The organism is Devosia sp. 1635 (genome assembly GCF_013185955.1).
In the GTDB taxonomy this organism is placed as follows: Bacteria; Pseudomonadota; Alphaproteobacteria; order Rhizobiales; family Devosiaceae; genus Devosia.
On sequence record NZ_JABAOM010000005.1, the window covers coordinates 1 to 113256 of the forward strand.

Annotated in this window: 110 protein-coding genes and 2 pseudogenes (1 of these 112 only partly in view); 69 read left to right on the plus strand and 43 right to left on the minus strand. The window is 61.4% G+C overall.

Going from position 1 to position 113256, the window contains the following annotated elements:
• Positions 1-287: pseudogene (locus tag HRU92_RS16200) on the plus strand (hypothetical protein); the annotation flags it as partial.
• Positions 288-665: 378 nt separating this feature from the next.
• On the opposite strand, the gene HRU92_RS16205 reads toward HRU92_RS16200, so the two are convergent.
• The 4 genes from HRU92_RS16205 to HRU92_RS16220 all read right to left on the minus strand — a co-directional run bounded on the left by HRU92_RS16205 (position 666) and on the right by HRU92_RS16220 (position 6716).
• Positions 666-2957, minus strand: coding sequence for a restriction endonuclease (locus HRU92_RS16205; protein ID WP_173088613.1), 2292 nt, complete (start codon positions 2955-2957; stop codon positions 666-668).
• A gap of 291 nt (positions 2958-3248) precedes the next feature.
• Complete coding sequence (locus HRU92_RS16210) at positions 3249-4709, minus strand: protein kinase (protein ID WP_173088615.1); 1461 nt, start codon at positions 4707-4709, stop codon at positions 3249-3251.
• A gap of 12 nt (positions 4710-4721) precedes the next feature.
• Positions 4722-5429, minus strand: a complete 708-nt coding sequence (locus HRU92_RS16215; protein WP_173088617.1) for a hypothetical protein — start codon at positions 5427-5429, stop codon at positions 4722-4724.
• Positions 5430-5798: 369 nt separating this feature from the next.
• Positions 5799-6716 carry a LysR substrate-binding domain-containing protein gene (locus HRU92_RS16220; RefSeq protein ID WP_173088619.1) on the minus strand — a complete coding sequence of 306 codons (918 nt, stop codon included), beginning with the start codon at positions 6714-6716 and terminating at the stop codon, positions 5799-5801.
• A gap of 135 nt (positions 6717-6851) precedes the next feature.
• Here HRU92_RS16220 and HRU92_RS16225 point away from each other — a divergent pair, with 135 nt between their 5' ends.
• From HRU92_RS16225 to HRU92_RS16250, 6 genes are all read left to right on the plus strand, one after another.
• The gene (locus tag HRU92_RS16225; RefSeq protein WP_173088621.1) at positions 6852-7730 is read left to right on the plus strand and encodes a hypothetical protein; all 879 of its coding nucleotides are present in this window, start codon (positions 6852-6854) and stop codon (positions 7728-7730) included.
• A gap of 50 nt (positions 7731-7780) precedes the next feature.
• Positions 7781-8743, plus strand: a complete 963-nt coding sequence (locus HRU92_RS16230; RefSeq protein ID WP_173088623.1) for a tripartite tricarboxylate transporter substrate binding protein — start codon at positions 7781-7783, stop codon at positions 8741-8743.
• A gap of 61 nt (positions 8744-8804) precedes the next feature.
• Positions 8805-9269: a tripartite tricarboxylate transporter TctB family protein gene (locus tag HRU92_RS16235; RefSeq protein ID WP_173088625.1), complete on the plus strand. Its 465-nt coding sequence runs from the start codon at positions 8805-8807 to the stop codon at positions 9267-9269.
• A 12-nt stretch (positions 9270-9281) separates the two neighbouring features.
• The gene (locus tag HRU92_RS16240) at positions 9282-10784 is read left to right on the plus strand and encodes a tripartite tricarboxylate transporter permease (RefSeq protein WP_173088627.1); all 1503 of its coding nucleotides are present in this window, start codon (positions 9282-9284) and stop codon (positions 10782-10784) included.
• A 67-nt stretch (positions 10785-10851) separates the two neighbouring features.
• Positions 10852-11583 (plus strand): PIG-L deacetylase family protein, encoded by a 732-nt coding sequence (locus tag HRU92_RS16245; RefSeq protein ID WP_173088629.1) that lies wholly within the window; start codon positions 10852-10854, stop codon positions 11581-11583.
• Positions 11583-12254: a 4-carboxy-4-hydroxy-2-oxoadipate aldolase/oxaloacetate decarboxylase gene (locus tag HRU92_RS16250; RefSeq protein WP_173088630.1), complete on the plus strand. Its 672-nt coding sequence runs from the start codon at positions 11583-11585 to the stop codon at positions 12252-12254. The genes HRU92_RS16245 and HRU92_RS16250 overlap by 1 nt, the downstream gene beginning before the upstream one ends.
• A gap of 351 nt (positions 12255-12605) precedes the next feature.
• On the opposite strand, the gene HRU92_RS16255 is transcribed toward HRU92_RS16250, so the two are convergent.
• Complete coding sequence (locus tag HRU92_RS16255; protein ID WP_173088632.1) at positions 12606-13100, minus strand: hypothetical protein; 495 nt, start codon at positions 13098-13100, stop codon at positions 12606-12608.
• Between the two features lie 48 nt (positions 13101-13148).
• Between HRU92_RS16255 and HRU92_RS16260 the strand changes: the two genes are divergently transcribed.
• Complete coding sequence (locus tag HRU92_RS16260; protein WP_173088634.1) at positions 13149-13406, plus strand: hypothetical protein; 258 nt, start codon at positions 13149-13151, stop codon at positions 13404-13406.
• Complete coding sequence (locus tag HRU92_RS16265; RefSeq protein ID WP_173088636.1) at positions 13406-14371, plus strand: DUF4238 domain-containing protein; 966 nt, start codon at positions 13406-13408, stop codon at positions 14369-14371. The genes HRU92_RS16260 and HRU92_RS16265 overlap by 1 nt, the downstream gene beginning before the upstream one ends.
• A 379-nt stretch (positions 14372-14750) precedes the next feature.
• On the opposite strand, the gene HRU92_RS16270 is transcribed toward HRU92_RS16265, so the two are convergent.
• From HRU92_RS16270 to HRU92_RS16290, 5 genes are all read right to left on the minus strand, one after another.
• The gene (locus HRU92_RS16270; protein WP_173088638.1) at positions 14751-15461 is read right to left on the minus strand and encodes a DUF1428 domain-containing protein; all 711 of its coding nucleotides are present in this window, start codon (positions 15459-15461) and stop codon (positions 14751-14753) included.
• Between the two features lie 561 nt (positions 15462-16022).
• Positions 16023-16907: a glycine betaine ABC transporter substrate-binding protein gene (locus HRU92_RS16275; RefSeq protein ID WP_173088640.1), complete on the minus strand. Its 885-nt coding sequence runs from the start codon at positions 16905-16907 to the stop codon at positions 16023-16025.
• Between the two features lie 42 nt (positions 16908-16949).
• Positions 16950-17693 (minus strand): ABC transporter permease, encoded by a 744-nt coding sequence (locus HRU92_RS16280; protein WP_210259528.1) that lies wholly within the window; start codon positions 17691-17693, stop codon positions 16950-16952.
• On the minus strand, positions 17686-18798 hold the full coding sequence (locus HRU92_RS16285) for an ABC transporter ATP-binding protein (protein ID WP_173088642.1): 1113 nt from the start codon (positions 18796-18798) through the stop codon (positions 17686-17688). The genes HRU92_RS16280 and HRU92_RS16285 overlap by 8 nt, the downstream gene beginning before the upstream one ends.
• 13 nt (positions 18799-18811) lie before the next feature.
• A complete protein-coding gene (locus HRU92_RS16290) occupies positions 18812-19462 on the minus strand; it encodes an ABC transporter permease (RefSeq protein WP_173088644.1) in 651 nt (216 codons plus the stop codon).
• Positions 19463-19895: 433 nt separating this feature from the next.
• Between HRU92_RS16290 and HRU92_RS16295 the strand changes: the two genes are divergently transcribed.
• Positions 19896-21890: a CocE/NonD family hydrolase gene (locus HRU92_RS16295; protein WP_173088647.1), complete on the plus strand. Its 1995-nt coding sequence runs from the start codon at positions 19896-19898 to the stop codon at positions 21888-21890.
• Positions 21891-22413: 523 nt separating this feature from the next.
• On the opposite strand, the gene HRU92_RS16300 is transcribed toward HRU92_RS16295, so the two are convergent.
• Entirely contained in the window at positions 22414-23322 is a 909-nt protein-coding gene (locus tag HRU92_RS16300; RefSeq protein WP_173088649.1) for a LysR family transcriptional regulator, read from the minus strand.
• A 92-nt stretch (positions 23323-23414) separates the two neighbouring features.
• Between HRU92_RS16300 and HRU92_RS16305 the strand changes: the two genes are divergently transcribed.
• From HRU92_RS16305 to HRU92_RS16315, 3 genes are read left to right on the plus strand one after another with little or no spacing between them, the layout of a single operon-like run.
• Positions 23415-24170 (plus strand): SDR family oxidoreductase, encoded by a 756-nt coding sequence (locus HRU92_RS16305; protein WP_173088651.1) that lies wholly within the window; start codon positions 23415-23417, stop codon positions 24168-24170.
• 49 nt (positions 24171-24219) lie between these two features.
• Positions 24220-25503, plus strand: a complete 1284-nt coding sequence (locus tag HRU92_RS16310; RefSeq protein WP_173088653.1) for an epoxide hydrolase — start codon at positions 24220-24222, stop codon at positions 25501-25503.
• Positions 25500-26735: an alkene reductase gene (locus HRU92_RS16315; protein ID WP_248307209.1), complete on the plus strand. Its 1236-nt coding sequence runs from the start codon at positions 25500-25502 to the stop codon at positions 26733-26735. The genes HRU92_RS16310 and HRU92_RS16315 overlap by 4 nt, the downstream gene beginning before the upstream one ends.
• 512 nt (positions 26736-27247) lie before the next feature.
• Here HRU92_RS16315 and HRU92_RS16320 read toward each other — a convergent pair.
• Entirely contained in the window at positions 27248-27799 is a 552-nt protein-coding gene (locus HRU92_RS16320) for a DUF1993 domain-containing protein (protein WP_210259529.1), read from the minus strand.
• 159 nt (positions 27800-27958) lie between these two features.
• On the opposite strand from HRU92_RS16320, the gene HRU92_RS16325 reads away from it, so the two are divergent.
• From HRU92_RS16325 to HRU92_RS16340, 4 genes are all read left to right on the plus strand, one after another.
• A complete protein-coding gene (locus HRU92_RS16325) occupies positions 27959-28546 on the plus strand; it encodes a TetR/AcrR family transcriptional regulator (RefSeq protein WP_173088655.1) in 588 nt (195 codons plus the stop codon).
• 661 nt (positions 28547-29207) lie between these two features.
• Positions 29208-29681 carry a nuclear transport factor 2 family protein gene (locus HRU92_RS16330; RefSeq protein WP_172122119.1) on the plus strand — a complete coding sequence of 158 codons (474 nt, stop codon included), beginning with the start codon at positions 29208-29210 and terminating at the stop codon, positions 29679-29681.
• A gap of 230 nt (positions 29682-29911) precedes the next feature.
• Positions 29912-30949 (plus strand): zinc-binding dehydrogenase, encoded by a 1038-nt coding sequence (locus tag HRU92_RS16335; protein ID WP_173088657.1) that lies wholly within the window; start codon positions 29912-29914, stop codon positions 30947-30949.
• Between the two features lie 4 nt (positions 30950-30953).
• The gene (locus tag HRU92_RS16340) at positions 30954-32156 is read left to right on the plus strand and encodes an MFS transporter (RefSeq protein ID WP_173088659.1); all 1203 of its coding nucleotides are present in this window, start codon (positions 30954-30956) and stop codon (positions 32154-32156) included.
• Between the two features lie 53 nt (positions 32157-32209).
• On the opposite strand, the gene HRU92_RS16345 is transcribed toward HRU92_RS16340, so the two are convergent.
• The gene (locus tag HRU92_RS16345; RefSeq protein WP_173088661.1) at positions 32210-33088 is read right to left on the minus strand and encodes an AraC family transcriptional regulator; all 879 of its coding nucleotides are present in this window, start codon (positions 33086-33088) and stop codon (positions 32210-32212) included.
• A 132-nt stretch (positions 33089-33220) separates the two neighbouring features.
• On the opposite strand from HRU92_RS16345, the gene HRU92_RS16350 reads away from it, so the two are divergent.
• Positions 33221-34186, plus strand: coding sequence for an aldo/keto reductase (locus HRU92_RS16350; protein WP_173088663.1), 966 nt, complete (start codon positions 33221-33223; stop codon positions 34184-34186).
• A gap of 343 nt (positions 34187-34529) precedes the next feature.
• Positions 34530-34970 (plus strand): hypothetical protein, encoded by a 441-nt coding sequence (locus tag HRU92_RS16355; RefSeq protein WP_173088665.1) that lies wholly within the window; start codon positions 34530-34532, stop codon positions 34968-34970.
• A gap of 274 nt (positions 34971-35244) precedes the next feature.
• Here the strand turns inward: HRU92_RS16355 and HRU92_RS16360 are convergent, their stop codons facing one another.
• On the minus strand, positions 35245-36186 hold the full coding sequence (locus HRU92_RS16360; RefSeq protein WP_210259531.1) for an alpha/beta fold hydrolase: 942 nt from the start codon (positions 36184-36186) through the stop codon (positions 35245-35247).
• A 125-nt stretch (positions 36187-36311) separates the two neighbouring features.
• Here HRU92_RS16360 and HRU92_RS16365 point away from each other — a divergent pair, with 125 nt between their 5' ends.
• Positions 36312-36674, plus strand: coding sequence for a helix-turn-helix domain-containing protein (locus HRU92_RS16365; protein ID WP_172122131.1), 363 nt, complete (start codon positions 36312-36314; stop codon positions 36672-36674).
• 600 nt (positions 36675-37274) lie between these two features.
• Here HRU92_RS16365 and HRU92_RS16370 read toward each other — a convergent pair.
• Entirely contained in the window at positions 37275-37598 is a 324-nt protein-coding gene (locus HRU92_RS16370; protein ID WP_173088667.1) for a hypothetical protein, read from the minus strand.
• A 1203-nt stretch (positions 37599-38801) separates the two neighbouring features.
• On the minus strand, positions 38802-39662 hold the full coding sequence (locus HRU92_RS16375) for a pirin family protein (protein WP_173088669.1): 861 nt from the start codon (positions 39660-39662) through the stop codon (positions 38802-38804).
• 219 nt (positions 39663-39881) lie between these two features.
• Here HRU92_RS16375 and HRU92_RS16380 point away from each other — a divergent pair, with 219 nt between their 5' ends.
• The gene (locus tag HRU92_RS16380; protein WP_173088671.1) at positions 39882-41546 is read left to right on the plus strand and encodes an MFS transporter; all 1665 of its coding nucleotides are present in this window, start codon (positions 39882-39884) and stop codon (positions 41544-41546) included.
• A gap of 12 nt (positions 41547-41558) precedes the next feature.
• On the opposite strand, the gene HRU92_RS16385 is transcribed toward HRU92_RS16380, so the two are convergent.
• Entirely contained in the window at positions 41559-42458 is a 900-nt protein-coding gene (locus HRU92_RS16385) for a LysR family transcriptional regulator (protein ID WP_173088862.1), read from the minus strand.
• A 165-nt stretch (positions 42459-42623) separates the two neighbouring features.
• On the opposite strand from HRU92_RS16385, the gene HRU92_RS16390 reads away from it, so the two are divergent.
• The 3 genes from HRU92_RS16390 (at position 42624) to HRU92_RS16400 (ending at position 46481) form a co-directional block, all read left to right on the plus strand.
• Positions 42624-43742 carry an NAD(P)-dependent alcohol dehydrogenase gene (locus HRU92_RS16390; RefSeq protein WP_173088673.1) on the plus strand — a complete coding sequence of 373 codons (1119 nt, stop codon included), beginning with the start codon at positions 42624-42626 and terminating at the stop codon, positions 43740-43742.
• 38 nt (positions 43743-43780) lie between these two features.
• Entirely contained in the window at positions 43781-44860 is a 1080-nt protein-coding gene (locus HRU92_RS16395; RefSeq protein WP_173088675.1) for an MBL fold metallo-hydrolase, read from the plus strand.
• Between the two features lie 130 nt (positions 44861-44990).
• Complete coding sequence (locus HRU92_RS16400; protein ID WP_173088677.1) at positions 44991-46481, plus strand: aldehyde dehydrogenase family protein; 1491 nt, start codon at positions 44991-44993, stop codon at positions 46479-46481.
• Positions 46482-46643: 162 nt separating this feature from the next.
• Here HRU92_RS16400 and HRU92_RS20630 read toward each other — a convergent pair whose 3' ends face one another.
• Positions 46644-46886: a zinc-binding dehydrogenase gene (locus HRU92_RS20630; RefSeq protein WP_349236876.1), complete on the minus strand. Its 243-nt coding sequence runs from the start codon at positions 46884-46886 to the stop codon at positions 46644-46646.
• Between the two features lie 475 nt (positions 46887-47361).
• On the opposite strand from HRU92_RS20630, the pseudogene HRU92_RS16410 reads away from it, so the two are divergent.
• From HRU92_RS16410 to HRU92_RS16465, 11 genes and pseudogenes are all read left to right on the plus strand, one after another.
• Positions 47362-47667: pseudogene (locus tag HRU92_RS16410) on the plus strand (alpha/beta hydrolase); the annotation flags it as partial.
• A 177-nt stretch (positions 47668-47844) separates the two neighbouring features.
• Positions 47845-48489, plus strand: coding sequence for a hydrolase (locus tag HRU92_RS16415; protein WP_173088679.1), 645 nt, complete (start codon positions 47845-47847; stop codon positions 48487-48489).
• Positions 48490-48548: 59 nt separating this feature from the next.
• On the plus strand, positions 48549-48845 hold the full coding sequence (locus HRU92_RS16420; RefSeq protein ID WP_173088681.1) for a putative quinol monooxygenase: 297 nt from the start codon (positions 48549-48551) through the stop codon (positions 48843-48845).
• An 893-nt stretch (positions 48846-49738) separates the two neighbouring features.
• Entirely contained in the window at positions 49739-50338 is a 600-nt protein-coding gene (locus HRU92_RS16430) for a hypothetical protein (protein WP_173088685.1), read from the plus strand.
• Positions 50339-50749: 411 nt separating this feature from the next.
• A complete protein-coding gene (locus tag HRU92_RS16435) occupies positions 50750-52777 on the plus strand; it encodes an AAA family ATPase (protein WP_173088687.1) in 2028 nt (675 codons plus the stop codon).
• A 723-nt stretch (positions 52778-53500) separates the two neighbouring features.
• Positions 53501-53992, plus strand: a complete 492-nt coding sequence (locus HRU92_RS16440; RefSeq protein ID WP_173088689.1) for a hypothetical protein — start codon at positions 53501-53503, stop codon at positions 53990-53992.
• 59 nt (positions 53993-54051) lie between these two features.
• Positions 54052-54801: a hypothetical protein gene (locus HRU92_RS16445; RefSeq protein WP_173088691.1), complete on the plus strand. Its 750-nt coding sequence runs from the start codon at positions 54052-54054 to the stop codon at positions 54799-54801.
• Between the two features lie 2 nt (positions 54802-54803).
• Entirely contained in the window at positions 54804-57182 is a 2379-nt protein-coding gene (locus HRU92_RS16450) for a DDE-type integrase/transposase/recombinase (protein ID WP_173088693.1), read from the plus strand.
• Positions 57182-58261 carry an ATP-binding protein gene (locus HRU92_RS16455; RefSeq protein ID WP_173088695.1) on the plus strand — a complete coding sequence of 360 codons (1080 nt, stop codon included), beginning with the start codon at positions 57182-57184 and terminating at the stop codon, positions 58259-58261. The genes HRU92_RS16450 and HRU92_RS16455 overlap by 1 nt, the downstream gene beginning before the upstream one ends.
• Positions 58251-60092, plus strand: a complete 1842-nt coding sequence (locus HRU92_RS16460; protein WP_173088697.1) for a TniQ family protein — start codon at positions 58251-58253, stop codon at positions 60090-60092. The genes HRU92_RS16455 and HRU92_RS16460 overlap by 11 nt, the downstream gene beginning before the upstream one ends.
• A 217-nt stretch (positions 60093-60309) precedes the next feature.
• Entirely contained in the window at positions 60310-60456 is a 147-nt protein-coding gene (locus HRU92_RS16465; protein ID WP_172121941.1) for a hypothetical protein, read from the plus strand.
• Between the two features lie 10 nt (positions 60457-60466).
• On the opposite strand, the gene HRU92_RS16470 is transcribed toward HRU92_RS16465, so the two are convergent.
• The 5 genes from HRU92_RS16470 to HRU92_RS16490 all read right to left on the minus strand — a co-directional run bounded on the left by HRU92_RS16470 (position 60467) and on the right by HRU92_RS16490 (position 63216).
• Positions 60467-60874, minus strand: coding sequence for a DUF1801 domain-containing protein (locus HRU92_RS16470; protein ID WP_172121942.1), 408 nt, complete (start codon positions 60872-60874; stop codon positions 60467-60469).
• A 56-nt stretch (positions 60875-60930) separates the two neighbouring features.
• Positions 60931-61143 carry a hypothetical protein gene (locus HRU92_RS16475; protein ID WP_172121943.1) on the minus strand — a complete coding sequence of 71 codons (213 nt, stop codon included), beginning with the start codon at positions 61141-61143 and terminating at the stop codon, positions 60931-60933.
• A 17-nt stretch (positions 61144-61160) separates the two neighbouring features.
• Complete coding sequence (locus tag HRU92_RS16480) at positions 61161-61349, minus strand: DUF3606 domain-containing protein (protein WP_173088699.1); 189 nt, start codon at positions 61347-61349, stop codon at positions 61161-61163.
• Positions 61350-61426: 77 nt separating this feature from the next.
• Positions 61427-62320: a hypothetical protein gene (locus HRU92_RS16485; RefSeq protein ID WP_172121945.1), complete on the minus strand. Its 894-nt coding sequence runs from the start codon at positions 62318-62320 to the stop codon at positions 61427-61429.
• A complete protein-coding gene (locus tag HRU92_RS16490) occupies positions 62317-63216 on the minus strand; it encodes an ABC transporter ATP-binding protein (RefSeq protein WP_172121946.1) in 900 nt (299 codons plus the stop codon). The genes HRU92_RS16485 and HRU92_RS16490 overlap by 4 nt, the downstream gene beginning before the upstream one ends.
• A gap of 254 nt (positions 63217-63470) precedes the next feature.
• Here HRU92_RS16490 and HRU92_RS16495 point away from each other — a divergent pair, with 254 nt between their 5' ends.
• A complete protein-coding gene (locus tag HRU92_RS16495) occupies positions 63471-64259 on the plus strand; it encodes a siderophore ferric iron reductase (protein ID WP_173088701.1) in 789 nt (262 codons plus the stop codon).
• On the opposite strand, the gene HRU92_RS16500 is transcribed toward HRU92_RS16495, so the two are convergent.
• Positions 64256-64774, minus strand: a complete 519-nt coding sequence (locus tag HRU92_RS16500; RefSeq protein ID WP_173088703.1) for an SH3 domain-containing protein — start codon at positions 64772-64774, stop codon at positions 64256-64258. The genes HRU92_RS16495 and HRU92_RS16500 overlap by 4 nt on opposite strands.
• Before the next feature lie 159 nt (positions 64775-64933).
• On the opposite strand from HRU92_RS16500, the gene HRU92_RS16505 reads away from it, so the two are divergent.
• The 4 genes from HRU92_RS16505 to HRU92_RS16520 are packed head-to-tail and all read left to right on the plus strand — an operon-like array spanning position 64934 to position 67568.
• Complete coding sequence (locus HRU92_RS16505) at positions 64934-65959, plus strand: D-glycerate dehydrogenase (protein WP_173088705.1); 1026 nt, start codon at positions 64934-64936, stop codon at positions 65957-65959.
• A gap of 57 nt (positions 65960-66016) precedes the next feature.
• The gene (rbfA, locus tag HRU92_RS16510) at positions 66017-66436 is read left to right on the plus strand and encodes a 30S ribosome-binding factor RbfA (protein ID WP_173088707.1); all 420 of its coding nucleotides are present in this window, start codon (positions 66017-66019) and stop codon (positions 66434-66436) included.
• Positions 66433-67335: a tRNA pseudouridine(55) synthase TruB gene (truB, locus tag HRU92_RS16515; RefSeq protein WP_173088709.1), complete on the plus strand. Its 903-nt coding sequence runs from the start codon at positions 66433-66435 to the stop codon at positions 67333-67335. The genes rbfA and truB overlap by 4 nt, the downstream gene beginning before the upstream one ends.
• A gap of 59 nt (positions 67336-67394) precedes the next feature.
• Positions 67395-67568 (plus strand): hypothetical protein, encoded by a 174-nt coding sequence (locus HRU92_RS16520; RefSeq protein ID WP_164854694.1) that lies wholly within the window; start codon positions 67395-67397, stop codon positions 67566-67568.
• Here the strand turns inward: HRU92_RS16520 and HRU92_RS16525 are convergent.
• Complete coding sequence (locus HRU92_RS16525; protein WP_173088711.1) at positions 67565-68314, minus strand: phosphatase PAP2 family protein; 750 nt, start codon at positions 68312-68314, stop codon at positions 67565-67567. The genes HRU92_RS16520 and HRU92_RS16525 overlap by 4 nt on opposite strands.
• A 153-nt stretch (positions 68315-68467) precedes the next feature.
• Between HRU92_RS16525 and HRU92_RS16530 the strand changes: the two genes are divergently transcribed.
• Together HRU92_RS16530 and HRU92_RS16535 are read left to right on the plus strand one after the other, a co-directional pair.
• A complete protein-coding gene (locus tag HRU92_RS16530; protein WP_172121953.1) occupies positions 68468-69421 on the plus strand; it encodes a diacylglycerol kinase family protein in 954 nt (317 codons plus the stop codon).
• Positions 69418-70248, plus strand: coding sequence for a metallophosphoesterase (locus HRU92_RS16535; RefSeq protein WP_173088713.1), 831 nt, complete (start codon positions 69418-69420; stop codon positions 70246-70248). Before HRU92_RS16530 ends, HRU92_RS16535 begins: the two co-directional genes overlap by 4 nt.
• Positions 70249-70399: 151 nt before the next feature.
• Here the strand turns inward: HRU92_RS16535 and HRU92_RS16540 are convergent, their stop codons facing one another.
• Together HRU92_RS16540 and HRU92_RS16545 are read right to left on the minus strand one after the other, a co-directional pair.
• Positions 70400-70570, minus strand: a complete 171-nt coding sequence (locus HRU92_RS16540; protein WP_172121954.1) for a hypothetical protein — start codon at positions 70568-70570, stop codon at positions 70400-70402.
• Between the two features lie 144 nt (positions 70571-70714).
• Positions 70715-71467: a Crp/Fnr family transcriptional regulator gene (locus HRU92_RS16545; protein ID WP_349236661.1), complete on the minus strand. Its 753-nt coding sequence runs from the start codon at positions 71465-71467 to the stop codon at positions 70715-70717.
• A 116-nt stretch (positions 71468-71583) separates the two neighbouring features.
• Between HRU92_RS16545 and HRU92_RS16550 the strand changes: the two genes are divergently transcribed.
• On the plus strand, positions 71584-71964 hold the full coding sequence (locus HRU92_RS16550) for a hypothetical protein (protein ID WP_172121955.1): 381 nt from the start codon (positions 71584-71586) through the stop codon (positions 71962-71964).
• 1 nt (position 71965) lies between these two features.
• Here the strand turns inward: HRU92_RS16550 and HRU92_RS16555 are convergent, their stop codons facing one another.
• A complete protein-coding gene (locus HRU92_RS16555; protein WP_172121956.1) occupies positions 71966-72433 on the minus strand; it encodes a hypothetical protein in 468 nt (155 codons plus the stop codon).
• Positions 72434-72648: 215 nt separating this feature from the next.
• On the opposite strand from HRU92_RS16555, the gene rirA reads away from it, so the two are divergent.
• Positions 72649-73143, plus strand: coding sequence for an iron-responsive transcriptional regulator RirA (rirA, locus tag HRU92_RS16560; RefSeq protein WP_127751748.1), 495 nt, complete (start codon positions 72649-72651; stop codon positions 73141-73143).
• A 127-nt stretch (positions 73144-73270) separates the two neighbouring features.
• Positions 73271-75085 (plus strand): ATP-binding cassette domain-containing protein, encoded by a 1815-nt coding sequence (locus HRU92_RS16565; protein ID WP_127751749.1) that lies wholly within the window; start codon positions 73271-73273, stop codon positions 75083-75085.
• Here the strand turns inward: HRU92_RS16565 and HRU92_RS16570 are convergent.
• Positions 75082-76137 (minus strand): LacI family transcriptional regulator, encoded by a 1056-nt coding sequence (locus HRU92_RS16570; RefSeq protein WP_172121957.1) that lies wholly within the window; start codon positions 76135-76137, stop codon positions 75082-75084. The genes HRU92_RS16565 and HRU92_RS16570 overlap by 4 nt on opposite strands.
• Before the next feature lie 495 nt (positions 76138-76632).
• On the opposite strand from HRU92_RS16570, the gene HRU92_RS16575 reads away from it, so the two are divergent.
• Entirely contained in the window at positions 76633-76854 is a 222-nt protein-coding gene (locus HRU92_RS16575; RefSeq protein ID WP_173088609.1) for a hypothetical protein, read from the plus strand.
• Positions 76855-76887: 33 nt separating this feature from the next.
• Here HRU92_RS16575 and HRU92_RS16580 read toward each other — a convergent pair whose 3' ends face one another.
• From HRU92_RS16580 to HRU92_RS16590, 3 genes are all read right to left on the minus strand, one after another.
• A complete protein-coding gene (locus HRU92_RS16580; protein WP_172121958.1) occupies positions 76888-77130 on the minus strand; it encodes a hypothetical protein in 243 nt (80 codons plus the stop codon).
• Positions 77117-77263 (minus strand): hypothetical protein, encoded by a 147-nt coding sequence (locus HRU92_RS16585; protein ID WP_164854696.1) that lies wholly within the window; start codon positions 77261-77263, stop codon positions 77117-77119. The genes HRU92_RS16580 and HRU92_RS16585 overlap by 14 nt, the downstream gene beginning before the upstream one ends.
• Positions 77264-77332: 69 nt before the next feature.
• Entirely contained in the window at positions 77333-78034 is a 702-nt protein-coding gene (locus HRU92_RS16590) for a DUF1045 domain-containing protein (RefSeq protein WP_172121959.1), read from the minus strand.
• Positions 78035-78150: 116 nt separating this feature from the next.
• Here HRU92_RS16590 and HRU92_RS16595 point away from each other — a divergent pair, with 116 nt between their 5' ends.
• The 3 genes from HRU92_RS16595 (at position 78151) to HRU92_RS16605 (ending at position 80778) form a co-directional block, all read left to right on the plus strand.
• Positions 78151-79404, plus strand: coding sequence for a glycerate kinase (locus tag HRU92_RS16595; RefSeq protein WP_127751754.1), 1254 nt, complete (start codon positions 78151-78153; stop codon positions 79402-79404).
• Positions 79405-79415: 11 nt separating this feature from the next.
• A complete protein-coding gene (locus HRU92_RS16600) occupies positions 79416-79772 on the plus strand; it encodes a VOC family protein (protein WP_172121960.1) in 357 nt (118 codons plus the stop codon).
• Positions 79773-79839: 67 nt separating this feature from the next.
• Positions 79840-80778 carry a Gfo/Idh/MocA family oxidoreductase gene (locus tag HRU92_RS16605; protein ID WP_172121961.1) on the plus strand — a complete coding sequence of 313 codons (939 nt, stop codon included), beginning with the start codon at positions 79840-79842 and terminating at the stop codon, positions 80776-80778.
• 3 nt (positions 80779-80781) lie between these two features.
• Here the strand turns inward: HRU92_RS16605 and HRU92_RS16610 are convergent, their stop codons facing one another.
• The 3 genes from HRU92_RS16610 to HRU92_RS16620 are packed head-to-tail and all read right to left on the minus strand — an operon-like array spanning position 80782 to position 82636.
• The gene (locus HRU92_RS16610) at positions 80782-81723 is read right to left on the minus strand and encodes an aldo/keto reductase (RefSeq protein ID WP_172121962.1); all 942 of its coding nucleotides are present in this window, start codon (positions 81721-81723) and stop codon (positions 80782-80784) included.
• Positions 81724-81734: 11 nt separating this feature from the next.
• Positions 81735-82244: a hypothetical protein gene (locus HRU92_RS16615; RefSeq protein WP_172121963.1), complete on the minus strand. Its 510-nt coding sequence runs from the start codon at positions 82242-82244 to the stop codon at positions 81735-81737.
• A complete protein-coding gene (locus HRU92_RS16620; protein WP_172121964.1) occupies positions 82241-82636 on the minus strand; it encodes a VOC family protein in 396 nt (131 codons plus the stop codon). Before HRU92_RS16620 ends, HRU92_RS16615 begins: the two co-directional genes overlap by 4 nt.
• 210 nt (positions 82637-82846) lie before the next feature.
• Between HRU92_RS16620 and HRU92_RS16625 the strand changes: the two genes are divergently transcribed.
• The 5 genes from HRU92_RS16625 to HRU92_RS16645 all read left to right on the plus strand — a co-directional run bounded on the left by HRU92_RS16625 (position 82847) and on the right by HRU92_RS16645 (position 88144).
• Positions 82847-84442 carry an ABC transporter substrate-binding protein gene (locus tag HRU92_RS16625; protein WP_210258490.1) on the plus strand — a complete coding sequence of 532 codons (1596 nt, stop codon included), beginning with the start codon at positions 82847-82849 and terminating at the stop codon, positions 84440-84442.
• A 100-nt stretch (positions 84443-84542) separates the two neighbouring features.
• A complete protein-coding gene (locus HRU92_RS16630) occupies positions 84543-85550 on the plus strand; it encodes an ABC transporter permease subunit (RefSeq protein WP_127751760.1) in 1008 nt (335 codons plus the stop codon).
• Positions 85551-86456: an ABC transporter permease subunit gene (locus HRU92_RS16635; protein ID WP_127751761.1), complete on the plus strand. Its 906-nt coding sequence runs from the start codon at positions 85551-85553 to the stop codon at positions 86454-86456.
• A gap of 3 nt (positions 86457-86459) precedes the next feature.
• The gene (locus tag HRU92_RS16640) at positions 86460-87308 is read left to right on the plus strand and encodes an ABC transporter ATP-binding protein (RefSeq protein ID WP_127751762.1); all 849 of its coding nucleotides are present in this window, start codon (positions 86460-86462) and stop codon (positions 87306-87308) included.
• A complete protein-coding gene (locus HRU92_RS16645; RefSeq protein WP_127751763.1) occupies positions 87305-88144 on the plus strand; it encodes a dipeptide ABC transporter ATP-binding protein in 840 nt (279 codons plus the stop codon). Before HRU92_RS16640 ends, HRU92_RS16645 begins: the two co-directional genes overlap by 4 nt.
• Positions 88145-88159: 15 nt before the next feature.
• Here HRU92_RS16645 and HRU92_RS16650 read toward each other — a convergent pair whose 3' ends face one another.
• The 4 genes from HRU92_RS16650 to HRU92_RS16665 form a co-directional block, all read right to left on the minus strand.
• A complete protein-coding gene (locus HRU92_RS16650; RefSeq protein ID WP_127751764.1) occupies positions 88160-90769 on the minus strand; it encodes an EAL domain-containing protein in 2610 nt (869 codons plus the stop codon).
• 161 nt (positions 90770-90930) lie between these two features.
• A complete protein-coding gene (gene mce, locus HRU92_RS16655; RefSeq protein WP_172121966.1) occupies positions 90931-91335 on the minus strand; it encodes a methylmalonyl-CoA epimerase in 405 nt (134 codons plus the stop codon).
• Entirely contained in the window at positions 91332-91886 is a 555-nt protein-coding gene (locus HRU92_RS16660) for a gamma carbonic anhydrase family protein (RefSeq protein WP_172121967.1), read from the minus strand. The genes mce and HRU92_RS16660 overlap by 4 nt, the downstream gene beginning before the upstream one ends.
• A 9-nt stretch (positions 91887-91895) precedes the next feature.
• Positions 91896-93305: a protein adenylyltransferase SelO gene (locus HRU92_RS16665; RefSeq protein WP_172121968.1), complete on the minus strand. Its 1410-nt coding sequence runs from the start codon at positions 93303-93305 to the stop codon at positions 91896-91898.
• A 111-nt stretch (positions 93306-93416) separates the two neighbouring features.
• Here HRU92_RS16665 and HRU92_RS16670 point away from each other — a divergent pair, with 111 nt between their 5' ends.
• A complete protein-coding gene (locus HRU92_RS16670) occupies positions 93417-94100 on the plus strand; it encodes an HAD family phosphatase (protein ID WP_173088715.1) in 684 nt (227 codons plus the stop codon).
• 666 nt (positions 94101-94766) lie between these two features.
• Positions 94767-95342, plus strand: a complete 576-nt coding sequence (locus HRU92_RS16675) for a cell wall hydrolase (RefSeq protein ID WP_173088717.1) — start codon at positions 94767-94769, stop codon at positions 95340-95342.
• Positions 95343-95405: 63 nt separating this feature from the next.
• Here the strand turns inward: HRU92_RS16675 and pckA are convergent, their stop codons facing one another.
• Positions 95406-97001: a phosphoenolpyruvate carboxykinase (ATP) gene (gene pckA / locus HRU92_RS16680; protein ID WP_172121971.1), complete on the minus strand. Its 1596-nt coding sequence runs from the start codon at positions 96999-97001 to the stop codon at positions 95406-95408.
• Positions 97002-97232: 231 nt separating this feature from the next.
• On the opposite strand from pckA, the gene HRU92_RS16685 reads away from it, so the two are divergent.
• The 9 genes from HRU92_RS16685 to tsaE all read left to right on the plus strand — a co-directional run bounded on the left by HRU92_RS16685 (position 97233) and on the right by tsaE (position 106339).
• Positions 97233-97949, plus strand: a complete 717-nt coding sequence (locus HRU92_RS16685) for a response regulator transcription factor (protein ID WP_127751771.1) — start codon at positions 97233-97235, stop codon at positions 97947-97949.
• Between the two features lie 117 nt (positions 97950-98066).
• Positions 98067-99752, plus strand: a complete 1686-nt coding sequence (locus HRU92_RS16690; protein WP_210258491.1) for a sensor histidine kinase — start codon at positions 98067-98069, stop codon at positions 99750-99752.
• A 7-nt stretch (positions 99753-99759) separates the two neighbouring features.
• On the plus strand, positions 99760-100239 hold the full coding sequence (locus HRU92_RS16695) for an HPr kinase/phosphatase C-terminal domain-containing protein (protein ID WP_172121972.1): 480 nt from the start codon (positions 99760-99762) through the stop codon (positions 100237-100239).
• Positions 100240-100395: 156 nt separating this feature from the next.
• On the plus strand, positions 100396-100797 hold the full coding sequence (locus HRU92_RS16700; RefSeq protein ID WP_127751773.1) for a PTS sugar transporter subunit IIA: 402 nt from the start codon (positions 100396-100398) through the stop codon (positions 100795-100797).
• 4 nt (positions 100798-100801) lie between these two features.
• Positions 100802-101110, plus strand: a complete 309-nt coding sequence (locus HRU92_RS16705) for an HPr family phosphocarrier protein (protein ID WP_172121973.1) — start codon at positions 100802-100804, stop codon at positions 101108-101110.
• A gap of 27 nt (positions 101111-101137) precedes the next feature.
• Positions 101138-101653 carry a DUF2937 family protein gene (locus tag HRU92_RS16710; RefSeq protein WP_172121974.1) on the plus strand — a complete coding sequence of 172 codons (516 nt, stop codon included), beginning with the start codon at positions 101138-101140 and terminating at the stop codon, positions 101651-101653.
• A 76-nt stretch (positions 101654-101729) separates the two neighbouring features.
• Positions 101730-103133, plus strand: a complete 1404-nt coding sequence (gene ahcY, locus HRU92_RS16715; RefSeq protein WP_172121975.1) for an adenosylhomocysteinase — start codon at positions 101730-101732, stop codon at positions 103131-103133.
• Positions 103134-103503: 370 nt separating this feature from the next.
• A complete protein-coding gene (locus tag HRU92_RS16720; RefSeq protein ID WP_172121976.1) occupies positions 103504-105906 on the plus strand; it encodes a PAS domain-containing sensor histidine kinase in 2403 nt (800 codons plus the stop codon).
• Position 105907: 1 nt separating this feature from the next.
• Complete coding sequence (tsaE, locus tag HRU92_RS16725) at positions 105908-106339, plus strand: tRNA (adenosine(37)-N6)-threonylcarbamoyltransferase complex ATPase subunit type 1 TsaE (protein WP_248307211.1); 432 nt, start codon at positions 105908-105910, stop codon at positions 106337-106339.
• Between the two features lie 48 nt (positions 106340-106387).
• On the opposite strand, the gene HRU92_RS16730 is transcribed toward tsaE, so the two are convergent.
• Positions 106388-106645, minus strand: a complete 258-nt coding sequence (locus HRU92_RS16730) for a DUF2171 domain-containing protein (protein WP_127751779.1) — start codon at positions 106643-106645, stop codon at positions 106388-106390.
• 277 nt (positions 106646-106922) lie between these two features.
• Here HRU92_RS16730 and HRU92_RS16735 point away from each other — a divergent pair, with 277 nt between their 5' ends.
• The gene (locus HRU92_RS16735) at positions 106923-107129 is read left to right on the plus strand and encodes a hypothetical protein (RefSeq protein WP_173088719.1); all 207 of its coding nucleotides are present in this window, start codon (positions 106923-106925) and stop codon (positions 107127-107129) included.
• Here the strand turns inward: HRU92_RS16735 and HRU92_RS16740 are convergent.
• Positions 107110-107559 carry a DUF1810 domain-containing protein gene (locus tag HRU92_RS16740; RefSeq protein WP_172121979.1) on the minus strand — a complete coding sequence of 150 codons (450 nt, stop codon included), beginning with the start codon at positions 107557-107559 and terminating at the stop codon, positions 107110-107112. The genes HRU92_RS16735 and HRU92_RS16740 overlap by 20 nt on opposite strands.
• Positions 107560-107695: 136 nt before the next feature.
• Between HRU92_RS16740 and HRU92_RS16745 the strand changes: the two genes are divergently transcribed.
• Entirely contained in the window at positions 107696-107902 is a 207-nt protein-coding gene (locus tag HRU92_RS16745; RefSeq protein WP_172121980.1) for a hypothetical protein, read from the plus strand.
• Between the two features lie 692 nt (positions 107903-108594).
• Positions 108595-109299: a hypothetical protein gene (locus tag HRU92_RS16750; RefSeq protein ID WP_172121981.1), complete on the plus strand. Its 705-nt coding sequence runs from the start codon at positions 108595-108597 to the stop codon at positions 109297-109299.
• 165 nt (positions 109300-109464) lie between these two features.
• Here HRU92_RS16750 and polA read toward each other — a convergent pair whose 3' ends face one another.
• Positions 109465-112371, minus strand: a complete 2907-nt coding sequence (gene polA, locus HRU92_RS16755) for a DNA polymerase I (RefSeq protein ID WP_172121982.1) — start codon at positions 112369-112371, stop codon at positions 109465-109467.
• A 248-nt stretch (positions 112372-112619) separates the two neighbouring features.
• On the opposite strand from polA, the gene HRU92_RS16760 reads away from it, so the two are divergent.
• Positions 112620-113256, plus strand: partial view of a PAS domain-containing protein gene (locus tag HRU92_RS16760; protein WP_172121983.1) — the beginning only. 1703 nt of this gene lie beyond the right edge of the window; the window shows 637 of its 2340 coding nt (coding positions 1-637); its start codon is at positions 112620-112622; the stop codon falls past the right edge of the window.

Consider the following 113256-nt stretch of genomic DNA (forward strand, 5'->3'; position numbering starts at 1 on the left):
CGGTGCTGACAGAGCGATGCGTGACAGGGATCGTTGCCGACGAGACGCGAATTGCGAGCCTTTTGAGCAACAGCCTCGTTGCTGTAACAGCTTTAGTGCCTCGTATCGGCTACGAGAACGCGGTCGCGGTTGCGAAGGCGGCCCAGGGGAGCGGACACTCAGTCGAGGCGACGGCGGTCGCGCTAGGTTTTCTAACGCATGAGGAGTTCGCCGCCTTGATGCGGCTCGAACCTCTCACAGAGTCCGCGGCTAGAGCTGACAACAAGCGAAAGGAGGAGAAAAGCTAGACGGTCTGTCAGGCAGCCCCGTTTCGAGTGGCACTTGGGGCCGTTTGCGGAATGGCAGCTTTTTGTAACTGGCGATCCTAAAGCAGACATCCAAATACAATTTTTGCCGACAAACGTTTTGGGCCCGGAAGCGACAGGCGGCTCCTGTGCAACACATAAGCGATAGATACCGGTCTGACACAAGCGACGTGCAACCAGACCGTTATGAGCGGTTCCTCTTCGGCCACAGCGTCGAGGACGTCGCGGCCAAGTACGCAACCTATCTGTCGAGGCACTCAAGCGCGAGCTGTGCAAGATCCCGCCCTATGAGGTCCGCAGTCTCCGCCTCCGCGCAGCGGCGCCGCACGTAGTCGGGCGAAACCTAGCCGTTCAAGCTGCCTAGCTTTCGTCGCGGAGTGAACCGAACATCTCACTCAGCTCTTTGTCGGCGAAATAGCTCTCGGCCCGGCTGTCCTTGTATCGGTCATAGGCATAATCGTCGCGATCGGAGCCGTTGCCGTAGTGGTCTCCTGATGCGTTATTTACCCGTTCAAGCAACCCATCCACGTCGACGAGTATGGCATCCCCCAGGAGTTCCAGGTCTTCCTTCAGCCCCTCGAAAGCGTCAGGGGACCGACATTCTCTTAGCTCGTCGTCGAAGGTCTGGTCCCGCATCTTGTCGAACGCCTCCTGTAGCGCCTCAAGGGAAGAGCCGTCAGCCTCGGGGTCGATCTCCAACGCGTTGACGAGGTCGCGGAGTTCACCGAGGCTGCAGCCTTTGCGGGCCTCCTCGATCGCGTTGACCACTAGGGAGCGGGCGATGTCCGCGGCCAAGTCGGGTGGGAGTACCTTACACGCCGCCGCCGCTTCCAACAGGGCCGGAACGTCCGACAATACACCGCCGCCGTTCGCGGTCTCGGTCCGCAGCCGTTCATAGAGCGGCTGGATCAGGGCCGCGATTGGGCCGCCGGGCATATGTTCCGCCATCTCGAACGTCGTGGTCAGCCGCGTCTCGAACGTCGGTCCGGTGTAGTATACGCCGCTGGTCCCGGTGTTGCGGCGGTCCTGCATCGCCACTGTCCTGCAGCGGTCTGCGAACCGCATCTGGTGCAGGACCATCGCCTTCCGGATCGGATCGCCGCCGTTGCTCCCGGCGATTTTCCAGATCTGCTGCACTTGGACGAAACCGACCGCCCCGGAGAGGATGTCGATCGCGTTGTCGGGCTCCTGCCGGAGTATGCTGTTCATCAGGTCGAGGACGGAAGGGTCAAGCACCTCGTATGCGGCCTTGCCTGAGGGCTTTATGAAGCTCCCGTTGAGGTCACGCAGGGCGTTCCTGTAGTCCGATGGCGCGGTATTGAACCCGTAGCGCGCCGCCCGTGTCCGGTGCAGTGCGTCGAACGCTACCTTGAGGCTCTCTGCGGTGATGCTCCCCTCCACGGAAACCAGTGCCAGGAGCAGAGACCGGCTTGCATCGGTGATCTCGTGCTCGTAGGCATGCTGCCAGATCTCGGACGGGTCCTGCAGCAGGCGGGTGACAAAGGCTTGATACTGCTCGACGGGATGCTGCTTGACCCGCCGGAATGTCGACAGCCATTCGATTAAGCGGGGGTTAAACTTCTCGTGCCGTACGATCTTCATGTAAAAGTCGTTCTTGAGCAACTCCGCCCGATATCCGTGCGGCAGCTCGCTGAAGTACAGGTGGTTGTAAAGTATCTGCGCCCGATGGCGGATCGAATACGCCGGCATGCTCAGCACCACGCGAAAGTCGTCGATCTCGGAGTTCCGCAGCCGTTCCGAGCGGCCCATGGCTTGGGCATAGATGTGCTCACGGGTGGTGAGAACCAGCCTGGAGTCGCTGTCGCTCCTGATCATCGAGATGAAGTCTAGCAGTACCCGGTCGTCGCCATTGGCTACGAGACCGTTCTCGCCCAGGAATGTTGCACCCATGAAATCGTCGAAATAGAAGATCTGGCGGGTACCGCGCTGGAACAGGTTGGCCGCCTCGTCGATATCCTTCTGAACGATGATCGCCTGGTAGCCGTCCTCAAGGTGGGTATAGAGCAGCAGATCGGCAAGCGTTGTCTTACCCACGCCGGGGGCGCCGGAAATGACCAGAATGCCGTTCTTGCTGATGATCTCCATGGCTCGCGGGTACGTGTTGCTCTGGACGTATCGACGGGCCTTCTCGTATACCTGTTGAGCCTTGAACTCGCTGTTAGTCACCGCGGCGTTGTTGAGTACGCGATCGAGCACGCCCCGGCTTGCCAACCAGAGCTTGAAGTGCCGTCCCTCCACTTCGGGATGCTGGCCCAGGAGGTCGTTAAGACCCTCCTGGCCAATCACGTCCTGCGGCTTCAGAAGGTCCGGTCCGATCGCGGCAACGATCTCGTCTTTGTTCCCCGCCGACAGCGGCACCGAGGTCACCAGTAGATATCTCGACGGCGAGAGGGTCCTTACCTTCGCCGCTTCGGCCTGTAAGTCGCGTACTAGGCCACGCAGACCGGTCCTGTGGTAGTGCTTCACCTGGATGATCGTCTTGTGCGGGCCGCTCGCGTGCCTTAGGTCGACGCCGCCGTCCTTGCCCGACTTGAAGCTCTCGATGTCCATCATCCAGTGGGCCTGCAGCAGGTCGCGGGTCAGCAACTCCAAGTCGTGCGCGGACAGCTGATGGAAATCGTATTCGGGCACTGAATGTCCTTTGACCAACCGGGACTGATCCGCAGGCGGCTAGTGAAGATGCGGTGCGCCTTCGAGTCAAGGTGCCCGGCGTCGCGCCCCGCACGGTACGGGCAACCGACCGGCTGAATATCGGGATCTTCGGCGGACGATTACTTTATGTGGCGTTACGGAGGGGGATATCGTCACCGGCTCCTTATGAAGCCCGGATCGACGCCTCTGCCTAATGGGCCAACTCCTCGCGGGATGATCGTCGGTGGCGCCGCGGTCGGTGAAACCGGCGGTGTCGTTACGCTGATGGAATCAGCCGCTGAATTCTCGGGATGCCTTGGCCGCTGAGCGTGTCGCGTTGCGTCCGATGTATTGGCGGAACTCCGCCTCGGACATGGCGTGGTGACGCGCATCGTAGGTGGTCGTGTCCTGGTTATACGGGGAGGCGGTGCTAAAGAACACGAAACTGCCGCGCAAGTAACGGGTGACACCTCGGGAGCCGGGCGGCAGGACCCGATCGGTCTCACGGGCATATTCCCAGACGTCGGGATGGCCGTATCGCCCGGGTCCGAGTTCGGACAGGTACTCGTGCAGGTCGTTTTCATCCACGGGGTAGTGGCCGGTCGGCTCTATCCTGTCGGCCTCAAGACGCAGATAGTCCCACTTGGTATCCAGCCCGAACGACACGAATGTCACCTTCAAGGGCTTGAGCAATATCGTCAGGTCCACGTCCAGTTCGATGAGACCGGGTTCCGCTGCCATGCGCGCGCCCTTCAGGGCAAAACCGCCACCGTTCGGCAGGAACATGTGGTTGAGGCTGGGGACCTTGGCGATCTGGTCCAGGACACTGACGATGGAACCGGGGTCGGTCCAGACAGCTTCTGACGGCGTGCTTATCGGGAAGAACCGATCGGCGAATTCCCTCCATTCCCGGTGGTTGCGGAGGAAAAAGTCACCGATGATGAGGAGCCACTCACGCAGCCCGGCGACCACCGCGCTTATCGACGGCCTCGCTGATGGGTCGTGCTGGGTGCAATCGGCAATCAAGTCATCAAGGACGGTCGTGTACATGTCGGGCAGGTACTTGCTTAACCCGACATTCGAGGTCGCGATATAAGGGCCGTCGAAGCCAAGCACTTCCTGTGTCAGACAGATCCACAGAGTTTTGGCGAAGGAAAAAACGTCGGCACGCAGGCCGTCAGCAGCGCCGGCCTGACGCCTCATCTCCGGTGCCATGGTGAACTTGGCGCCCACATCCCGCCGCTGCGGTGTCACCGGGCTTAGGCCAGGATATTTCACAAGGCCGAAATCGGAAAAACAGAGCCGACCGTCCAGCTCGAGGATGTTCTGCGGTTTGATATCCCTATGTGCCATCCCGAGAGAATGCAGTTCGGCCAACGTTTCGCCCAGGTGGATGAAACCCTCGACGATCGCCTTGCTATCCTTGCCATCCAACCAGTCATCTATGCCCCGGGCCAACGGCATGACGTACCAAGGTCGTTCGCCGCCATCAGGAAAGCTGTGGTCGATCATCGGCACGATCCCGTGGAGCTGTCCCAACTTGCCGAGTGCCGTCACTTCGTTGCGGAAGCGGGCGTAGGATTCCGCTCCCATGTTCCTGAGGAGCTTCAGTGCAGCGACTTGGCCGTTGATGCCGTGGCGCACCCGGAACACATCGGCGTTGCCGCCGGCGTCGATCCTGCCTTCGACTAGCCAGTCGCCCTTCCGGTCAGGGGCGCCGTTTCCACCTGGGGTATCGGAAATCGCCTTCACTCCCGCCACCGGTTAGCGTCCCGAAGTCGGCGTTCCATCCGCTTCTTTCAAGTGCGCGGCGATGTTGGTTAGAAACGGCTTAAGACGCTCGTAGGCAACTCGAGACTGCTTTGCTTCGTAAGTCACGCTATTCTTGACAGCGCTTTCCAGATGAATTGCGTTGCGTGTCTTGTAGATGGCGAGGATCTCTGGCTTGTGCTCCGGCTTTAGGAATCCAATCCGCTCAGCTGCTTTGAGCTTGTCCTCGAACCTTATGTAGGTTGCATCGCGAGGGCCCGATTTTTTCTTGCAGTAGAGTAGCTGCGAACCGTCGTTGGCGTCGGCGATTGATTTTGAGACAGGAGCAACCGTTACCAGCACCGTTTCCGTCAGCAGCTGCCCTACGACCGGGTGATCCTTGTAATGGTTGAACAGGAGGTAGGACACGATAGCCTCGTATATCGACGCATACTGGACGATCTGGTATTTCAGATGCGGGTGCCGCATGTCCCCCTCGACTTCAAGCGCCAGCCCGAGCTTCTCGATGTAACGGGCTGATCGGAAAGCTTGGTTCAGCTCTCGGGTAAGCCGATCGTCCTTGATGAAGGGGACTTGGCGTTCGAGCCAGTCTTCGGGCTCTAGATGCTTGGCTGTGAAATCCAATACTTCCTTGATGATTTGGGGATCCAGCTTCCTTCTCGGCTTGGTACTTTCGTCTTCGATCCCGCGTTCAATTGTCATGTCAGCGTGTACCTCGTTCAGCCCGCATCTGCTTTGAACTGATTCCCGGGTGCATGAAAGGGCAGCGGTGAGCATGCGGGCACTGATGGCTTGCCCGAAGGAAGGATGAGAAGGCTCCTTCGGTCCTGCACGAGCCTCAACCCACCTGCCTACGCAGTTTCTACGGCCGGCCACCAACGGCAGCTTTGGGGAGGTCGAACGTGCTGCTTGAACGACCGGAATGGGGCGCAGTGCTGACCCGGTCGCAACCCCGATCGTCAAGAGTTTAGGCGTTACTGCACGATGTCAGGCGCGCCCGATGCCTAAGGATGCAATTCTTCACAGTAAGGTAGGAACCCGAGCCACCCGGACGATCCGTTCAGCACCAGGTTAGAGGTTTTGCGCGTCTGTCATTGCGGTGAGGTAGGCGCTTTCGATGCAGATCGAAAGGTCGGCGAGTTCTGGGCGCGCCTGGACGCGCATCGGTTTCAAGATGCCGAAGGAGAATTCAATGCGCGGCCGCAGCTCTTTGCGGATGTAGCCAAGCGACTTAAGCTTGAGCGCAGTGAATGGGTCGATGATGCCGCCGCCAAGGCCAGCGGTGACAAACATAACCAGCGAGGCCGCCGTCGCCGTCTCGACGGCGATCCGGCAGCGCAGGCCGGCGCTTTCGAAGGCCTGCTCGACTTTGTAGCGAGTAAGGTTATGGGTTTGAAGCACAACCAACGGCTCATCATCGAGCATAGCTAGGTCGATAACCTGCTTCTCACTTAGATGGTGACCCGGCGGCAAAATGCACACGCCTTCCCCGACGGGAAGGTTGGTAATCAGATCGGCAGGGTATTCTACGGGTAGCATGGTCACCGCGAGGTCAAACTCCTGATCATTGAGCCAACGCCGATTGTCCCGGCGAGCCACCACGTCAGTTGAGACGGTGATCTGCGGATGCGACTGCTGAAACAGCAGGAGCGCGTCTGGAAGAATGGAATGCGCCATGGCGGAGTTGGCAAACAGACGGATCGGGCGCTGCGGCATGCGGTCGATATCGCGCAACACGGCATCAAGATGGTCCACTCGTGCCAGCGTTTCCTGTGATTCCTCAAACAACCATTCTGCGCGTGGCGTAGGCACAAGCCGCCCCCCCAGTCGGAGGAAAAGCGCGGTGCCAAGTTGCCCTTCGAGCTCTGCCAGCGTTCGGCTCACTGCCGGTTGACTGATATTGAGCGTCCGCCCTGCTTCAATGGTGCTGCCGGTGAGCATCAGTGCGCGAAAGGCTTCCATGTGTCGAAGTTTGAAACGCCAAGCCATGGCAACTATGTCATTTGGTTATAGGTTTAGAGATTCATCGCATTTGACCAAATTCCCTGCAAGCCGAATATTCCTCTGACTTAGAGCCCGATGGCGTGATCGGGCCGCGTCCAGGGGAATTCAGTGGAGCCCGTCTTGCAGCTCAAATGCGCTATTGGTGACATGGTACAGGTTCGCCCGGTGCGTCAGGGATCGGTCAGCTCTGAGCGCTTCGATCTTGAGATGATCCATGTCGAGCCGTTCTACGTCGCTTTCCGCCGCATGGTGCGCGAACTGGAATTCGATCTCTCCGAAATGCCGATTGCTACGCTGGCCCAGGCGATGCATGCCGGGGTGCCTATTGTTGGCCTGCCCATACCGGCCTCGTGCCGCATGCACCATACCTCAATCCTTTGCAGCTTGGATTCCGATATAAAGGTCCCACAGGATCTGACAGGTCGTCGCGTGCTGGCCCGTTCCTGGCCGCAGACGACCGGCATCTGGATCCGCGGCATCCTCCAGCGCGAATATGGAGTCAACTTGCGCGACATCGAGTGGGTCATCCAGGAAGGCCCGCATGTGCCCGAATTCGTCGATCCCGATTTCGTTACGCTCGAAGAGAGCGAGGAAAGCCTGCTCAATCTGCTGAAATCGGGCAAGGTCGACGCCATTACTGGTCTTCATGGTATCCCGAATGGAACCCGCCCAGTCATTCCCCATGCTCTCGAAGCAGGCGCCGAATGGTATGGTCGGACTGGCGTCTTCCCCGTGAACCACGTCCTGTGCCTTCGCCGCCCGGTACTGGAGGCTCATCCATGGCTGGTGGAAGCGGTGACCGACCTATTCGATGAAGCCAGGGAATTGGCCAAGGAGCAGGGTGATCTCGATAGCACTCGCCATGGCCTGCCTCCTGGCCTTCCGCTTTACCAATCGGGCCTTGAGCCCAACCGAAAGTCCATGCAGATGCTGCTCGACTTCTCGATCGAGCAACAAATTGTGCCCCCTTCGGTCACTCTCGACAGCCTGTTTGTTTAACCAGAAGGGTCAGGAAAGACCCAAAACCAACTACCAAGGGAGGATACTTTATGAAACTGCTTAGAGCCTTGCTGACCTCGTCCATTCTAGTGCTTGCCGGTGCAGGCGCTGCATCGGCGCAGAACTATCCCGATCGTCCGGTCAAGCTGATAGTACCCTTTGCACCCGGTGGTGCCGTGGACCTCGTCGGCCGCTTTCTTGCCGACAAGCTAGGTGCAACCTGGGGCCAGACAATCGTGGTCGAGAATATCCCCGGAGCAGGTACCTTGCTGGCAACCGGCCAAGTCGCACAGGCCGCGCCCGACGGCTATACCCTGCTCGTCAACTCGGCCACGGTGACCATGAGTGCGGCGATCCAGGAAACGCCGCTAGTCGATCCCGCCGAAGAACTGACCCATATCGGCCGCATCGGCGCTACGCCGCTGCTGCTGGCAACCAGCCCCGCACTCGGGGTCTCCAATTATGAAGAGTTTGCTGCCCTCGCCAAAGAACGCGAGCTCAACTATGCCACGGTCGGTGTCGGTTCGCTCAACCAGTTCGCCTCAGAAATTTTGCGCAGCGCTGCTGGCCTCAAGATGTCGCCTGTCCACTACAATGGCGGCTCGCCGGCCATGACCGACGTGATCGGTGGCCATGCTGATCTCTTCTATGGCAGCATCACCCAGGTGATCCCCCATGTCCGCGAAGGTTTGATGACCGGCATTCTGGTGTCCAGCGCCGAGCGCTCCGATACGCTGCCCGATCTGCCCAGCGCTGGCGAACTGGGCCTTGAAGACGCAATCATCGAGAACTGGTGGGGCCTTTTCGGACCCAAGGGCATGGACCCCGCTCTCGTTGCTCAGATCAATGCTGATCTGAACGCCGTTCTGCAGACGCCAGAGATGGCCGAGTTCCTGCAGCGCGACGGTGGCCGCCCGCTCTGGGGCTCGCCCGAAGAATTTACCGAGCAGGTGAAGAGTGAGTATGCGACTTGGCGCAAGGTCGCCGATGAGCAGGGGATTCGCCCAGAATAGAACTATCGTGATGCGAGCTGCCTCTTGAGGCGGCTCGTATTCGCCATCTAGGGGGCGCCAGGTGTCTATCAGAAGTCAAAAAGACCTAACAGCCGGAGCGATTTTTGTCGCCATTGGATTGTTCTTCGCCATTTCGTCCATGGAATATCGCCTAGGCACGCCTGGACGCATGGGTCCCGGCTTCTTTCCCCTGATGCTGGGCTCCTTGCTCACGCTACTCGGAGGCGGTGTGATCCTCACCGCCCTGCGTGGGGAGCCTGAAATGGATGGCAGACTCGAATCCCTCAATTTTCGTGGTCTCGGGATCATCATCCTCGCGACGGTGGTCTTTGGCTTGTTGATCCAGTCGATGGGGTTGCTGGTGACCCTCACGATCTGCGCGGCCATCACAAGTCTTGCCGCCCCGGGTGCGCCGCCTCGTGTCATCCTCGCTAATATCGGTGTCCAAATGGTCATTGGCCTGGGGATTTTCCACCTACTGCTCAAGTTGCAGATCCCACTCTTGCCGACCTTTCTCGGCTACTAAGGACGCAAGGCCATGGATTTTATTGCCAATCTTTCGCTCGGCCTGCAGACGGCGCTGACCCTCGAGAACCTGATCTATGCGGGTATTGGCTGCTTCCTCGGTACGCTGATCGGCGTCTTGCCTGGCCTTGGGCCCCTGACGACGATCTCAATGCTGCTACCCTTCACTTTCGGGCTGACCCCGATTGGTGCCCTGATCATGCTGGCCGGCATCTATTATGGTGCAGCGTACGGTGGATCGACGACGGCTATCCTCGTCAATCTGCCCGGGGAAGCCTCATCGGTCGTGACCACGATCGACGGGCATCAGATGGCCAAGAAGGGCAGGGCTGGCGCGGCCCTTGCAGCCGCCGCCATCGGCTCTTTTGTGGCCGGCACCGTCGGCGTTTTGGCGCTCGCCGTTTTTTCCGGTCCGATCGCTCAGATTGCCTTCAGCTTTGGTCCGGCCGAATACTTTGCGCTGATGTTTCTTGGGCTCGTCGGAGCGGTGTCGCTGACTTCGGGTCCTTTGCTGAAGTCGCTGTGCATGATTGTGCTCGGTCTGTTGATCGGCCTCATCGGCATGGACGTAAATTCCGGGGTGGTGCGCTTTTCCTTCGGCAGCGTCGCCCTTTGGGAAGGCATTGACTTCATCGTCATCTCGATCGGCATTTTTGCCTTCGCTGAAATCGTCAGCACGCTTGAGCGCCACAAGAGCGGGGAGGGCCAGGTCGCGCCTATCACCTCCATCATGCCAACCAGGGAGGATATCAAGCGCATGACCCCCGCCATTCTGCGCGGCTCGGCGCTTGGTTCTTTTCTAGGTGTCCTGCCCGGCGCCGGTGTGTCTTTGGCGTCCTTTTTTGCTTATAGCCTTGAAAAGAAGGTTTCCAAATTCAAGCACGAACTGGGTCACGGCGCGATCGAAGGCGTGGCCGGTCCTGAATCGGCGAATAATGCGGCCGCCCAGACCTCCTTCATCCCCACCCTCACGCTGGGCATTCCCGGATCCGCAACGATGGCTCTGATGCTTGGTGCGATGGTCATCCACAATATCCAGCCTGGCCCGTCGGTTATCACTAATAACCCCGAGCTGTTCTGGGGCCTGATCGTGTCGATGTGGATCGGGAATCTGTTCCTGGTGGTCCTCAATCTGCCGCTCATCGGCATGTGGGTACGGCTGTTACGCATTCCATATTCTATGCTGTTCCCTGCCATCCTAATGTTCTGCTGCATCGGTGTTTACGCCAGCTCCTATTCGGTGCTCGACGTCTTCATGGTCGCCGGCTTTGGTGCTGCGGGTTATATCCTCTCCAAGCTTGATTGCGAACCCGCCCCACTGCTGCTTGGCTTTATTCTGGGGCCGATGGTGGAAGAGTATTTCCGCCGCGCACTCGTGCTCTCGCAAGGCGATTTTTCCGTCTTCGTATCCCGGCCGGTTTCGGCAGTGCTGCTCTCGATAGCCACTGCAATGCTGATCTTTGCGGCCCTACCGAAATTGCGCAAGACCCGTCAGACCGTGTTCGTCGAAGACTGATTTCCATCCACTCTGTTCGGACGCGTGCCGACAAGAATCCAAGACCTGCTCATTTCGGGGTTATGACATGACTAAAAAAGCCGTTCTTATCGTTTCCGCCCACTCGGCGGACTTCGTCTGGCGCTGCGGCGGCGCCATCGCCGCCCATGCCGCCAAGGGCTACGACGTGACCGTGGTGTGCCTCTCCTATGGCGAGCGCGGGGAAAGCGCCAAGCTGTGGAAGCGGGAAGGCATGACGCTGGACAGGGTCAAGACCGAGCGGCGCCGCGAGGCCGAGAATGCCGCCAGGGCGCTCGACGTGCATGACATCCAGTTCTTCGACCTGGGCGACTATCCGCTGGAGATGACACGGGAAGCCAAGGACCGGCTGGTCGAGGTGATGCGGGCCACCCAGCCGAGCTTCATCATGACCCATTCCAAATACGATCCCTACAACACCGACCATATGTATGTGTCGCAGTGGACGCTGGAGTGCCGGGCGATTGCCCAGGCCTGGGGGCATAATCCAGGGCAGAAGATCCTGGGCGCGCCGCAGGTCTACCTGTTCGAGCCGCACCAGACCGAGCAGATGAACTGGACGCCGGACGTCTTCCTCGACATCACCGATGTGTGGGACAAGAAATGGGCCGCCATCCAGGCCATGGAGGGACAGGAGCACCTCTGGCACTACTACAAGAACGTAGCCGAGAACCGGGCCAATCACTTCACGCGCAATTCGGGCGGGCAGGCCGGCGGGCGGGCCGCAAAATATGCCGAAGGGTTCCAGTCGATCTATCCACGCACCGTGGATGAGCTGTGATGGGCGTCGTCGTCCAGCATATTGAGCGGGCCGAGCAGTCAGTCATCGACCGGCTTGGCGCCTGCGGAGTCGCCACCGTTCATGAGGCGCAGGGACGCAAGGGGCTGTTGGCTAGCCAAATGCGGCCGATCTATGCCGGGGCGCGGCTGGCGGCGAGCGCTATCACCATCTCGGCGCCACCGGGCGACAACTGGATGATCCACGTCGCCATCGAGCAGCTCAAAGCTGGCGATATCATGGTGCTGGCGCCGACCAGTCAATGCGAAGACGGCTATTTCGGCGACCTGCTGGCCACCTCGGCCCAGGCGCGGGGCTGCAAAGGGCTCATCATCGATGCGGGCGTGCGCGACGTGGCGGACCTCACGGCGATGAAATTCCCAGTCTGGTCCAAGGCCATCTTTGCCCAGGGCACCGTAAAGGAGACACTGGGCTCGATCAACGTACCGGTGGTCTGTGCGGGAGCGCTGGTCAATCCAGGCGATATTATCGTCGCTGACGATGACGGGGTCTGCGTGGTGCGGCGGGAAGAGGCGGCGGCCGTGGCCGAGAAGGCCGAGGCGCGGGTGGCGGCCGAAGAAGGCAAGCGGCAGCGGCTGGCAGCGGGGGAGCTGGGGCTCGATATCTATGGCATGCGGGAAAAGCTTGCGGCAAAGGGGCTGAAATATGTCTAGCCGGGGCGTGCCCTGCATGTAGATGCGGGGCGACACCTTCGGCGTCGTGCTCGCGAAGCGGAGCTCAGTTGCCTGCCCCGTATACCCGTGATGAATAAAATGGAGCTTTGTAAGTTCTCGACCCTTTGCGTGATGGGGACCGTCAGCTTTGGCGAATCTCAAAGCTCGTTCGAATGGCCGAATTGGGGCGCAGAAGCGAACACTCGTTTGGCCGAACATACCCATCCAAATAACAGTGGATTTGAAGTCCTGGAGGCGGAGGTCGCGATGGCCTCCTCCAATGATGGTGGTGCGGGTCGCTGCTGCTGCACGGGCGGGGACCGAGGTCGACTGGCTTGTGGCGCCCAGAGACTAGGGAAGTTTAAGGCTTCGGGCACAGTACGTCGAATGCAGAATAGCTGCGCGAGACGTCGTGCTACCCCGATACTGGCTGATGTCGATCGAGACGGTCTCGCCACCTTCGACCGGCCACGTCATCCGCACGGACGACAGCAGCCCTTGCTCCGTGTACTGAGACGTCGGCTGCACTAGCGGCTGGCCATAGCGGTGGACCATATCCTCGGCGATCTGGGAATAGGCGTCGACGCCGCCCTGAATGGCGGACGTGAGGGCGAACAGGCGGTCCTGGCAGAAGGTCATGTTGATGCTGGACTGGTTCGGCGACCCGAGCGTGTAGAGGCCGCTCATGTTCTCTGCCTGCTCGAGAGCACGCCGTCCTGTCCGCGCAGCTGCTGCATTAGTTTCGCCGACGGTCATGCCGCTGCGCAGCCCCGAGTAATCGAACGCCACCGGCAGAACTGCCAGACACGCCAGCGCGATGCCGGCGTAGATTGACTTGCAATCCATTGTAACCCCCATTTGCCGTCAAGCTGGCATCTGGTGAGGGGACACGGAATGCAGAGGTTCATAATAGCAGTGCTGGCCGTGGTAATGTCCATCGCACCGGCCATGGGGCAATACGAGGGCGATGTCTACACGCTTTACCGAAACAGTGTGACCGATGCGACCATGCGCATACATGTGGCCACCTTCGATAGCGTCGACGGCAAGGATTACAACTACGAAAACTGCACCGGTGCCGCTGACCTGTTCCAAGGCCAGGATAGCGTGCAGGTTCGCTTCTGGTGCGAGCCCGGCCGGTTCAGGAAGTAATGGCTGAAGCCCGAAATCACCACTACGTGCCGCAGGGATACCTGCGGGGATTCGCCGACGGCATCGGCCGCAAAGCGAGGGTGCAGGTTGTGGACATCGACACACTGACGAGCTTCCGCACGCTCGTCCGCAACGTGGCAGCCCAGCGAGACTTCAACCGCCTCGACATCGAAGGCATAGACCCGAACGCTCTGGAGGACGGATACGCACATCTGGAGAGTTCGGCGGTTAATGCGATCCGTCGGGTTTGCCAGACGGAAAAATTCGACGGCGAGGATCGGATGATCATCCTCAACCTAATGGCGCTGTTGGTTATTCGTAACCCCCGGATGCGTTGCAACTGGGCTGACGTCATGGAGCGCCTCTGGAAGATGATCGGCGAAATGATGGTCGCCAATCCGGCGCGATGGGAGCAAACCCGCAAGGGCATGAAGGACGCGGGATACGAGGTCCGGGAGGAGACCACGTACGAAAGCATGCGCGACTTCATCCAGGGTGGCGAATACAACGTGGTCACGAACCGGCTGGTCCATATTCGCCTCGAGCTCGAGACGCTCGAGAAGGTGATCCATCTGCTGTCGGCTCGACGCTGGCGCTTGGGTGTGCTGCGCGACAATGTTCCAGACCTGATCACCGCCGATCATCCGGTCAGCCTCATCTCGACAATCCAGCGGCCGGAGGGCCTGATGGGCGGCTTCGGGTACGGCATGATGGAGACCGCGGTGGTGTTCCCGCTGTCGAGGCGATTCAGCCTATGGGGCACCTTCGAGGGTCAGGACGAAACCAAGGACGTGGGCTGGCTACAAGCTGCGCTGTTCAATTCAAACGGGCTACGGAACATGGACCGCCAAGTCTATTCGTATGACACCAGCTTTCAGTTCATCTGGGGCAAGGAAGCGCGAAGGGGCGACCGGCTGCTGCAGAGCTTAAAGGATGAAGCGGCAAAGGAGAAACCCCAGCTATGATCCGAACCTTCTTCGCCGGCTTCAAGCCCAGGCCGCGCCCGATTGCTTGGATCGAAAGGTCATCCTCGGAGTTCCAGAGCTCTTCTCCAGCATCCCTCCTAGCTTTCGGACCGCAGCGACGAACAGATCGACTGGGACTCCGGTTGAAGGTACTTATGTCCGCTCTTGGGAGCGCGGCGCGACGCCTTGAATGGCTGGAATGGGGCGCTCTGCCGTCCGGCAGGAACCGACCCCATTTATGCCATTGGACGGCTTGTTCATCAGCCCTGAACGCAGCCGCATCGAACAAAGCGCCTTAGCTCAAACGCAGCGCCAACGGCCGGCACCTAAAGCGCCACTCCCCTGGTCTCTATATGGCTGGAGGTTCCAGATCCACTTGCTACTGATCAACGACCGGCTCGAAGCCGCCCATGATTGAACGGGAGGCGTCCCAAATTTTGGGGTCGGGGGCAATGCGAGGATCTTTCATGAGGATACTCCATGCGGCGTCGCGTATTTGCCGCGATGGCCATTCGATGAAGGACAAGCCGATGGTTTCGTCGGCTTTGGTGGCGACGGCTCGTTGAAAGTCTGTGGTTTCACCGGGAGGGACATCATCGCCCAAGGTATCGACGACGCGTAAGGCGCCTTGTTCAATAAGCAGGGGTGCCTGGGCCAAGGCAGCGGCGCGGTACGCTTCCTTGTTGGCGACCGGAACCGGAGAGATCATGCCATCGACATATCCCGGCTTGGCCGTGGCTCCGGTGTCGTTGAGCACTTCAAAGCCGCCGTAGATCATGCGCGTGGCGTCGAACGGCATTTCAGACATGGTCTGTACGTCGGGATCGTTCATCATGTCCTCGCCGGCCTTCATTCGGGTGGCACGGTCGGGATACTCGACCCAAGAGAAGAGCGGCACTTCACCCTCTTCGAGCTTGGTGGCACGATAGAAATCAGTCTGCTTTCCCTGAGGCACATCGTCTGCCCAGCCTTCGACCAGGCGTATGGCGCCTAGCTTCTTGAACAGGTCAGCCCCGGTGCGGGCATGCGCGATATATTTTTGTTTGTTGGCGGCGGGAACGGCCAGTACGAAGCCATCAATATAGGACATCAGGGTCTCCTATCGGGTTGCGTCTCCCTGAAGGACGATTGGGAAGGCGCAGCTTCGACATGCGTAGGCGATTTTCCGTTCCGAATGCATCAGTCAGCAGTCGACCCCATACTTGCCATCGAAGCAAAATCGTAACATCACCAATTGCAGACACGCGTACCGGCGTAGATCGCATCAACTCGCACACGCCGTTGCTTTGGGGGCTGCGAACCGTCGTGAACAGCAGGTAGCCCAGAGGGGCCAATATCTTGGCAGTCTGCCGGGCAAATGGGCTCACCATTGTTGGAGAGTCACTCCAGCCCATTAGGGACCTTGAGGCCACCGAAGGAAAGGACTTCATGCACGATCGGCTGGCAACAGGGCGCACTGCGCATCCCAACCAGCGTGACACCATTTCGCGGTTCTCGCCGGTAGTGGATCCGCCGTTCAGCTATCACGGTGAAAATGTTTTCTAGCCCTGGAGCGGGTCTGCCGCTGGGTCGGTGTACCCACTCAATCCGGTTGTATGGCGAAGATTGAAGATTCCCGTTTGGTTTAGAGAACGGGAAGCTCAAATCATATCTAGATCAAGCCGTTCTCTGTCAGGAACTCAGTTGCCACCTCTTCAATGGACCTCTTGTCCACGTCGATCTTGGCATTGAGCGTCTGCATAACCGTGTTGGAGAGTTTGGCCGACATGGCATTGAGCGGCGCTTCGAGTTCCGGATTGGCTTCGAGCACCGATGTGCGCACCACTGGCACAGTGGCGTAATCGGGGAAAAACGCCTTGTCGTCCTCTAGAAGGCGGAAGTCGAACGCTTGAATGCGTCCATCGGTCGAGAACACCAGGGCGACATCGACCTGCTCATTCTGTAGCGCCTGATAGGTAAGCCCGGAGTCCATCGAGCGGGTGTTGGCCCGGGATGTCTTGAAGCTATAGGCCTTTTCTACGCCCGGCAAGCCATCGGGGCGGCCGGAGAATTCGGCGTTAACGGCCATCACCAGACCCCCGTCATTGTTATAGGAATCCGCCAGGTCGGAGAGCGAGTCGATCGCATCGGTTTTCTCGTTCGCTGCCCGGACGGCCAGTGCATAGGTGTTGTTTGCGGTGGACGGGTTCAGCCACGTGATGCCCACTTCAGCGTCGAGCTCCTTGACCGTTTTGTAGGTGTCCTCGGCGCTCATCGGCGTGTCGATCTTGTTGTAAGTGACAAGCGAGGTGCCGGTATATTCCCAGTACACATCGATCTGCCCGTTCACCTGGGCATTGCGGATGACAAGGGACCCCATCCCGTCACGCTTGTCGACCTCGTAGCCTTCGTGCTTGAGCAGTTGTGCGGTGATCTCGGCGAGAAGCAGTTGCTCGGTATAGTCTCCCCCGCCAACGACAATTTGCGCGGACTGCACAGACGTCGCGCCGAAAGTGGCCATGGCAGCCAAAGCCAGGATCCGCAGTGGATGTTTCATGGAATTCTCCTGTTATCGATTAAAAATGAGATGAGGGGCGGCTCAACGCAGCGGATTGACGCCGGGAGCGATGGTCCAGCGCTGCAGCTGGATCACGAGGAAATCTACCGCGAGGGCCAACAGGGCGGTTGGAATTGCCCCTGAGAGCATCATGCCGAATTCGTTGAGCGCGATGCCGCTGAAGATCAGCTCGCCCAGTCCCCCGCCACCAATTAGGAAGGCGAGCGGGGCAGTACCGACATTGATGGCCAATGCTGTGCGGATGCCCGCATAGATGACGAAGAGCGCATTGGGCAACTCAACCTGCCAGAAAATCTGGCCAGCGCTGAGCCCCATGCCACGCGCCGACTCCAGCAGATATTGCGGAACGGCACGTATGCCTGCCATGGTGTTGCTGACGATGGGCAACAAGGACGCGATAAACAGCGCGAAGATCGCCGGCGTGTTGCCAATCCCCAGAAGGCTCATCGAGAGGGCAAGGACGGCCAATGTGGGCACGGTTGCCCCGATGTTGAGAAACTGGACCGCCGCGTCGCCGTAGCGACGAAAAGGAGGGCGAGTCAGTGCAACGCCTAGCGGCACTCCCAACAGGATCGCCATGCCAGCCGAAATGGCAACAAGCTCGATATGCTGCTGGCCCAGATAGGCGATGTCATCCCAATTATCGAGCAGGACAGGCAGCAGCCCGCTGCCCCACGCCCAGGCGCCCAGCGCAAATATAAGAAGGTAGAGGCCCCCGCGCCACCACTGGCCCAAGCCCCCGCCGGTCATCACCCGTTCAGCCATCGCGATACGCCTCGCTCAGCATCCGGGTGATGCTGCGCAGCGTCACATAACCCTTGAATATGCCATCGTCGTCGATACAGGCAAGCCAAGACACATCATGGCGGAACATCGTCGACACCGCGGTGCGCAGGTTCTCACCCGGTTTGACGGTCGTGGGCAGGGTCTCGTGGTTTTCACCGACTTTCCCCTTCCCTGCGCGTGCGACGCTCAGTTGAACATAGCCGCGCGCCCGGCCGCGGGGCCCGACCATTACGATGGATTGGTGGCCGTTCTCCGCCATGACGGAGGCTGCCTTCTCCAACGCGTCTTCTGCCGTCACCCGGGGCGGATTATGCTGCATCGCATCGTTGACCGTGAGCAACTGCAGGCGCTTCAATGTTCGATCCCCACCCAGGAATTCAGATACGAAGCTATCGGCCGGATGGGCCAGAATACTGTCGGGCGTATCGTATTGGATGAGCTTGCCGTCCCGGAAAATCGCAATGCGATCGGCCATCTTGACCGCCTCATCGATATCGTGGCTTACGAACATGATCGTCTTCTTGATCCGCGCCTGCATCTTGAGGAACTCGTCCTGGATGATCTCGCGATTGATTGGGTCGATGGCGCCGAAGGGCTCGTCCATCAGCAGGACTGGTGGATCGGCGGCAATGGCCCGCAGCACGCCAATGCGTTGCTGCTGCCCGCCGGATAGCTCCTTTGGGTAGCGCTTGAGGAAGGTGCCGGGATCAAGGGCTACCATGTCGAGCAGTTCGGCCGCGCGTTCGCGCGATTTCTTGCGCTCCCAACCCAGAATGTCGGGGACCAGGCAGATATTGTCTTCAATGGTCTTGTTTGGAAACAGGCCGATCTGCTGGATAACATAACCGATGGTGCGGCGGAGCTGCACCGGATCATAGTCCGCCGTGTTCTTGTCACCGATGAATATCTCGCCCAGGCTCGGCTCGATCAGCCGGTTGACCATTTTCATGGTCGTGGTCTTGCCGCAGCCGGAAGGGCCGAGCAGCACGCAGATTTCACCTTCCGGCACATCGAGCGTCACGCGATCGACGGCGGGCCGGGTGGAGTTGGGAAAGGTCTTGGAGACCTGTTCAAGTCGGATCAATTGGGTCCTCCCTTCATTTTCTGAGGCCCGGAGAGGTAAGCAGGCGTTGGACGGTGAGCAGCGCAAAGTCGGCCGCAATAGCCAAGACGCTGACGGCGAGGGCGCCCGTGATAAGCTGGCGGGGATCTGTCTGGCTGATGCCGCGCGAGATGAAGGCGCCTAGTCCGCCTGCGCCGATATAGGCGGCAATGGCCGTGACCCCGATATTCATCACCACGGCCATGCGAACACCTACCATGATGACGGGGATAGCGATGGGCAGTTCGACTTCGCACAGACGCTGCATCCGCGTCAGCCCCATGCCACGCGCTGCCTCGCGAAAGGCCGGGTCAATGTTGGAGATCGCCGTGTAGGTGTTCCGAATGATCGGCAGCTGTGAATAGAGCAGCACCGCAATCACCGCCGGCATGTAGCCGATGCCTTGCCCGAAGACCGACAGGATCGGGATCATTATGCCAAAAAGCGCGATCGAGGGCAGGGTGATGATGATCGAGGCGGCGTACAGCGTTGCTGACGCCACGCGCTGGTTCTGGGTGATAGCCACGCCGATCGGCACGCCTGTGATCAGCGCCAGCCCGACGGCCACCCCAACGATCGCCAGATGCTCACCGGTGCGAGTGACAATCAGCGACCAGTTCGCTATAATATATTGAAAAATGTCCATTGTGTGGGAAGGCTCATAAACGATATCCCGAAAGGAATGCAACCCCAAGGCCTTGATTTATCCGCGCCGCGCGAGTTGTCTTTTCTGCGCGTTATTACTTGTCATATGGCACAGAAAAATTTGGTATTGAAGTTTAGGATATGAGAGAGTTTAGTTATCGAAGAACAACGAAGTTATATTCATGATGCGAAACTTTATTCCTTGAAGTAAGGCATAGCGGTTTGCGCCCAATCGGCTGGGCAGCATGCGGTCGCGGGGCCCGGTTCACGGCTCGGAGTTAGCTTCAGGCAGGTACTTCGGCGTCGTGCGCAAGTAATCAGCCCGGCCGCTGCCCGCGTCTGACGCGGACATTTAACAAAACTTTCACAAGTGCCCACCAGCCGGCGACCCTGTTTGGCGGTCCCCTTGGGCAGCCACAATTCCAGAAAGCCTTATGCAGAATTTCCCAATAGCCACCACGAACGAGCATCCAGCGCCATTCCAGCAGATCTCCATTCCACTGTCGGACGGCATCGAATTGGCAGCGCGGCTGTGGTTGCCAGAGACAGCAGCCGCAGCGAAGGTGCCGGTGGTGCTTGAATGGATACCCTATCGTCAGTCGGACGGGACCGCCCTCGCCGACAGCATGATGCACGGCTACTTTGCCGAAAACGGCATCGCTGCCTGCCGGGTCGATATCCGCGGGTCCGGCAATTCCCCGGGTGTGTTGCGCGACGAGTATTTGAAACAGGAACAGGACGACGCTTTGGAGGTGATCGCTTGGCTTGCCGCACAGCACTGGTGCAATGGCAGCGTGGGCATGATCGGCATCTCCTGGGGCGGGTTCGCAGGGCTGCAAATAGCCTCGCGACGGCCCCCAGCACTCAAGGCGATAATCACCACCTGCTCCACGGACGACCGATACCGGGACGACGTGCATTTCATGGGAGGGGGCCTGTTGATCGACGGGATGCAATGGGGGGCGGGGTTGTTTACCCAGCTGGCCCGGCCGCCCGATCCGGCACATGTCGGCGACAAATGGCAGGAGATGTGGACCACGCGCCTGGAAGCCTTGGAGCCGCCACTGGCAAACTGGATGGCCCATATGGACCGCGATTCCTTTTGGCGGCACGGATCCGTCTGTGAGAACTACGCCGATATCCAGTGCGCGGTCTGGGCGGTGGGCGGCTGGGTCGACGGTTATACCGACCCTATCCTGCGCTTGATGGAGCATCTGCCCGGTCCACGAAAGGCGCTGATCGGTCCGTGGACGCATATGTACCCGACCTGGGGACAACCTGGACCACAGATCGGGTTTCTTCAGGAGTGCATGCGCTGGTGGCGTCACTGGCTTTTGGAGGAAGATACCGGCATCATGGATGAGCCGGTTCTGCGGCTCTGGGTCGGAAGCGATCCGAAGCCCGACCCGTTTGCGCCGCAAATCAGTGGCGACTGGATCGGCTTGGACAGCTGGCCGCCAACTGCCCCCGTCACGACGTTGTTTGCCAACGACCGGCAATTGAGCGAATGGAGCAGCCGTGACGATGCGCAGGTCACGCTGGACAGTCCTCTGACGCTTGGCGCGACCGGGGGCGAGTGGTGTCCGCTGGATGGCGGTGGCAATGGCCCAGAATTCGCGAGCGATGCAGCCCTCGATGACGGCATGTCACTGTGTTTCGATACACGCCCACTGACCGCACCCCTGCATCTGGTGGGCATCGCCACGCTGAAAGTGCGCGTAGCGTTCCAAGGAGAGCGCGCGCTGCTGGCGATCCGGTTGAATGAGGTGAAGCCCGACGGAACGGTCGCGCGCGTCACGTTTGGTTTGCACCGCCTCAAGCGGCCACAGGGCGTGTCACCTGGACAGTTTATCGACGTGGCCCTTCCGATCAAGAGCGTCGCGCATGCCTTTGGCGCAGGTAGCCGCCTGCGGCTTGCCCTGTCGACCAGCTACTGGCCCATGGTGTGGCCAGAAGCGCGCGACAATTCCATTCGGCTCGCAACCGGGGCACTCCAGCTTGACCTGCCGGGGCGGCCGCCAGACGCCTGGCACGATCTAGCGCCTTTCGATGATGCTATCCATGCGATGCCTGTGCCCTCAAGGATCATAGAGGCCGGCCATGTGAGCCGCGATGTTCACTGGGATCAGACCACCGGAGGCGTCTCGCTGGTATCGGTCAATACGCCTTCAACGAGGGACATCGATGGTTTGCGGATCACAAGCAGTGGCGCACATGACTATTCGATCCTGCCACGAGACGGCACGTCGGCCCGGGCAGGCTTCCAGTTCGCCGAGACCTATGAACGAGGGGAATGGCGAGTGCGGATTGAGACAGACACGCAGGTATATCGCGAGAAGGACAGACTCGTTCTGAGTTCGCGTTGCACCGCCACTGCGGGGATTACAGAAGTTTTTGCCCGTACTTGGCTACACCAATTTGACTACTAGGGACGGAGTATAAGCGAGAGCTACCAATGCGGTAGGCGAGTCTCAGGAGTCGGTATTGAAGCGACCGTTGCGATAGATGGACGAGGCCAGTGTGCGGGTGCTTCAGGTCGTAGTCACATGTGGTCCACTTCCCGCCTCGGCTCTGCTGAACCAGCATGTCCGGCTTTCAAAAGGCACATCCGGAAGCGGACGGGCAGCTCCCCACCCCAGGGCTACCGGTCGGCAAACGACCCCGTTTCTGCCGTTCGTAGTGGCGTGCGGCTATCCGGAAAGCTGCCATTGCCAGTTCTTCTCCGCTACCTTGGCCTGGAGAAAGGCGAGGCAAGCGATCAGCGGGCCTCCGCTTTCGTCCAGCAGCAGACCCGCCAATGCCGGCCCTATTGAGATTGGCGCGCAGCGGCTGGTACCAAGCCACCACGCGGGAATATCGGGCGGGCTCCGTCGCCTTCTTGATGAAGGCCCCGCCAGAACTGCGCTTCCTTGTCTCGTTCTGGCTGCGCGCGAGCGCATTAGCCTGCTGCAGCTACGACCAAACCGGTCGTGACAGGCGAGCGGCGAGAAACTCCAGCAAAGCGCTGACCTTAGCCGGTCGAGCGCGGGCCGAAGGGGTGACGAAATACAGCGCCCCCCGGGGCAATGTCCACCCGGGTACCAAGGCCACGAGGCGCCCTTCCGCCAAGTATGGATCGGCGATGAAGGCGGGCAGTTCCGCGATGCCTTGACCGTCAAGCACCATGGGGAGGAGCGCATCGACGTTGGTGACCCGCAGCTTGCCGGCCGGCGTGACCGACTCCTCCTCGCCTGCCTGGCTGCGGAAACGCCACACGTCCTGTCGAGGGCGATACGCATAGCCGAGGCAGTCCGCCGGCTCCAGGTCGGCCGGTCGCTCTGGCAGCCGATGCGTTTCGAGATAGGCGGGGGCGGCAACTACCGCCCCGCCGATATCGGCCAGATGCCGGGCGACCAATGAGGAATCGGGCAGGACGGCGATCCGCAATGCCGCGTCGAACCCTTCGCCAACGATGTCCACCACCGCGTCGCTTAAATGGAGATCGATCGAGACGTCGGGATACTGACGAAAGAATGCAGGCAGCAGCGGTGTCACCCAGCGCAAACCGAACGACATGGGGATCGCCAGCCGGACCAGACCGCGAGGCTGGCTCGACTGTTCGAGTACAAGGTTCTCGGCTGCCTCCGCGTCGGCGTAGATCGCGCTAGCCCGGGCCGCGAGGCTCGCTCCCATATCGGTCAGGGCTAGCTGGCGCGAGGTTCGGTTGAACAATCGGGTTCCCAGCCGGTCTTCCAGGCGGCCGACGGAACGGGAAACCGTGGCCACCGATAGTCCCAGGAGTCGCGCTGCGCGGGCGAAGGAACGCTCCTCTGCGACCTTAGCGAAGATCGCCAAGCCTTCGAGATCGGGCAGCTTGGACATCACCATTCCTGAAACGATGCTTTGCATTCGTTTCTATTTCGAATGCACGCGCACGTCCATATCTCATTGCCATCCAACCAAGGAGAACTGAAATGACTGGAAGACTTGAAGGGAAGGTCGCCCTGGTTACGGGCGGCACAAGGGGCATTGGGCTAGCGACAGCGAAGCGCTTCGCGGCGGAAGGCGCCTACGTGTTCGTCACCGGACGCCAGCAACAGGCGCTGGACGATGCCGTGGCGGCGATCGGTACGAATGCCCGTGGCATCAACGCGGATTCCACAAAACTCGACGATCTCGATCGCCTCTTCCGGGTGATCTCGGACGAGAAGGGCCGGCTCGACGTGCTGTTCGCCAATGCTGGCGGCGGCGGAATGCAGCCGCTCGGCGCTATCACAGAGGCCGAATTTGACGCGACGTTCGAACGGAACGTGAAGGGCGTTCTGTTCACGGTTCAGAAGGCCCTTCCGCTATTGAGCGAGCGTGCTTCGGTGATCCTGACCGGTTCGAGCACCGGTAGCAAGGGGACTGCCGCCTTCAGTGTGTACAGCGCATCCAAGGCCGCCGTTCGCAACCTCTCCCGCAGTTGGATCCTGGATCTCAAGGATCGTGGCATTCGCATCAACACGATCAGCCCAGGCGCTACCCGCACCCCCGGGCTCGTCGACCTTGCCGGTCCCGATGCCGTGCAGCAGCAGGGCCTTCTCGATTACCTCGCCACGACCATTCCGATGGGTCGGGTCGGCGAAGCCGACGAAATCGCGGCTGCCGCCCTGTTCCTGGCGTCAGACGATTCCAGCTACGTAACCGGCGCTGAGCTCTTCGCCGACGGTGGCAGCGCCCAGATCTAGCATGGGTGTGACAATCTACCTGCCCTTAATGCCAACCTTGGATAAGACTATGAGAAACGATATTCCGAACGACGCTATTCGATCATCACGCAGGAATTTTCTCAGGCACGCGGCAGCGGCGCCGGCAGCTATTGCACTGGGAGCGGCGCTGGCATTGGAAGCGCGTGCCGAGATGGCGCTACCCCCCGCTACGGAGGCCGTAACACCATTTAAGGTCGATGTGCCGGAGTCTAGCATCTCTGATCTTAGGGCACGGCTCGCTCGGACACGGTTCCCCGACAAGGAGACGGTGGCAGATTGGTCCCAAGGTGTACCATTAATTAAAGCACGCGAACTCGTCGAATACTGGGCCAGCGGTTATGACTGGCGAAGGTTCGAGCGGAAAATCAACGCGCTTCCCCAGTTTAGGACAAATATCGACGGCCTTGGGATTCATTTCCTGCACGTGCGTTCAAAGCACGCAAGCGCCCTTCCTATGGTCATGACGCATGGTTGGCCAGGGTCGTTTATCGAATTCCTCAAAGTCATTGATCCGCTGACCAATCCTACGGCTCATGGCGGCAGAGCAGAGGACGCCTTCCATCTCGTCATCCCCTCGCAGCCCGGCTATGGCTTCTCGGATAAACCAAGCGAAACAGGCTGGAACATCCCGCGCACCGCAGGTGCTTGGGCAACTCTGATGCAACGGTTAGGGTATGACCGTTGGGTGGCGCAGGGTGGTGACTGGGGTGCCGCAGTAACGCATTTTCTTGCCAACCAGAGACCGCAAGGCTTGGTGGCCGCACATGTGAATTGGCAATTTGTCCATGATAACATGCCCCGGACCAATCCTACGCCTGTCGAGAAAACCGCTCTGGACGCCATTGCAGCCTTCAAGGGTGATGGTTCGGGCTATTTCCACCTTGAAGGCACGAGGCCACAGACGGTCGCTTATGCCCTGGCTGACAGTCCGGTCGGCCAAGCGATGTGGATCTACGAAAAATTCCATGCCTGGACCGACAATCGAGGGAACCCGGAAGACGCGCTCACCCTCGACGAGATGCTGGATGACATTTCATTATACTGGTTCACGAATACAGCGGCCTCCTCTGGACGCACGTATTGGGAGAATGCGCCCACGGGACCGGATTTCAATTTCGGCAGAATCGAGCTGCCAATGGCCGCAACCGTGTTCCCCCGTGAAATCTGGCGCGCGCCAAGATCCTGGGCGAAGCAGATGTGGCCGAACCTGTTTTATTGGAACGAGGTAGAACATGGTGGCCACTTCGCGGCTTTCGAGCAGCCGGCCCTATTCACGGATGAACTTCGCAAGGCGTTCAGGATCATTCGTTGAGGATTGAAGTCCGACGAGGTCCCCCAGGACCTCGTCAGCATCGTCTTCTTTCTCGCCTCTCCCAAAGCGATTTCTTCACCGGCCACGCCATCGTCTCGGACGGCGGCAACACCATGCTTGACCTGAACCAAGGACTACAGACAATGACAAGTCTATTCACGCCCTACGACTTCAACGGGCTGCACCTGGCCAACCGCATTGTCATGGCCCCCATGACTCGGACCCGAGCAATGGAAAACGGCGTCCCCACTGAGTTGATGATCGATTATTATGTTCAGCGCGCCAGTGCCGGACTGAACATCACCGAATGCACGCAGGTCTCCGATCAAGCGCATGGGATCATTCGGGCCCCTGGCATCCATCGCGATGACCAGATTGCCGGCTGGCGTAAAGTCACCGATGCGGTTCACGCTGCGGGAGGTCGGATCTACAACCAGATCTGGCATGCTGGCCGTGTCTCCCACCCGGAAATCCGCGGAGGCGAACTACCTGTCGGGCCTTCGCCGGTCGCCGCGTCTGGCAATTTCTTCCTGCCCCGCGGAAGGGTAGATTTCCCCAAGCCACGCGAACTGCACGCGGCTGAATTACCCGCCATCATCGAGGATTTCGCGCAGGCCACACACAACGCTCGCGAGGCTGGCTTTGACGGTGTCGAGCTGCATGGGGCCAATGGCTACCTGCAGGACCAGTTTTTGCAGGACGGATCTAACCACCGAACCGATAGCTGGGGCGGGTCCATCGCTGGTCGTGCCCGGCTCCTACTGGAAACGGCCGAGGCTATGATAGCGGCCTGGTCGGCGGAACGAGTGGGCGTTCGGCTGTCTCCCTCTTCCGTGCTCTACGGCATGCACGACAGCAATAAGCGCGAGACTTTTAGCTATGCCGTGCGCGAACTCGATCGCCTAGGGGTTGGATATCTTCATCTCACCGAGCCAAACGAGGCCGCCTATGACGCGGGGCCCGTTGAGATTGGGAATGTTGCTGAGACATTCCGTTCTGTGTTCCGGGGCACGCTGGTCGTCAATGGCGGCTTTGACCGGGCGAAGGGCGATGCAGTCCTGTCCGCCGGACATGCGGACCTTGTTGCGTTCGGAGTGCCTTTCCTCGCCAATCCCGACCTGGTGGAGCGCCTACGCGTTGGAGCGGCCTTCAATACTCCCGACCCGACGACTTTCTTCGGCGAGGGCGCCCGCGGTTACACCGACTATCCTCTTCTTGAGCTCGCCAGCTAAACCGCCATTACCAACACCATTGCTACACTAGCGCAGTGCGGTAGTGGAGCAATCAGAGGAAGTCATAAGCATTGACCGCCATCGGACTGACAATCTCCCATGACTCCTAGCATCAAGCGTGCATCTAAGCGTCGCCACAGTCTACTCGGGGACGCTTCAACGACCCTTTGGCGATCAGCTTCAAGGCGCGGTGTTACCTAATACAAGCTGAAGTCGAGCGTATCCGCGCATCACAGGCCGTTGCAAGCACCCAGCGCGCTCGATCTCTGGTGTCTCATTGTCCCGCAAGTTAGCGTCCTGCGGCTGCTTTCCGGTGGCCTCTGGCCCAGAGCCAGCCGACCGCTTACCACCCCTTCCTGTATCTTGGGCCGCGATCCAACGCGGGCATTGGCCGGCGCGCGGGGCGGGGGTAGGCGTGCGGCCGAGACGGTCCGCATTCAAACCGGCTCCCCGCACCCAAAGGGATTGCGGTGGAACCTGGTTGCCAATGCGCCCAAGCACGCGCGGGAAGGTTACGCGCCCGAGTTTCGCTGGCTGTGCCAGCGCTCGCGGACATCCGCAAGGTAATCGAGCTTGCCGATCTTTAGCCCGTTGTGACGCAAGATCGCGTAGGCGGTTGTGACGTGGAAAAAGAAGTTTGGCATCGCGAATTCCAGCAGGTAGTCCCGGCCATCAAACGTGACCCAACGGCGGCGCATGTTGATCTTGATCGAGCGGGCATGGCTGTCAGCGAAATCGCCCGGGGACAGGGAAAGCAGCAGCGCCCGCGTTTTTCCCACGCGATCCTGAAGGTCCTGCAACGTCGTCTCATCGTCCGGGATGCTCGGCACGTCCCGGCCGGCAAGCCGCATGGCGCATCCCTTGGCGGTGTCGCTCGCGCGTTGGATTTGGCTACGCAACGGGTCCATGTCCGGCGCAAGCCGCGATTCGATGAGATCGTGCTCTGCAATGCGGCCGGACGCGACGTACTCGTTGGCCTTCGTGAGCAGGCCGGAAAGGGTTCGGAAGCCGCCAAGGAACAGCGGCACGGAGGCCTCATACATGCCGAGCGGGCTATCGTTCATGGTTTCCTCATCCTTGCGCTAGTGCCTTCTGCGGTTGGCCTTGCATCAAGGTGCTAGCCAATTTCAATACCAAGAAGTACAATAACGGTCGGTATAGTATGTGGGCAGCGGTCGTCAACTGCAGATGATGGCCGTAGCTGAGCAAGAAGGGGACGGACCATGGGCCGGCACAAGCAGTACGACGTAAACGACGCGCTCGAAGCCGCGTTGGGTGTTTTCTGGCAAAAGGGCTACGAAGGCACCTCTTTTGAAGACCTGACTGCCGCAACCGGGGTGGCCCGCCCCGGTCTCTACGCGGCATTCGGAAACAAGCAAGCACTGTTCCTTCAGGCGCTCGACCGCTACGAAGCTGAATATCTGTCTTTCATCACCGAGGCGCTGTCAGAGCCGAGTTCCTTTAAGGTGGTGGAACGCATTCTGCGTGGTTCAGCCGAGCAGCAGACCCGGTATGAAGTGCATCCAGGCTGCCTCGGGGTTAACGGCGCTCTTGCCTGCTCGGACCAGAACGAACCCGTACGGCAAGAACTGATCCGCCGGCGCTCGGCCAACGAGGCAGCTCTGTGTAAGCGACTCGAGCGAGCAAGTGCGGAAGGCGACTTGCCGGCATCGGCTGACTGTGCCGCGCTGGCACGCTTCGTGATGATCGTCACCCAAGGCATGGCCGTGCAGGCGAAGGCTGGGGTTGAAAGAAGTGCTCTCGATCTGGTTATCGACCACGTGTTGACAACTTGGCCGACCAAAGCCTGAGCAAGCCTGCCAATTTGAAGCTCTGGAGCCGGGATTTTCAGCGAGTCACTTCGAGCACGCTCCGGAACGATGCAGCTCTGGAGGCCGTGGGTGGCGGGTGAAAGCCGATCCAGCCCCTCGTCCATTCTTTGCCTGCGGACGTAGGGGATTGGACTTCTGCTCCTGAAGATGCCTTGGCAACCGACCAAGAAGCGGACCACCGGCGAGAGAGATTCGCTCGACGGGCAAAGCATCTAACCGTCCGGGCAGCCGAGATGGTTTCTCATAAGAGGGAGCCTTCGATCAGCAATGTGGCGGAGACTGGCGTGGAACGGCCTTCATGCCTCGCAAGACCGCCTCATGCACCGCATCGATGTTGTTGAACTGGGGGGCATATCGACCGGGACACCGAACCGTCGCGATGGTCAACGATCGGCCAGACGAAGCAGCTGTGCTGCATCGGACCAGAATGCGGTCACGCCAGCCGTGACAAGGGGCCAGAGGTTTATCGGCTGTCGTACGCAAAACTGAAAGCTTTGCTTCGGGGCTGCCGCGAGAAGAGGGCGGACGAGCGGCATTGACACCTAAATACAATTTCAGTACTGATCGATACCCTACCGAACGGTATTCTTCTGGTGGGTCGAAGTAGCCGCAGCTAACTCGCAAAAACATGGGAACCACAATGAACCAGCCTGATGCACTGACCGCCCAACGCATCGAAATAACAACTGAGTACTTCCGGAGGGTGGACGCCGGCGATCCCGCAGTTCTCGACCTGATGAGCGACGACGTTCAGCTCTATTTTCCCAAGTTTGGCGTGGGCTACGGCAAGGCTGCTGTCGCGGAAAGTGCCGCGGGTCTCATGACCGAGATTGCGACTATCAAACATGACTTCGATCGCCTGAACTTCATCACCAGTGGCGATTACGTCGTCGTGGAAGGTTACGAGGGAGGCACAACGAAGGATGGGAAGGTTTGGCCGAACCCGGAGCGCTCAGAAGGCCGCTTCTGCAACGTGTTCGTGTTCGATGACCTGCTTATCAAGCGCGTCCATGTCTACGTAGACCCGGACTTCACCAGCAGTGACCGGGCGAGGTTCCATTGGGGCGACACCGTCCGCAGAACGAAAGAACCCGCCGCTCCCGCCAACAATTGACCCCGGCATTGCCGGCGCCCTTACAGGCAGATGCTGGACCTTCCGGCGGCACTCGGCGTCTATCCTAGAGAAATGTACCGGCCGCTCAGGCTCTGGGGGGCAATCGTACCTATTCCAGGCTGATCTACTGGAACGAAGTCGTCGAGGCAGACACTTCGCGGCGCCCGACCAACCCCCACCTTTGTCACCAAGCTTCTTACTGGCATTCCATCATTGCGCTGAGGCATATCATGCAAAGCATCATCTACTACCGCTATGGCGATCCGGCCGACGTGCTGCAACTAACGGAAAGGCCAGAATTACCTGAGCCAGGAAACGGAGAAGTCCTGGTTCGAGCTACGCATCGTCCCGTTCGTCCGGGAGATCTAATCGGCGTTCGGGGGCTTTACCGGTCACGCGGCAACATAACGCCGGTTGGACCGGCCGGCGCGCAGATTGGCTTTGAGGGGACCGGAACCATCGAGGCGATTGGTCCGGAGGTGAGCCCGTCGAGCGGCCTTGTGCCAGGTGCGCGAGTCGCCTTTTTCCCGGCGCGCGGCGCCTGGAGCGAGAAGGTCTTGGTTCCCGCCCGCTTTGTTACGCTGGTCCCAGACGACATCGCTGCGGAGACGGCCGCCCAACTGCATGTTAATCCGCTGACTGCAGCCATGATCGTGCGCGCTGCCGAGGAAACTGGCCTTAAGCAAGGCGACGCAGTTGTTCTGACAGCCGCCAGATCTCAAGTCGCAAAGCTTACCGCCTCTCTTTTGCTGAACAACGGCTACTTTCCTGTCGGCTTGGTCCGCTCCCACATCAGCATGGCAGCGGTCGAAGGCGATTTCGCCGGTATGCCAATGGCGAGCACCGAAAATTCAGAATGGCAGGAAGAGTTGCGCACAATCGCTGATCGCCGGCCCATCCGCATGGTACTTGATCCTGTCGGCGGAGACGTTTTGAGTACAGTCATTTCGGGCATGGATGGCGGCACGGTCATTTCCTATGGCGACCTTTCCGGGGAGCCGATCCGTGTGCCTGCGCTTGCCTTCTCCGCAGGGGGCATAACGATCACTGGCGTATCCGTTGGACGATGGAGCAATTTGCCCGACGAAGTGCGCGCTTCCGACCTGGCCCTCGCGATGGGCTTGGCGCGGAACGCCCCTAGCTTGTTCAGAGTCGCAGCTGAGTATGATCTCGCCCAGGTGGGCCTAGCTGTCAGCGAAGCTGAACGCTCGGGCAAGCTCGGCACGGTCCTGCTGACTTCCAAGCATAACGCTGGTCGGGGGCATTGATCCGATGACAAGCTCGAGCACAATCGGGGATCGCCCATCAATTCGCCCTTGGCTTGCCGTTGCCTCCATCGCCATCGGCGCATTTGCTATGGTAACGACGGAGTTCCTGCCTATTGGCCTGTTGAGCGCCATAGCGTCGGACATGGGGGTTTCCGAGGGATCTGCCGGTTTGATGGTGACCGTTCCCGGCATCGCGGCGGCAATTGCCGCCCCCGTGTTAACAGTTGCCGCAGGATCAATCGATCGCCGGATCTTTGTTGTGGTGCTGACCGCGCTGATTGTTCTGAGCAACGTGGTGGCAGTCTTAGCGCCGTCTTTCGGTGTCATGCTGCTGGGCCGCGTGTTGTTGGGGCTATGTATTGGAGGGTTTTGGACCTTTTCAGCGGCGATCGGGAGGCGGCTTGTCACGGAGTCCGCCGGCGGACGTGCGACGGCAATTATCATTGCCTCCATCTCGGTCGCGACAGTGGCCGGTGTTCCCGCCGGCGCGCTGATTGGTGAATGGGCGGGGTGGCGCTCGGCGTTCCTGGCGACGGCGGTATTATCGGTTGCCGCCCTGATCGGCCAGGCCTTGCTCCTGCCCAAGCTTCCAGCAACCCGGGTGGTGAGGGTGGGTGACATCTTCGCCCTGTTTGCGGTGCGCCAGGCGCGGATCGGGTTGCTGGCGACGGCCTTGATCGTTACCGGACATTTTGCAGCCTACACCTACCTTGAGCCGTTCTTGAAGCAGGTTGTAGCCCTGAGCCCGTCAATGCTCAGCGGCGTCCTTGCGGCATATGGTGTGGCCGGACTGCTGGGCACTTTCGCAGCTGAAAAGGCGCTGGATCAGAGTTTGCGCGTGGGGTTTGCGGGCGTCATGCTGTTGCTGTCTGTCGCCCTGTTCCTGGCTATGCTTTTTGGCGGGCACAGTTTGGCCGCCATCGCATTTGTAACGCTGTGGGGTCTCGCATTTGGCGGTGTACCATTAGGCGTGCAACTTTGGCTCTATGCGGCCGCGCCAGAGCGTTTCGAGATTGGCTCGGCGATGATGGTTACTGTGTTCCAAGTTGCTCTGGCGCTAGGCGCATTCACTGGCGGCGTTCTTGTAGATGGCAACGGTATTAACAGCGCCTTTACTGCGGGGAGTTTGCTCGCGCTCGCGGCCGCCCTGACTTTCCTTGCCGGCTCGCGCGGCGACAAGACCTTTGACCCCGCGGATGGCCGGTAATTGGAGGGTATTAACGGGCTGACTAGAGGATTTGATGGCGATCCAACGACTTCCTAACCGATTAGACTCTGCAATTGTTTGGCATCTTGCACCGGTGAGGCACCGAACAAGCGTTTGTATTCTCGGCTGAACTGGGAGGCGCTTTCATAGCCAATGGAAAAGGCCACACCGGCTGCGTCCACCGGTGCCTGCGACAGTTGCCGGCGCGCCTCGTGCAGTCGGATCTGCTTTTGGTACTGGATGGGGGACAGCGCCGTCACATCCTTGAAGTGCTTGTGGAACACGGATGGGCTCATCCCGGCAATACCGGCAAGTTGCTCGACCCTGACCGGCTCAGCGTAGTGTTGGCGCAGCCAGGCCATTGCCTTGCGGATGCTGGATAGCCGGTTGTCGCTCCCAGCAATCTGGCGCAGCAGAACGCCACTCGGGCCCTGCAGCAGCCGGAACAGGATTTCCCGCTCGATCATGGGGGCCAGCACTGCGGCCTCGTCGGGTCGCTCGAGCACACTCACCAGCCGCAGCCAGGCATCGAGCAGCTTGCTGTCTGCCGTGCTGGTGTAGAACCCGGACGAAACCGGGGGCTCGATCCCTTTCGGCAAGTCCAGCAGCACGCCGGCGATCACCTGCGGCTCGAGCAGCAGGGTGAGAGCCAGATAAGGCTCATCCGGCGTCGCTGCCGAAATCCGGCCAAGCGCTGCTACCTCGGCTGCGGCGATGAAGTAATCGCCTTCGCCATAAGCCAAGACCTTTTCGCCGATTACGGCCCGTTTTGCACCCTGCAGCACGAGACAAACAGCAGGCTCGTAAATCACCGGCTGCAAATCCGTGGGATGGTCCAGCCGCATGATTTCCAGCCGGGCGATCGACGTCGCCGTCTTGGGTTGCAGGGCGTATGGCCGGATCAGGCGCTTCAAGTCTGTGGTGGTGCTCATCTCGCGATACTAGTCCCGGCAAGCGGCCTACCGCAACGCATCAGGAGGAATAGGCAAGCATTCAGGAGTTTTCGGCACGCAGTGGTGAGGCCAAGGCCGTAGCTATGAGGCCTGCAAGATGGAGGAATTGTCATGGAAAAGCGTAAACTCGGTTTGAATGGTCCGGAAGTTTCGGCAATCGGCTATGGCGCCATGGGCGTCTCCATTGCCTATGGGGACAGCGATGAAGCCCAGGGCATCGAGACAATCCGCTATGCTTTTGACCGGGGCGTCACCTTTTTCGATACGGCCGCCGTGTACGGTTGGGGCGAGAATGAAAAGATTGTCGGCCGCGCCGTCAAAGGATTTCGCCACGAGATCGTGATTGCCTCCAAGTTCGGCTTCACCGAGGATTGGGGGATCGACAGCCGTCCCGACTTCATCCGCGAGCTTACCGACAGGAGCCTGCGCAATCTGGGTGTGGACCACATCGACATAATGTACCAGCACCGGGTCGATCCCAATGTGCCGATCGAGGACGTGGCCGGCGTGGTCAAGGACCTGATCCTTGCCGGCAAGGTGAAGTATTTCGGCATGAGCGAAGCGGGGCCCGAAACCATCCGTCGCGCCCATGCCGTGCAGCCGGTGGCCGTGCTGCAGACCGAATATTCGGTGTTCGAACGGGAGGTTGAGGCGTTGTTCCCCACCTTGCGCGAACTGGGCATCGGCTTTGTGCCCTATTCTCCCCTTGGTCGCGGTTTCCTCACGGGCGAGGTCAAGCCGGCTGAAGATTATGGCGAGAACGACCTGCGACGCAGCGATCCGCGTTGGCAGCCTGGCAATTTCGAGAAGAACAAGGCCGCGGTCGAGCAGCTCACGGCGCTGGCCAAGTCAAAGGGCGTTACCGTGTCGCAACTGGCTCTCGCCTGGCTGCTGGCGCAGGGGCACGACATCGTTCCCATCCCGGGCACGCGCCGCAAGGAACGCCTAGCGGAGAATATCGGCTCGGCTGCGGTCCAGCTGACGGCAGAAGATCTGGCCCGGATCACGGCAATCCTGCCCGAGGGCGCTGCTGGCGCCCGCTACGCCATGCCGAGCATGATCCCCGAGTGGAAATGAAGACTCGTCCTTTTGGTGGCTTGATCACCAAAGGGATGCCAATCGATCCCGCCGAGCAATCCGCGTCGGCTTGGCCACTTGTTTCCGAATGCTTACAAGCGAGACACGCGGCTGCCGCCTCGGGGCGCCTGCTCGTTGCAGCGGCCCAGGGTTGGGTGCTCACAGTGCCTGCGGCTTTGAACAACGGCTTTCTTGGTCGCTGTTTCGCCACACCGCAGCAGTGTCCAGCCACCACGATCGATCGGTGCGATCAAGAGGAATAGGCAGGCATCCAAGAGTTTTCGGCACGCAACCGTGACACCAACGTCCTAGCTATAAGGCCTTCAAGACAGAAGGAATTGTCATGCAAAAGCTTAGACTTGGTTCGAACGATCCAGAGATTTCGGCAATCGGGTGCGCTGCCTCAAGCGCTTCCGGGGCTTATGCGCAATCGGGAGGGCGGACGGCCGAGACGGTCAAGAACGGGAGCATAGTCATGGTGGCGGCAGCTCTCCTCGCAGCTGCAGTGACCCTGCTCCCTGTGAGTGCCTTGGCCGCGCAGTCGTTGACGGAAGAGGAGCAGGAAGTCCATGGACGCTCTGCGTCCAGCGTTATTGCGAGCCTGGGACAACGAGGCATTGCTGCTGACGCGGTGGAGCAATGGGGCGAAGCCATTCGGGTTGACGTGCGCGGCGCCGATGGACAGGGCTCTTTCCTCCTCCTCGACAAGGACACACTTCAGCCTCTCAGCCCTGGGGCGGTAATGGAGACCCGGAACAGTGCTCCGGCGAGCATCTCCCATTAGTTCCGGCTATGTCAGCATGCAGGGGACATCACTCCTGCATGCTGCCTCGGTGAAATGCAGGGTGTGCTGATGCAAATGTGCGACATGTCGCCCGGCCGTCTTGAGATTGTGCTATGGGGGGGGCCTGCCCCCTGAGGACGAGCCATGGATGGCTGGGGATCATCTGGCTCACGGCACCCAGCTTGTGGCCGCACGCTAGGCGACAAGCTGCCACATCGCTGAGGAGCGCACCTTTGTAGAGCCTCTGGGAAGTACCGCTCCGCTTACCTGCTCATCAACTCAACTTGGTCGTAAGACGGCCCTTGGGGACAGGGTCGTGACTAAGAGCTGCGCAAATGCTGGACCACGCCTTCTCGTCGCCGAGCAATTGCTGGCGTAGATAGGCCAAGGTGACCTTCTGGATGAGCGCCACACGTTCGGGGCATTCATCAGTAGTTTCTGTAACTGCGTAGCCGGAAATGCCGCCCAGCATGTGCTCGCCGCCGAAAACGTTGAGAAGCGTCTTACTCCCAGGGGCAAGCTGATAAGGTTCGTAGAACCAATCGGGCCCCCGGGTTGTCAATGCGGAATGATCCGCATCACCTGCGACGACGAGCGTAGGCGTGATCATGTGGTCAAAGCTGGTGTGGAGGTAAGGCGTGATGGCTCGTCCAATCTCGCTTAGATCATCTCCGCCCCTACCCGCTGATGCCAACAGGACGCCCGCCTTGATCCGCGGATCAAACATGTCCTCGTCGAGACCGCCCGCCAACATGTGGGCGCCAAGCAGCATGCTCGTTGTCTGGCCGCCAAAAGAATGGCCTGCAGCCGCAACATTGGTGCGGTCGACCCTTCCGGCAAGGCCGGGCAACCCTCGCTCGATCTGGTCGAGATGGTCGAGGATGCGCTTCGCGTCATGCACACGGATGCGCCAGATCGAGTGCCGCCATTCATCTTCAAGTGCCAGTCCAAGCCGTCGTGAATCGAGGTAGGTCGGCTGAATTACGACAAAGCCATGTGCCGCCCAATAGTCCGCCAGAGGCCCATAGGCGTCCATGGACGACCCAAAGCCATGTGAAAACAGGATCACAGGCAAGTCACTACCGACAACCGGTGCAGACACACGCAACTGCAGGTCCTCACCTCGGCCGGGAGACTGCAACCGCAGTGCCCGGACCGACGCTACAGGCATTGGCGCATCCATGTTGGCTTCACGGGGGGTCGAAATGCCAATCATGCAAACTTCCTTTTACCTCGACCTGCAATCCGTGAGCGTCAGGTCTAATTTATAGACTTGCTAAGGATATGTGACTTCTTATGCTGCTCCAAGAACGCATTTTCTTGTGACCAGGTCCTACAGTTATGACTGATGTGCTCGACGAACTTCCGAACTGCGCCGGCGTGGGGGACGTGCTCGCACGGATTGGTGACAAGTGGACAGTTCAGATTGTGGTGCTGCTAAGCCGCGGCCCGGAACGCTTCAACAGCATCAAGCGGCAGGTGCCGGGAATTTCGCAGCAGATGCTAACCCGGACGCTAAAGGCCTTGGAACGTGACGGACTGGTTCATCGGGCAGTGCGCAACACCACGCCGCCACAGGTGCAATATTCGCTAAGCGCCGCGGGAATGTCCCTGGCTCAAACCGCACGGCATCTTGCTGTTTGGGCCATTGAACATCGGGAATTCATTCGCGACAGCCGGGCCAGCTACGACAACGCCCGATGACGCGGTATTCCTCTCGGCGGCAATGCGTCCTTACATGGCGGGCACTTGGGACCGCGCCCCTCTTGCGATCGGGACGCGCTGCTGCAGCCGATATCATCTAAGAGGGCCTTCTTCTTCCCGTTGGAACCAGGAATGAGGAGCATAATCGAGCGGCAGCTTGTCAGACCTTCTGGCCGAAAAGCTGCCCGTCGGCTTACCACTCCATTGAACCCATAGGGTGTCGGCATCCAGCGGGCAGGTCTTGGTAGGCTGTTCGCTGGTTGCCGCACATCTGCAACAGCAATCCTTAGCCGGATGTTCTCGCCTTGCATGTCACGCAGAGCGTCGAGTGCGAGCCCATCGCTAGAGGCGTCCTCTTGCGGAATCTTCGCCTCCAGCCCTGCGCGCCGATGTCCTCTACCCCCGGGTGCGTGATGATGGTGCGCTAGGCACAAAGGGCGACAAGGCTGAAGCCGCGGCGCCCGGGAGGCAGAGTAACCGTGGTTCCCTCTTCCTTCTGCAGGTTCGTGGTCCACTCGATGCAGCATCTATCGGGATCAGTCCGCGGCCTCGGAATGTCAATCAAGAGCACCTCTCGTCATCCGTGGCGCTCAAGAAAGACTACCAGAACATGTCGGCCTGCGCTTCTTTAGCTCTTTTGCTGGCCGGCCGTGGTGGATGAGGCGCTGGCGCGAGGGCGGCGACTTCGGACAGCCATGTCTCGGCTTCACCTCGTGGTGGAGTGCCCAAGAGGGGGCCGGTGTAGGCTTCCACCCAAAATGGCTCGCCCCACGACTCCAAACCCTCTTCGTTCATTGTCTTTGACCTTACCAAGCAAAACTCGCCATCCACTTTGAGGATGACGCCCGGCAGGCAGCCATCAAGCCAAACCGCCTTGTTCGGACGCGCGAATCTGGAAATTGGAAGTTGGTTGTTCTTCGGCATCGCTTCACCCCCGAAAATACTCTAGTTGCAGAAGCATCGCTCGGAACTAAGAAGGTAACAAGATTAATGTGTCTCATTGACACTCTCAGCTGCCTACTAAGCAACCGGGTGTTCCACGAGCATGGGCACCTTATCAGAAGCCTGCGGGGAATTGAGGGCAACGGCATTCCCGTATTGATATCTGCCGACGCTCCTGAGGTTGTTTGGTGGAGAGGTCGCCATTAAGCGGGCGTACAACGCTCGAGCTCGATCTTTTCCAATGCCTGCGGCAGTGGCCCGGCAGAATTTCGAGCGAGTTTAATCGCGGCAGGCTGCCGAGGGTTGCTTGAAAGCCTTCAAGCGGCTGATTGAACAATGGGGGCGTACGGCTCTGCAGGCCGCGGCGCTTCTCGACGTGTCAAAGGGGCACCTGGGAGCGCATGAAGCAGGTGGGTAAGGACAAGCCCTCAGCCAGGATCAAGTCACCCGGGTCTCCGCAATGCTCGGCATCTACAAGAAGCTTCATCTGTTGATCGCCTATGACATGGTGGATCGCTGGCGCGGATTGCACAACAAAGGCACCGGACTGGGATGAGCCCAATCGACTCCATGCTCAAAGGCGGAATCCTCCAAATGTTGCAGGCCCGGTGCTATCTCCACGCCGTCCACGCGGGGTTGTGACCGGCGTTGGACGGTTGGTCGGTCGTCACGCAGGCTTTTCCCAAGACCATCCTACTGGTGAGGACGGCGCGGCTGCGCGCGGCTGTGTTGAAGCCGCTTGTCTAGGGCGAGGATGATGATTTTGCCGTTCACGCCTAGATCAAAGTGCCGGTTGCCGCTTGGTCTGGAGGGGCAATCCAGAACCAACGATCGAAGGGTCGCTGTAATGGCTCCGAAACTGACTACAGGTGACTGTATCGAAGGGCAGGGTAGGGGCCGTTTGCCGACCGGCGGGTTCTGGCATCCAAGAAGCGATAGTGGACGTTCGATGAGGTAGCGAGATCGCGGCTCCGATGCCCCGCGCCCCCCAATGCACGCTTTCCATTCAGATGGTATCTGTTCGTCCTTCGCTGCCGTCTTTGGTTCAAGCACTCAGGTCGTTCGCGTGAAACGCGATCGGCGCTCGACGGCCTGTTCCACAAAATTGGTGTTTGGAGTCGGTCTTCCTCAGGGGCACGTTACTTTCTGTTTGCTACCGCACGGCGATACGGTGCGGCAGCCACATCATGCATGGGCGACCGGCCGCATCGTGCCGGCGTGCGGAAATTTTCCGTGGCGATAGGCGTCGTAGTAGCCAGCCAATTCCTCACGCGAGCCGGCGATAAACGGCCCTTGTGCGACCACCGAAATGTTCTGCGGTTGCCCCGCGTACAGCAGTAGACGAGCGCCGCTATCGCCCGCCCGCAATGAGAGTGAACTGGCGCCATCGCCCAGGGGTCCTGTCCAGCCCACCGCGCCGTTGGTCAAAACCTCGGCGGTGATGCCAGCCTCCACCTCGCCGTCGATCCCCACGACAAATCCGTTATAGGAGGCCGGCAGCTGCGGCGCGAAAACGGCGCCCGGCTCCAACCAGATGTCGATCAACGTGACCGGGACAGCGTTCATCGTCGGTGCCGCCGCTTCCCCTAGCTGGCCGCTATAGACTTTCGCCATGACACCAGGCTCGGCATGAATCGGCATCGCAGCTCCGCGCAGGATTTGCACCCGGGGGGGCATATTGCGCTGCGCCTCAGGCAGGATCAGCCAGAGCTGGAACAGACGCATCCCGGTGGAGACCATCGTGTTCTCCGCATGGACGATGCCGCTGCCGGCGGTCATCCACTCGACGTCGCCTTCCTCCAGCCGCCCGCCGGTATCCTCCATGGTGCCATTGAGCATGAAGGTCACGGTTTCCAGGCCGGCATGAGGGTGCGCCTCTCCGAAACTTCCCGCCAGCGTAATGTTATCGTCGGCCATCAGGAAGAATGGATCGGTCGCAGCTAGTTCGCCCGGTGCAACTACCAAAGCAGCCTGATGCCTCTCGCCGCCGAAGCCAGGCTCTAACGCCGGTATCCTGGTGACTCGATCTATCGATCTCTCAAACATTGGCCAAGTCCTTCTCGTGGCTCGGAGCAGTCTTCGTCATGAAATGACAGCCCAGCCTTGTTGCCCTTCATCTCGGAAATGTCTGAGCTCGATCAAGATGCGCGTTCAAGAACCCAGCGTTGCCCATCAAGGAACCTAAAGGTTCGTGATGGTTTCGGGCGGGCCGTCTACCTTTGCTCCATGACAGATTCATTCAATAGCCCGCATGAGCGCCGACCCATGAACCGGATGCGCGACCTCCTGAACGAGGAGGTCCATGAGTTTCCAGAGCACGAGCGCGCGCCCGTCGCCGGTTCGCCCGCGACGCCGGCTCATGGCCGAGCGACTCGACTCGCTTATGTGCTTGTCGCGCTGCTCGTCGGGATGACTGCGGGCATGGGCAGCGCGCTGGTGAACGTCAACACGCAGCAGCTGCAACGGCTCTTCGATCTGAGCGCCGATCAGGTGGCGTGGCTGCCGACCAGCTATGTGATGACCGCGGTCTCGGCCAACCTGCTGCTGATCAAGGTTCGACAGCAATATGGCCTGCGCCGTTTCGCGCTGTTCTTCCTGGGCCTTTATGCCGCGCTAACGCTGGCACATCTTTTCGTCTCGGACCTTGGGGCGACATTGCTGCTGCGCGCGACCAGCGGGTTCGTTGCGGTGGCACTGATACCGCTTTGTCTCTTCCACATGATGCAGGCTTTTCCCTCGGAATGGCGTCTGCGGGGATTGGTGCTCGGCATCGGGGTGACGCAATGCGCGATGCCGCTGGCGCGCGTCCTGTCGCCCTCCTTGCTTGCCAGCCAGGGACCGCGTTCACTGTTCATGTTCGAGGCGGGACTCGCCCTGCTGTCGCTCGCCGCGGTCGGCTTGCTCCGCCTGCCGCCGGCGGTGCGCGTGAGCGTCTTCAAGCCGCTGGACTTGCTGATCTTCGTTCTGATGGGGGGTGGGCTGGCGCTGATCGCCGCTGTGCTGGGACTGGGCCGATGGGAGGGATGGCTTCAAGCGCCATGGATCCTCGTGTCGCTTTTGGTCGCCATACCCGCGTTGGTGGCGGCAGCTGCCATCGATACATACCGCGAAACACCGCTGCTGAACCTGCGTTGGCTCGGGCGTGGCGATGTCGCCCGTTTTGCCGCGGCCATCTTCATGGCGCGCATCGTCCTGGCCGAACAGGAGGTCGCGATCGCGGTCGTGAGGTCGCTCGGAGCTACGAACCACCAACTCTGGACGCTGTCGCTGGTCATGTTCGGCGGGGCCGTCGCCGGCGTCCTGGCGAGCGCAGTCTCGGTAAATGCCGAGAAGCTGGCCCGGCCGATAATGCTGGCGATCGGGATCGTCGCCATCGCGGCCCTGATCGACAGCGCGGCGACAGGTCCACATCATCTGCACCGCTTCTACGTATCGCAGGCGGCGATCGCATTCGCCGGAACCTTCTTCCTCGGGCCGGCGCTGCTGCTAGGCATCACCAGCGCACTTCAGCAGGGTAGCCGGGAGCTTATCAGCTTTATCGTCCTGTTTGGCGTAGTCAATGCACTCGGCGCGCTGGCCGGTCCCGCGCTGCTGGGGAGTCATACCGACTGGTCCGTGGCAGCGACCGGAGCGACGCAGGGCGCACAACTGGACACGTTGCGTCTGGCGGCGGGTATCGCCGCATTTACAACGATCTATCTCGCGATCCTCCTCGCAATCCGGATACGACGGCGCCTGAAGGAACTGCGGGCTCTGGACTTTGCAGCTCCGGCTCTTCAGCCGGGGGCGCCAGACGCGCCCGGAGTCCAATCGATCGATAGTGGCTGGCGCCCGCCTCGTCCCGGCAATGCTCCTGCTGCGGTGTTTGCGGTGATTGCGATCGTTGGTGTTGCGCTGCTGCTCGCAGCCTGGGGCTTGCCCGCATTGTGAATCGACGAGCTGTCAAATTTCCCGGTCGATCTTCTCGTACAGGAAGTTTACCAGCGCGCGCACTCTCGCAATATCAGATCGTGCGGGTGGCATGAAGATCTGCAGATCGGCGCCCTCATGCGGGAAGGCAGGCAGGACGACTTCCAGTTCACCTCGCATCAGCGGTCCCTCGACCATAAACCTCGGAACGACGGTCACGCCCAGCCCCGCACGCGCGGCAGCCAAGAGCATCTGCCCGTTGTCAGTACGGAACTCCGAGTTCATGCGCACATGCTCCCAGCCATGGGCACCCTGGAAACGCCAGTTTCCGGTATCCTGGACGTGGAGCATGGCTTTATGAGCGTTCATATCGGAGGGTTTGGAGGGGCGCCCTTGCGTATCGAGATAAGCCGGGCTGGCGATGACCACCCAGCGGACTTTGGCAAGTTTGCGGGTGATGAGCGTCAGATCCGAGTCGGTTCCCGGCTTGATCGCGAGGTCATAGGCTTCGGCGCTCATGTCCACCCGACGATCCTCGAAGGATATGTCTAGCTGAATGCGCGGATGGAGCATCGCGAACTCAGCGAGCAGGGGCGCGAGTACAAAATCGCCGAAGGCAGTCTGCACCTGGATGCGGAGCAGCCCGGAAATCTCGCTCGTCAGTTTGTTGACGACTTCGCGCGCTAATTCCAGTTCCGCCAGGCCGCCTCCGGCGCGCGCGTGATACTTACGGCCGACATCGGTCAACGTCGTGCCCCTCGGCGTGCGGATCAGCAATTGAGCGCCGAGAACCTTTTCCAGACGACTTATACGACGGCTTACGATGGACTTGGCGATGCCAAGACGCGCAGCCGCATTCGCAATACCGCCGGTTTCGACCACCCGAACGAACGAGATTACATCCAAGAGATCAACGGGCGCGGGTTCCGGCATCAGCAACTCCGAGTTCCTGCCACGATGGCTATTGCAACACTATAGAACCGCTACTCTCGGCGAAAGGGTTGCGGACACAAGGCCGCACACCCGGGTCACATCTGACGGAAGCCCCCAATGACCTCACAAGCCACTGATGATCCTCATGTTGAGGCAAGAGCACGCATGACCCAGCCAGCACGCGCAGCGGTGATCGAACGAAAGGATGGGCCGTTCATCATGGAGGATGTCACACTTGAAGCCCCCCGCCCGGACGAGGTGCTCGTGCGAATGGTTGCGACAGGGATCTGTGCGACCGACGCCCATGTCCGCCGGCAGCTGCTGCCGGCACCGCTCCCCGCGATCCTTGGCCACGAGGGCGCGGGCATCGTGGAACGCGTTGGATCGACAGTCACCCACGTCAAGCCCGGGGATCACGTCGTACTGTCCTACCACTCCTGCGGGCAGTGCAAACCCTGTCTGTCCTCCCACGCCGCTTATTGCGACAAGGTTTGGGAAGCCAACTTCGCGGGCGCGAGACTGGACGGTTCCAGTGGCGTGGGGCGGCAAGGGGCGCAGGATCTACATGCCCATTTCTTCGGCCAGTCCTCGTTCGCCACCTATGCGCTCGCGCATCAGCGAAACACCGTCAAGGTGCCGAACGACGTTCCCCTGGAAATACTAGGACCGCTCGGTTGTGGCATGCAGACCGGCGCAGGCGCGATCCTGAAGGCGATGAAGGTTCCGGTCGGCGCTACCGTCGCGGTTTTCGGCGTCGGCGCTGTTGGCCTTGCTGCGATCATGGCCGCCAGGGTCGCGCAAGCTGCCACTATCATCGCCATCGACGTGAACATCGAACGGCTGGAACTCGCGAAAGAGCTCGGTGCGACGCATGTCGTGAATGCCGCAAGCGGAACGGACGTCTGCGCCGAGATTCGACAAGTCGAACAGAGGGGCGTCGAGTTCATCCTCGACACCAGCGGTCGCGCGGCGAACCTCGATGCCGGGATCGGTGCGCTCGCCCCGCTCGGGAACTTCGGGTTCGTCGCCTTTAATGATCACTCGGGCGCGATCGTGGATGCGGCGCGTCTTTCGGTCGGGCAGACCCTCCAGGGTATCATCCAGGGCGACGCGGTGTCGGCGCTGATGATTCCAGAGCTGATCGGTCTTTATCGCAGCGGCCGTTTCCCGTTCGACCGGCTTATCACCTTCTACGATTTCGCCGACATCAACCAGGCATTTGAAGACACCGCCTCCGGCCGCGTCATTAAGGCTGTCCTCCGCTTCGGGCACTCAGGAGTCTGAACGGCCGAATTCTACAATCAGACAAGAAGGAAACAAGCATGTGCGATAACCACCAGAAGCCCATCACGGCGTCAGACACACCGGCGTTTTTCGGCATTGACCGATACGGCTTCCCCGAGGCGGGCGAGCATCCGCTCGATCCTCCTGAATACTATCCTCCCTACTTTCATAGTGAGCGTTTCAAGAAGCTTGGCTACCATGTTGAGGAGCTTCGCGGCGGCTTCTACTGGGTGACGAGTGGCGGCTATGACGCGGCATTCGTCGTGACAGACGATGGCGTAGTCGCGATCGATGCTCCTCCGACGCTCGGTGAGAACATGCTCGCCGCGATCGAGGACGTTACGGACAAGCCGGTTACCCATGTGATTTACAGTCACTGGCACACCGACCATATCGGGGCCGCCTCAATCTACGGACCAGACGTCGAGATCGTTGCCCATGAGATCACGAAGGAGCTGCTGGAGCGTTTCCCTGATGCCAGCCGCCCTCTACCGACGATCACCTTTGACAAGAAGCACACGCTCACGGTCGGCGGCGTAACGCTGGAGCTATCCTACAAGGGTGAGAACCACTGCCCTGGCAACATCTTCATCTATGCCCCGGCACAGAAGGTTCTGACCTGCATCGATATCATAAGCCCCGGCAGCGCCACCTTCATGCACTGCGACGCCTCCCAGAACATCACGGCCTGGTACGAGGCTCAGCACCAAATTATGGAGTTCGATTTCGATTTTCTAGTAGCCGGGCACCACATGAAATATGGCACCCCTGAGCTAGTCAAAGAATCAATCGAGTATTTTGCTGACATTCTGGACGGTGCACAGGCAGCAATCGACATCTACTCCCGGTCCGATCGGCTGATGGACATTCTCCTGAAACCCGGCCTCGATCGCTTCTGGGTTGGATCTGAAAACTGGATTAACTCGATGGTCAATTACGCGACCAAGTACGTACTCGAGAAGAAGACCAGCAACGGCAAGCTTTGGTCCGAGCGTCTGGCGGGTGTGACCACGCAAACCAAGTATCACGCCTATACTGTCATGGAGTCGATCCGCCTCGAGCGGCCGCGGCCCAACTACCGGCTGCGCGGTGAGAACCCACCGCCGTTCTTCGCCTAGTCTCAAGCCCGCTCCTCCCGCCAGACTATGCGGCGGGAGGAGCAACGAACCGTGGCTCCGCAGCAGCGCCGCTTCATTTCGGGGCATGCCGGAATCCGTCATGCCATGCAGGTTCCGGAAGGATGATCCGATGACGACTTACTTTGCCCAGAACTGGATCGACGGTGCGTTCGTTTCGTCGACGAAACGCAGCGCTTCTATCAATCCGGCTACCTACGATTCCATCGGAGAATATGCAGACGATGGTGGGGCGGCTGCCGCGGCCGCGATCGCCGCAGCCGCCCGCGCCTTTCGCGGTTCGGAATGGGCGCACGACGCCGAACTCCGCGCGAGAGTTCTTGACCAGATGGCGAGGGCGATCGAAGGGAACTGCGATCGATTGATCGATATCCTCTCGCTCGAGAACGGAAAGGTCCGGAGCGAAGCCGCGCTCGAAGTCTCGGCAGCCCCGAACAAGCTGCGCTACTGGGCGGCGATGGCGCGCACGGAGGCGGGCCGCTCCACGCGGCCGCGACCCGGTAGCCTTTCGATCGTCCTGCGCCAACCGATGGGTGTGGCGGGCGTCATCGTGCCGTGGAACTCACCAATCATCCTGGCGGCGAGGTCGTTCGCACCTGCGTTGGCGGCGGGCTGTACCGTCGTGGTAAAGATGCCTGGACAGGCCGCGCAGACCGCAGCTGTGCTGGCGGAGATACTCGCCGAGAGCACAGATCTGCCGCAGGGCGTCATGAACCTCTTCCTCGAAAGCGGATCAGACGGCGCTGCGCTCCTCGTTGAGAGTGCCAACGTGCCGACGATCAGCTTCACAGGAAGCACGCGGACCGGCGCTGCCATCGGCGCGGTCGGCGCGGCCCGGATCAAGCGGTTCGGCCTTGAGCTTGGGGGCAAGGCGCCAATGATCGTATTCGACGACGCCGACATCGCCCCGATGTTGCCTGTGCTCGAAAAGGCACTAACTGTGTTCGCCGGTCAATTCTGCATGACGGGTTCCCGGCTGCTCGTCCAGGACGCGGTGTACGATACCGTCCGGGATCAGCTCGCCGAGCGACTGCGCGCCGTGCGTGTCGGCCCAGCCTCCGATCCAGCGAGTGATATGGGTCCGCTCATCGACAAGGCGAACGTTGCGCGGGTCGACAAGGTCGTCCAGAACGCGATAGACGCCGGGGCAAACCCGGTCGTCCGCGGGGGACCGGCCACCGACGGTCCGCTGGCCAAGGGAGCGTTCTTCCGCCCCGCTTTTCTCGAGGTCGCCAACAACAGGCTTGCTATTGTGCAGGAGGAGACCTTCGGTCCAGTTCTCACCATCCAGCGCTTCGGCGACGAGGACGAAGCCATCGGCCTCGCCAACGACAGCGACTACGGCTTGTCCGCCAGCGTCTGGACACGAGATCTCGACCGCGCCCTGCGGGTAGCCCAAGCCCTGGAGGCGGGCAGCGTCTTCGTGAACGACTGGGCGAAGGTGTATGACAGCACCGAGGAGGGCGGGTTCAAGCTGTCCGGACTGGGTAGGCTGAACGGCCACGCCGCGCTCGACGACTTCATTGAATACAAGCACATCGCGCTCAAGCCGGGCCTAGCTGGACCGTCGGGCCAGCCGCCGCTCCCTATGCGCTCCGCCTGAGCCTTGTCGGCTTGAGCTAATTTTCATTTCGCCACGAACATGAACTACCCCTGGCTAGCGAAACGATCCGAAATCCCCATACCGACCAGCTTTTGTCGCCCGAGAACTCAGCCCGTGTCCAAGGCCAGGCCAAGTAGGATGCAGTCATGCGCCAGCGGAATATCAGCAAGCGCATAGACCGCTCCCGACATGAGGCCGCAACTGACCGCGATCTACCAATGCGCTCAACTCATCAAGCTTGCCGCGGTTTTGCCTGGTGAATACGAAGTGATAACTCGCGTTCTTGCCCCAGGCCTGAACTGGGTTTTGCGGCTGGGCAATGTCCACGATCGTGACGACGCGGCCGAGTTGCGCGAGCGTGTCAGGGCTGCGCGACAAGGTGTTGCCGCCGATGGCGTCGAACACGACATCGACTCCGCGGCCGCCCGTTTCCCGCATGACGGTGTCGACGCCGTGCCGCCAACCAAGGTCAAGCTTACCGCCTCTAGATGGCTCAGCGAGGCAGGTTTCCTGCCAACAATGCCGGCGTCGGCAACGTGATACTCGGCGTAGCTTCCCGGCCCACCAAATATGGCGGGGGTGTACCAGACCAAGCGGAGGCGGGCAGATGATCAGGTGGCACCAGGGCGCGAAAAGGATGGCTCCCCGTTGCCCCAAATCCTGGTGACCATGCCGGCGATCCCGAGGGCGATTGGCCGCCTAAAAACCACGAGCCCGCAAGATCGGCACTTAAGCAGCACGTCCTGCGCCGCCGGACCGCATGCCGATCGCTAACGTCCTCATCCGAAGCCAGGCCGCCCTCGTCTCCTGCTGAACTTGAGCGCAGGACCACGCGGGCGCTTACGTCCCTCAACCAAGCCGGTCGGAAGGATTACCTGCAATGACAAACATTACCGCGCGCGACGGCACGAATATCTTCTTCAAGGATTGGGGGCCGAAAGACGCTCAGCCGGTGATGTTTCACCACGGCTCGCAGCTCAGCGCCGACGACTGGGACAGCCAGATGCTGTTCTTTCTGTCTCACGGCTATCGGGTGATAGCTCATGACCGTCGTGGCCATGGCCGATCCGATCAAACCGATACCGGCAACGATATGGATACCTACGCCTCAGACGTGGCGTTGATCGCCCAAACGCTGGATCTGCGCCGCGCTGTCCATATCGGGCATTCGACAGGTGGGGGCGAGGCTGTCGATGACTTCAACAACGGGCGTGTCTCGACGGCCGCCGCATGATCGAGGAGGTCGGCCCTCGTTCTCGGGCCGGCCTTTTCTTCCTGTGGGGGGTAAGCGCTCGCCCCTCCACGTAAACCCGGGGCTTCGGCCCATCCCCAGCGCGAAACTCTAATCGACGAAAGACATCCAATGGCCAGTGAAACCATCCGCAACCCACAGACCGACCATCTTCTCACCCCTGAGAATTCGGCGCTCATCATCATCGACTATCAGCCGATCCAGGTTTCCTCGATCCGCTCGATGTCCCGGGAGGAACTCGTCTTCAACATCGTGAGCACGGCCAAGGCGGCGCTCAATTACGACCTCCCGATCATTCACTCGACGGTCAACGTCGCGACCGGCCGCAACAAGCCGCCGATCCAGGAACTGCAGGACGTAATCGGCCATCTGCCGACTTATGACCGCACGTCGATTAACAGCTGGGAGGATACGGAGTTCAAACAGGCGGTGAAGGAGCTCGGGCGGCGCAAGCTGATCATGACTGCCCTTTGGACCGAGGCATGCCTGACCTTCCCCGCGCTCGATGCGATCCAGGAAGGCTATGAGGTCTATGTGCCAGTTGACGCGGTCGGCGGCACCTCACCCGCCGCGCACGAGACGGCGCTGCGGCGCATCGAGCAGGCTGGAGGGAAGCTCATCAGCCGCGTGCAGATGTATTGCGAGCTTCAGCGCGACTGGGCGCGCGAGGCGACTGTGCCCGGCTTCATGGGCGTCTTCGACAGTTCCGACGGGTTCAACCCAGAAAAAGCAGCCGAAGAGGCAGCCAGGGGCTAAGGCCCGACGATGGCGGCGACCAGCTATGTCGCCGCCATTTCCCCCAAGGAGAGAAGCGAATGACCGAGTTATTTATCGTGGTCGGACTCAAGGCCAAGGAGGGCAAGGAGGACGAACTGCGGCTCGATCTGTCCGTGCTCGTCGAGCCATCGCGAGCCGAGGACGGCAATATCCGTTATGATTTGTTCGAAGATCGGGACGAGCCCGGGCGCTTCGTTTTCGTGGAGGAGTGGTCGTCTACCCAGGCGCGCAACCGGCATCACGAGCAGGGTCCTCACATCCAGCATTTTCACGACAACGGCGCGGCCAATGTCGCGGAGAAGATGTTCGCGCATATGCTGAAGCGCGTAGTCTAGTCGTACCGAGGAAGGGGGCTTCAGCAGTCCAGTCTTGCCCGTCGGGATGGCTTGGCGGCCCGGGACGATTTCACCGAGCACAGCCTATCACACTCAAGCTGCGCTTGAAGTAACTCTAGCACAGAAATTAAGCTACAACACAAGGAGAGACGCATCATGCCGATTGACGCACCCAATCGTGCGCAAAAACACTCCACGGCCGAGCCTGTTTCGGCCGAATCGACTTGGCAGTGCTGAAGAAGATCTTGGAAAATACAACAGATCTAGAGTTTGTTAGGAGAAAGGTTCTGGCCTTTGAAGAACCGGGATCCGCGACGAGAACCGACAGAGATACAACCATTACCGAAACTTTCAGCAACAGCGTAAGTCATTGTGAAGAACAGGCATACCAAGTCACGTCGCGTACCACGCCGACTACGGTTCCGTCATTGATGAAGCCAATTCCGTGTTCCGACAGCGTGGCAACTATCTTCTCCAAGGTTGCGGCTTGAGGACGGCGTTCTTCAGCCTCAAACAGACCTAGGGACCGGCGGGATATACCAGAATGCTGCGCCAATTGCTCCATTGTCCAACCAAGCAGAGACCTAGCCGCGCGACATTGCGCAGCGGAAATCCTGTCACTGTTGGTCGGCGCAGATTGCATCAGGCGAAGGTAGCGCAAAAGCCGAAGCCCGCCACGGCGCTAAAGAATTATTAACCATAAAAATTAAGGATGATTCTGACATTCCTTCGCATTTTGCGCACAAGATTTGACTTTAAGCGCATCTTGAGCCAAATTGTCTTTATCGGAGATCCGCGGGTCATTCCCGCTCCGGTCATCCGACGTCCAGTTCCCCGATTTCTCGCGCCTGTTTGCAACCTGGTGCCCAGCCGCACCTTACGGGAGAGTATTCATGGATTACGACGTCGCCCACCGATCGGTGGACACCAGCCTTTCATACCGCCGATTGAAGCGAAACGCGCTCTCGATCATCAACGCATCTCCAACCATCTCTTTGCTCGAGCCTGATAAAGTGGTCACCGGCCTAGCTGCTGGCATTGGGCTCGACACGTCTCAACTGGTCATTCTCCGGGTGATAGTTGGCTTTTCGCCCGTCACTCTGGTCATCGCGCCGACGACTGTTTGGACGTCACCGGCCGATCATCTGAAGCTTCTTGAACTTAAGAACACCGCGGCTTTTATCGGGTGTCGAACTGTCCTTGTTCCTGAAGGCATAATCCAACGCCAGCCGCGTTTGGACAATTCTCGACTGATCGAGAACAGCGGCGCACACGTCACCGCCGATCAGCGCATCGAACTGATGGCGCACCTCATTGAGCACGGTCCAACGGCTTTGGTCGACCTGGCCAAATCCATCCAGCACGATACTCCCGTAGCAGCGATTCTCAATCTTGCTGCCAGCGGCGTGCTCATTGTCGAAAGCGGCCGCATTATTGGACCATACACGGTGGTTCATCTTCCGGACGCTGCCACACCCAGGCTCGCCGGATAGCCCACCGTTCGCGATTTCACAGCAATTCAGCCTTTCTGGCGGGGATCGGATTCCTGCCGGCGCTACCCGCTACGAAACGGAGAATCTCTAGGATCTAACTAGGAAAATCGAACTGCTCGCAATCGACCTTCGGGCTATTGCAGAAGGCAGGGAACCGACCGAGGAAGACCTTGAAGGTGCTCCGCTTCCCGTGAATTGGCGTGGCCATTTGGTCCGCCGACTCCACCTCAAAGGGTAATGTCACCGTCCACCCCAGATTTGGAGCAGGCGACATCATCACCTCACCGCTTTTCTGGCTCGACCCCAAACGGGGCGCCGCCCACATCCTCTCAAGGTTTTACCGCATCGGTTGAGGCTCGCTCCCGCCCCTTTTGCCACCCGGATACACACCCGAAATTATCGGAGATCCCAATGTCGGACTTTGAAAGTTCCGCGGAAGCCCTTGCTTGCGCATACATCGATAGGCTGGCGCTGCTACTCGGCGTCAAGATGAAGTCGATGGTGCAGGCCAGGGGGCTTCCCCCAGTTAGCGATGACTTCTTACTTCAGCTAGAAGAAGCAGTTGATCCTGAAGGGCCGCACCTTCGGCCCGACCTTGCTGCCACTGCCGCTCTTGCCGCCCGTGCGATCGCCGCGGAACCTGGCCTGGCGGCCCGCCTTCGTCGGGGGGAGGGGGCAGTTGTGGTGTTCGAGACGCCGAATCCGGACATGACGGCCTTGGTCGAGGACATCATGGTGAAATGCGCGCTGAAAGAGGGGCTGCGCAAGAAGCACATCGTTGCCGCCGACGGCAGTGAAAGGTCTCACGCCACTAATCGGGGCAATCAGGAGGTTTTGGAAGCGGTTAATTCCAATTGGCCCGTGATCGGCATCTCGCCAGATCCCGCACGCTACCTGCCTTCGGCGCTGCTGCGCGTCGCTGGATACCGCTTGACGCTGCCTCCGATCGATGAATGGACGATTCGCATCGTACTGGAGACCATCACCGGAATTCGGTGCAACGATACCATCGATCCGGGGATCATTGACCTGGTCGATTTCTCAGACCTCTTTTTGGCGTTCCGTCGCGATCTGACGCCCTTGGAGTGCCTGACACGCCTTTCCGACGTGGTGCGTAACAAGAAGGCATTCGTCGGATCTGGAGCGATGCTCGAGGAGCTGCACGGGTATGGTGAAGCCAAGACTTGGGGACTTGAACTCGCCGGTGACATCGCCGACTATAAGCGTGGTGTCCTGCCGTGGGAGGAAATTGCGAACAGGGGGCTGTTGTTGTCGGGCCCACCCGGCACCGGCAAGACGAGCTTCGCCAGAGCCTTGTCGCGCTCCTGCCAAGTGCATTTCGTTTCCACCAGCGTCGCGGATTGGAATGCCGCCAGCCACCTGTCGGGGACCCTTCAGGCCATCCGCGCAGCCTTCTCCGAAGCGCGACGGCACGCACCATCCATTCTCTTTGTCGACGAGCTAGACGGCATTGGCGTGAGAGCGGACTTACGCGGCGACTACGTCGAGTATTGGTCCCAGATCGTCAATTGTCTCTTGGAGTGCTTGTCGGCGGAGGACGAAATGACTGGGGTCGTCGTGCTTGCCGCGACTAACCATCCAGAGCGCATTGATCCGGCGATCCTGCGAGCCGGTCGGTTGGATCGACACATTGTCCTGCGCCGCCCCACCATCGCCGATCTGGCGGGGATATTCCGATACCACCTTCGTACGGCGCTGCCTGACAGCGACCTGATGCCGCTCGCATTGGCGTCCGTCGGCGCGACCGGAGCCGATGTTGACGCATGGGTTCGTCGTGCGCGAGCGTCGGCGCGACGGTCACGCCGCCCGTTGGCGATGGACGACATCATTTCCGAAATTCGGGGTAGTGCGCCCATTCTGCGACCTGCCGTAAGGAAAAGAATATCAATCCATGAAGCCGGTCATGCGATTGCAGCTCGCTCCCTCGAAATCGGCGAGGTTGTTGGTGTCTCGATTACGCCCAGCGGTGGCCTTGTCCATCTTTCTCAGGAAGCGTTTGACCACCAGGATGAGGAAAGCCTTGTAAAGCTGATGGTCTTCTATTTGGCGGGCCGCGCCGCTGAGACGCTGATCCTGGGCAATGCCGGCATTGGAAGCGGGGGGAGCCCCGATAGCGATCTGGCCGCCGCAACGGAGTTGGCCCGGACGGCGGAGACCCAGTTCGGGTATGGAAAAGCATTGGGTCTTGTCCATGTGCCCACGGAGGGCACTGCGATCGCCTTTTATCCAGGGCTTTTGCAGGCGATGCGAGATCGCCTTGAGCGAGCCTTCGCAGCTGCAACCGAACTCGCTTGCATGCATCGCGGTGTAATCGAGGTCATCGCCTCCCGCTTGTTCGAAACAAACTATCTGTCCGGGGCCGATGTGAATGCCGCCCTCACGCCTGGGGCCAAACGGCCTCAAAGGAAATCCGCGTAAATTGTAAGGATTGTCTCGCAACCCTTCCCGCCAATGAGAATGGGAAGGCAAGGATAAGCAAGTTAACTATCCTTTCCCAGCAATATGGTGCGAAGAAAAGACAGTTGAATCCTTCAACGTGCAGATAAAAATCTCTGAAGTAAGGATAGCAATTGCAATCCTTGTTATTAGCTTGACGTCTGATCGAAATTATGCCGAACAGTTGCTTAAAAGAATTGTCCGTTGTAATGATGATTCGTCGTCGTAGGACAAAATTTTATCAACAAGAGCGGTCAGCGCAATACAGACAAGCAGTGCAAAATAGGAAAGGGCGTCGCGCTACCACCTGCGACGCCCCTTAACAGAAATCCCCCCCAGTCCAATAAGGGGTATCTAAAGCGCACCGAGGTGTGCTCGAGAACTCACTGGATCATTTCAACGCTTTAGTCAACGGAATTCCAATTCTGTTGGCTGGTTGGTTCATGGTCTTGCGGTTCGCTGTGCCAAAGGCACTTGGTTACCCCTTCAGTAAACCCAAGCGACAGCCGCTGGGCGAAGGAACGCGCCATGTCACCTATCTGAAGCCTCCATACGGCTGCCAACCGCCACGAACCAGTGCAGCCACGATGAGGGCGCCGGGTTCGCCAGCGCCAACGAATCCCTCATTTCCACGAGCATACCAACGCCATCGGCTGTTCAGGCCTGGTCGCGCGACGATGCTCCTTTGCCTGAAAAGGCTTACCCATGCGCAACAGCCATCTAAGCAAGTCTGGTCTGGGCCTCACCGCAGCAGACATCAAGTTCGAATTTCCTGAGCCTGCGAAGGTGCTTCCACCCCAAGCCGGACGCCAGCCCACCACTATGAAGCCCCGGACAACGGACAAGGTTCAGGAACGCATTTCGCCGCTCAAACCGAGCACGGCGAAGATATTGCCGCCTTACGGCAGCAAATGCAGCCAAGCCAGCGCCTTGATCGAACCTCGCGAAGGGCGGGTGCTTTGGAGTGCCCGTGGCATCGAGAAGAAGGCAATGGTCACCCTGCTGGCGGCCCCGGCAGCAAAGACCATTCAAGAGCAGGCCGCTCGTATTACCTATTGTGCCGCCGACGACCAGATACAGCAGCACGTCCTCGATCACATCGCTCATCGTTGGGACCAGCAGAAGCCTGCCTATGTGATCAAGCCTGGAGATGCAGCAGTAAAGCATCACCTGCGCGACCTGGCGCGACGTGTATGACTTCATCCCATACTACCGAACGCACGACGCGTCTCATTCTGCCCGTTCTAGTGGCAAGAGTGCTGCGTGCTATCGCCGATCGGTCCAAGGGATCCGAGATCGGCTACGTCATCTGCCCTAGGACCAACATTGCAATTAAGACTGAGAGCGGCAACGAGCACAATACCGTGCTCTACTGCTATCTCGACCGCGCCATTGAGCGGGTGATGGTGCAGTCGGCACGCATCTTCTTCAAAAATGCCGCTGGCGAGCGCACCCATCACACCCTCGACGTTCGAGCCAAGCGCTTTGACGGCCACATCCACGGGCTGCTGGTGAAGCCGGACAGCAAGGCCGTGGATTCGGACCTGCGTACCTTCACCAGGATGCTTGCGGCCGTGACGCCCAAAAAGGTCGCCGATGACCTCAACTATGTCACCGAGCGTGATATGCCCGAGCACGAAATCCGCAATGCCGCGGCCACACTGAGCTGCAGGCGGGAGCCCCGGACCGAGGTCGACTCTCTCCTGGCAGGAATAGCGCCCTCCATTATCGGCGACGTTACCATTGCCGAGCTCTGCGCAGTGCTCGGCGGCGGTCGCATCGCTTTCCGCCCGATCATGCGCGCCATCTTCTACGGTACGCTGGAGTGCGTCACAGACGGCCTGATAGACTCGACGTCGGTCGTTCGCTTCTCAGGGACGGTCATGCCGGACCTCGATGCCGCTGGTCCGATCAAAGTGCACGACATGAATCGAGTCGACGGCACGCCGCCACAACCGGCCAAGCAAAAGCCCGGCTTCAAGCATGCGTCCTATCGCGAGTCCTGATCATGAACGACATGGAATGGGACTTCGGAGGAATGGAACCGGCGCCCGATGCGGTCACGCCGCTGGCGCGGATCCGTTGGGGCGTCCACCGCTTCCGCATCATCTCTGCCGATGAGGAGCGCTTCCAGCTGGTCTGCAGCGATGGAACCGGCACGCGTCGCGAGCTCGAGCGCGCCGAAGTGTGCCACCTCGTTGCGACCAAGGAGATCGTAATCGAGCATGGCCATTTCAACGTCGACGGCACGGTGGCGCCTAAGAGGCTCGATGGCCTTTTCGCCTCCTATCCTCTCAAAAAACAGGTGGACGCGCTTGACAATCTCGAATGGGTGAAGGAGCTCCAGTGCGACTACGACGCCGGCCGGGTGAAGCTCTACTCCGACCCGCGTTCGATCCTCCCCAACGGTGCCGTTCCCCTCAACCACTGGATTGCGCAGAAGACGCCGATCATTCGCGAGCGCATGCGCGCGGTCAGGCGCATCGCTGATCCCATCCTGCCTAAGAGGCCCCGCAAGGGCCAACCGACCAATGAGGTGGATCCCCCCGGCATCACCCAGCTCAAGGCAAATTTCGCCAAGTTCCGCGCGCCGGGCTTCGACGTAGTCCAGTTCATCGATGGCTACGGCAATTGCGGCAGCGGCTCCAAGCTCGCCCCCCATACCCAGTCGGTGATGACGGACGTCTGCAACGAACTCTATGCGCGCAACACCCGGTTCGCTCCGGCCCAGCTGCAGGCCCACATCGCGGCGGAGCTGACGGTCAAGGCCCAGAAGACGGTGAAGGGTCCGTGCCACGAAACGATCGCGCGCTTCCTATCGACCCTCGATCAGGGCCGACTGATGCTTGCCAGGTTCGGCTTCAAGAAGGCACGGGAAACCAAGGGCAGCAACGCGAAGGGACCAAAGTACACGCGCGTCGGCGAGATGGTGCTCATGGACTGCTGGAAGATCGATCTGGTGTCCTTGCTTAAGCGTACCGGCATCTGGATGCACATGTCCCGGCCCGAGAAGAAGGCCTGGGGGCAGCGGCGACGCATCTGGGTATGCGTCGCGATCGACGCCGCCACCCGCGTCGTGCTGGGAATGGCGTTCGGGTTGGCGGAATCGCCCGCCCTGAGCCGTCGCGTCCTGCGGATGATCGTCAGCGACAAGACCGATGAGGCCGAAGCCACGGGCGCCCTTTCGCCACCGCCGCCGGCCATCGGCATCGAGTGCCTGCGCACCGATTCCGGCATCGCCTTCCGTCACGGGTATTTCGTGGCGTCGGCCCTGTCGCTGGTCGACCACCTCAAGGTCGGCATCGTCGGCAAGCCATGGCGCAATGGTCTCATGGAACGGTTCTTCCGCACCTCGAAGGAGCAACTGCTCCCGTATTTCGGTGGTCTGACCTTCGGCAATCCACAGGCCCGGGGCGATTTCGACGCCATGGCCGATGCCTCAGCAACCCTCGATGTCTTCGGTGACGCCATGTTCCGCTTCTTCAACGACGTGCATCGCCTGCGACCGCATCGGGGCCTGGACAAGCAGCCGCCTCTCAACCGTTGGGAGGAAACCTTGGTAGCCACCGGAATGAAGAAGCCACCGAGCGAGGATCACCAGATCGTGGCCTTCGGGCTCGAGGAGGAACTGCTGCTGACCCCTCAGGGGCTGACCCATGCCGGGGTCGAGTACAAGGCCGCCTGGCTGAGCAAGCTCTTCGGCGCGCGGACGGAGACCTGGATGCGGGTCAAGATTGACCCGTGCAACCTGGGGCGCATCGCGGTGATGTGGGACGGCGCTTGGCAGATCGTTGATGGCCCGCCCGAGTTCAACGGGGTCGGCCTGACCGTCCTGCAGCGCACGAAGCAGGCGCTGGGGCGCCGCTACGGGGAGCAGGCTGCGGTCAATTTCCCGATCGTCGCCCAGACCCTGCTCGACATCCGGGACATGGGCGCCCGCGAGCGTGTCGCAGCCAAGATGATGGACATGACCTACGACAACCAGAAGCTCAAGGATCAGGCGAAGACTCTCCAGCTGCAGGTGATCTATCGGCCGACGCCGGCGCAGCACAATGCGCCACGCGCCGTCAGCAAGGGTGCGTTCGGCAATGCCTTCGCCACAGGGCAGATGGGCGACGCCGAGGTCAGTGGTGAGGGCGGTGAACTGTTCGATCCAGATACGGATCTGCCCGAGGTGAAGATCGTCGATCCGCTCGCCGAGCCCACTGCCGATGACGCTGGCGATGTTTACGACGACGAGGCCGATGGGGATGACGACACCGATGAGGACGAGGCCCAGGTTGGGGAACAACCACCTCAACCGGCCAAGCCGCGCAAGGGCCGTGCTCCGCCCTCAACGGGGCTGGTCATGACCACGCTCGCCGATCTCAAGAAAGGGAATATCTAATGCAGCCAGCTGAAATCCTCCGCCTCCGCAAAGTGACGGGCACGACGCAATACGCCGCCGCGCGCGGTCTGCTGTGCAACCATCTCATCGTCACGGATGCCCTCGAGAACATCATCGTGGAGATCAAGAAGAAGCACGACCAGATCGCCGAAGTCGCCAACCCAGAACGCCCGTGGTCGGAAGAAAACCGTACGCGCGTGAGGGGGCTGGCAATCCTTGGCAATTCGGGCTCGGGCAAGACGCTTGCCGCCGAAACCGCTATTGACCTGATCAAGCCTGTTGCTGTCGCACCAGGGGTGATCCGTCAGCCCAAGATCGTGTCGATCGCCACGCCGGACGGTGGCACCGCCAGTGCCCTCGCCCTGGAGCTCATTGTCAGCAACGGCCTGCCGATCACCAGGGAACCACTTGCCAAGGAGGCGGTGGGCAAGGTTCTTCGGCGTGTCGTGGCGAACAAGCCGACACTGGTCTTCATCGACGAGGTGAGCCGATGCGCACTGCCCATTCATAATCCTTCGGTTATCCGCAGGGAGACCGGCCTGGTATGGTCTATGGCCATGGGCATGCTCGACGCCAAGGGATGGCCCACGCCCGTGGTGATGGCGGGCCTGCCTTACCTGTTGGACACCCTGTACCTTCCCGATCCGGATCCCGAGATCAAGAAGCTGCGCGGGGAAGCCGCAAGGCGCTTCGACTTCATCCGTATTCCCGATGCCACCATCAACACGGATGGCCCACTGATCGAGAAAGTGATCGAGAAGTACTGCACGATGTTGGGCGTGAAATCTCTACTCAAGCCCAGCGATGAGATCGGCGGTCGGTTGCTCCACGCCGCACGCTACGCCTTCGGCCATGGCCTCGTCATCGCCCAGCATGCCGTGGCCCTGGCCCACTGCCGTGATGGCAAGAAGGGCAAGTTGCAGCTGAGCGATTTTGCCGCCACGACGCGGATCATGGGCGGCGGCGCCATGGCGGCGAACATCTTCGCGGTATCCCGCTGGTCCGAAATCAACCCCGACGTGCTGATGCCGGAAAGCTTCGCCGAAGCCCGGTACAAGGAGAAACCCGATGCGGCCTGAGATCGACCTCGACACCGTGGTGCCCATCCCGGACTGCTTGCCCCTGATGCTGAACGAGACCGCGTCATCCTATGTGGCGCGGCTCACGGTCTACTACGGCTACGACCGCATGGCCGATTTCTGCAGCGACTTCGAGCTTGACCGCAAGGGCATCATGTACGGACGCTCGAAGGCCTTGCGACATCTGGCGACCCTCACCGGCGCGGACTTCGACCTCTTGGGGGCATGGACGCCCACCAGGTTGGGAAAGTTCAGGTACGAAATGAACGGGGTGGTTGTGGACAAGGATTTCGGGCCCTGGCTGCAGGCCCGACAGTGCCCGCTCTGCGCGCAAGCTTCGATCGCTGACAATCCGCACCTGCCTCCCGACCTCTGTCTCTACGGCCGAGGCGAGTGGCTCTCGGGCTACGTCGAGACCTGCGACATCCACAGTGTTCGATTAATGGAGCAGCGCGTGGCACCTGCCAATATCGAGCTGATCGATCCCGCCCGACTTCAGGAAGCAATCTTCGAGGATCTGGGAGACGTCGTCGTCGAGCACAGCGAGCCCACCAGCTTCGAGCGACACGCGTTGTCGGTGATGCGCCGCGAGCCGCGCCAGAGCCTGCCTTACGTGGACGACCTGCCGATGCCCGAGCTAACGCGGGTGTGCTACTCCCTTGGAAGGGATGTAGCCGTTTCCCAGGGCATCAAGGGTGTCGATCAGCGGACTTTCCGCAGCATCGGGTTCGACATCCTCTCGGGTGGGCCCAGCTGTCTTTCCGAACACTTTGCCGCAATGACGCTGAGGAAGGGAGGGACGCTCAACAAGCGCGGCATCCTGCCGAACGTGCAGCGCTACTTTCAGAACTCGACCAATCCCCAGGTTGCGGCGCTCTGCCATCAGGTATGGTGCATTTTCGATGGCCGGGAGGTGTCCGGCCGCCTCTTGGCGGCAGTCTGCCCCACTGACCTGGCGGCCGGGAAGTTTGTGGATGTACAGTCGTACCCGGTCCAGTGGCCCGTCATCTTCGAGCTGGCCAAGAGCATGCCTCAACTGGCTCCGTGTCTCACCCCTGATGGCTCGGGAATTCTTCTGGTAAAGACGGTTGCCGACGAGACATTCTTGGGCAATCTGCCATTGGTGCCGCTGGCCCAGATGGTGAGGATGCTGGGACAACCCAGGAATCACGGCTACCGATTGCCCGAAATTCTGGAGCCATCTGGCATCATCTCAGGGCCCTTCCCCGGCACTGAGGGGCTTCGCACGGGCCCTCTCTATGCGCTGCCGACCCTGGAGCGGGAGATCGAGGCGTTCCTGTCGCAGTTTCAGACCGTCGACGCCGTTCCCGCCGGGATGGTTTCGCTCCACAGCGCCGCCAAGGTCGTCCAAACGCCGACTGTGGGTTTGATGCGGTTGCTGAAACGAGGCCTCTTGAAGAACGTCGTTGCGCTGAGGGGGGAAAGCCTCATCAAGGCCATCCACCTCGACCCCCAGGAACTCGTCGAAGTCGTCTATGGCTCGGCCACTGTCCTTACGTCGACCGAAGCGGGCCTCCAGCTCGGCGTAACGCAGTCCCTGGTGGGGCACCTCATCAGGACCGGCCATCTGGCCAGCGTCGAGGGTGTCGACGCCGCATTGGTCAAGGTCGAGCAGGCCGAGGTGGACCGCTTCAGGCGGCGCTACGTGACCCATGAGGAAGCTTGCAACGCCACCGGCGCCAGAAGCTTTAGGGGGTTGGCCCGCCTCGGGCTCGAGCGAGCGTTGATCATCGAAAGCCCATGGGACGACCAGAAGCCGAAGGTCTTCTATGACCGTGACGAGGTCGAACGGCTGGCTGTAGCCGCCTAACTTTCCCACATCGATAGCCGGGTAACAGGGCCGCCGAAAGGCGGCCCTGTTTTCGTTCGCAGATAGTTTTGGATAGAGATGGCCCGAACCCACTCGACGATCCGGTCGGAACTTTGCCTATTCCAGGCCGAAGTTATCCAATATTTTCATTGATCCTGGTCGAAACTTTGCCTCAGCCTACACCCGTTGGGGTGCAGCGCGAGTGGAGGAGCCTGCCTTGGATCGTAAATGGATTGCCGGACTGATCGTTGCTGCCATTGTGGTGGTCGCCTTGCTGGTGTTCAGCCAAGGGTCGAACCAGCCCGACCCAGCCGCCGCCGACCCCAGCCTGACCAGCCCCAGCGATCCGGCGCCGCGGCCCTGATCAGCGAGGTTTAGGGGGAGGGAGGCGCAGTTTTACCCTGGCGCGGCTTGGACGCTTGCCGGGCGCGATTGTAGGCGACGGCTGAGGCGACCAGCTCGGTAAGGGCGGATTCGTCGAACGGGCTGTCGGCAAACAGATCGATGGCGCGCCAGAGGTTGCCTTCGAGCCCTGCATTAAACAGGCGGTGGGGATCCTCGAGCTTGGCGCCATGCGAGAAGGTGAGCTTGACCTTGTCCTTGTGGGCATTGCCCACCACCAGCTGCCCATTGGCGGACCAGACGGGGCTGCCCCGGTATTTCCATTCCTCGATGATCGCGGGATCGGCGGCGAGAATGGCGCGCCGCGCGCGGGCGAGGAGGTCACCCCGCCAGTCGCCGAGTTCGGCAATCAAGTGGTCGAGTTGTTCGGACGGGCTCATTGCGCAGCCTCCCCACCAAGCTTTGGGGCTAGCATGGCACGGCGCGCCACCCGGCTCTAGTGGCTGGGATCGTCGAAATCCCGGGACTCGTTGTCAGGCTCGATATAGCCCTCGCGCTGCAGCCAGTCGCGCAGGATGCGGTTGATCGCATCATTGCGGCTGAGCTGGCCGGCCGAGGTCTGGCTATGATCGGCCACGAAGCGGTCAATGCCGGGCAGCAGGTCGGCATCAAGATCGGGGATGGGGCTGAGGTCGGGATGGGGCTGCATGGGCATACTCGTGGGGGTCAAAGGGGGCGCTTGTGGCGTTCGGCGGCTGCGTCCGGGTCTTCGCGATCGCCGGTGCGCGCCAGGATTTCGCGCGCTTCATCGATGGACAGGCCATGCCGGCTGGCAAAGGCCGCCACTTCATGGGGCAGGTCGACAGACAGGCGGGCTCGCTCGGCACCGCCCAGAAAATCCTTGGGATCCAGCATGATGGTCGCCTCCGCTTGGGGTTGCACAAGGTAACCCCGGCCGCGGGCGCCGGTTCCGCCATGCTGTGCGCCGAGCGCTACTCGCCAATGCCGCGGCGGCGATACTGGCTGGCAAAAAACACCAAGACGAGGGCGAGCACGATGCCGATCCCGATTTGGGTCCAACTGATGCGAGCGACGAGGTCAGTGGCGAAGTCGACAAAGCTGAAGGTCGCGGCGGTGGTGGTCCAGGCCTCGATATAGCCTTGCGTCAACGGGAAGTCGGCGCGGTATTGCAGATATTCCCAGGTGCGGGTGCTGAGCGGCTGCCAGCCGCCGCCAAACACCACCCATTCAAGGGTGGAGAGAATGGAGGGGAACAGCAGGGACAGGGGAATGGCCCAGCGCCCGACCACGGCAGCGAGGGCGCCGACAAAGGCCATGAAGGGCAGGTACCACAAGAGGCCCACCACCAGCACGACGAGAAGGCTGGCGGCGATCTGGCCATAAACCCCCGCCACATTGCCTAGCAGCGCATAGCCGCCCCCGCCATTCATGGCAGAGGTGGATACGGCAACGCCAAACAGCAGCAGGCCGCTGAGCAGGGCAATGAGGTAGATGATGGCGGGGAAGATGGTGATGGCCGCGACGAGCTTGGACAGCAGCACGGTGAAATCGCTCACCGGCATCGACTTCCAGAACAGCATGGCATTGTTGCGCTTGTCGGCGGCAAAGCTGTCGGCGCAGTAAAAGAACAGCGTCGCCAAGAGGTAGAGCAACCAGGCAAAGGCAAAGCCCAAAAAGCCCCATTCATAGATGCGCATGGGCGCGGCGGTGAACAGGGCGCCCGAGAAGCGCATATCGATGCGCCCCACGGTAAAGGCGAGGATAGTGGAGCCGAGCAGGACCGCCACCAGCAGCAGCGGCCCATAGAGGAACGCCCCGCGATGTTCGAGGAACTCGCGCCAGATCAGGGCAGCAAAGGCCTTCATGGGACTGGCTCCGCATTGGCGGTGGGTCGCTGCATCAGGGCGACAAAGAGATCGGACAATGTCGGGGTCGACAGCACGCCCAAGCCCTCGAGCTGCTCGCGGGGCACATGGTCAAAGATCATCACCGTTTGGCCGAAGCGGGTTTCCTCGTAGACCGGGCCAAGGCCGCGGGCGACGGCCTGGTTCTCGGGATCATTGCTGACCAGCTGGATGAAGTTCTGCGCCACCGCTTCCATGGGCTGATGCAGGATCAGCGCCCCGTCTCGGATGAACATGACATCAGACAGCATGAACTCGATCTCATCGACCTGATGGGTGGTGATGATGAGGGTGCGCTCGCCGGTCATGTAGTCATCCAGCAGGCGCCGGTAGAAGCGTTTGCGATAGGTGATGTCGAGGCCAAGGGTCGGCTCGTCGAGAACCAAGAGCTTGGCATCGATCGCCATCACCACGGCAAGATGCAGCTGGGCGAGCATGCCCTTGGAGAGGTTCTTGATCTTGAGCTCGGGCTTAAGATCGGTGCCCTCAAGGAAGCTCTGCGCCTTGGCGGGTGAGAAATTGGGGTGGATGCTGGCCACCAGCGAAAACAGTTCGCGCACCCGCAAGAAGCGGGGCAGGCTCGCCACATCGGAGATGAAGGCGACGTCGCGCATGAGGCGGGCTCGGTGGGCAAAAGGATCAAGGCCGAGAACCCGGATGGTGCCACGGCAATCGGTTAGGCCCAGCATGGCATTGAGCGTCGTGGTCTTGCCCGCCCCATTATGGCCGATCAGCCCATAGATCCGGCCCGCCGGAATATCGAAATCAAGCCCATGCAGGATTTCCTTGCGGCCAAACTTCTTGCGCAAGCCACGCGCAGTGACGATCGGCTCGATGCGGGCGGAGGGCTCAGTCATCGTTGGATCCCGGCTCGGAGTAAGGGGGCGATTGCGGCAAGGGGCGCACACTGAGGCAACGCCCGGATGGGCCGTGCGATCCGCGACCTTTGGTCCTGACGGCAATTGTTGCGCGCTGAATCGATCACGGCTGAGCTCCTCGCGTCAGGAATAGATAGGACGCTGAGGGGGTGGGTCAATCTGCGCCGCGCGCTGACTTTGCAGCGGGCCGCGGAGCGCGATAGGTTAAGCCCTGCTTGTTCCGGACCTTCCCAGTGACCGCCCGTTCGTTTTTGTTTCCGCCCAATGATGCCGATATCGCGCTAACCCGGCTCCTGGCCAGGGCGGCCGAGGTCACCGGCTTTCTCAAGGGTGCGCCCGGGAGCCACAAGCCGGGTTGGTACCGGCACGGGCTCGATAACGGCCCCATGCTGCGCGACCTCTACGACGCGCTGGCGCAAGCCTATCCGGCGGGCGGACCCGCCTTTTGGGCGCTGCGGCTGTGGACCAATCTGTTGTGGCAGCCGGCTTACCTGGCGGTGATCGCCGTGCACGGGCATGGGGCCGTTCCCGACCTGCGCGCGATGGCACAATGCCGCCAGCTGCTCGACATCAACGGTTTTCGCCTGCCCCCCGGGCCCCAGCGGCAGGGCGAGGTCGAGGCCATGATCGGCTGGGCTGCGGCGGACTTGAGAGCCACGGCCGAAACACTCCTCGAAGAGATCAACGCGATCGTGCGCTTCAAGCCCGTGCCGGCACAACGTTTGCTCGCCGCGCGGGTGCTGGGGGTCGTGGCGCTGCTGGAACGGATGCAGCCGGGGATTTCGCCCGACGAGATCAGCCGCCATGCACAGAGCTGGCTTGCGGCACTGGATTTGGTCGGGCAGGGAACGCTGGAGCCCGTGGTGCTGACGGATGGGCGCCAAAAGCTGGTGCTGGCGCGCAAGGGCTGTTGCCTTGATTACCTGGTGTGGCCGGACCGGCTTTGTGCGTCCTGCCCCAAGCAAACCAGGGCGGTCCGGCTGGCCCGCCAATGCGCCGAGCTCGAGGCCGAAGCGGGCTAGTTGAACACTTCGTCGGGGTAGACGCCCCAGATTTCCTCCTGGTGCAAGAAGCCCGAATATGTCGCGGTGCGCTGCCCGTCGCCGCCGGCGGCGCTGACTTCGCACCAGGTGCCATCGCATTCCTTGATCTGGACGCGCAGGCCCGCGCCAAGCCGAGCGCGCACGCCCGAATCGTCGTTCATGCCCGAGCGCAGCGCGATCTCGCCGTTGGCGACGACCGGCGCGACATAACCGGCGCGATTGCCTGACAGCAGGTTCTGGTGCACCCAGCCCTCGTCGCCATCCTGGTCGCGGATCTTGCGCCAGGTATCGAACTCCTGCACGATTTCCACGGGAATGCCGGACTGCCGGTAGATCCAGGCGATGTCGTATTTGGTGCCGGGGCCGACGCGCACATTGATGGGCGTCGAGCGCGTGCTGGCAAAGCGGGGCAGGGGCAAACCGCTGGGATTGTCGGCCTGCGCCCAGGCCTGGACCGGCGTGAGGGGGCCCGGCAGCGCCAGCAGCGCTGCCATGATTGAAACAAGTGCCAAACGGGCACGGGACCGCATTGCGCTGCGGAACACGCTAAACATGACTTTGCACAAGGAATACATTTGTCCTATCACTAAGGCATGATCCTTAATGGTCGCTGAAAACGGAAGGCCTTGTCCTCCGCCACGCATCGGGACTGCATGACCGGCACGAAACCCAAAGTCCTCGTTACCCGCCGCCTGCCCGAAGCGATCGAGGCGCGTATGGCGACATTGTTCGAGACCGACGTCAACGAGGCCGATGGCATTCTCGCGCCCGCCGACATCGCCGAAGGCTGCATCGGCAAGGATGTGCTGGTATGCTCCATCACCGACCGGATCGATGCGTCGCTGATTGCCGCACTGCCCCCTTCGGTGCGCATGATCGCCCAGTTCGGCAATGGCGTGGACAATATCGACGTGGAAGCGGCCTGGGCCGCGGGGTTGACCGTCACCAATACGCCCAGCGTCCTGACCGATGACACCGCTGACATGGCCATGGCGCTGATGCTGGCGCTGCCGCGCCGGCTAGTGGAAGGCACCCAGATGCTGATGCGCGATCGCGCCTGGGCGGGCTGGTCCCCGACCTCCATGCTGGGGCACCGCCTGCGCGGCAAGGCGCTGGGGATCGTCGGGATGGGGCGGATCGGCACCGCGGTGGCGCAGCGCGCCCGCGCCTTTGGGCTCAGTATCCATTATTGGTCGCGCAACCGGCGTCCGCCGGGCCTCGAAACGCCGCTGGGCGCAACCTTTTGGCCAGATCTCGATGCCATGCTCGGGGCGGTCGATATTGTTTCGCTCCATACGCCGCTGACGCGCGAAACGCTCCAGATCCTGGGCGCCGAGCGGCTCGGGCGGATGCGCGCGGGCAGTTTCGTGGTCAATGTGTCGCGACCTGAACTTGTGGACGAAGCAGCGCTGGTGGCGGCGATCGAAGCGGGCCATTTGAGCGGGGCCGCGCTTGATGTGTTCGAGCATCGCCAGGGCATCAATCCCAAGCTCCTGGCGCTGGCGGAAAACAACAAAGTCGTTCTAACCGCCCACATGGCCTCCGCGACGATCGAAGCGCGGGTGGAGATGGGAGAAACGGTGATCGTCAATATCCGCGCCTTCATGGATGGCCACCAGCCGCCCCATCGCGTGCTGCCCGATGGCGTGCCCAAACCCGCTCGCCTCGCCAGCGCGTGAGCAGGCGGCAGGCGCTGGGGCGTTGACTAGCAACCGGCGAGGGCCTATGGGGCCGCAATGAGCAGAGACCAAAAACCCCTCGGGCCAACCCAGCGCATGTTGCGCGTCGGCGAACTGGTGCGGCACGCGCTGGCCGCGATCTTCGCGCGCGGCGACGTCGAAGACGATGCGCTGCATGGCGCCGTGATTACCGTGCCCGAAGTGCGCATGAGCAATGATCTCAAGGTCGCCAATGCTTATGTGATGCCGCTGGGCGGCGAGCATGCCGAGGAGATCGTGGCGGCGCTGAACCGGCATCGCAAGTTCATCCGCGGCCAGGTGGCGCCGCAGATCAACATGAAATTTGCGCCCGAGCTGCGCTTTTTCGTCGACGAAACCTTCGAGGAAGCCAGCCGGATCGATGCGCTGCTGCGCTCGGATCGCGTGCAGCGCGACCTGCAGGCCGGCGAGGACGACGAGGACGATACGCAAGCGTGAGTGCCCCCAAGCGCATCAAGCGCCCCGTTTCGGGTTGGGTGGTGCTCAACAAACCATTCGACATGACCTCGACCCAAGCCGTCGGCAAAGTGCGCTGGCTGTTCAGCGCCGCCAAGGCTGGCCATGCCGGCACGCTTGATCCCCTCGCGACCGGCATCTTGCCTATCGCGCTGGGGGAAGCCACCAAGGCGGTGCCGCAGGTGCAGGACGGCACCAAGCGCTATCGCTTCGCCATTCAGTGGGGCACGGCGACAACCACGGACGATGCCGAAGGCACGGTCGTGGCCCAGTCGGAGCATCGGCCGTCCGAGGCCGAGCTGAGTGCGGTGCTGCCCCGGTTCACCGGCGAATTGCTGCAGCGCCCGCCAATCTTTTCGGCGCTCAAGATCGATGGCGAGCGCGCCTATGACCTTGCGCGTGCTGGCGAAGCGGTGGAATTGGCGCCTCGCCCTGTCCAGATCGATACTATCGAGCTGATGGAGCATGGCGCGGAACGCTCGGTGCTGGAGGTAACCTGTGGCAAGGGGACCTATGTACGCTCGCTCGCGCGTGACATCGCCGAAGCCCTGGGCACGAGGGGCCATGTGGGTATGCTGCACCGCGCGGCCGTCGGGCCCTTCACCGACGCTGACGCCATCACCATCGAGCAGCTCGAAGCGGTTGAGCTGGCGGCGCGCGACGCCATGCTGCTGCCGGTCGCGGTGGGACTGGTGGAGCTGCCCGAGCTGCGGCTCGATGCGCTGCAGGCCAATGCGGTGCGCCACGGCAATGCGGTGCTGCTGACCGGCGCACGCGCCCCGGTCACGCTGGATGAAGCCTGGGCCAGCCATGCCGGTCGGGCCATTGCCACTGGCTCGGTGCAGTTCGGCCAGTTCCAGCCACGACGCGTCTTTAACTAGGCTCGCGAGGGAACCCCACCCTTTGCCTCGGCTTAATGGTGCACAACCAGGAGGCAGAGATGATTGAAGACAAATTGCGCGAAACCATTATCGGCGAATTGCAGCGCCAGGCCAGCAACCAGCCTGATAAGCTCAAAGTCACCGCCCAGGACGATCGGCTGCGCGTCGAAGGCGACGTCAATCTCGATGATCTGGTCATGGCCGTGCTCGGGTCGGTGGCCGGCGGCCCCTAGGCGGTCCGGTCGCTCAAGGTTTCAGCGGGGGGTTGCTCGACATGCCCCCGCTTTTGCAGCCAGATGGCAATAACGCTCCAGAGCAGCGCCCAAGCGGCGCCAATGCACCAGCCGGCCAGAATATCGCTGGGGAAATGCACCCCAAGATAAAGCCGGCTGAACCCGACCAAGAGGGTGAGGAAAACCGCAGCGCTCAGGGCATAGATCTTGAGCGCCAGTGTCGGTGCCAGCCGCGCCAGCAGCGCGCCGATCGAAAGATAGGTCACCGCCGAGAGCATCGAGTGCCCGCTGGGAAAGCTCGAGGTGAACTGGTGGGTAAAGGATTCAAGATCAGGGCGGGGACGGTCGTAACCCATCTTGAGCAAGGTGCTGAGCGCCGTGCCGCTCAGCACGCACACCACCATGAGAAGGGCCGCATGGCGCAGGCCTGCCAGCACCAGATAGATCGCAACGCCCACGACTAGGAGCCCGAGACACGCGAAGCTGCCCAGCGCGGTGACGTCGCGCATCATCTCCTGCACCCACAGCGGCCCGATCAACTGATGGCTCGGGTCGGGCGTGCGGAACAACATCAGGAGGGCGGTGTCGAAAGCCTCGGTATCGCCTTCGCTGACCTGGTCGGCCAGTGACAGAAACGCCAGCACAAGCCCGCTCACCACGGCGATGCCAGCCAGCACACTCGCTTCCCCACGAGCGAAGTTGACGACGCTGCGCAGGTTCAACAGTTGGGAAAGCGATCTTGCCATGTTTGCCTCTATTGGTGGGCGAGCAACGCCGCCGGAGGTCGCGATGTTCCACAATCGCAGGTGAGCCTTGTGGTGCGACGCCGCTGCATTGAACCATAGCGCGCTCTCACCGTTGTGTGACAGCGATTCCCCTCCTTTCAGCGGGCGACACTGATGGTCGAACGACATTTCCACGTGATCCTTAACACCAATGCCGGCACGGCCCATGCAACCGGCACGACGGGTGAGACGCTGGCGGCCATGTTCGCCGAGGCGGGGCTGGAGGCCACTATCGACGCCGACGGCGACGCGCCGTTCAAGGAGCGCATCGAGCGGGCGCTGCAAAGCCCCGCCGATACCATAGTTGCCGCCGGTGGCGATGGGACGATCACCGCGCTGGCTCACGCGCTGGTGGGGACGGACAAGAACCTCGCCATCCTGCCGCTCGGGACCGTCAACCTGCTGGCGCGGGACCTGCATCTGCCCCTCACCGTGCCCGACGCGGTCAAGCAGCTGCAAACCGCCGAGCTTCGCCGCATCGATGTGGGGCAGATCAACGGGCAAACGTTCCTGCATAAGGTCGTGATCGGCACCATTCCCGGGGTAGCAGCCGGGCGCGAGCATATTCGCGGTACCATGAGCATCGGCACCAAGATCGCCTTTTTCCGCTATTTCACTCGCCGCCTGGCGCGGGCACGGCGCATGGCCGTGCGCATCGTGCCGCGCTCGGGCGAGGCGCGGGTGGAGCGGGTGCAGTCCATTGCCGTGTCGAGCAATGCCTATGAGGAGGGGTTCGGCAAGTTCTTTGCCCGCAACCGGCTGGATCGCGGGAGCCTGACGCTTTATGTGATCAAGCACCTCAATCTGGGTGACGTGGCGCGGCTGACGGCGCGCATGTTGCTAGGACGGTGGCGTGACGACGAGGCTCTCACCATTGAAAGCGTTGACGAATTGACCATTGAAACCCGCAAGAAGGCGCTCAAGGTGATGTTGGACGGAGAGGTCGAGACCTTCTCGACGCCCTTGCATTTCAAGATCCTGCCCCTGGCGCTTTCGGTGCTGGCACCGGCTTCCCCCGAAGCGCCCGCCGATGCGCCCCTCCCCTTGGAGGAGGGGCTGGCTCCATGAAGGTCGTCCATCTCTCCGACTTGCATTTCGGCAAGCATGACACACGCATATCCGCAGGGTTGGCGGCCGATATCGAATTGCAACAGCCCGATCTGGTAGTGGTGAGCGGCGATTTTGCTCAGGTCGGCAGCCGGGAAGAGTTCGTTACGGCGCGAGCTTTTCTCGATTCCCTGAGCGCGCCCTATTTTGCAGTTCCCGGCAATCACGACGTCCCGGCGATCAATCTGGTACGCCGGTTCCTCAACCCCTATGGTCTTTACCGCCGCTATATCGCTGAGGAGCTGGAGCCGTTCCTGGAGCTCAGTGGCGTCGCCTTTGTGGGTATGCGCACATCCCGCCGCATGCGGCTGGAATGGAACTGGGGCCATGGCACCATTTCGCGCGATCAGCTGGAGCATCTTGAGGAGCGGTTCAGCAAGGCCTCTCCCGATGCAATCCGAGTGGTCGTTGCCCACCATCCACTGCTTTATCCCACCCAGCCCATGCAGCAAACCGAGGCCCGGATCGTCAAGCGTGCCGACGAGGCGCTCGAGACCTTTTCGCGTCTGGGCGTGCGGCTGGTGTTATCGGGGCATTTCCACCTCTCTTATGTGCGCAAGCACGAGGCGGTTGGTGCGGTCAAGGCAGGGGCGCCTACAGGGCTGCGTAAATCGGCCGTGGCGCCGATTTTGGTGGCGCAGGCGTCTTCTACCATTTCAACGCGCCTGCGCGGTGAGCCTAATGCCTACAACCTCATTGATTTCAAGGACGGCATGATCGTCATCACCGTGCGCGAATGGGCGGGTGAAACCTGGAAGACGCGCGAAAAGGCCAGTGAGCCCGCTTGAGCGGTGTTGCGCGCGGCGTCTCGGCTGCTGGGCGCCAACTGCGCGCAAAAAAAGACCCAGAGCTGTGTGCATGGCTCTGGGTCTTGCTATTCTTTGGAGGTCGCAGTTGGCCACTGCTACGTCTCAACGTCAGTGGCGCGCAAACGGTTCCTTATGGTGCGCCTTTTTGTGCGCGCTCATTGTCCTTGTCGGCCTGTTCGGCGGCACCACGGGGCCCCGCCGGCTTGGGGGCACGATCGGCAACCGGGCTGTAGTTGGGATCCTCATCATCGACCGCCTTGCCGATGGGTTGAGCGGGTCCGCGCGGATTTTGGTTGGGCATGACTGAACTCCCTTAGTCGCCGTCGACAGCAACAGTCAGGGTTGCAAGAACGGCAGTGGTTACAGCGATCAACATGATAGTCATCGATTAACTCGACTGTTGGGTGGTCATGGGAGAACAACACCCGTGAGACGGGGGCGTTCCCTACCGATCGGTACTAACTTGAGCGAGCTGGCCGCGCCGCAGCGGCACCCCGATCAGGCGCTCATATTCGGCTTCGGGGACGCCGTAGCTGCCCTGGGCCACTGCTTCAAGCGTCGCACGGGAGACCACCTGCACATTGCCGCGCGTGGCCCGGATGGCGCCCAGCCCCTCGATCGTGTGCAAAGCGTCGGTGATCCCAGCGCGGCGCACGCCGAGCCGCGTGGCCAGCAATTCATGGGTGAGGGGCAGATCGTTGCGATCGAGCCGGTCATGGGTCATCAACAGCCAGCGCGCAAGGCGCTGGTGCACGCTGTAGCGGGCATTGGCGACCACCGAATGGATGATCTGCAATTCAAGCGCGTGCACGAAGCGGAGCAGCAATTGCATGGTGGCATGGTGCCCGCCAATGGTCCGGCGCAGCGCTTCGCCGCTGATCTGCCAGCCGCTGCCCTCGATCTGCATGGAAATTTCATAGGGACTGGTGCCCACGGAAAGCAAGGCCTGATGGCCAATCATCGCCTCGCGGCCAAGATGGGCGGCTTCGACCATTTGGTTGTCCCCGCTGCGCGCCACAGCCGAAGCGAGCCCGGCTTCCAGAAAGACGTGGCACTGTACAGCCTGTCCTGCTCCGGCCAGAACCGTGTTGGTGGGCAAGCGCAAAAATTTGAGATGAGGATAAAGCGCAGCAAAGCTGTCTGCTGGCATGGTCCGTAGCAAATAATTGCCCATCAAGGGCTGGCGCGATTTGGGCACGGGGGCTCGTTTCTAGAGGGGAAAAGAGTGGCTGCAGACATAACTTACAGAAGCGCAAGTCGTTCGCTTTTTTCTACAGTCGGACGAGGGCAGGAAAAACCGGAGTAGTCGCACTGATGCGCAAGAAACCCTTGGTGATTGGCTGGACGCTGGTGCCGTCCGAGCGCATGGCCCTGCTGACCCGCTTCGTGCCGGTTTATCCTGATGTGGTTGCCCACCATGTGACGCTGCGATTTGGGGCGCCCGCCTGGGCAGCGCTCCCCGCGGAACGAGCTGGCGACATCATCGGCCGGGTCGATGACGGCGTGGGTTTGGAAGCCCTGGTGCTGCGGATCGGCGGCACGAGCGATCGGCCGGGTGGCGGGACCTACCACATCACCTGGTCGCTGGATCGAGGCGCCGGGCGCAAGCCAGTCGACAGCAACGAAGTCCTGGCTCGCCTGGGCTGGACCGACATCGAGCCGGTTTGCGTGCGATTGCTGCCCGGCCGGTTCTAGCTCAAATAAAGCCGCGCTCGCGCAGTTCGGCAATCGACTGGGCGGCACTGCGGTGATGCACGAAAATGCCGCCGGCTTCTTCCCAGAGATGCCGGTACTTGTCGCGGTCGTCCACCAGCACATCGCCGGGATGGGCATGTTCGCGCTTGAGGGCGGCGCTGGTGGTGATCACCGGCACACCGGGGAAATGCTCCTCGGCCCAGCGCCGCTTTTGCGGCTCGGCCCAATTGCCCCGGGGTAGGCCAGTCAGGATGATGGGGTTGAGATGTTTTACGGCATCGAACAATTCCATGGCGTCGGGCAAGGGCTCAAGCCGCGCAAAGAACTCGGGCGCGCTGGCCAGCGCCTTCCAGAACTTGCCCAGGCCAAAGCGGCGCTCATAGTCGCGGGTGGACATGCCGAAAATTGCCTCCGCCCCCTTGTCGAAATCGGCCAGAACCCCATCGCAATCCAGATAAACCTGCGCCATCCCCGTCCTCCTCAGCGCTTCAATGCGCAACGGGGCAAGTGGCTCCGGCTGCCCAGCATGAGGGGGATCGCGCAGGACAGCGCATGGCGGCGGTGAACTAAGTTGAATAGCGACATCATGTTTGGTTGACACATTTTAGAATGGTTATAAGGTGCAGCGATCAAACGATGCAGCCGCTCCGCGCTCCGCGAGAGGAGCGGACAGAAAGGTCGATCTTGAGACTGACGCGCCAATCCAACTACGCCATCCGCACATTGGTTTACTGTGCAGTTAACGAGCCGGGTCTGAGCCGCGTTGCCGACATCGCCCGCGCTTATGCCATTTCCGAGCTGTTTTTGTTCAAGCTGATCAAGCCGCTGGTCGAAAATGGCCTGCTGCGCACCGTGCGCGGGCGCAAGGGCGGCATTACGCTGGGCAAACCTGCTGACCAGATCACGCTGCTTGAAACTATCCGGCTGACGGAAGAAAATTTCGCCCTGGCAGAGTGCTTTGAAGAAGGGGCCGATTGTCCCCTGATCGGCGAATGCGACCTGAACGGAGCCCTGCGCGAAGCGCTGGGTGCGTTCTTCACCGTGCTGGAAGGCTACACGATCGCCGATCTGGCGCACAAGAAGCGCTCGATCCGCGAGCGGCTTGGCTTGCAGATGCTCGAGGAAGTCGGTCAAGCCGACGAGATCGAGGAAATCGAGCCGGAAGCCAGCCCAGCCTAGCAACAGGCCCGTTGCTGCCTTATCTAGGCTGGTTGGGACCATCGTGTCCCGACCGGCCCTTTGCGCTTGTCTCGCATTGATCCGCCCCACCTTCGTGATTTATCGCGCCCAAACGCTTGGACGACTTATGGCTGCTGCCCCGCTTCTTTCCCTACAAAATATCCAACTGACCTTTGGCGGCACGCGCCTCCTCGAGGGCGCCGAACTGATTGTTTCCCCGGGCCAGCGCATTGCGCTGGTGGGGCGCAATGGCTCGGGCAAATCCACCTTGCTCAAGATCGCGGCCGGCGACGTGCAGCATGATGGGGGCGTTCGCTTCGTTGAGCCCAGCGCCACCTTGCGCTACCTGCCGCAAGAGCCTGATCTGTCGGCCTTTGCCACCACGCTCGAATATGTCGAGGGGGGCCTTGGCCCCGGCGATGATCTTTATCGCGCCCAGTATCTGCTGGAATCGCTGGGGCTGACCGGCACGGAAAATCCGAAAAACCTTTCTGGCGGCGAGGGACGACGGGCGGCGCTGGCGCGAGTCTTGGCGCCAAAGCCCGATATCCTGCTGCTGGACGAGCCCACCAACCATCTTGATCTGCCCGCCATTGAATGGCTGCAGCAGGAACTCAACTCCATGCGCTCGGCCATGGTGCTGATCAGCCACGACCGTCGCTTCCTGTCCGACCTGACCCGCGCCACGGTGTGGCTCGATCGCGGGGTAACGCGGCGGCTGGACAAGGGCTTCTCGGCGTTTGAAGCCTGGCGCGACGAAGTGCTCGAGGAAGAAGAGCGCGACCGCCACAAGCTCGACCGCCAGATCGTGCGCGAAGAACATTGGCTGCGCTATGGCGTGACGGCGCGCCGCAAGCGCAATGTGGGGCGCCTCGAGCGCCTGTCCGGACTGCGCCAAAACCGGCGCGAGCAGCGGCGGGTCACGGGTTCGGTCAACATGCAGGTGTCCGAGGGTCGCACTTCGGGTGCGCTGGTGGCGGAAGCCGAGCACATCAGCAAGACCTATGGCGACCGGGTGATTGTCGCCGATTTCTCCACCCGTGTTTTGCGAGGCGACCGGATTGGCATTGTCGGGCCGAACGGCGCGGGCAAGACCACGCTGATCAAGATGCTGACCGGCTTGCTGCCGCCCGATAGCGGCACCGTCAAGCTGGGCGCGGCGCTCGAGATGGCGATGCTCGATCAGGGCCGCGCCAAGCTGCAGCCCGAAACGCGCCTCAAGGATGCCCTGACCGGCGGGGGTAGCGACACCATCCACATCAATGGCGAGCCGCGCCATGTGGTGGGCTATATGAAGGATTTCCTCTTCACCCCCGAACAGGCCAATACGCCCATCGGCAAACTTTCGGGTGGCGAGCGGGCCCGGGTGGCCCTGGCGCGCGCCTTGTCGCTGCCGTCGAACTTCCTCGTGCTCGACGAGCCGACCAACGATCTCGACCTTGAAACGCTCGATCTGCTCGAGGAAATGGTTTCGGACTATGCCGGCACCGTTGTGGTGGTGAGCCACGATCGGGACTTCCTCGATCGGGTTGCGACCTCCATCATCATTGCCGAGGGGGATGGCATATGGACCGAATATGCCGGTGGCTATTCGGATATGGTGATCCAGCGCGGCGCTGGGGTTAATGCCCGCGCGCCCATAACCAAGGCGACCCACCGCCCCGGCAAGACCTCGCTGGCGCCGGTGACTGCGGCAACCGGCAAGCGCAAGCTTTCCTTCAAGGAGCGGCATGCGCTCGAGAGCCTGCCCAAGGACATCGAAAAGCTCGAGGCCGAGATCAAGGCGATCAACCAGGCGCTGAACGATCCCAAGCTTTATGCGCGCGACCCCGCGGCATTTGCTGAAAAGTCCAAAGCGCTGGTTGCAGCCCAAAGCCGGCGCGACACCGCCGAGCAGCAATGGCTTGAACTCGAGGAACTGCGCGAAACGCTCGAGGGCTAGGCGCCGTCGGCCCAGGGGAAAACGGGTGTGTCGAGGGCGTGCAGGTCTTCGACGGGCTCGCCCGCAATCCGCCGCAGCAGCAGCGAGCCCAGATTGAAGCCGGCTTTGTTGAAGTCCTCGAACACGGTTTCGGCCCCGGGCTGAAACTGGGCGAAGAGGGGGGAGGCTTGCTTGGTCACCACATGCACGCTTTGGCCCACGACGGGGCCGCTGTCGTTGAGGCCGCCGATTATGGCGAGGGCTGAGAGCTCAGAGGCTCCGACATAGCCGTCGGGAGGATTAGGCCGCTTGGCGCGCTTGATCACATAGGTGCGGATGGCGTCGGTCGGGCTGGCCAGGGTGACATCAGCGGCGAATTCGCACTCGATACCGGCCTCACCGGCGGCGCGGAGCATTCCCGTCTTGAGGTGTTCGGTATAGGTCAGCGCACTGTCGGGCAGCACGATGGAAACCTTGCGGCACCCCTTCTGCACCAGGCGCTTGACCGCGCCATAGGCGTAGGCCTCATTGTCGAAATCGGCATAGGGATGCGCTTCGGGCCACAGGCAGCGGCCGTGACTGACAAAGGGGAAATCGTTATCCAGCAAGAAGCGGATGCGGTCGTCGAAGGTTTCCACCTTGGAAAACACCACCCCATCGGCCATGCCATTGCGAACGATGTGCCGGATCGGCTCGATCGAGGGCACATTGCGAAACAATGGCGTGATGATGAGATGGAAGGGCGTGTTGCGCATGGCTTCAGTCAGCCCGGCAACGATCGACGAGCCAAAGCCATAGATCTGCTCGTCGGGTTCGAGCACCAAGGAAAGAACATTGGTGCGCCCGGTCTTGAGGCGTAGGGCCGCTCGATCGGGCAGGTAGCCGATCTCGGCCGCGATCTTTTGCACGCGCTCGCGGGTGTCCTGGGCCAACTCGGGGGCATTGTTGAGGGCGCGCGAGATGGTGGTGACCGCCAGCCCGGTCATTTGTGCGATGGTTTTGAGGGTGGGCTTGCCGGACGGCTTGACGCCCCGCTTGGGCTGCACAGGGGCAGGCAGGTTGTGCTCGGACACTTGCAACTTCCTCCGAGCCGGGCGGGCTCCCGGCTGCGCTGTTATCGTCCGACACCCATCAGATCGCGTCGGACCTTTCAACGCCTTAGCGCCGATAGCCGGTTAAGGGAAGTCCGTCGCGCGTGGCGTCCCGGACCAAGACGAAAGTTGAGCAGGCTTTTTCGCTTAAACGGGCTTCTGCAGGCTCACTGTAGCTGGCTTTTCCGGCTCGGCTGCGTTATTTTGGTGTTGCAGCCAAACTGCTTCGGGTCAACGCCGCAGGAGAGGAATGAAGATGACATCATCGACGACCTTCACCATCCATGCTGGTTCCATGACCGTAGCCAAACTGCTCCGCCGCACCAAACGTTGGCAAGGACTCTGTCGCTCCAAACGAATGTGACCACCCGTCACTCGTTTGTCTCACAAGACCGATAGAAGCCCAGCGTCCCCGCCTCTTGGCGGGTTTGTGGTCCAGCCAAGGGCTGACCGGACGCGCAAGTGGAGCATCCACCCATGCAGGAAAAGAATCTAGGCCGGGCCAAGACCGTCAGGCCCATCATTGTCGAGGTTGGCGGGGAGCCGCAGGGCATTGTCGTGCCTGAAAACGGCGGCTTTCGCTTTGTTGCGGTCAGGCTGCCGGCCTTCGCCATCGATGGCCAGCATTTCGAAACCATAGAAGAAGCACGCCGCGCGGCGTCAGTGGCCTTGCGCGCTGATAAAGGCAACGGCCACTGACGAGATTAAGGGGCTGGCGACGCCAGCTCCGTCTTAGCCATCATTGGTGGAATTGAGCTCTTCGGGGCGCTTGCCCTCGTCCAGCGGCGCTGGTTCGGCTCCGGCGGCGTGAGTTGGATCGAGTTCAGCGGCAATGGCGACGTCGATGGCTTCCGCCAGCGCCGGCACATCGACGCGAATGGCACCGTCATGCGCCTGCCGGTCAAGCTCGCTGGCAATCACCTCTGCTATGGTTTCGCGGCGATCCTCGCCAGCACCCGGATTATCCGTTGCCATCGATCGATATCCCTTGTTCGTCCACCCTGACCTCGATGCCGGGGCGTGTCTGTTGCTGATAGATGTAGATGCCGAAGGCAAGAACTGCGACCAGCAGGATGCCGATCACGACGTAAAGTCCGTTTTTGGACACGAAAAGCTCCTGAAACCCGGCTCCAACAACTTCCAACGCGATAAGCGAAGATCGGTTCAATACGCGGCGTTAAACGCCCAGCGGGCCGTCGCGCAGCCGATCTTCCGTGGCTCGCCGGAACGGCTCTCCTGGAGAGGGCTCAACAAAAAGACAAATCCTGTCTAGCCGCACTGAGGTTGCCAGCACGGGCGCAAACCACGCCTCGGCGGCAGCCAGGACCCGGTCGTGATCGGCCTTACCCAGCCGATCGGTCAAGGTCATGTGAAACTGGAATTCCTCAAACACATAGGGGTAGCCATAGGCGCCGAGCAGTTCCTGCTGCCGTGGCGTCAACCCAGCCGCTGCGCGGCGAGCCTGGTCCTTGAGCGAAAGCGGCGCGCGAAACGGCTCGAAACTTTCCACCACATGGGCCGCAAGATCCTGCAAAGCCTCGTTTGCCTGCGGGATCAGCGCAAGAAAGCCGTGCAAGGAAACGAGTTCGAGCTGCCCTAAGTATACCGGCGCGTGCTCGGCCGCAAAGCGAGCCAGCGCATCCTGCAACTCGGCTTCGCTGACATCACTGGCCAGCGCCATGGGCGCCTTGATGGTGGCGTGAAAGCCGTAGCGGCGGGCCGAGACGGTGAGGCCGTCGAGCTCCTCGCGGCCAAGCGGCGGGATGGGCTCGCGCACCATGCTCCCGGTGACGGGATCGCGCCCAAGCCACTGATTGGCTCTTGCCCAAAGCGGGTCCGACACATCAGGCGCATAGTAGATTGCATATCGTGGAGCCATAAGATCCTCGCGGGGAATAGAATATCTGCCTGCGGGCGTAGCGCCTGCTGGACAGTAACGATGGGCTTCGCCAAGTTGTGGCTATCGAGCGTCCCAAGGAATGACAAGCCACACTTATGGATCGAGACCTGCTCCAAGCCTGGTTCGGGCACGCCGTTGCCCAGGCCCAACCCGCTCTAGCGGTTCGCGATAACTTGCCGCCCAAGCCTCGGGGGCGCACCGTCGTGGTTGGGGCCGGCAAGGCTTCTGCCCAGATGGCGCAGGCTTTTGAAGCGGCTTGGGACGGACCGCTCAAGGGGCTGGTCGTCACGCGCTATGGCTATGGCGCGCCCTGCGAGCGCATCGAGATCGTGGAAGCCGCCCATCCGGTGCCCGACGAAGCGGGCTTTCTGGCAGCCCGGCGGATTGCCGAAACAGTTTCGGGGCTTGGCCCTGACGATCTGGTCGTGGCGCTGATCTCGGGCGGCGGCTCGGCGCTGCTGCCGGCGCCTGCGCCGGGCCTGACGCTGGATGACGAGCAGGCCATCAACCGCGTTTTGCTGGCTTCAGGCGCCCCGATCGGGGTGATGAACCTGATCCGCAACCAGTTCTCGACCCTCAAGGGTGGGCGGCTGGCTGCACTGGCAGCGCCTGCGCGTGTGGCGACACTCGTCGTGTCCGATGTGCCGGGAGACGATCCAGCCATTGTAGCTTCAGGCCCGACGGTCGCTCTGGCTGGAACGCGCGAACTGGCGCGGAAGTATGCCACGCTTTATGGCCTGCAATTGCCGCCCGCCGCGGCGTTGCTGCTGGCGGGTGACGAAAACCTCGCGCCGCTACCCGGCGATCCCATCTTTGCAACTCACACCGTGCGCACCATTGCGTCGGCGGCGGTGTCGCTGGAAAAGGTCGCCGAACTCGCCCGGAGCCGGGGGGTCGAAGCGGCAATCCTTTCGGACTCGGTGGAAGGGGAAGCGCGCGACGTGGCCCTCGTTCACGCCGCCATGGCTCGTGAAATTGCCCAGCGCAACCGCCCGTTCGCCAAGCCGGTCGTGCTGCTTTCGGGCGGAGAAACCACGGTGACGTTACGCGGCAACGGCCGGGGCGGGCGCAATGCCGAGTTCCTGCTGGCGCTCGCCATTGCATTGGATGGGGTGAATGGGATTTCGGCGCTGGCGGCGGACACGGATGGCATTGATGGCTCAGAGGACAATGCCGGGGCGTTCTGTGATGGCAGTTCAGCCACAAGAATGCGCCATGCCGGCATCGACCCGCTGGCGGCCCTCGCCAGCAATGACGCCTATGGTGCCTTTGCCGCCGTTGGCGACCTGTTGGTCACCGGGCCGACGGGCACCAATGTCAATGATTTCCGGGCAATCCTGATCCGTTGAGGGAGAAAGTGATGGCAGGCGTTGTGGGTATTGGCGGCGTGTTTTTTCGCGCCATCGACAAGGCGGCGCTCGCGGCCTGGTATGAGCAGCATCTCGGTGTGACCGGTTTGTGGAACCAGGAGGCGGGCCTGACGGTGTTTGCGCCCTTTGCGGCTGACACCGATTATTTTCCGGCTGCCAAGCAGTGGATGCTCAATTTCCGTGTCGATGACCTCGACGCCATGATTGCGCAACTGACCAGCGCCGGCATCGCGGTGGAAACCCGGCCCGACGAATGGGATCATCCCGAGACCGGCCGGTTCGCCCGCATCGAGGATCCAGAGGGGAATGCGATCGAGCTTTGGGAGCCGGCCACACCTCCCCCCTGATGGTCCGCCTGCCGGGCTTGGCAGATCGCCAAGGCTCTGCTCTAACCGCTCATGGAGGAGCCGAACCATGGCCAAGCGCAAGATTGCCGTTATCGGGGTGGGCAAGATCGCCCAAGACCAGCACCTGCCGGTGATCGATAAGTCCGAGCATTTCGAACTTGCGGCGACGGTGTCGACGCGCGGCATTGGCCATAACGGGGTTCCGGTGTTCAAGACGCCGGGCGAGCTCTACGCCGCCATGCCGGAAGTCGATCTCGTCTCGGTTTGCACGCCCCCTGGCATTCGTCACCAATATGTCCGCGAGGCTCTAGAGGCCGGCAAGGACGTGATGATGGAAAAGCCGCCTACCACCACGATTTGCGAGCTCGATGACCTAGTGGCGCAGGCCAAGCGCCTCGATCGCGTGCTGTTCCAGACTTGGCATTCCCAGTACAACGCGGCGGTGGATCGGACGCGCGAGCTGCTGGCGGAGCAGGGCGTTGCTTCGGTGCGGATCGACTGGCGCGAAAGCGTGCGCAAATGGCATCCGGGACAGGACTGGGTCTGGGAGCCCGGTGGCTTTGGCGTGTGCGACCCCGGGATCAATGCCCTTTCCATCTTCACCAAGGTGATGCCGTTCCCGGTCTTTGTGCAAAGCAGCCGGCTGACTTTCCCGAAAAACCGGCAAACGCCAGTGGATGTTGAGATCGCGTTCAAGTCGGGTGAGCCGCATCAGCCCCAGATGAGCGCAGGCTTCAACTGGCTCGAGGAAAACGGGGAGATCTGGACCATCCGTTTTGAGACGCAAAGCGGCGACGTGCTCAAGCTGGAAAAGGGCGGCACGGTGCTGCGCGTCGATGACGCCGTCGTGGTGCAAAATCCCTCGGAAGAATATGAGGGAATCTACGAGCGCTTCGCTGCCCTGCTGGAGCGGCACGAGAGCGACGTGGACGCCGCTCCCCTGCGCTTGATGGCCGATGTATTCCTGCTCGGTGCGCGGGAAAACGGCCCCGCTTTTGAGTGGTAGGCGCTAGCGACCTGCCGCCGAAAGGGTCTGCACCTGCTCGTCGCTGAGCTTTAGCCGCACGCCCTTGGCGAGACTCTTGACCTGCTCAACGGACGTTGCCGAAGCGATGGGCGCTGAAATGCCGGGCTGGGCAACGATCCAGGCCAGTGCGACTTCGGCGGGCGTAGCGTCGACCTGCGCCGAAACATTGTCGAGCGCCTTGAGGATCGCTTCGCCCTTGGGGTTAAGGTAGTTCTTGACTCCGCCACCGCGCGGGCTTTTGTTCAGATCAGCCTCGGAGCGGTACTTGCCGGTCAAGAATCCTGCGGCCAGGCTGTAATAGCAGATGATACCGATATCGCCATTTACCGCCATTTCCTGCACCTCGCCTTCGACTTCCTCGCGATCGTAGAGATTGAAGCGCGGCTGGAGCACATCATAACGGGGCAGGGACTTGATGACGGAAATCTCATGGGCCTCGCGCATCATGGCCGCGGTGTAGTTCGAGGCACCGATCACGCGCACCTTGCCCGAGCGGATCAGCACATCATAGGCCGCGAGGGTTTCCTCATGCGGGGTAGCCGGATCGGGCCAATGGCTCTGGTAGAGGTCGATATAGTCCGTCTGCAAGCGGCGCAGCGAGTCTTCGACGGCGCTCTTGATGGCTTCGGCGCCCAGGCCGCCGGGGTTCTTGGCCGAGTTGACCTTGGTGAAGATATGCACGCTGTCGCGGTTGCCGCGCGCCTTGAGCCACTCGCCAATAATGGTTTCGCTCTGGCCCGGCGGGTTGCCTGGCACCCAGTTGGGATAGCCTTCGGCCGTGTCGATGGCGGTAAAGCCTTCGTCCACAAACGCGTCCAGCACCTCAAAGCCGGTGTTCTGGTCAACGGTCCAGCCGAACACATTGCCGCCCAGCACCAGGGGTTCGATCACAAGTTCACTGCGGCCAAGCGGGCGACGATCCATTGGGCTCTCCTTCAGGGGTTCGCTGGGGTAACGCCCGGCGGCTCATTCGGTTCGGCCGGCTTGGGCGGGACGCAATAAGCCAGCGCGCGATTGATCTCGTAGAGCGAGCCGGACAGGGGAATGAAGTTGAGCGGGGCGGGCGGGCCCTCAAGCGGGTGGAGATAAGCCACGGCCCCATTCTGGAGATTGTGGAGCAGCCACCCGTCAGGATCGGGGAGCCTGGCGCCATAAGGTGCTTCGCCCTTTTCGGCAGGGAACGGGCGGTTGACCCTGTCGATGGTGATCAGCCACTCGCCGGTATGGGGCTCGGTGCGGCTGGTATGGGCATAGATGCCGACCGAGAAGTCGTCTTCGCAGCGCACGGCGATGCAGTTGAACTCCTCGGCAGTTGAGCGCAGCGCGCAGCCCAGGGTCGCCCGGTCGCCTTCACCCGGAAGAGGAGAATAATGCCAGCCCTCTTCCTGTCCCCGGGCGGGCAGGAGCAGCAGCAGGCCCGCCGAGACTATACGCAACAGGATCATAGGGGCCTCGCTTCAATCAAATCCCAGCGATTGCCGTAGAGATCAGCGAACACCGCGACACTTCCATAAGGCTCCTGACGGGGTGCTTCAAGGAACTGAACGCCCTTTGCCGTCATCGCGGCGAAGTCGGCGGCGAAGTCGTCGGTTTGGAGAAACAACATGACCCGGCCGCCGGCTTGGCGGCCAATGGCGGCTTCCTGCTCGGGCCCATCTGCCCGGGCCAGGAGCAGCCGCACGCCCCGGCTTTCCCTAGGGGCGACCACCACCCAGCGCTTGCCGCCGCCCAGCGGGGTATCCTCAAGAAGCGTGAAGTCCAGCAGGTCACAGTAATAGGCGATGGCCGCATCGTATTCGCGGACCACCAGGGTAACTGTTGCAATCGATCGGGCCATGCGGTGATGGAGCACTGCTACAAAGCAGCGGTCAAGAGCGGGCCAGCAAAGAGCTGGATGGCGCCTTCATTGTGAAAAAAGGCCGCAGGGTCACAGCATTGACCAAACGGTAAAACTCCCCCATTGCGCTCCTTTGTTTTCTACGCTTTGTTGACCGTTAAGCCCGGCCGGCAAACCGGGCGCAAAAAACTGTCCCGGGAGACACCAAATATGACATTGATGAAGAGCCTGCTGGCGGCGACCGCCGTGCTCGCACTGACTGCCGGCGCGGCCCAGGCCAAGCAGCTGGTCTATTGTTCCGAAGCTTCGCCGGCTCACTTCGATCCCGGTCCGCTGACCGGTGGCAACGATTTCGACGCCAGCTCGCACACCATCTATGACCGCCTGGTGCAGTTCGAGCCCGGTGGCACGGCGACCATTCCCGGTCTCGCCGAAAGCTGGGACATCTCCGAGGACGGCAAGGAGATCACCTTCCACCTGCGTCCGGGCGTCAAGTTCCACACCACGTCCTATTTCACTCCCACGCGCGATCTCAACGCCGATGACGTGATCTTCTCGTTTGAGCGCCAGTGGAAGGAAGACAGCCCGTGGTATGCTTACCTCGAGGGCATGACTTGGGATTACTTCCAGGGCATGGACATGGCCCGCTACCTGCAGGAAATCCGCAAGGATGACGACCTGACGGTGACCTTTATTCTGACCGAACCCAATGCGCCCATGATCGCCAACCTGGCCATGGACTTTGCAGCCATTGTCTCCAAGGAATATGCCGACCAGCTCGAAGCATCCGGCGACCTGGCGAGCTTCTCCACCCAGCCAGTCGGCACCGGCCCATTCATGCTGGTGGATTATCAGCTCGATACCGTGATCCGCTACCAGGCTTTCCCCGACTACTGGGATGGCAAGCAGCCGATCGATGACCTGGTATTCGCCATCACCACCGATCCTTCGGTGCGCGCGCAGCGTCTCCTGGCGGGCGAATGCGATATCATGTCCTATCCGGCGCCTGCCGACATCTCGCAGCTGCAGGCTGACCAGAACCTGAACGTGATGGAGCAGGAAGGCCTCAATATCGGCTACATGTCCTACAACGTCACCGAAGCGCCGTTTGACAATGTCAATGTGCGCAAGGCGTTGAGCATGGCAATCGACAAGGCTGCCATTATCGAGGCGGTGTATCAGGGCGCTGGCGAAGACGCCAAGAACCTGATCCCGCCCACTATGTGGTCCTATAACGAAGAAATTCCGGCCGACACCTATGACCCGGAAAAGGCGAAGGCCTTGCTTGCCGAAGCCGGCATCACCGAGCTGACCACTGACCTTTGGGCCATGCCGGTCTCGCGTCCCTATAATCCAAACGCTCAGCGCGTTGCCGAACTCATCCAGTCGGACTGGGCCGCTATTGGCGTCAAGGCCAATATCGTCACCTATGAATGGACCGAGTATCGCGAGCGCGGCAAGGCCGAGGACCGCAAGGGTCCATTCCAGATCGGCTGGACCGGGGACAATGGTGATCCGGACAACTTCTTTGCCACCCTGTTCTCCTGCTCGGCCATTGGCGTGTCCAATTATTCGAGCTGGTGCAACCAGGAATTCGAAGACCTGATCCAGAAGGCCAAGACCACTTCTGACCAGGAAGAGCGGGCCGCACTCTACCGCCAGGCCCAGGAAATCTTCAAGGCCGAAGAACCCGCCATGACTCTGGCTCATAGCCGGGTGTTCATGCCCATGAAAAAGACCGTCCTGAATTACAAGATGAGCCCGCTGGGCAACCACTCCTTCAAAGGCGTGGACATCGAGGAATAAGGATCATCGCCGGCGCCCCGCGCGCCGGCCCGTCCAAGATGGAACCTCGGTCCAGGCTGGACCGAGGTTTTCCATATACAAGGGGCCCCGAACCCAACCCATGCTCAACTTTATCCTGCGCCGACTGGCGCTGATTGTGCCGACAATGATCGGCATCACCCTTTGCGCGTTCTTTTTTGTGCGTGTTCTGCCGGGCGATCCAATTCTGGCCATGGCCGGCCAGCATGGCGTAACCCCTGAGCGCTACGAGATCCTGCGCGAGCAGTTTGGCTACAACCTGCCGCTCTGGCAGCAGTACTTCAATTACCTGGGCAACGTGCTGCAGGGCAATTTCGGTGTGTCGCTAGCCACCAAGCGCCCGGTGCTCACTGAGTTCATGACCTTGTTCCCAGCCACGATCGAGCTGGCCCTCGTGGCCATGCTCTTTGCGGTGATCGTAGGCATTCCGGCCGGTATCTTTGCCGCCGTCAAGCGCGGCTCGTGGTTCGACCAGCTCACCATGGGGATCGCGCTGACCGGCTATTCCATGCCCATCTTCTGGTGGGGCCTGCTGTTGATCATCTTCTTTTCGGGCTATCTGGGCTGGACCCCGGTGTCCGGACGCATCGCGCTGACCTTCTTTTTGCGCCCGATCACCGGCTTCATGCTGATCGATACGCTGCTTTACGGCAACTGGCCCGCCTTCGTGTCCGCCCTGCGCCACCTGATCTTGCCGGCCGTGGTGCTGGGCACTATCCCGCTTGCGGTGATTGCCCGGCAAACCCGCTCGGCTATGCTTGAAGTGCTGGGCGAGGACTATGTCCGCACCGCGCGCGCCAAGGGCCTCTCGCAACGCCGCGTCATTAATGTCCATGCCCTGCGCAACGCGCTGATTCCGGTGATCACCACGATCGGTCTCCAGGTCGGTCTGCTGCTGGGCGGCGCCATTCTCACCGAAACGATCTTCTCCTGGCCCGGTATCGGCAAGTGGATGATCGATTCCATCTCCAAGCGCGACTATGTCGTGGTGCAGTCCGGCCTGTTGCTGATTGCCCTGATCGTCATGGCCGTGAACTTGGCCGTCGATGTGCTCTATGCCGTCATCAATCCGCGCATCAGGGTGAAGTAGATGAGCCAGTTGCAAGCCACTCCCGTCGCCGACAAGGCCGACCTGGGCGCCAGTCTTCGCGAATTCTGGCATTATTTTTCCGTCAACCGCGGCGCCGTTATCGGCCTCGTCGTGTTCACCCTCCTGGTGCTGGTGGCGATCTTTGCCCCCTTGATCGCACCTCATTCGCCTGACCAGCAATTTCGCGACGCTCTCCTCAAGCCACCGGTTTGGGACGCAATGGGTGATCCACGGTTCCTGCTGGGCACCGACCCCGTGGGCCGAGATATCCTCAGCCGACTAATCCATGGCGCCCGTTATTCGCTGTTTATCGGCCTCTTTGTCGTGGTCGGCGCGCTGGTCGTGGGCGTGGTCCTGGGCGTGTTGGCCGGCTATTTCGGCGGCTGGGTCGATGCGCTGATCATGCGCCTCATGGATATTATCCTGGCGTTTCCCTCGCTGCTGCTGGCGCTGGTTCTGGTCGCCATTCTCGGGCCGGGGCTTTTCAATGCCATGGTCGCGATCGCGGTGGTGCTGCAGCCGCACTTCGCCCGGCTGGTGCGCGCAGCGGTGATGGCGGAAAAGAACCGCGAATATGTCACCGCCGCCAAGATGTCGGGCGCCGGCCACCTGCGCCTGATGATCGTTACCATCCTGCCCAACTGCCTGGGGCCGCTGATCGTGCAGGCCACGCTGAGCTTTTCCAACGCTATCCTCGATGCGGCGGCACTGGGCTTCCTGGGGATGGGGGCCCAGCCGCCTACGCCCGAATGGGGCACCATGCTCGCCACCGCGCGCGAGTTCATCCTGCGCGCACCCTGGGTGGTGACATTCCCGGGTCTCGCCATCCTCGTCACTGTGCTGGCCATCAACCTCATCGGTGATGGCATGCGCGACGCCCTTGATCCCAAGCTGAAGCGGAGCTGACCCATGCCTCTGCTGGACATTCGTAATCTTACCGTCTCGTTTGACACCTCCGCGGGTCTGTTCAAGGCCGTGGACGGGATCGACGTCTCCGTCGACAGCCGCGAAGTGCTCGCCATTGTGGGCGAGAGCGGCTCGGGCAAATCCGTGGCCATGTTGGCAGTTATGGGCCTCCTGCCCCCTACCGCTACCGTGACCGCCGACAAGATGGAGTTCGAGGGCCTTGACCTGCTCGGGATGAGCGCCCAGGCCAAGCGCAAGATCATCGGCAAGGACATTGCCATGATCTTCCAGGAGCCGGTCGCCAGCCTTAATCCCTGTTTCACCATTGGCTTTCAGCTCGAGGAAGTGCTCGGCGAGCATCTGGACCTGCATGGCCGGGCCGCGCGCGCTCGCGCGGTGGAACTGCTCCATCTGGTTGGCATCCGCGACGGTGCCGAACGCCTCGGCGCCTTTCCGCACCAGATGTCGGGTGGCCAATGCCAGCGCGTGATGATCGCCATGGCCATCGCCTGCAACCCCAAGCTCCTGATCGCCGATGAGCCGACCACGGCACTCGACGTCACCATTCAAAAACAAATCCTCGACCTGCTGGTGCGCCTACAGGCCGAGCATGGCATGGCCCTGATCATGATTACCCACGACATGGGTGTGGTCGCCGAAACGGCGGACCGCGTCATCGTTCAGTACAAGGGCCACAAGATGGAGGAAGCCGACGTGCTATCCTTGTTCGAAAACCCTCAGTCCAACTATACCAAGGCGCTGCTGTCGGCCTTGCCGGAAAACGCTGTCGGGGATCGGCTGCCCACCGTGGCGGACTTCGCCTTTGATCCCGAAACGGGGGCAGCCCGATGAGCACCCCCGTTCTGGAAGTCAAGAACCTGACGCGCGACTATGTTACGGCGGGCGGACTATTCCGCCCGGCCAAGGTCGTCCATGCGGTCAAGGGCGTCAATTTCTCGCTCCAGAAAGGCCGCACCCTTGCCGTGGTCGGCGAGAGTGGCTGCGGCAAATCAACCCTGGCGCGCATGATCACCTTGATCGATCCCCCGACCTCGGGTGAGATTCTGATCGATGGCGCCAAGGTGGATGCCAGCCATGCCCTGACCCGCGAAATGCGCCAGAAGGTGCAGATCGTGTTCCAAAATCCCTATGGCTCGCTCAATCCACGCCAGAAGATCGGCGACGTGCTCGCCGAGCCGCTGCTGCTCAACACTTCGATGGGCGCGGCCGAGCGGGCGGACAAGGCCATGTCCATGCTGCTCAAGGTTGGCCTTGGGCCCGAGCACTTCAATCGCTATCCGCATATGTTCTCGGGCGGGCAGCGCCAGCGCATCGCCATTGCCCGGGCGCTGATGCTCAATCCCTCGTTCCTGGTGCTCGACGAGCCGGTTTCGGCGCTGGACCTATCGGTGCAGGCGCAGATCCTCAACCTGCTCAAAGACCTTCAGGAAGAGTTCGGCCTGACCTATGTGTTCATCAGCCACGATCTGTCGGTGGTGCGCTATATCGCCGATGAGGTGATGGTGATGTATTTCGGCGATGTGGTGGAGCACGGCACCCGCGACGCGGTGTTCAGCGATCCGCAGCACGGCTACACCAAGACCCTGTTTGCCGCGACGCCCCGAACGGACATCGCCAGCATCAGGGAGCGGCTCGCGCGCAAGGCGGCATTGGAGGCGGCCAGCTAAAACCGTCAGGTAGTCCTAGGAGGCGTGCCGCCAGGCCTGGACCTGCAGGAAAGTATCCAGATTATCCCGGCTCATCGGTCGAGCGAAGGCATAGCCCTGGAGAATATCGCAGCCCAGATCGCGCAACAGCGAGGCTTGTTCGAGGGTTTCCACGCCCTCGGCAACCACCTGGATGCCCATGGACTTGCCGATATCGACGATGGAAGCGAGCAACTGCCGCTGGGCAGGGTCAACAGTGATGGGGCGCACCAACTGCCGGTCGATCTTGAGGCGCCGCGGGCGCAGCCGCTGCAGCGAAACAATGGACGCGTAGCCAGTACCGAAGTCATCGATTTCGACGTCGATGCCCAGCTCCTTGAGCTGGTCGATATTCCAAGCGACCACCGGATCCTGCTCGTCGAGATAGATGGACTCCACGAGCTCGAAGGCGAGGCGGCCGGGCTCGATGTCCCGTTGTTTCAGGCCCTGGATCAGGTTCTCGTCATGCAGTCGCCGCAGGGAAACATTGACCGAGGCGCGCGGTACCTGCAGGCCCAGCCCATCCCAATGGCGCAGATCGTTCAGGGTCTGGTCCAGCAGAATTCGGTCGATGCTTGATAGCACGTTGAGGTCCTCGGCGACGGCCAGGAAGGCATCCGGGGTCAGCAATCCCAGCCGTGGATGTTGCCAGCGGGCAAGGGCCTCGACGCTGACCAAGTTGTGGGTGCGGGCGTCGAACTGCGGCTGGTAAAAGGCGATGAACTCGTTCCGCTCCAGCCCGCTCAGAATATCGTCGGCGATCCGCTTGGTGTTGACCACCTCGGCTTGCAATGCTGCGCTGAAGAACTCATGGCGGTTGCGGCCGCGCTTCTTGGCCCGGTACAGCGCGATATCGGCATTGATCAACAACTGCTCGGCCGCAGCGGGCGAGTTGTCGTCCACGGCTATGCCAATGCTGACACCGCAGCGGCATTCATGGGCCTCAAAGCTGATCGGCTGCTGCATCCGCGAGATGATGCGCTCAGCGAGCTCGGTCAGTTCGGCATCGCCAGTTCTGTCGGTAAGCACCACGACGAACTCGTCGCCGCCCACCCGGGCAACAAAGCTTCCCGGCTCGCAACTATCGCGCAGAACGCGGCTGACATGGACCAGCATGGCGTCGCCTGCAGCATGACCCATCGTGTCATTGATCTGCTTGAAGCGATCAAGGTCGAGATGGAGCAGCGCTATGTGGCGCCCCGGGTTCTCGGAGTTGCTGGAGAGCGCCTTGAGGATATCGTCGAGGAAGCGCCGATTAGGCAGACCCGTGAGGCTGTCGTGCAGCGCATTATGCTCGATCCTGACCCGGGCCGCTTCCAGTTCGATATTGCGGGCCGCCGTGAGGCGCTGGGCCCGCTGCAGGTCCTCGTTGAGGGACACATCGGCCGTGACGTCCCAGTTCACGCCCACGATCTTAGGATTGCTGCCGGGATCGGTAAACACGGCGCCCATTCCGCGCAGGTGCCGGACCGCGCCGTCCGCGCGCTGAACGCGGAAATCCGAATGGTAGTGGCCCCGCAGCATGGCTTCGGCAAAGTCGTGCTCTGCCTTGTACCGATCGTCGGGGTGCAAGGCCTTCTGCCAGTCTCGATAGGAGCGCCGCCCGCCATCAGCGGGGAGGCCATAAAGTTCGTTCATCCGGTCATCCCAGAGCAATTCCTGGGTGTGGATGTCCATCTCCCAAACCCCAACCTGGGAGGTGGCCAGGGCGAGGCCCAGCCGTCGCGACAAGCGTGCGAGGTCCTGCTCGCTTTGCTTGAGGCGTTGAAAATGCACATGCCGTTCGTTGAGCATCCGTGCAGTCACGAGAATGGGCAGCAGCACCAGGGCGCCAGCCCCCACCAGAACCAGCCGGAATATCCAGGATGACGAGGCCGCGGGCCAACCGCCCTTTGGTATGGCGGTGAGTTCCCAAGAGCCTGAGGGCAGCAGAACCGTCGCTCGGATTGGGTTCTGGGCAGCCAGATCGCGGCCAAAGAAAAGCTCGCCATCGCTGCCTTGCGCGTCCTTGCCCGCAATGGAGACTTCGATCGGCAGGCCACGATCCAGCAACCCGCTTTCGGCGTAAAGCCGGTCAACATCTACAATGGCCGACAAGATGCCCCAGAAACGCTCCCCTTGCGCCGTCTTGGTGTAGATGGGAAAGCGACCGATGATCCCCTGGCCCCCTTGTACCAGGTCAACGGGCCCCGCGATTACGAGGTTGTGGCTGTCCCGGCTGCGCATGGCAGCATCGCGCTGCACCTCATTAATGCGGTAATCGAGCCCCATGGCCCGCTCGTTACCGGCAAGCGGATAAACCATGCGGACCACGAAGTCAGGTGCGGCCGCCAAGGAGCGCAGTTGGGTGGGCTGCTCGAACAGGATGCCGGCAAGCTCCTGAAAGCGGGTCTGGGTCATATCGGGCTCGCTGGCGATCGCCGCGACCATCCCCCGCACCAGCTGCAGATTGGCGTTGATGTTTCCTTCAAGCCTCGCCCGGATCAAGGATGCCTGGCTCGCTACAGAGCTGCGGATCCGGCCTTGCTCAATCGTGGTGTTCTGCCGATCAAGCCACACCCCCGCCGTGGCAATGACAACCAGCGCGAGAATGGCCGGCAGCAGCATTGGCCGAAGCCAAGTGATCGCTCTGCTCTGCAAATTGTGTTGCGCCCCCACAGCTGTCTTCCGCCCCTCCATGGCGCAAAGCTAGCGTGCCAAGTTTTAAAATTGGCTGCACAAGCAGAACAAGCAAATGGAATGGTAAAGGGCCTGACAACAGGCGCAGGTCAAATCTGTTCCAGTTCAATAAGGGTGCCGTCGAAGTCTTTGGGGTGAAGGAACAGCACTGGGTTGCCGTGGGCGCCAATGCGCGGGTTACCATCACCCAGAACGCGGGCGCCCCCGGCGGCCAATTTGGCAGCGGCCGAGGCCAGATCAGCTACTTCAAAACAGACATGATGCAGGCCGCCGGCCGGCGTTCTTGCCATAAAGGCTGCGATGGGCGAAGTCTCATCGAGCGGCTCCATCAGCTCGATCTTGCTGTTGCCGATGTCAACAAACACAAGACGAACGCCATGCTCAGGCAAAGTCTGGGGTGATGAAACGCTGGCGCCCAACAGGGTGCGATAGCGCTCGGACGCTGCCGCCAGGTCTGGCACGGCAATGGCAACATGGTTGAGCCGACCGATCATGCCGGGTCAAACTCAACAGCCACGGGAGCGGAGAAGGCAAGGCCGGCGGCGAAACGGCGCGCATTGCGGATATAGCCCGCCGCGGACCGCCGCAGGCGCTCGATATCGTCGGGCGTGAGCTGGCGCACCACTTTGCCCGGCGCACCCACGACGAGGGACCCATCTGGAATAGCTTTTCCTTCGGTGACGAGGGCTCCGGCGCCAATCAGGCAATTAGCCCCGATAACGGCGCCATTGAGCACTGTGGCACCCATGCCGATCAGCGTGTTGTTGCCTACGGTGCAGCCATGCAGCATCGCCTTGTGGCCGATGGTGCAGCCCTCGCCGATCGAGAGCGGAAAGCCCATATCGGTATGCAGGACGACATGCTCCTGGATGTTGGAACGCGCCCCTATCGTGATGGGCTCGTTGTCGCCCCGCGCGACGGCGCCAAACCAGATGCCCACATCGGCGGCAACCATAACCCGTCCCACCAGCACAGCATCGGGGGCAATCCAGGCGGCATCATTGTCGATCTGCGGGGCGACACCATCCAGGGTGTAAATGGGCATGGTTTCTCCTTATGGCTTGATGCCATAAGCCTCGCGCATCTCGGCGATTTCGGCCAGTGCCAAATGCAGGGTCGACCAGTCATCGGTCGCGGCAATTGGCTCCCAGATCGCCTCCACCTCTTCGATCAGCATGGTGCGCGGCCGCTCCCGGGCGAAGTAGGGGTGATCAAGATTGAGGTCCTCAACGGATCTATAGGCCTCCAATGCGTCAGCGACGGGCCTGAAGGCTTCGCTGGCATAGTGGCTGGCCGAAGGGCTGCGCGCGGCCCGCTCCGCACCGACTGCGCCTCCGCGCCAATCAAAAAAGAACTGCTCGTAGGGTGTTTGGCTCGACAGCATGAAGGTGAAGAGTGCGTTCACAAAAGCGGTGTCCGGCTCGGCTCCTAGCGGTTGCAGTCCCAGCCGCCGCAGCAATGCTGCTGGCAGGGCGGCCCTGAACCGGGGCCAGACAGTGTTGAGCGCCGGCTCAAGGGCTTCAACGCTCGACAAAGGCACGAGGCACTCGGCCAGACGCGTCAGGTTCCAGGCCAGCGCTTCGGGTTGCCGGCCAAAGCTGTAAAGTCCGGTTTCATCGAAATAGGCCGCCGTGAAGTTCGGGTCATAGCGCGGCAGGAACCGCCATGGGCCGTAATCAAAGCTTTCGCCGGTGATGTTGATATTATCGGTGTTGAGCACGCCGTGCACAAAGCCTGCCGCGATGCATTGTGCGCCCATTTCGGCAACGCGTGCGACCACGGCTTCGAGAAATGCGGTTGGCTTATCCGCCGCGCCGGCAAGTTCCGGATAGTAGTGCTCGATGGCGTAATCGAGCAGTCGGGCAATGTTCTCGGTTTCCTCAAGATAGGCGAGGCGCTGGAAGGTGCCGATGCGGATATGGCTATGGCTAAGCCGCACCAAAACCGAGCCTCGGGTAGGGGACGGCTCGTCGCCGCGCTCAAGTTCCTCGCCGGTTTCCACCAGCGACAGACTCTTTGAGGTGTTGACCCCCAGAGCTTCCAGCATCTCGGTAGCGAGAATTTCGCGCACGCCGCCCTTGAGCGTGAGCCTGCCATCGGCGCCGCGCGACCATGGCGTGCGCCCGGACCCTTTGGTCGCCAAATCCAACAAGCGGCCATCCTCAAGGTCAACAGCCTGGGCGAACAGGAACCCGCGCCCGTCGCCCAGGTCGGGATTGTAGGAGCGGAACTGGTGGCCGTGATAGCGTAGCGCCAGCGGAGCCTCGAGTGAGCCCGTCAACGGCTCGAAGCGGCCGAAGTGAGCAATCCATTGCTCGTCCGACAGGTTCTCGAGCCCCAGGCGGGCGGCCCAGCGTTGATCGCGATGGCGCAAGATGGTTTTGGGAAAGGCCGCCGGCGCGACGCGATCGAAGAATGCGTCGCCCAGGCTTTGATGGTTCTTGGCGGGTTGGAACTGGCTCATGAATCAACAACGCTCACGCTTGGCCTTGGCTCCCCTGCATTGATGCGGTTGCATGGCAGAGGCGTCCCCGGTACCTAGCGCCCGGAGTCAAATCGCCCTATATGCGAACAGATGACACGCGAACCGCATCATCTGCACCTGGCTCCTTTCCAAGCCGCCATTTTCGACATGGACGGCACGATCCTTGACACCGAAAGCGTGTTCAAGACTATCGTCTTTGAAGTGTGCACCGAGCTTGGCTTTGAGATGACCGATGCCGTGCACATGAACATGGTCGGGGCGAGCCATGAGCACACCAGCCAGATGTTGATGGAAGCATATGGCGTTGCTTTCCCCTACACGATCTTTGACGACCGTTGCCGGGTGATCATGCGGGACCGCATGCATACGGAGATTCCGGTCAAGCCCGGTGCCCGCGAGTTGATCACCGAGTTGCGCGAGCGCTATATCCCGACGGCGATCGCCACTTCCTCGCGTCGTGCGCATGCCTGGACCCATCTGGGCAATGCTGGCCTGTTGGATCTATTCGACACCATTGTCACCCGCGACGATGTGGTGAATCCCAAGCCCGCTCCTGAGCCATATCTTTTGGCCGCCAAGCGGCTCGGGATCGAGCCGCAACATTGTTTGGCGCTCGAAGACAGCCATACCGGGGTACGGGCTGCGCATGCGGCCGGGATGCAGACCGTGATGGTTCCGGATCTGGTTCATCCCAGCGACGAAATTCGCGAACTCGGAATCGCGATTCACGAAAGTCTGCACCACGTTCGCAGGGCTGCTTTTCCAGCTACTTAAGACCGAATCTCTGCCGCACTGGTAAATCCAGTGCCTCGCCGCAACACTGCGCAGGCAATCGCGTCGTTGCGACGTTAAGCCCATAAAGCTTTATCGGTTGCGTTAAACCGGCGCTAGGCAGCCGGCAATTCATTCAAATATCACGCTTTTCAAGCGCCGTTGCGTGCGTTAACCCTGTCTTAAGTTCCTAAGCGCTATGGTTAATACAGCGTAAATTTCGGTTTGCAGTTCAGCAAGCCTCGGCTAGGGTGCCGCCGGCGTGACGAGCGTCCCTTCGGGGGCATACCAACGAAGGCCCGGCGGATATGGCTGCCGGAGCCCAAGGGCAAGGACGGGACATTGACGAAAAGCTGGCAAGCAACAACGAGACGTGCGTTCTCTCACCTACTCGCGCTCTGCGCAGTGGCCCTGGTGCTCTTCGTTACTCTCGTGCCGACCCATGCTGAATCAGTGGACCCTGCCAACGTCTCTCCGCTCGAAATTCCTCCTTCGGTTCAAAAGGTCCGGCAACAGTCCGCGCTTGGGCCGACCTCGGCGCCTTTGGCGTCCGACCAGCGCAAGCTCAGCCCAGCCCTGCTGGCCAATTACGTAGAACGTCAAAAGGCCTTGCGTTCGTTTGACGTCAGCGCAGTCCAGCAGCCCGGAGAGCTGAACTCTCAAGTATTAATGGGTTACATCGCTCGTGGTTCCTTTGGCGGCAGCAATGGTGCGCTGTCCGCGATTGACAGCTTGGCTCCGGCGGGACCGAAGCAGGCTTCCGGGCTCAACTCCGAAATCCTGGCCAAATATATCGATGAAGGCTTCCTGCCGACGGGGAAGCGCATCGAGCAGGCCAATACCGAGCGTGAATGCCTGGCCCAAGCCATCTACCATGAGGCCCGGGGCGAAAGCGAAGCTGGGCAAATGGCTGTCGCAAATGTGATCGTGAACCGGGCCCGCTCGGGCAAGTTTCCTTCCACCCTTTGCGGCGTTATCTACCAAAACGCCGACAAGGGCCGTTATCGCTGCCAGTTCACTTTCGCCTGCGATGGCCGCACCGATACGCCCGGTGAGCGGCGTGCCTGGGCTCGTTCGGCCGCCCTGGCCGAAACAGTTTATGCGGAATATGCCAAGGGCGAAAAGCTCGGCTCACTGCCGCGTTCGGCGCTGTTCTACCACACCACCGCTGTGAGCCCGTCCTGGTCGCACACTTTCAGCCAGGTGGCCCAAATCGGGTCGCACATTTTCTATTCGCCCAACTGAGAGCCATCCAAGCCGAACAAAAAGGGCGCCCCTCGAGGCGCCCTTCTTTTTATCCGCTCTGGCTTATTCGGCCGCCTGTGCGACGACCGGTCCTGCCGAGGCGCTGGCCAAAGCGCCGAACTTCTCGAAATTGGCGCTGAACAATCCTGCAAGATGGGTGGCCTGACGATCATAGGCTTGTGCGTCCGCCCAGGTGAGGCGCGGGGTCAGCAGCTTGCTGTCTACGTCCGGCACCTCAAGCGGCACAGCGAAACCGAACAACTCATCGATCCGCGTTGCGGTGTCGTCGAGTTCGCCCTGGAGCGCCGCGTTCAGCAGGCGCCGGGTAGAGGCAATGTCGATCCGTTGGCCAACGCCATAGCCGCCGCCGGTCCAGCCCGTGTTGATCAACCAGGTTGAAGCGCCGCTGTCCCGGAGTTTGTCGGCCAGCATGGCTCCATAGACGGTTGGATGAAGTGCAATGAAGGGGGCGCCAAAGCAGGCCGAGAACGTTGCCTGTGGCTCGGTGATGCCGCGCTCGGTACCAGCTATCTTGGCGGTATAGCCGGAGAGAAAGTGATAAACCGCTTGCTCGGGGCTCAAGCGAGCGATCGGGGGCAGCACTCCAAAGGCGTCTGCGGTCAGAAAGACTACGGTGCGCGGAGTGCGTCCGATGCTTCCTTCCGCCACTCGCGGCAGAACAGTGAGCGGGTAGGCCGCCCGCGTGTTTTCGGTGAGGGAGACGTCGTTGAAATCCGGCAGCTTGCTGGCAGGGTCAAGCAGGACATTTTCGAGAACGGTGCCGAAGCGACGACTAGCGGCAAAGATTTCCGGCTCCGCTTCCGGGCTCAACCGGATCGTCTTGGCGTAGCAACCACCCTCTAGATTGAAGATACCTTCCTCACTCCAGCCATGCTCGTCATCCCCGATCAGGGGGCGATTGGCATCGTTGCTGAGTGTCGTCTTGCCCGTGCCGGAAAGGCCAAAGAACAGCGCCGTTTCGCCATCTGGTCCCTGATTGGCCGAGCAATGCATCGGCAGGACGCCGCGGTCGGGCGCATGGAAATTGAACAGCGAGAATACGCTTTTCTTGATCTCCCCGGCATACAGCGTTCCGGCGATGATGACGATGTTACGGCTTAGATCCAGCGCGATAACCGTTTCGCTGCGGCTGCCATGCCGCGCCGGGTCTGCCTGGAACCGTGGGGCATGCACGATAGTGACCGGCGTTGGCACCGGAGCTGCGGGTACCGCTTCGCCGGGTCGTATCAGCAGATTGCGGATAAAGAGCGCGTGCCAGGCACTGGGTGTGAGTACAGTGACGCCATACTGGTAAGTCGGGTCGGCTCCGGCCAGCAGGTCCTGCTGGTAGAGGTCCTTACCCGCCAGGGACGCAATGGCGTCTGCGAGCAGCGCTTCGAAGTGCGCCGGGGTCATGGCGGCGCAGTTTTCCCACCAGACGCGCTCTTGGGTGAGTGCGTCGCGAACAATGAACTTGTCCTTGGGGGAGCGGCCGGTGAACTTGCCGGTGCGCACACAAAGAGCGCCATCGGCCGACAGCACTGCTTCCCCCTGCCTTAGGGCGGATGCAACTAGCTCGGGCACGTCTTCGTTCAGCGACAACGACGCGGCTTGCTCCGCAAGTTGGTTGCGGATGGGTCCATGATCAAAAAGAGGCATCGGGGTTCTCCCTGGGGGCGTCGCGTGCAGCGGGCCTGCGTGCTTCAAGGGGAGTCTAGGTGAGCCCAGAGGTGGGGAGCCATCCCCAAATCGGTCTTAAGACGGAAGTTGAATGGGCCTGCAGCTGCGTGCTGAGGTGGCGCCTGCCTTGACCGTGCCTTATATAACACTACTCATCCCCTGCAACGGCCGCGCCACGCGGACAATGTAAGAACAATAGAAAGGCAGCTTATGCCCAAGATCGCCCTTGTGGATGACGACCGCAACATTCTCACTTCTGTGTCCCTGACCCTGGAAGCGGAGGGCTATCAGGTTGCAACCTACACAGACGGAGCCTCGGGGCTCGAGGGTCTAACCACTGATAAGCCCGATCTGGCGATCCTCGACATCAAGATGCCGCGCATGGACGGGATGGAGCTGCTGCGCCGGCTGCGCCAGAAGTCGGATGTGCCGGTTATTTTTCTGACCTCCAAGGATGAGGAGATCGACGAGTTGTTCGGGCTCAAGATGGGCGCCGACGATTTCATCACCAAGCCGTTCTCGCAGCGGTTGCTGGTTGAGCGCGTCAAAGCAATCCTGCGCCGCTCGGCCCCTCGCGATCCATCAGCGCCTGCCGGCGCTCCTGGGGAAGCGGCGCCGAGCAAGCAACTCATCGAGCGCGGCTCGCTGGTCATGGATGAGGAGCGCCATACCTGCACCTGGAAGGGCCAGCGGGTCACCCTTACGGTAACGGAGTTCCTGATCCTGCAGGCGCTCGCTCTGCGGCCGGGGGTGGTCAAGTCGCGCAACGCGCTGATGGATGCCGCCTATGACGACCAGGTTTATGTGGACGATCGCACCATCGACAGCCACATCAAGCGCCTGCGCAAGAAGTTCAAGATGGTCGACGACGACTTCGAGATGATCGAGACGCTTTACGGCGTCGGCTATCGCTTCAAGGAACAATAGTACCAAGTGGCCATCATTGACCCCGAGCTAGGGGAGAAGGCAGATACTGGGCCGCGTTCGTCCGCGACCGTCGGGCGCACACACAAGGTGCGCCGACCCCGCCGGAACTGGCGGCGCTTGCTCCTGACGCCACTCGCCAAACTCGCCCGAGGCTTTGGCCACCTCCTTGATCTGACTATCTTCTCTAGCCTGACGCGACGCATCATCGCGCTGAATCTGGCAGGGCTGCTGGTTTTGGTGGTTGGCATTCTTTACCTGAACCAGTGGCGCGCCGGCCTGATCGACGCCCGGGTGCAATCACTGCGTGTTCAGGGTGAAATCATCTCCGCTGCCATTGCCGCCTCTGCTACTGTGGATAGCGACGTTATTTCCGTGAATCCCGACCGACTGCTTGAGCTGCAGAGCGGTGGAGTATCGCCCCTTTCTTATTTCGATCCGACGCTAGAATTTCCGATCAGCCCCGAACGGGTCGCGCCCTTGTTGCGCAACTTGATTACGCCAACGGGCACCCGGGCCCGGATCTACGATCAGGGCGGCCTATTGATCCTGGACAGCGACAATATCTACGCTCGCGGCGAAGTGATCCGACCGCCCGGAGAGGACAGTCCATCTTTTTTCCTTTGGGACTGGTGGAACGCAATTCTCTCCTGGGCGCCAGGCGACAGCTTTCCCCAATATCAGGAATACGGGATCGATGAGGGCCGCCGGTACCCGGAGGTTGCCTCCGCACTGCAAGGGGCGCCAGCCGATTTCGTGCGGGTGGACGATCAGAACCGCCTGGTTGTGTCTGTCGCCGTGCCTGTGCAGCGCCTGCGGGCCATCGTTGGCGTGCTTCTCCTGTCCACGGCGCCAGGGGACATCGACTCCATCGTTTCGCAGGAACGCTGGAGTATTTTGCGCATCGCCATGATTGCGGCGGTGGTGCAGATCGGCTTGTCGTTGCTGTTGGCCGGCACCATTGCGGGGCCCATGCGGCGCCTGTCGGCCGCGGCCGAACGCGTGCAGACTGCTGGTGACGCGCGGGCAGAGATCCCCGACTTTACCGATCGCCCCGACGAGATTGGCCATCTGTCGGGCGCGCTGCGCCGCATGACGGATGCGCTTTACAACCGGATCGAAGCCATCGAGCGTTTCGCTGCCGATGTGGCCCATGAGTTGAAGAACCCCCTGACCTCGTTGCGCTCTGCGGTCGAGACCCTGCCGCTGGCCAAGCGGGCCGAGGATCGGGAGCGCCTCAACGCAATCATCCAGCACGATGTGCGCCGACTGGACCGCTTGATCTCCGACATCTCCAATGCCAGCCGCCTTGATGCAGAACTGGCCCGCGAAAGCGCCCAACTGGTGGATGTGGACAAGCTCGCCCAAACCATGGTGAGCATCCAGAAGGACATTGCCGCTGCCCGGAACGTGTCTGTCGTTCTCGGTAAGCGCACCGGTCGTGGCTCGGCGGTGGTCAATGGCCATGAAAGTCGTTTGGCCCAGGTCTTTGCCAATTTGATCGACAACGCGGTTTCGTTCTCGCCTGCGGGCGGAACAGTTACTGTTGCCCTCGCCACAAGTCCCGACGACGTTACGGTGACTGTCACCGACGAGGGCAGCGGCATCACCGGCGATGTCGCGCGAATCTTCCAGCGGTTCTACACCGATCGTCCGGACAGTGACGGCTTTGGCAACCATTCGGGGCTTGGGCTTTCGATTTCCAAGCAGATTATCGACGCGCACAAAGGGACGATCCGGGCTGAAAATCGGAAAGACCGGACCGGGGCCGTGTTCACCATTGTCCTGCCCCGAGCCCGCAGATAGATGCCGGATGAATGACGCTGCGGTTCATGTGCACGCCACGGCCGTGCTGCTGGGGCAGGTCGGTGTCCTGATCCGCGGAGCCTCGGGCTCGGGCAAGTCGCTGCTAGCCTTGGCTCTATTGGATTATTGCCACAGCCTGGGCGTGGGCGCCGCGCTGGTTGCCGATGATCAGGTTCGACTGAGCAGGATAGGCGAAAGCTTAAGCATGGCGGCGCCAGAGTTGCTCGCCGGCCTGATCGAGCTTCGCTTCCGGGGGATCGTCAGCCGCGCCTATCAAAGCCCCGTCGACTTGCACCTCATTGTCGATCTTGTGCCCGACCCGGTGCGGATGCCGGAGGCCGATGCATTCTGCACCGATCTGCTTGGAGTGCCCGTCGCGAGGGCGCCTGTCCCGCAGGGCTCGTTGCTTGATCTGGGGCATCAGGTTCTGTTGGTGATGGAGGCCGTCAACACCCTCGGTCAGCCTAGTGGGCAAAATACCACTTGAATCCTGTCGCCCTTGGGACAAAGGTGAGGCCTGCCTTGGTCAGCCTACGGTATACGGCTTCGCAACTCTGTCGGAGTAGACTGGTGGCAGGGGCATCAAGGACGAAAACGGCTGCCGGCGTCTGCTGGCGCATTTCGGCGGCCTGGGGATGACTGCATGATCGGTATGGTTCTGGTAACGCATGGCGCGCTTGCCAATGAGTTCAAGTCGGCCCTGGAGCATGTTGTCGGGCCGCAGGAGTTCTGCCAGACGATCGCGATCGGTCCTGAGGATAACATGGAGACGCGGCGCAACGATATTCTCGCCGCCGTGGACAAGGCCGATAACGGCTCGGGCGTCATCATCTTCACCGACATGTTCGGGGGCACGCCATCAAACCTAGCCATTTCCGTGATGCAGGTGCGGCCGGTGGAGGTGATCGCTGGCGTTAATCTGCCGATGCTGGTCAAAATCGCTCGGGTGCGGGCGGATATGCCACTCAACCAGGCCGTCAATCTCGCCCAGGAAGCCGGGCGTAAATATATCAATGTAGCGACCAGCATTCTGGGTGCGAGCTAACCTGATGGATTCTGCAGCAACGGGTGGGCGCGCTGTAGCTCAGCAACTCACCATCGTGAACCGCAAGGGCCTGCATGCGCGAGCCTCGGCGCGCTTCGTGCGGACCGCGGAGTGTTTCGACGCGGCCATCAGCGTCGTCAAGGACGGCGTCTCGGTCGCAGGGAATTCGATCATGGGCCTCATGATGCTGGGCGCAGGACCGGGTTCGACCATTCTGGTTCAGGCTAGCGGCAAGCAGGCCCGCGAAGCGTTGGAAGCCATTGTGGAACTGGTCAACAACGGCTTTGACGAGGATAGTGACGGCGCTCCCTGAGGCGGGAGAACCTGAGGAGGAACCGGCATGCGGCACCTGATAGCCGGAGTGGGCGGGCTCGCTTTGGCCGCCCTTATGAGTCAGTTTCCTGAATATGCCCAGCAGTACACGCAGCGGCTGGGCGGCGCAGTGGACGAGTTGCGCATCATCGTCGAAGATTTTGATCGCGCCGCTTCAACGGCTGGGCTGGACCGTCAAGCGGCAATTGCCCGCTATACGGCATCCAATGATGAGTTTCTCGCCGGCCGCGGCATCAGCATGGTCGCCACTTTCACGCGCTATGAGCAACTGCAGGCCACCCTGAACCGTGTTGCGGGTGCCGGACCAATCGAGCGGCTGCAACTGTTGCCTGCCTATGTGGACACCGATATCGGTCGCCGGACCATCGAGCATTACAAGCCAGCAGTGCCGCTGACGCTTGAGGGGTTGCTTTATGCTGGTGCCGGCTTCCTGCTGGGCTTTGCGCTAATGTCGGCCGTTTATCGGCTGCTGGCTCTGCCTTGGTGCTGGCACCGACATCGACTCGCAGCCCGCGGGATATAAGCAGATCTTTATATCCCGATTGCTCGCGGCTTTGGCCTGCCGTATAGGGAGGGCAATCATCCACGCGGAGCGCGCCATGCCCACCCAGAACACCGACTACTCGGTCAAAGATATTTCTCTCGCCGACTACGGTCGCAAGGAAATCCAGATCGCTGAGATCGAGATGCCGGGCCTCATGGCCATTCGTGAGGAATATGCTGCGGCCCAGCCCCTGCGCGGCGCGCGCATTGCCGGCTCGCTGCACATGACCATCCAGACGGCTGTGTTGATCGAGACGCTGGTAGCGCTCGGCGCCCAGGTGCGTTGGGTCAGCTGCAATATCTTCTCGACCCAGGACCATGCAGCCGCCGCCATTGCTGCCGCCGGTATCCCGGTCTTTGCCCATAAGGGCGAAACGCTGGAAGAATATTGGGCATTCACCGACCGCATGATGGACTGGGGCAATGGGCTCACCCCCAACATGATCCTCGATGATGGCGGCGACGCTACCATGTATGTCCTCAACGGCGCCAAGGCCGAGAAGGACGCCTCCATTCTCGACAAGCCGGGTAATGAGGAAGAGGAAATCTTCTTTGCCACCATCAAGCGGCGGCTTGCACAAAGCCCCGGCTTCTTCTCGACCATCCGCGACAATATCCGCGGCGTATCGGAGGAGACCACGACGGGCGTGATGCGGCTGTATCAGCTCCATGCCAAGGGCGAGCTGCCGTTCCCGGCCATCAACGTCAATGACTCCGTCACCAAGTCGAAATTCGACAACAAATACGGCACCCGTGAATCGCTGGTCGACGCCATCCGGCGCGGCACCGACGTCATGCTGGCGGGCAAGGTCGCCATCGTCTGCGGATATGGCGACGTCGGCAAGGGCTCGGCTGAGTCCCTGCGCGGCGCCGGTGCGCGCGTGCTGGTGACTGAAGTCGACCCGATCTGTGCGCTGCAGGCGGCCATGGAAGGCTTTGAGGTGGTTACGCTTGAGGAGGCCGCCCCGCGCGCCGACATTGTTGTGACCGCCACGGGCAATCGCGATGTGCTGATGGTCGATGACATGCGCAAGCTCAAGGATATGGCCATTGTCTGCAATATCGGCCATTTCGACAATGAGATCGACGTGGCCGGCCTGCGCAACTTCAAGTGGACCAATGTCAAGCCGCAGGTCGACCTCATCGAGCAGCCTAGCGGCAAGCGCCTGATCCTGCTTTCCGAGGGTCGGCTGGTCAATCTGGGCAATGCGACGGGTCACCCGAGCTTTGTGATGAGCGCATCCTTTGCCAACCAGACCTTGGCCCAGATCGAACTGTGGACCAATGGCACCACTATGGAAAAAAAGGTGCATGTGCTGCCCAAGCACCTCGACGAGAAAGTTGCAGAACTGCACCTCGCCAAGCTGGGTGCCAAGCTGACCAGGCTCTCGCCGGCACAGGCTGAATACATTGGGGTTTCCCCCTCTGGCCCATTCAAATCCGGTGAGTATCGCTACTAGGACGCGGGTAATCCGCGGTTCGTAATGCGCTGGCGGGAGGCGTTGAGTGCGGCCTTCTGTCAGCAGCGGAGTTCCTGCTTCGTTCATGGTCAAGTGGGTCAAAGCGGTCTTTGCCCGGAATGCACAACCATTAAGAGTCTTTTAGCCAGAATCGCGCCTCGCTATGGTTAGGCGAATCGGCTGCCCGGGACAGGCAGCCGCTTGGGGGCCAGCCAGGATCGTCAGCGATCCGGTGTGTATCGGGCCTCTTTCGAGTGCAAGCGTAGCGGTCCGTTCGGGCCGACCCAAACGCAACAAGACACGAGGGCTATGCATGGCGCCGGATCGATTCCGGAAGCACTGGGGATTTGTCACGCTGACAGCGGCCCCCATGACCCTTCTGACTGCCGCACCCGCCCTTTCCCAGACGCCGGACGCTGGTTCGCTTGCCGCCGCCGCGCCGCTGGCAATCGCTATCGGCGCTGGCGCCTTTGCCGTAACGGCCATGGCAATCGTTCGAACCATGCTGCGCGACAGCAAGGTCGAACGGCATAAGGCCTCCGGGCAAATCGCTGGACTGCGGGCGCTGGTGGACGAATATGAGGCCCTGCTTTCGGGCACTCGCGAACTCACGGTGCTGTGGACGCAAAATAGTGGCGGGGCGGCCAAGTTCCTGGGGCAGGTAGCGGCGGTGCTGCCAGCAGGACGGCAGCCCGAAAGCGTCCTCAAGTTCCAAAGCTGGCTGCAGCCGGGCGACGCCGACCGTCTTGCTGAACTGCTCGAGCAGTTGCGCCTTGGCGGGCACTCTTTCACCACCAGTGTCAATGCGCTCGATGGACGGCTGATCCGCGCGCATGGCTGGGTGCTGGGCGGCGGCGCGGCGATGCGTTTGCGGCCCGCCTTTCTGCAAGCCCATCCCCAGCATCGCCTCGAGGATGCAGCCGCGCAGGGTGATCTTTCCAGTGCCCGCGCCATTCTGGGGCTGTTGAGCAAGCCGGCTTTCCTGCGCGACGCTAACAAGCGGCTGGTGTTCGCCAATAATGCCTATCTCGAACTCGCGCGAGCCCTCGGCAAGACCGGCACCGATGCCGAGCCCCCTGAATTGCTCGAAGGCACCCAGCGCCAGCGCCATCTCGACGCCTGCACCCCTGATGGCAAGCCTGCTGTTCTGCGGCTCGACCTGGGTGCACGTGGCAAGTATGAGCTGACTGAGTTTGCTATTGCCGGCGGCAATGCGGGCTATCTGCGCCCGCTCGAAACGGCTGCCAAGCCCCCGGAGCCTGCAGTCTCTTATATGGGCAGCATCATCAATGCCTTGGCGACGCCCATTGCGGTGTTCAATGCCAAGCGCGAACTCGTGCAGTTCAACCAGGCCTATGCCGATCTGTGGAACCTCGATCCCAAGTTCCTGGTGCTGGGGATCGACGAGCCGGCAATCCTTGACAAGCTGCGCACCGAAGGCATGCTGCCCAACGAGGTCGACTACAAGACCTGGCGGGCCCAGCACCTGACTTCCTACCAGCTCAAGGTGCCGCGCGAGAACGAACCATGGCACCTGCCGGACGGGCGCAGCATCAAGGTTATTTCCGCGCCGGCCGGGCCCAATGGCGGTGTCATCTATGTCTTTGAAGACCTGACCGAGCGCCTCCAGCTTGAATCCTCCAACAAGGCCTATTCCAATGTGCAGCGCGAAACCATCAACGCGCTTTCCGAGGCCGTGGCGGTGTTCGGCACCAATGGCCGGCTTACCCTTTCCAATCCCCAGCTGTCGGCCCTTTGGAAGCTGCCGATGAACGAGTTGGGGCAAAACCCCCATATCGACCAGATCGCCGAAGCCAGTGGGCAGGCCATTCCCATCGATGGCGCCAGTATATGGCGGGATTTGAAGCGGGGGATTATCGACCTCAACCCGACGCGCGGCGACCAGACCGGTCGCATCAAGCGCTCGGATGGAAGGCTGTTGGACTACGCCATTACCCGGTTGTCGGACGGTCAAACCATGATGACCTTTCTCGATGTCACCGAAAGCGCCAGCTATTCGCAGGTGCTCAAGGAACGCAACGATGCGCTGGTGGCGGCTGACCTGCTCAAGGATGCGTTCGTCGAGAATGTTTCCTATGAACTGCGCTCGCCGCTGACCAATATCATCGGCTTTGCCGACCTCTTGGCCGGCACTGATGGCGGCAACATGAACGAGCGGCAGCGCGCTTATATCGACTATATCCGCGCCTCGAGCGTCACCCTGGGCGTGCTGATCGACAATATTCTCGACTTGGCGTCCGTGGATGCCGGCATTGCCGAACTCAAACCCGAGCGGCTTGATGTCGCCGCCATTGTGGACAAGGCCCGGGCTGGCCTGTCGGCGACCTTCCCCGAAGTTTCGGGGGAAAAGCCGATCAATCTCGTGATCGATATCGCCGATGACCTGCCGCCCTTTGTGGCCGATGGCACGCGCATCGTGCAGGTGATCTATAACCTCTTGAGCAATGCGGCCCGCTTCTCGCCGCCGGGCGGGGAAATCCGGCTTCGGGTGATGAGCCGAGGCGAGCGCATGTTGTTCGTGATCGAGGACGAGGGGCCGGGCCTGACCGACGAGATGAAGGCCGCAATCCTGACCCGGATCGATGGGCAAAGCACCGGCCGACAACGTGGGGCGGGGCTAGGCCTCGCCATCGTCAAGACCTTCGTCAACCTGCATGGCGGCACGATTTCGGCGGAAAGCCGCGAGCCGCGGGGCAGCCGCATCACCGTCAACCTGCCACGCGACAGCGCCATGGCGGGTATCGCAAGCTAACATGGACCGCTTCCTCCCCGACGATGCCGCCACCGCCGCCTTTGGTGCCGAACTGGCCCAAATGCTCAAGCCCGGCGACATCGTCAGTATAGAGGGGGAACTGGGGGCGGGGAAAACTGCGCTGGCGCGGGCGATTATCCGGGCGCTGGCGGGCGATCCCGGGCTGGAGGTGCCGTCGCCCACCTTTGCACTGGTGCAGCCCTATGACACCGCGAGCGGCGCGGTACTGCATGCCGATCTTTATCGGCTGGGGGATGCCAGCGAAGCGGACGAGCTCGGGCTGCTCGATGTGCCGCAGGTTATTGTGTTGGTGGAATGGGCCGAGCGAGCACCGCATCTGTTGGCAGCGGCGAGCTGGCGGATCCTGCTAGAGATAGCCCCGGGCGGGGCCGGTCGCCAGGTCGAAGTGCAGCACTTCGCACCGGGGGCCTGAAGGACGGGAGCGGCGAGCCGCAGGCTCAAACCGCTCCTCTTGGCCGGCTTACGCCTGCCCGCCGTCTTCTTCTTCCTCAAAAAGCACCGCTACGGCTGCATTGGCCGACAGGCGCACCTTGTCGCCCTCGATTTCAGCCACGAGCGAGCCTTCAACATAATGGTGGTGGCCGGCATGGCTGCCTTCGCCCGAATCGGCCTTGGTCAACTTGATGCGCCCGTCTTCGACCTTGTCCACCGTGCCGACATGCACGCCATCGGCCCCAATCACTTCCATATGCTCGCGAATGCCGCTGAGATCAGACATGTGGTTTCTCCTGTTGGTGAGCAAGACAAACGCTCCGGGGCAGGAAGGGATGCATCATCACGCCCGGGGAGACGAGCACGACTGGACGGGGCGGGAATGTTATTTGTTCTTTGTTTGTTCTGACGCTATGGGGAAGGCGGAGACCCGAGTCGCATGCCCCAGACGAATCCGCCGGCCCATCCTTATCCCGGCACCCGCTATCAGCTGCGCCACGCCGCGGCCAACAACCAGATCATCATCTGTCGCTGCAGCCTGTGCCGGCGGCTGGTGCGCTACCTTGCAACTGACCTGGTGGAATTGTTTTTGCCCGGACCGGGACGCCCTGCAGCCCCCGTTCAACTGCTCGGTTTGCGGCAAAAGCGACTATGTCACGGTTAGGCTGACCTCGGCGCTGCCGGGCGACTATGGTCATCTCAGCATCCGCCGGCCCGGCGAAGTGCGCACCATCCAGACCTGGCGCACGGTCAAGCTGGGGGATGACTAGCGCCTGCGTCCTCAAGCCGGCTCACCGTGCCCGGATCTTCCCGGCCACCGAAAAAGGCGGTGAGCGCTTCGCGAAACAGCGGATCCTGCGGGGCGGCGCGGGCGAAAAGGGTCATGGAGGAATGAAACTTCATGTTGTCGGGCGAGCCAAAGATGTGATCGAGGCTGCGCGGGGCGGCGCTGTCGGGGGCGTGCAGCAGCACGGCGCGGGTGCATTCGCGCAGACGCGTTCCCAGCACCGGATCGGCGAGGTAAAGCCGCGCTTCCTCCAGATCCTTGATGGCAAAGCGCTGCGCCATCTCGCTGCGTCCAAGGCCCGCGATCTGGGGGAAGATAAACCACATCCAATGCGTGCGTTTCTGCCCTGCGCGCAGCTCGGTCAGCACCTGCGGATACACCAGGTTCTGGGCCTCGAGGAAATGGGTGAACATCGGGGAGCATCCTTGGCTTGAGGTGACAAAAATCCAACGCAGGCGGAGCGGGGAGGTTTCCCTTTCGTGACCGATAAGGGGGAACCTGTGGCGGGGCCGGGGGATTGGTTTGCTGACGGCAACAAGGAGCAGTCCCATGAGCCAGCATCCCAAAACCCAGACCCCGAGCGATCTCGACCTCAAGCGTAATCCCGGCATCGGGCAAACCACGCGCGGGATCGACCAGACCGGCACCGTGTTCGAGGACACCGAAGCCGACAACACGGTCGAGGGCGACGTGATGAACGATGTCGAGCCCGATGGCAGCGTCAGCACCGAGCATACCGGGCGCACCAACAAATAATTTGGTTTTTTGGTCCGTGAAGGATTTTAAGTGCCGGGTCCTTGGGGGCCCGGCTTTTTTGTGCGTGCGAAGGCGCCGCCGGGCGGGCCCGTCGGTGTTGGCGTGGGTAGAGCGGGCCCCGAGGCGATGATCGCCTCTGGAGGGGTGGAAAAGGAGGCGACAACCGCCTCGGGGCAGCCGGGATTTACCGATTCAGCTGGCGTCGCGCAGCCCCCAAATCGGCAGGGGCTGAACTGTCCGACGCCGCTCGAACCCACGGGGAGCACGACCTTCCCCGTCCCGGCGGTCCCCACTGCCATCCGGTCGCTGCAGCGCCGCTCCATGCGTGGGAATGGGTGGAGTATGGGGCAGGGCGGAGGCGGCGGGGATTAGTTTTTGCCATTTTGCATTTTGAAGACGCACTTGCCCTCTTCTGCGGGCATGCACTGACCTTCTCCTTCCCCCTTGAGGGGAGGGCCGGGGTGGGGGTTCAGGCGCTTCAACACGCACTGTGCCAAAGGGCGAATACCCAAGCACCCAACCCGCATCACGCCAGGGGCAAGGTCCGAACCCCCACCCTCGATCCCTCCCCTCAAGGGGGAGGGAGGCGCACGTCCCCCGCGCGGTGAAGGTGGCGCTGGTGCAGCAGCCGCACTGCTCGACACCGGCTGCCCGCGGCATTATTCTTGCGGCCAACGTCCGGAGTCGATGCCATGACCACTCCAGCCGCTACTCCCCGCCAGCCCAGCCGCCGCGCCCGCCAGGCGCAGCAGGCCATGCGCCGTATCGCCGTTGTAGCCGCGCTCGGCATCGGGTTGGGGCTCCTGATGCAGGGGCTGATCATCCTCCTGCGCCTGGTGGGCGCCGGGGCCGCGCCGGGGCTGCTGACCCTGGCCGAGCTGGCGCAAACCGTGACCTGGTCGGTGCTGGTCTGCACCGGGGTGGCGCTGGGCACGGCGCTGGGCAAGGCGCGCGGGGCACTGGCGGGCTTCATCGGAGCGGTGTTTGCGCCCGTCGCGCTGGCGGCGGCCAAATCGGTGCAAAAGGTGATGCTGAGCGTGCTCGATGCGGTCGAGCAGCCGGGGCTGATTTCCCTCACCACGATCGGCGTCGTGCGCGCGCTCGAATACGGCATTCTCGCCTGGGTCCTGGCCTGGCTCGCCCAGCGCCAGGAGCGGCGGCTTTGGCCTTATGCCTTGGCAGGCGGGTGCGTCGCGGTGCTGTTCGGCGGCGCGCTCCTGTTCCTGACCTTCATGCTCCAGGGCCTCGACGGCAGCGGCCGCAACTGGCTCGCCCTGGGTACCATGGCCGTCACCGAACTGGGCTCGCCGCTCGGCTGCGCTGTAGTGATCTACCTGGCGCAACTGGTGGCGACCAATGCGCGGCTATGGGCGCGAGGGTCGGGTGAGGGGGTTTGATGGTGCCAAGCCCCGATTGTCATGCCGGCCCTGAGCCGGGATCCATCCTGAGGTGCTGGGGTGGTTCCGAGTGCTGGCGGCGGGTGGAGAGATGTCGAGATGGGCCCCGGCTCAAGGCCGGGGTGAGATCGGGAGTGGGTGAGGGGTGCAGAGGCTGCTGGTGTGTCAGTGCGCCTCGTCCCAATTGTTTGCGGCGTGTGCGTCGACCTGGATTGGCACTGACAAGCGCACTGCCGGCTCGGCGGCGCCTTCCATGACGGCCTTGATCGCCGGCATGGCGGCGGCTTCGGTACCTTCGGGGACTTCGAAGATCAGTTCGTCATGTACCTGGAGGAGCATGTCGGCTTCGATGCCGGCTTCCGCCAGGGCCGGTTCCATGCGGATCATGGCGCGGCGGATGATGTCGGCGGCGGAACCCTGGATGGGGGCGTTGATGGAGGCGCGCTCCACAAAGGCGCGTTCGCTCGGATTGTGGGAATTGGCGTTAGGGAACTGGATTTTCCGGCCAAAGAGCGTGGTGACAAAGCCATCCACTTTCACGCGGCGGCGCTGCTCGTCCATATAGTCCTTGATGCCCGGAAAACGCTCGAAATACGTCTTGATGTAATCGCCCGCTTCACCGCGGCCGATGCCGAGCTGGTTGGCCAGGCCAAAGGCCGAAATGCCATAGATGATGCCGAAATTGATCGCCTTGGCGCGGCGCCGGACATCGGCGGGCATGCCTTCCACCGGCACGCCGAACATTTCCGAGGCGGTCATGGCGTGAATGTCGAGCCCTTCTTCAAAGGCATCCTTGAGCGCCTGGATATCGGCGATGTGGGCGAGGACGCGCAGCTCGATCTGGCTGTAGTCGGCGGAGATGAGCTTTTTGCCGGGGGCGGCGACAAAGGCCGAGCGGATCTTGCGCCCGTCCTCGGTGCGCACCGGAATGTTTTGCAGGTTCGGGTCGTTGGAGGACAGGCGCCCTGTCAGCACCGAAGCCTGGTTATAGGAGGTGTGAAGGCGCCCCGTGCGCGGGTTGATATAGGTCTGGAGCGCGTCGGTATAGGTGCCACGCAGCTTGGTTAGCTGGCGCCATTCCACGATGGTGCGCGCCAGCGGCACGCCCTTTAGCGCGAGATCTTCGAGCACATCGGCGCCGGTGGACCAGGCGCCGGTCTTGGTCTTGGAGCCCCCGGGCAGGTTCATCTTGCCAAACAGAATATCGCCAAGCTGCTTGGGCGAGCCGAGATTGAAGCTTTCGCCGGCCAGTTCATGGGCTTCGGCCTCAAAGGCGGCGGCGCGCTGGGCGAACTCGCCCGACAGGCGCGACAGCATGCCCCGATCCACGGCAATGCCGCGCGATTCCATGCGCGAGAGCACCGGCGCCAGCGGGCGCTCGAGGGTCTCGTAGAGCGTGGTGGCGTTTTCCGCGACAAGGCGGGGCTTGAGGATATGCCAGAGGCGCAGGGTGACGTCGGCGTCCTCGCCGGCATAGCGCGCGGCGGGGGCGATCTCGAGCTGGTCGAAGGTTTTCTGGTTACGGCCGGTGCCGGCCAGCTCGCCAAAGGAAATGCATTTGTGCCCGAGCCACGCATCGGCCAGCACATCCATGCCATTGTAGCGCGCGCCATCAAGGGCATAGGAGATGAGCATGGTGTCGTCGACCGGCCCAAGCGTGATGCCGTGGCGGGCGAACATCGTGATCTCGTATTTGATGTTCTGGCCGATCTTGAGCACGGAAGGGTGCTCGAGCATGGGTTTTAGTGCTTCCAGCACTTCGCGGGCCGGGAGCTGGCCTTCGAGGAGGCCCCCCTGGTCGAGGAGGTCGCCGGCCTTGCGGTGGCCAAAGGGGATGTAGCAGCCATTGCCCGGCGCAGTGGACAGGCAAATGCCCACAAGATCGGCGGCTTGCGGATCAAGCCCGGTGGTTTCGGTGTCGATCGAGACATAACCGGTCTGGGCGATGCGGTTGATCCACTCCGCCAGCTGCTCATGGGTGGAGACGATCTCATAGGCGTCGTAATCGACCGGGATCGCCTTGATGGCGTCGTGGACAGCGCGGGCATGCAGGGCCGGGCCGGTGCCAGGGACCTGCGGGGCCTTGAGCTTGGCGCGGGCGACGCTGAGGTCGGTCGACTTGACGCCCTGCGGGCCGCCGGCGCGCAGCTCCGGATCGGGCTCATAGGCATCGGGGTCGGCATCGAGGAGGCCGCCAAGGCGCTTGGTGATGGTGTAAAATTCCATCGCCTTGAGGAAGGGGAAAAGGGTCGCCGGATCGATGGGGGTGCGTTCAAGCGCCTCGATGGGCAGCTCGACGGGCACGTCCTGGGAGAGGGTTACGAGCTGGCGCGAAATGCGCGCGAGCTCGGCATTGTCGGCGAGCTTTTGCCGGCGGGCGGGCTGCTTGATCTCGTCGAGGCGCGACAGCAGCGTTTCCACATCGCCAAAGGTATTGATGAGCTCGGCCGCGGTCTTGACGCCAATGCCGGGCACGCCGGGGACATTGTCGACGCTGTCACCGCACAGGGCCTGCACCTCGATCACCTTGTCGGGGCCAACGCCGAATTTGGCAAACACTTCCTCGGCGCCGATCCAGCGCAGCGGCGGCTGGCCGGGGCGGGGGATGGTGTCGAGCATGCGGATGGAGCCATCGGGCTCGACCAGCTGCATCAGATCCTTGTCGGAGGACACGATGGTGACCTTGCCGCCGGCCGCGCGCATCTTGCAGGCATAGGTGGCGATGATGTCATCGGCTTCCCAGCCTTCCTGCTCGATGCAGGCAATGCCAAAGGCGCGGGTGGCGGCGCGGGTGAGGGGGAACTGGGGCACCAGCTCTTCGGGCGCAGAGGGTCGATGCGCCTTGTATTCGCTATAGAGATCGTCGCGGAAGGTCTTGGCGGAATGATCAAAGATCACTGCCATATGGGTCGGCTCGTCCTCGCCCTTGAGATCCTCGGTGAGCTTGAACAGCATGTTGCAGAACCCCTGCACGCAGCCGACGGGCAGGCCATCGGATTTGCGGTTGAGCTGGGGCAGGGCGTGGAAGGCGCGAAAAATATAGGCCGAGCCGTCGACGAGCAGCAGATGCATGAAAAGCGATTCCGAACGAAGTGAGCCTCAACCTTAAAGCAGATAGGGCAGGGGACCAAGCGCTCCAAGTTGCCGCACAATGTTGCAACCAAATGGGGCGCAGTGCGTTCGAGGTCAATCAGGGGGAAGTATGCATTCGGTAACCTCGTGCGTTCCGCAGAACTAGTGCTGGCGACGTCAAGCTGTCGGCGCACCCAGGTTTGGGTGCAGAAATTTGTCACTGGCGCGGCTGCGCAAGGCAGGTCGGCGTGATCAACTCCGAACGCGCCCTGGTGTTGGTGCCGCGCGGTCCTGACCGCCTGCTGGCGGTCGACCTGCTCGATGAGGCCGGCTGGGCGGCAACGCCGGTCGACACGCTCGACCAACTCGTTGCCGGCTTGCATGAAGGCGCGGGCGTCGCCCTTGTCGCCGATGAAATGCTGCGCGACGAGAATCTGGACCCCCTGCTGGTCTGGGTCGCCAACCAACCCTCCTGGTCCGATTTCCCCTTTGTGGTGCTGACCCAACTGACTGCCCTTCCGGCCGACAGCCCGTTTCACAATAGCCTTCAGGCTTCGCTCGCCAACGTCATTTTCCTGGATCGCCCGTTTCATCCCCGCGCGCTGGTCAATGTGGTCAGCAATGCGCTGCGCGGCCGGCGCCGCCAATATCTGGCAAGACGCTATCTCGACGATGTCCGGCAAAGCGAGCAGCGGCTGCAAACCGCGCTGCTGGCGGGTCGCATGGGCTCCTGGGAGCTCGATATCGAGGACCTGGTGCTGACGGGCTCGGATCAGTTCAAGGCCAATTACGGCCGGCGGCCCGAGCAGACCTTTCTTTTCGCCGATCTGGTGGAAGCGGTGTCGCTGCCCGACCAGCGCCGGGTGCAGCGCGCGCTCGAGGACA

Bases quoted from the DNA above. Each gene is read 5' to 3' on its own strand.
- HRU92_RS16215 (WP_173088617.1), bottom strand. From the start codon at position 5,429: ATGACAATTGAACGCGGGATCGAAGACGAAAGTACCAAGCCGAGAAGG.
- HRU92_RS16220 (WP_173088619.1), bottom strand. From the start codon at position 6,716: ATGGCTTGGCGTTTCAAACTTCGACACATGGAAGCCTTTCGCGCACTG.
- HRU92_RS16230 (WP_173088623.1), top strand. From the start codon at position 7,781: ATGAAACTGCTTAGAGCCTTGCTGACCTCGTCCATTCTAGTGCTTGCC.
- HRU92_RS16240 (WP_173088627.1), top strand. From the start codon at position 9,282: ATGGATTTTATTGCCAATCTTTCGCTCGGCCTGCAGACGGCGCTGACC.
- HRU92_RS16245 (WP_173088629.1), top strand. From the start codon at position 10,852: ATGACTAAAAAAGCCGTTCTTATCGTTTCCGCCCACTCGGCGGACTTC.
- HRU92_RS16250 (WP_173088630.1), top strand. From the start codon at position 11,583: ATGGGCGTCGTCGTCCAGCATATTGAGCGGGCCGAGCAGTCAGTCATC.
- HRU92_RS16255 (WP_173088632.1), bottom strand. From the start codon at position 13,100: ATGGATTGCAAGTCAATCTACGCCGGCATCGCGCTGGCGTGTCTGGCA.
- HRU92_RS16260 (WP_173088634.1), top strand. From the start codon at position 13,149: ATGCAGAGGTTCATAATAGCAGTGCTGGCCGTGGTAATGTCCATCGCA.
- HRU92_RS16265 (WP_173088636.1), top strand. From the start codon at position 13,406: ATGGCTGAAGCCCGAAATCACCACTACGTGCCGCAGGGATACCTGCGG.
- HRU92_RS16270 (WP_173088638.1), bottom strand. From the start codon at position 15,461: ATGTCCTATATTGATGGCTTCGTACTGGCCGTTCCCGCCGCCAACAAA.
- HRU92_RS16275 (WP_173088640.1), bottom strand. From the start codon at position 16,907: ATGAAACATCCACTGCGGATCCTGGCTTTGGCTGCCATGGCCACTTTC.
- HRU92_RS16280 (WP_210259528.1), bottom strand. From the start codon at position 17,693: ATGGCTGAACGGGTGATGACCGGCGGGGGCTTGGGCCAGTGGTGGCGC.
- HRU92_RS16290 (WP_173088644.1), bottom strand. From the start codon at position 19,462: ATGGACATTTTTCAATATATTATAGCGAACTGGTCGCTGATTGTCACT.
- HRU92_RS16295 (WP_173088647.1), top strand. From the start codon at position 19,896: ATGCAGAATTTCCCAATAGCCACCACGAACGAGCATCCAGCGCCATTC.
- HRU92_RS16300 (WP_173088649.1), bottom strand. From the start codon at position 23,322: ATGTCCAAGCTGCCCGATCTCGAAGGCTTGGCGATCTTCGCTAAGGTC.
- HRU92_RS16305 (WP_173088651.1), top strand. From the start codon at position 23,415: ATGACTGGAAGACTTGAAGGGAAGGTCGCCCTGGTTACGGGCGGCACA.
- HRU92_RS16310 (WP_173088653.1), top strand. From the start codon at position 24,220: ATGAGAAACGATATTCCGAACGACGCTATTCGATCATCACGCAGGAAT.
- HRU92_RS16320 (WP_210259529.1), bottom strand. From the start codon at position 27,799: ATGAACGATAGCCCGCTCGGCATGTATGAGGCCTCCGTGCCGCTGTTC.
- HRU92_RS16325 (WP_173088655.1), top strand. From the start codon at position 27,959: ATGGGCCGGCACAAGCAGTACGACGTAAACGACGCGCTCGAAGCCGCG.
- HRU92_RS16330 (WP_172122119.1), top strand. From the start codon at position 29,208: ATGAACCAGCCTGATGCACTGACCGCCCAACGCATCGAAATAACAACT.
- HRU92_RS16335 (WP_173088657.1), top strand. From the start codon at position 29,912: ATGCAAAGCATCATCTACTACCGCTATGGCGATCCGGCCGACGTGCTG.
- HRU92_RS16340 (WP_173088659.1), top strand. From the start codon at position 30,954: ATGACAAGCTCGAGCACAATCGGGGATCGCCCATCAATTCGCCCTTGG.
- HRU92_RS16345 (WP_173088661.1), bottom strand. From the start codon at position 33,088: ATGAGCACCACCACAGACTTGAAGCGCCTGATCCGGCCATACGCCCTG.
- HRU92_RS16350 (WP_173088663.1), top strand. From the start codon at position 33,221: ATGGAAAAGCGTAAACTCGGTTTGAATGGTCCGGAAGTTTCGGCAATC.
- HRU92_RS16355 (WP_173088665.1), top strand. From the start codon at position 34,530: ATGCAAAAGCTTAGACTTGGTTCGAACGATCCAGAGATTTCGGCAATC.
- HRU92_RS16360 (WP_210259531.1), bottom strand. From the start codon at position 36,186: ATGATTGGCATTTCGACCCCCCGTGAAGCCAACATGGATGCGCCAATG.
- HRU92_RS16365 (WP_172122131.1), top strand. From the start codon at position 36,312: ATGACTGATGTGCTCGACGAACTTCCGAACTGCGCCGGCGTGGGGGAC.
- HRU92_RS16370 (WP_173088667.1), bottom strand. From the start codon at position 37,598: ATGCCGAAGAACAACCAACTTCCAATTTCCAGATTCGCGCGTCCGAAC.
- HRU92_RS16375 (WP_173088669.1), bottom strand. From the start codon at position 39,662: ATGTTTGAGAGATCGATAGATCGAGTCACCAGGATACCGGCGTTAGAG.
- HRU92_RS16380 (WP_173088671.1), top strand. From the start codon at position 39,882: ATGAACCGGATGCGCGACCTCCTGAACGAGGAGGTCCATGAGTTTCCA.
- HRU92_RS16385 (WP_173088862.1), bottom strand. From the start codon at position 42,458: ATGCCGGAACCCGCGCCCGTTGATCTCTTGGATGTAATCTCGTTCGTT.
- HRU92_RS16390 (WP_173088673.1), top strand. From the start codon at position 42,624: ATGACCCAGCCAGCACGCGCAGCGGTGATCGAACGAAAGGATGGGCCG.
- HRU92_RS16395 (WP_173088675.1), top strand. From the start codon at position 43,781: ATGTGCGATAACCACCAGAAGCCCATCACGGCGTCAGACACACCGGCG.
- HRU92_RS16400 (WP_173088677.1), top strand. From the start codon at position 44,991: ATGACGACTTACTTTGCCCAGAACTGGATCGACGGTGCGTTCGTTTCG.
- HRU92_RS16415 (WP_173088679.1), top strand. From the start codon at position 47,845: ATGGCCAGTGAAACCATCCGCAACCCACAGACCGACCATCTTCTCACC.
- HRU92_RS16420 (WP_173088681.1), top strand. From the start codon at position 48,549: ATGACCGAGTTATTTATCGTGGTCGGACTCAAGGCCAAGGAGGGCAAG.
- HRU92_RS16430 (WP_173088685.1), top strand. From the start codon at position 49,739: ATGGATTACGACGTCGCCCACCGATCGGTGGACACCAGCCTTTCATAC.
- HRU92_RS16435 (WP_173088687.1), top strand. From the start codon at position 50,750: ATGTCGGACTTTGAAAGTTCCGCGGAAGCCCTTGCTTGCGCATACATC.
- HRU92_RS16440 (WP_173088689.1), top strand. From the start codon at position 53,501: ATGCGCAACAGCCATCTAAGCAAGTCTGGTCTGGGCCTCACCGCAGCA.
- HRU92_RS16450 (WP_173088693.1), top strand. From the start codon at position 54,804: ATGAACGACATGGAATGGGACTTCGGAGGAATGGAACCGGCGCCCGAT.
- HRU92_RS16455 (WP_173088695.1), top strand. From the start codon at position 57,182: ATGCAGCCAGCTGAAATCCTCCGCCTCCGCAAAGTGACGGGCACGACG.
- HRU92_RS16460 (WP_173088697.1), top strand. From the start codon at position 58,251: ATGCGGCCTGAGATCGACCTCGACACCGTGGTGCCCATCCCGGACTGC.
- HRU92_RS16470 (WP_172121942.1), bottom strand. From the start codon at position 60,874: ATGAGCCCGTCCGAACAACTCGACCACTTGATTGCCGAACTCGGCGAC.
- HRU92_RS16475 (WP_172121943.1), bottom strand. From the start codon at position 61,143: ATGCAGCCCCATCCCGACCTCAGCCCCATCCCCGATCTTGATGCCGAC.
- HRU92_RS16480 (WP_173088699.1), bottom strand. From the start codon at position 61,349: ATGCTGGATCCCAAGGATTTTCTGGGCGGTGCCGAGCGAGCCCGCCTG.
- HRU92_RS16485 (WP_172121945.1), bottom strand. From the start codon at position 62,320: ATGAAGGCCTTTGCTGCCCTGATCTGGCGCGAGTTCCTCGAACATCGC.
- HRU92_RS16490 (WP_172121946.1), bottom strand. From the start codon at position 63,216: ATGACTGAGCCCTCCGCCCGCATCGAGCCGATCGTCACTGCGCGTGGC.
- HRU92_RS16500 (WP_173088703.1), bottom strand. From the start codon at position 64,774: ATGGCAGCGCTGCTGGCGCTGCCGGGCCCCCTCACGCCGGTCCAGGCC.
- HRU92_RS16505 (WP_173088705.1), top strand. From the start codon at position 64,934: ATGACCGGCACGAAACCCAAAGTCCTCGTTACCCGCCGCCTGCCCGAA.
- rbfA (WP_173088707.1), top strand. From the start codon at position 66,017: ATGAGCAGAGACCAAAAACCCCTCGGGCCAACCCAGCGCATGTTGCGC.
- HRU92_RS16520 (WP_164854694.1), top strand. From the start codon at position 67,395: ATGATTGAAGACAAATTGCGCGAAACCATTATCGGCGAATTGCAGCGC.
- HRU92_RS16525 (WP_173088711.1), bottom strand. From the start codon at position 68,314: ATGGCAAGATCGCTTTCCCAACTGTTGAACCTGCGCAGCGTCGTCAAC.
- HRU92_RS16530 (WP_172121953.1), top strand. From the start codon at position 68,468: ATGGTCGAACGACATTTCCACGTGATCCTTAACACCAATGCCGGCACG.
- HRU92_RS16535 (WP_173088713.1), top strand. From the start codon at position 69,418: ATGAAGGTCGTCCATCTCTCCGACTTGCATTTCGGCAAGCATGACACA.
- HRU92_RS16540 (WP_172121954.1), bottom strand. From the start codon at position 70,570: ATGCCCAACCAAAATCCGCGCGGACCCGCTCAACCCATCGGCAAGGCG.
- HRU92_RS16550 (WP_172121955.1), top strand. From the start codon at position 71,584: ATGCGCAAGAAACCCTTGGTGATTGGCTGGACGCTGGTGCCGTCCGAG.
- HRU92_RS16555 (WP_172121956.1), bottom strand. From the start codon at position 72,433: ATGGCGCAGGTTTATCTGGATTGCGATGGGGTTCTGGCCGATTTCGAC.
- HRU92_RS16565 (WP_127751749.1), top strand. From the start codon at position 73,271: ATGGCTGCTGCCCCGCTTCTTTCCCTACAAAATATCCAACTGACCTTT.
- HRU92_RS16575 (WP_173088609.1), top strand. From the start codon at position 76,633: ATGCAGGAAAAGAATCTAGGCCGGGCCAAGACCGTCAGGCCCATCATT.
- HRU92_RS16580 (WP_172121958.1), bottom strand. From the start codon at position 77,130: ATGGCAACGGATAATCCGGGTGCTGGCGAGGATCGCCGCGAAACCATA.
- HRU92_RS16590 (WP_172121959.1), bottom strand. From the start codon at position 78,034: ATGGCTCCACGATATGCAATCTACTATGCGCCTGATGTGTCGGACCCG.
- HRU92_RS16595 (WP_127751754.1), top strand. From the start codon at position 78,151: ATGGATCGAGACCTGCTCCAAGCCTGGTTCGGGCACGCCGTTGCCCAG.
- HRU92_RS16600 (WP_172121960.1), top strand. From the start codon at position 79,416: ATGGCAGGCGTTGTGGGTATTGGCGGCGTGTTTTTTCGCGCCATCGAC.
- HRU92_RS16605 (WP_172121961.1), top strand. From the start codon at position 79,840: ATGGCCAAGCGCAAGATTGCCGTTATCGGGGTGGGCAAGATCGCCCAA.
- HRU92_RS16610 (WP_172121962.1), bottom strand. From the start codon at position 81,723: ATGGATCGTCGCCCGCTTGGCCGCAGTGAACTTGTGATCGAACCCCTG.
- HRU92_RS16615 (WP_172121963.1), bottom strand. From the start codon at position 82,244: ATGATCCTGTTGCGTATAGTCTCGGCGGGCCTGCTGCTGCTCCTGCCC.
- HRU92_RS16620 (WP_172121964.1), bottom strand. From the start codon at position 82,636: ATGGCCCGATCGATTGCAACAGTTACCCTGGTGGTCCGCGAATACGAT.
- HRU92_RS16625 (WP_210258490.1), top strand. From the start codon at position 82,847: ATGACATTGATGAAGAGCCTGCTGGCGGCGACCGCCGTGCTCGCACTG.
- HRU92_RS16630 (WP_127751760.1), top strand. From the start codon at position 84,543: ATGCTCAACTTTATCCTGCGCCGACTGGCGCTGATTGTGCCGACAATG.
- HRU92_RS16635 (WP_127751761.1), top strand. From the start codon at position 85,551: ATGAGCCAGTTGCAAGCCACTCCCGTCGCCGACAAGGCCGACCTGGGC.
- HRU92_RS16640 (WP_127751762.1), top strand. From the start codon at position 86,460: ATGCCTCTGCTGGACATTCGTAATCTTACCGTCTCGTTTGACACCTCC.
- HRU92_RS16645 (WP_127751763.1), top strand. From the start codon at position 87,305: ATGAGCACCCCCGTTCTGGAAGTCAAGAACCTGACGCGCGACTATGTT.
- HRU92_RS16650 (WP_127751764.1), bottom strand. From the start codon at position 90,769: ATGCTGCTGCCGGCCATTCTCGCGCTGGTTGTCATTGCCACGGCGGGG.
- mce (WP_172121966.1), bottom strand. From the start codon at position 91,335: ATGATCGGTCGGCTCAACCATGTTGCCATTGCCGTGCCAGACCTGGCG.
- HRU92_RS16660 (WP_172121967.1), bottom strand. From the start codon at position 91,886: ATGCCCATTTACACCCTGGATGGTGTCGCCCCGCAGATCGACAATGAT.
- HRU92_RS16665 (WP_172121968.1), bottom strand. From the start codon at position 93,305: ATGAGCCAGTTCCAACCCGCCAAGAACCATCAAAGCCTGGGCGACGCA.
- HRU92_RS16670 (WP_173088715.1), top strand. From the start codon at position 93,417: ATGACACGCGAACCGCATCATCTGCACCTGGCTCCTTTCCAAGCCGCC.
- HRU92_RS16675 (WP_173088717.1), top strand. From the start codon at position 94,767: ATGGGTTACATCGCTCGTGGTTCCTTTGGCGGCAGCAATGGTGCGCTG.
- pckA (WP_172121971.1), bottom strand. From the start codon at position 97,001: ATGCCTCTTTTTGATCATGGACCCATCCGCAACCAACTTGCGGAGCAA.
- HRU92_RS16685 (WP_127751771.1), top strand. From the start codon at position 97,233: ATGCCCAAGATCGCCCTTGTGGATGACGACCGCAACATTCTCACTTCT.
- HRU92_RS16695 (WP_172121972.1), top strand. From the start codon at position 99,760: ATGAATGACGCTGCGGTTCATGTGCACGCCACGGCCGTGCTGCTGGGG.
- HRU92_RS16700 (WP_127751773.1), top strand. From the start codon at position 100,396: ATGATCGGTATGGTTCTGGTAACGCATGGCGCGCTTGCCAATGAGTTC.
- HRU92_RS16705 (WP_172121973.1), top strand. From the start codon at position 100,802: ATGGATTCTGCAGCAACGGGTGGGCGCGCTGTAGCTCAGCAACTCACC.
- HRU92_RS16710 (WP_172121974.1), top strand. From the start codon at position 101,138: ATGCGGCACCTGATAGCCGGAGTGGGCGGGCTCGCTTTGGCCGCCCTT.
- ahcY (WP_172121975.1), top strand. From the start codon at position 101,730: ATGCCCACCCAGAACACCGACTACTCGGTCAAAGATATTTCTCTCGCC.
- HRU92_RS16720 (WP_172121976.1), top strand. From the start codon at position 103,504: ATGACCCTTCTGACTGCCGCACCCGCCCTTTCCCAGACGCCGGACGCT.
- tsaE (WP_248307211.1), top strand. From the start codon at position 105,908: ATGGACCGCTTCCTCCCCGACGATGCCGCCACCGCCGCCTTTGGTGCC.
- HRU92_RS16730 (WP_127751779.1), bottom strand. From the start codon at position 106,645: ATGTCTGATCTCAGCGGCATTCGCGAGCATATGGAAGTGATTGGGGCC.
- HRU92_RS16740 (WP_172121979.1), bottom strand. From the start codon at position 107,559: ATGTTCACCCATTTCCTCGAGGCCCAGAACCTGGTGTATCCGCAGGTG.
- HRU92_RS16745 (WP_172121980.1), top strand. From the start codon at position 107,696: ATGAGCCAGCATCCCAAAACCCAGACCCCGAGCGATCTCGACCTCAAG.
- HRU92_RS16750 (WP_172121981.1), top strand. From the start codon at position 108,595: ATGACCACTCCAGCCGCTACTCCCCGCCAGCCCAGCCGCCGCGCCCGC.
- polA (WP_172121982.1), bottom strand. From the start codon at position 112,371: ATGCATCTGCTGCTCGTCGACGGCTCGGCCTATATTTTTCGCGCCTTC.